105 protein-coding genes, 1 tRNA gene and 1 pseudogene (1 of these 107 cut by a window edge) are annotated in these 100,173 nt (G+C 43.5%); 22 read left to right on the top strand and 85 right to left on the bottom strand.

What is annotated here, in order from left to right; genetic code table 11:
* Positions 1 to 394 precede the first annotated feature (394 nt).
* The 7 genes from cyoE to rlmJ form a co-directional block, all read right to left on the bottom strand.
* On the bottom strand, positions 395 to 1,297 hold the full coding sequence (cyoE, locus tag I3255_RS10640; RefSeq protein WP_238038785.1) for a heme o synthase: 903 nt from the start codon (positions 1,295 to 1,297) through the stop codon (positions 395 to 397).
* 163 nt (positions 1,298 to 1,460) lie between these two features.
* Positions 1,461 to 2,036, bottom strand: a complete 576-nt coding sequence (gene cyoD / locus I3255_RS10635) for a cytochrome o ubiquinol oxidase subunit IV (RefSeq protein ID WP_238038784.1) — start codon at positions 2,034 to 2,036, stop codon at positions 1,461 to 1,463.
* Positions 2,033 to 2,740, bottom strand: coding sequence for a cytochrome o ubiquinol oxidase subunit III (gene cyoC / locus I3255_RS10630; RefSeq protein WP_238038783.1), 708 nt, complete (start codon positions 2,738 to 2,740; stop codon positions 2,033 to 2,035). Before cyoC ends, cyoD begins: the two co-directional genes overlap by 4 nt.
* Complete coding sequence (cyoB, locus tag I3255_RS10625; protein WP_238038782.1) at positions 2,737 to 4,740, bottom strand: cytochrome o ubiquinol oxidase subunit I; 2,004 nt, start codon at positions 4,738 to 4,740, stop codon at positions 2,737 to 2,739. The genes cyoC and cyoB overlap by 4 nt, the downstream gene beginning before the upstream one ends.
* Before the next feature lie 14 nt (positions 4,741 to 4,754).
* Positions 4,755 to 5,786 carry a ubiquinol oxidase subunit II gene (gene cyoA, locus I3255_RS10620; RefSeq protein ID WP_238038781.1) on the bottom strand — a complete coding sequence of 344 codons (1,032 nt, stop codon included), beginning with the start codon at positions 5,784 to 5,786 and terminating at the stop codon, positions 4,755 to 4,757.
* 813 nt (positions 5,787 to 6,599) lie between these two features.
* Entirely contained in the window at positions 6,600 to 7,403 is an 804-nt protein-coding gene (gene pssA, locus I3255_RS10615; RefSeq protein ID WP_238038791.1) for a CDP-diacylglycerol--serine O-phosphatidyltransferase, read from the bottom strand.
* A 127-nt stretch (positions 7,404 to 7,530) separates the two neighbouring features.
* A complete protein-coding gene (gene rlmJ, locus I3255_RS10610; protein WP_238038780.1) occupies positions 7,531 to 8,418 on the bottom strand; it encodes a 23S rRNA (adenine(2030)-N(6))-methyltransferase RlmJ in 888 nt (295 codons plus the stop codon).
* Positions 8,419 to 8,559: 141 nt separating this feature from the next.
* Between rlmJ and I3255_RS10605 the strand changes: the two genes are divergently transcribed.
* Positions 8,560 to 9,315: a 2OG-Fe(II) oxygenase gene (locus I3255_RS10605; protein WP_238038779.1), complete on the top strand. Its 756-nt coding sequence runs from the start codon at positions 8,560 to 8,562 to the stop codon at positions 9,313 to 9,315.
* Between the two features lie 61 nt (positions 9,316 to 9,376).
* Entirely contained in the window at positions 9,377 to 10,576 is a 1,200-nt protein-coding gene (gene dapE / locus I3255_RS10600) for a succinyl-diaminopimelate desuccinylase (protein ID WP_238038778.1), read from the top strand.
* Between the two features lie 101 nt (positions 10,577 to 10,677).
* Here dapE and I3255_RS10595 read toward each other — a convergent pair whose 3' ends face one another.
* The 6 genes from I3255_RS10595 to I3255_RS10570 form a co-directional block, all read right to left on the bottom strand.
* A complete protein-coding gene (locus I3255_RS10595) occupies positions 10,678 to 11,181 on the bottom strand; it encodes a GyrI-like domain-containing protein (RefSeq protein WP_238038777.1) in 504 nt (167 codons plus the stop codon).
* Positions 11,182 to 11,247: 66 nt separating this feature from the next.
* Complete coding sequence (iscX, locus tag I3255_RS10590) at positions 11,248 to 11,457, bottom strand: Fe-S cluster assembly protein IscX (protein WP_021812734.1); 210 nt, start codon at positions 11,455 to 11,457, stop codon at positions 11,248 to 11,250.
* Positions 11,458 to 11,591: 134 nt separating this feature from the next.
* On the bottom strand, positions 11,592 to 12,128 hold the full coding sequence (locus I3255_RS10585; protein ID WP_238038776.1) for an acyl-CoA thioesterase: 537 nt from the start codon (positions 12,126 to 12,128) through the stop codon (positions 11,592 to 11,594).
* A 175-nt stretch (positions 12,129 to 12,303) separates the two neighbouring features.
* Complete coding sequence (locus I3255_RS10580) at positions 12,304 to 13,686, bottom strand: NAD(P)(+) transhydrogenase (Re/Si-specific) subunit beta (RefSeq protein WP_238038790.1); 1,383 nt, start codon at positions 13,684 to 13,686, stop codon at positions 12,304 to 12,306.
* A 14-nt stretch (positions 13,687 to 13,700) separates the two neighbouring features.
* Positions 13,701 to 14,039 (bottom strand): proton-translocating transhydrogenase family protein, encoded by a 339-nt coding sequence (locus I3255_RS10575; protein WP_238038789.1) that lies wholly within the window; start codon positions 14,037 to 14,039, stop codon positions 13,701 to 13,703.
* A gap of 115 nt (positions 14,040 to 14,154) precedes the next feature.
* Positions 14,155 to 15,309 carry a Re/Si-specific NAD(P)(+) transhydrogenase subunit alpha gene (locus I3255_RS10570; protein ID WP_238038775.1) on the bottom strand — a complete coding sequence of 385 codons (1,155 nt, stop codon included), beginning with the start codon at positions 15,307 to 15,309 and terminating at the stop codon, positions 14,155 to 14,157.
* Positions 15,310 to 15,786: 477 nt separating this feature from the next.
* Between I3255_RS10570 and yaaA the strand changes: the two genes are divergently transcribed.
* Complete coding sequence (gene yaaA, locus I3255_RS10565; protein ID WP_238038774.1) at positions 15,787 to 16,599, top strand: peroxide stress protein YaaA; 813 nt, start codon at positions 15,787 to 15,789, stop codon at positions 16,597 to 16,599.
* A 160-nt stretch (positions 16,600 to 16,759) separates the two neighbouring features.
* On the opposite strand, the gene I3255_RS10560 is transcribed toward yaaA, so the two are convergent.
* Entirely contained in the window at positions 16,760 to 17,938 is a 1,179-nt protein-coding gene (locus tag I3255_RS10560) for an aromatic amino acid transaminase (RefSeq protein WP_238038773.1), read from the bottom strand.
* 18 nt (positions 17,939 to 17,956) lie between these two features.
* A complete protein-coding gene (locus I3255_RS10555) occupies positions 17,957 to 18,874 on the bottom strand; it encodes a DMT family transporter (protein ID WP_238038772.1) in 918 nt (305 codons plus the stop codon).
* A gap of 147 nt (positions 18,875 to 19,021) precedes the next feature.
* Here I3255_RS10555 and I3255_RS10550 point away from each other — a divergent pair, with 147 nt between their 5' ends.
* Positions 19,022 to 19,477: an Lrp/AsnC family transcriptional regulator gene (locus tag I3255_RS10550; RefSeq protein ID WP_238038771.1), complete on the top strand. Its 456-nt coding sequence runs from the start codon at positions 19,022 to 19,024 to the stop codon at positions 19,475 to 19,477.
* Between the two features lie 288 nt (positions 19,478 to 19,765).
* On the opposite strand, the gene groL is transcribed toward I3255_RS10550, so the two are convergent.
* A complete protein-coding gene (gene groL / locus I3255_RS10545) occupies positions 19,766 to 21,415 on the bottom strand; it encodes a chaperonin GroEL (RefSeq protein ID WP_238038770.1) in 1,650 nt (549 codons plus the stop codon).
* Between the two features lie 110 nt (positions 21,416 to 21,525).
* Positions 21,526 to 21,816 (bottom strand): co-chaperone GroES, encoded by a 291-nt coding sequence (gene groES, locus I3255_RS10540; protein ID WP_058024926.1) that lies wholly within the window; start codon positions 21,814 to 21,816, stop codon positions 21,526 to 21,528.
* 440 nt (positions 21,817 to 22,256) lie between these two features.
* Here groES and I3255_RS10535 point away from each other — a divergent pair, with 440 nt between their 5' ends.
* The gene (locus tag I3255_RS10535; protein WP_238038769.1) at positions 22,257 to 23,027 is read left to right on the top strand and encodes a DUF3108 domain-containing protein; all 771 of its coding nucleotides are present in this window, start codon (positions 22,257 to 22,259) and stop codon (positions 23,025 to 23,027) included.
* A gap of 112 nt (positions 23,028 to 23,139) precedes the next feature.
* Here the strand turns inward: I3255_RS10535 and I3255_RS10530 are convergent, their stop codons facing one another.
* Complete coding sequence (locus tag I3255_RS10530) at positions 23,140 to 23,592, bottom strand: hypothetical protein (protein ID WP_201599238.1); 453 nt, start codon at positions 23,590 to 23,592, stop codon at positions 23,140 to 23,142.
* Between the two features lie 127 nt (positions 23,593 to 23,719).
* Positions 23,720 to 24,337: an NAD(P)H:quinone oxidoreductase gene (gene wrbA / locus I3255_RS10525; protein WP_201599237.1), complete on the bottom strand. Its 618-nt coding sequence runs from the start codon at positions 24,335 to 24,337 to the stop codon at positions 23,720 to 23,722.
* A gap of 288 nt (positions 24,338 to 24,625) precedes the next feature.
* On the opposite strand from wrbA, the gene I3255_RS10520 reads away from it, so the two are divergent.
* The 3 genes from I3255_RS10520 (at position 24,626) to I3255_RS10510 (ending at position 29,335) form a co-directional block, all read left to right on the top strand.
* Positions 24,626 to 26,191: a YihY family inner membrane protein gene (locus I3255_RS10520; RefSeq protein WP_238038768.1), complete on the top strand. Its 1,566-nt coding sequence runs from the start codon at positions 24,626 to 24,628 to the stop codon at positions 26,189 to 26,191.
* A 114-nt stretch (positions 26,192 to 26,305) separates the two neighbouring features.
* Positions 26,306 to 27,922: a DUF2254 domain-containing protein gene (locus I3255_RS10515; RefSeq protein WP_238038767.1), complete on the top strand. Its 1,617-nt coding sequence runs from the start codon at positions 26,306 to 26,308 to the stop codon at positions 27,920 to 27,922.
* A 138-nt stretch (positions 27,923 to 28,060) separates the two neighbouring features.
* A complete protein-coding gene (locus tag I3255_RS10510) occupies positions 28,061 to 29,335 on the top strand; it encodes a sodium:proton antiporter (RefSeq protein ID WP_238038766.1) in 1,275 nt (424 codons plus the stop codon).
* An 88-nt stretch (positions 29,336 to 29,423) separates the two neighbouring features.
* Here I3255_RS10510 and I3255_RS10505 read toward each other — a convergent pair whose 3' ends face one another.
* The 3 genes from I3255_RS10505 to I3255_RS10495 are packed head-to-tail and all read right to left on the bottom strand — an operon-like array spanning position 29,424 to position 32,308.
* Positions 29,424 to 29,972, bottom strand: coding sequence for a DUF2127 domain-containing protein (locus I3255_RS10505; RefSeq protein ID WP_238038765.1), 549 nt, complete (start codon positions 29,970 to 29,972; stop codon positions 29,424 to 29,426).
* Entirely contained in the window at positions 29,965 to 31,176 is a 1,212-nt protein-coding gene (locus I3255_RS10500; RefSeq protein WP_238038764.1) for a dihydroorotase, read from the bottom strand. The genes I3255_RS10505 and I3255_RS10500 overlap by 8 nt, the downstream gene beginning before the upstream one ends.
* 58 nt (positions 31,177 to 31,234) lie before the next feature.
* On the bottom strand, positions 31,235 to 32,308 hold the full coding sequence (locus I3255_RS10495; RefSeq protein ID WP_071003207.1) for an aspartate carbamoyltransferase catalytic subunit: 1,074 nt from the start codon (positions 32,306 to 32,308) through the stop codon (positions 31,235 to 31,237).
* A 385-nt stretch (positions 32,309 to 32,693) separates the two neighbouring features.
* Between I3255_RS10495 and I3255_RS10490 the strand changes: the two genes are divergently transcribed.
* Complete coding sequence (locus I3255_RS10490) at positions 32,694 to 33,677, top strand: class 1 fructose-bisphosphatase (RefSeq protein WP_238038763.1); 984 nt, start codon at positions 32,694 to 32,696, stop codon at positions 33,675 to 33,677.
* Between the two features lie 105 nt (positions 33,678 to 33,782).
* On the top strand, positions 33,783 to 34,577 hold the full coding sequence (locus I3255_RS10485; protein ID WP_238038762.1) for an RNA methyltransferase: 795 nt from the start codon (positions 33,783 to 33,785) through the stop codon (positions 34,575 to 34,577).
* A 206-nt stretch (positions 34,578 to 34,783) separates the two neighbouring features.
* Here I3255_RS10485 and I3255_RS10480 read toward each other — a convergent pair whose 3' ends face one another.
* The 8 genes from I3255_RS10480 to I3255_RS10445 all read right to left on the bottom strand — a co-directional run bounded on the left by I3255_RS10480 (position 34,784) and on the right by I3255_RS10445 (position 42,511).
* Positions 34,784 to 35,716, bottom strand: a complete 933-nt coding sequence (locus I3255_RS10480) for an FAD-binding protein (RefSeq protein WP_058025379.1) — start codon at positions 35,714 to 35,716, stop codon at positions 34,784 to 34,786.
* Positions 35,717 to 35,860: 144 nt separating this feature from the next.
* Positions 35,861 to 36,610 carry an electron transfer flavoprotein subunit beta/FixA family protein gene (locus I3255_RS10475; protein ID WP_238038761.1) on the bottom strand — a complete coding sequence of 250 codons (750 nt, stop codon included), beginning with the start codon at positions 36,608 to 36,610 and terminating at the stop codon, positions 35,861 to 35,863.
* A gap of 456 nt (positions 36,611 to 37,066) precedes the next feature.
* Positions 37,067 to 37,630 (bottom strand): YetF domain-containing protein, encoded by a 564-nt coding sequence (locus tag I3255_RS10470; RefSeq protein WP_238038760.1) that lies wholly within the window; start codon positions 37,628 to 37,630, stop codon positions 37,067 to 37,069.
* A 238-nt stretch (positions 37,631 to 37,868) separates the two neighbouring features.
* Positions 37,869 to 38,081, bottom strand: a complete 213-nt coding sequence (locus I3255_RS10465; protein WP_057758834.1) for a cold-shock protein — start codon at positions 38,079 to 38,081, stop codon at positions 37,869 to 37,871.
* Positions 38,082 to 38,450: 369 nt separating this feature from the next.
* Positions 38,451 to 38,876 (bottom strand): hypothetical protein, encoded by a 426-nt coding sequence (locus I3255_RS10460; RefSeq protein WP_238038759.1) that lies wholly within the window; start codon positions 38,874 to 38,876, stop codon positions 38,451 to 38,453.
* 258 nt (positions 38,877 to 39,134) lie between these two features.
* Complete coding sequence (ilvC, locus tag I3255_RS10455) at positions 39,135 to 40,151, bottom strand: ketol-acid reductoisomerase (RefSeq protein ID WP_238038758.1); 1,017 nt, start codon at positions 40,149 to 40,151, stop codon at positions 39,135 to 39,137.
* A 150-nt stretch (positions 40,152 to 40,301) separates the two neighbouring features.
* The gene (gene ilvN / locus I3255_RS10450) at positions 40,302 to 40,799 is read right to left on the bottom strand and encodes an acetolactate synthase small subunit (RefSeq protein WP_075106943.1); all 498 of its coding nucleotides are present in this window, start codon (positions 40,797 to 40,799) and stop codon (positions 40,302 to 40,304) included.
* Positions 40,799 to 42,511 carry an acetolactate synthase 3 large subunit gene (locus tag I3255_RS10445; RefSeq protein WP_238038788.1) on the bottom strand — a complete coding sequence of 571 codons (1,713 nt, stop codon included), beginning with the start codon at positions 42,509 to 42,511 and terminating at the stop codon, positions 40,799 to 40,801. Before I3255_RS10445 ends, ilvN begins: the two co-directional genes overlap by 1 nt.
* Before the next feature lie 973 nt (positions 42,512 to 43,484).
* On the opposite strand from I3255_RS10445, the gene I3255_RS10440 reads away from it, so the two are divergent.
* Positions 43,485 to 43,982: a DUF4124 domain-containing protein gene (locus tag I3255_RS10440; RefSeq protein WP_238038757.1), complete on the top strand. Its 498-nt coding sequence runs from the start codon at positions 43,485 to 43,487 to the stop codon at positions 43,980 to 43,982.
* An 18-nt stretch (positions 43,983 to 44,000) separates the two neighbouring features.
* Here I3255_RS10440 and I3255_RS10435 read toward each other — a convergent pair whose 3' ends face one another.
* Positions 44,001 to 45,812, bottom strand: coding sequence for an NAD(P)H-hydrate dehydratase (locus I3255_RS10435; protein ID WP_238038756.1), 1,812 nt, complete (start codon positions 45,810 to 45,812; stop codon positions 44,001 to 44,003).
* A gap of 248 nt (positions 45,813 to 46,060) precedes the next feature.
* Between I3255_RS10435 and queG the strand changes: the two genes are divergently transcribed.
* On the top strand, positions 46,061 to 47,224 hold the full coding sequence (queG, locus tag I3255_RS10430) for a tRNA epoxyqueuosine(34) reductase QueG (protein ID WP_238038755.1): 1,164 nt from the start codon (positions 46,061 to 46,063) through the stop codon (positions 47,222 to 47,224).
* Positions 47,225 to 47,364: 140 nt separating this feature from the next.
* Here the strand turns inward: queG and lysM are convergent, their stop codons facing one another.
* The 6 genes from lysM to I3255_RS10400 all read right to left on the bottom strand — a co-directional run bounded on the left by lysM (position 47,365) and on the right by I3255_RS10400 (position 51,846).
* Complete coding sequence (lysM, locus tag I3255_RS10425) at positions 47,365 to 47,874, bottom strand: peptidoglycan-binding protein LysM (protein WP_201599224.1); 510 nt, start codon at positions 47,872 to 47,874, stop codon at positions 47,365 to 47,367.
* A 258-nt stretch (positions 47,875 to 48,132) separates the two neighbouring features.
* Entirely contained in the window at positions 48,133 to 48,369 is a 237-nt protein-coding gene (acpP, locus tag I3255_RS10420; RefSeq protein WP_058025368.1) for an acyl carrier protein, read from the bottom strand.
* Positions 48,370 to 48,633: 264 nt separating this feature from the next.
* Entirely contained in the window at positions 48,634 to 49,362 is a 729-nt protein-coding gene (gene fabG, locus I3255_RS10415) for a 3-oxoacyl-ACP reductase FabG (protein WP_238038754.1), read from the bottom strand.
* Positions 49,359 to 50,327, bottom strand: coding sequence for an ACP S-malonyltransferase (gene fabD, locus I3255_RS10410; protein WP_238038753.1), 969 nt, complete (start codon positions 50,325 to 50,327; stop codon positions 49,359 to 49,361). Before fabD ends, fabG begins: the two co-directional genes overlap by 4 nt.
* 424 nt (positions 50,328 to 50,751) lie before the next feature.
* Positions 50,752 to 50,934: a 50S ribosomal protein L32 gene (rpmF, locus tag I3255_RS10405; RefSeq protein WP_057758809.1), complete on the bottom strand. Its 183-nt coding sequence runs from the start codon at positions 50,932 to 50,934 to the stop codon at positions 50,752 to 50,754.
* A 318-nt stretch (positions 50,935 to 51,252) separates the two neighbouring features.
* Entirely contained in the window at positions 51,253 to 51,846 is a 594-nt protein-coding gene (locus I3255_RS10400; protein ID WP_238038752.1) for a YceD family protein, read from the bottom strand.
* Positions 51,847 to 52,028: 182 nt separating this feature from the next.
* Here I3255_RS10400 and I3255_RS10395 point away from each other — a divergent pair, with 182 nt between their 5' ends.
* Positions 52,029 to 52,772 carry an elongation factor P hydroxylase gene (locus I3255_RS10395; protein ID WP_238038751.1) on the top strand — a complete coding sequence of 248 codons (744 nt, stop codon included), beginning with the start codon at positions 52,029 to 52,031 and terminating at the stop codon, positions 52,770 to 52,772.
* Positions 52,773 to 53,004: 232 nt separating this feature from the next.
* Positions 53,005 to 53,625, top strand: a complete 621-nt coding sequence (locus tag I3255_RS10390; protein ID WP_238038750.1) for an L-threonylcarbamoyladenylate synthase — start codon at positions 53,005 to 53,007, stop codon at positions 53,623 to 53,625.
* Positions 53,626 to 53,716: 91 nt separating this feature from the next.
* On the opposite strand, the gene rplQ is transcribed toward I3255_RS10390, so the two are convergent.
* From rplQ to I3255_RS10225, 33 genes and pseudogenes are all read right to left on the bottom strand, one after another.
* The gene (gene rplQ, locus I3255_RS10385) at positions 53,717 to 54,076 is read right to left on the bottom strand and encodes a 50S ribosomal protein L17 (protein WP_021813387.1); all 360 of its coding nucleotides are present in this window, start codon (positions 54,074 to 54,076) and stop codon (positions 53,717 to 53,719) included.
* A 19-nt stretch (positions 54,077 to 54,095) separates the two neighbouring features.
* Positions 54,096 to 55,103 carry a DNA-directed RNA polymerase subunit alpha gene (rpoA, locus tag I3255_RS10380; RefSeq protein WP_238038749.1) on the bottom strand — a complete coding sequence of 336 codons (1,008 nt, stop codon included), beginning with the start codon at positions 55,101 to 55,103 and terminating at the stop codon, positions 54,096 to 54,098.
* Between the two features lie 80 nt (positions 55,104 to 55,183).
* The gene (rpsD, locus tag I3255_RS10375) at positions 55,184 to 55,825 is read right to left on the bottom strand and encodes a 30S ribosomal protein S4 (RefSeq protein ID WP_058025563.1); all 642 of its coding nucleotides are present in this window, start codon (positions 55,823 to 55,825) and stop codon (positions 55,184 to 55,186) included.
* 48 nt (positions 55,826 to 55,873) lie between these two features.
* On the bottom strand, positions 55,874 to 56,263 hold the full coding sequence (gene rpsK / locus I3255_RS10370) for a 30S ribosomal protein S11 (RefSeq protein ID WP_045454458.1): 390 nt from the start codon (positions 56,261 to 56,263) through the stop codon (positions 55,874 to 55,876).
* Between the two features lie 20 nt (positions 56,264 to 56,283).
* Positions 56,284 to 56,640, bottom strand: a complete 357-nt coding sequence (gene rpsM / locus I3255_RS10365; RefSeq protein ID WP_021813384.1) for a 30S ribosomal protein S13 — start codon at positions 56,638 to 56,640, stop codon at positions 56,284 to 56,286.
* Positions 56,641 to 56,892: 252 nt separating this feature from the next.
* A complete protein-coding gene (gene rpmJ / locus I3255_RS10360; RefSeq protein ID WP_010196721.1) occupies positions 56,893 to 57,009 on the bottom strand; it encodes a 50S ribosomal protein L36 in 117 nt (38 codons plus the stop codon).
* Between the two features lie 30 nt (positions 57,010 to 57,039).
* Positions 57,040 to 58,371, bottom strand: coding sequence for a preprotein translocase subunit SecY (secY, locus tag I3255_RS10355; RefSeq protein WP_178379273.1), 1,332 nt, complete (start codon positions 58,369 to 58,371; stop codon positions 57,040 to 57,042).
* Between the two features lie 19 nt (positions 58,372 to 58,390).
* Positions 58,391 to 58,831 carry a 50S ribosomal protein L15 gene (rplO, locus tag I3255_RS10350; protein ID WP_057758719.1) on the bottom strand — a complete coding sequence of 147 codons (441 nt, stop codon included), beginning with the start codon at positions 58,829 to 58,831 and terminating at the stop codon, positions 58,391 to 58,393.
* Entirely contained in the window at positions 58,831 to 59,010 is a 180-nt protein-coding gene (gene rpmD / locus I3255_RS10345) for a 50S ribosomal protein L30 (protein ID WP_057758718.1), read from the bottom strand. Before rpmD ends, rplO begins: the two co-directional genes overlap by 1 nt.
* Before the next feature lie 20 nt (positions 59,011 to 59,030).
* Entirely contained in the window at positions 59,031 to 59,546 is a 516-nt protein-coding gene (gene rpsE, locus I3255_RS10340) for a 30S ribosomal protein S5 (RefSeq protein WP_238038748.1), read from the bottom strand.
* A gap of 2 nt (positions 59,547 to 59,548) precedes the next feature.
* Positions 59,549 to 59,899 (bottom strand): 50S ribosomal protein L18, encoded by a 351-nt coding sequence (rplR, locus tag I3255_RS10335; protein WP_057758713.1) that lies wholly within the window; start codon positions 59,897 to 59,899, stop codon positions 59,549 to 59,551.
* 11 nt (positions 59,900 to 59,910) lie between these two features.
* Positions 59,911 to 60,444: a 50S ribosomal protein L6 gene (gene rplF, locus I3255_RS10330; protein WP_238038747.1), complete on the bottom strand. Its 534-nt coding sequence runs from the start codon at positions 60,442 to 60,444 to the stop codon at positions 59,911 to 59,913.
* Positions 60,445 to 60,620: 176 nt separating this feature from the next.
* Entirely contained in the window at positions 60,621 to 61,019 is a 399-nt protein-coding gene (rpsH, locus tag I3255_RS10325) for a 30S ribosomal protein S8 (protein WP_057758708.1), read from the bottom strand.
* 11 nt (positions 61,020 to 61,030) lie between these two features.
* Complete coding sequence (gene rpsN, locus I3255_RS10320) at positions 61,031 to 61,336, bottom strand: 30S ribosomal protein S14 (RefSeq protein WP_193006033.1); 306 nt, start codon at positions 61,334 to 61,336, stop codon at positions 61,031 to 61,033.
* A gap of 12 nt (positions 61,337 to 61,348) precedes the next feature.
* Entirely contained in the window at positions 61,349 to 61,885 is a 537-nt protein-coding gene (rplE, locus tag I3255_RS10315) for a 50S ribosomal protein L5 (RefSeq protein ID WP_057758706.1), read from the bottom strand.
* A gap of 21 nt (positions 61,886 to 61,906) precedes the next feature.
* The gene (rplX, locus tag I3255_RS10310) at positions 61,907 to 62,224 is read right to left on the bottom strand and encodes a 50S ribosomal protein L24 (RefSeq protein WP_011279796.1); all 318 of its coding nucleotides are present in this window, start codon (positions 62,222 to 62,224) and stop codon (positions 61,907 to 61,909) included.
* A gap of 8 nt (positions 62,225 to 62,232) precedes the next feature.
* Positions 62,233 to 62,601 (bottom strand): 50S ribosomal protein L14, encoded by a 369-nt coding sequence (gene rplN / locus I3255_RS10305; protein ID WP_010196702.1) that lies wholly within the window; start codon positions 62,599 to 62,601, stop codon positions 62,233 to 62,235.
* Positions 62,602 to 62,784: 183 nt separating this feature from the next.
* Entirely contained in the window at positions 62,785 to 63,060 is a 276-nt protein-coding gene (gene rpsQ / locus I3255_RS10300) for a 30S ribosomal protein S17 (protein WP_021813375.1), read from the bottom strand.
* Positions 63,057 to 63,254, bottom strand: coding sequence for a 50S ribosomal protein L29 (rpmC, locus tag I3255_RS10295; RefSeq protein ID WP_110923946.1), 198 nt, complete (start codon positions 63,252 to 63,254; stop codon positions 63,057 to 63,059). The genes rpsQ and rpmC overlap by 4 nt, the downstream gene beginning before the upstream one ends.
* Positions 63,254 to 63,667 (bottom strand): 50S ribosomal protein L16, encoded by a 414-nt coding sequence (gene rplP, locus I3255_RS10290; protein WP_010196693.1) that lies wholly within the window; start codon positions 63,665 to 63,667, stop codon positions 63,254 to 63,256. Before rplP ends, rpmC begins: the two co-directional genes overlap by 1 nt.
* Positions 63,607 to 64,399: pseudogene (rpsC, locus tag I3255_RS10285) on the bottom strand (30S ribosomal protein S3). Before rpsC ends, rplP begins: the two are co-directional and overlap by 61 nt.
* A gap of 3 nt (positions 64,400 to 64,402) precedes the next feature.
* The gene (gene rplV / locus I3255_RS10280) at positions 64,403 to 64,732 is read right to left on the bottom strand and encodes a 50S ribosomal protein L22 (RefSeq protein WP_021813373.1); all 330 of its coding nucleotides are present in this window, start codon (positions 64,730 to 64,732) and stop codon (positions 64,403 to 64,405) included.
* 10 nt (positions 64,733 to 64,742) lie between these two features.
* Entirely contained in the window at positions 64,743 to 65,018 is a 276-nt protein-coding gene (gene rpsS / locus I3255_RS10275; RefSeq protein WP_010196682.1) for a 30S ribosomal protein S19, read from the bottom strand.
* 12 nt (positions 65,019 to 65,030) lie between these two features.
* Positions 65,031 to 65,858 (bottom strand): 50S ribosomal protein L2, encoded by an 828-nt coding sequence (gene rplB / locus I3255_RS10270; RefSeq protein ID WP_058025575.1) that lies wholly within the window; start codon positions 65,856 to 65,858, stop codon positions 65,031 to 65,033.
* A gap of 11 nt (positions 65,859 to 65,869) precedes the next feature.
* The gene (gene rplW, locus I3255_RS10265; protein WP_238038746.1) at positions 65,870 to 66,220 is read right to left on the bottom strand and encodes a 50S ribosomal protein L23; all 351 of its coding nucleotides are present in this window, start codon (positions 66,218 to 66,220) and stop codon (positions 65,870 to 65,872) included.
* Complete coding sequence (gene rplD, locus I3255_RS10260) at positions 66,217 to 66,819, bottom strand: 50S ribosomal protein L4 (protein WP_057758698.1); 603 nt, start codon at positions 66,817 to 66,819, stop codon at positions 66,217 to 66,219. Before rplD ends, rplW begins: the two co-directional genes overlap by 4 nt.
* 14 nt (positions 66,820 to 66,833) lie before the next feature.
* Complete coding sequence (gene rplC, locus I3255_RS10255; RefSeq protein WP_238038745.1) at positions 66,834 to 67,472, bottom strand: 50S ribosomal protein L3; 639 nt, start codon at positions 67,470 to 67,472, stop codon at positions 66,834 to 66,836.
* A 49-nt stretch (positions 67,473 to 67,521) separates the two neighbouring features.
* Complete coding sequence (rpsJ, locus tag I3255_RS10250; protein ID WP_010196670.1) at positions 67,522 to 67,833, bottom strand: 30S ribosomal protein S10; 312 nt, start codon at positions 67,831 to 67,833, stop codon at positions 67,522 to 67,524.
* A gap of 407 nt (positions 67,834 to 68,240) precedes the next feature.
* Positions 68,241 to 69,845, bottom strand: coding sequence for an Rne/Rng family ribonuclease (locus I3255_RS10245; protein WP_238038744.1), 1,605 nt, complete (start codon positions 69,843 to 69,845; stop codon positions 68,241 to 68,243).
* Positions 69,846 to 69,965: 120 nt separating this feature from the next.
* Positions 69,966 to 70,652: a Maf family protein gene (locus I3255_RS10240; protein WP_238038743.1), complete on the bottom strand. Its 687-nt coding sequence runs from the start codon at positions 70,650 to 70,652 to the stop codon at positions 69,966 to 69,968.
* A 73-nt stretch (positions 70,653 to 70,725) separates the two neighbouring features.
* Positions 70,726 to 71,211: a rod shape-determining protein MreD gene (gene mreD, locus I3255_RS10235; protein WP_238038742.1), complete on the bottom strand. Its 486-nt coding sequence runs from the start codon at positions 71,209 to 71,211 to the stop codon at positions 70,726 to 70,728.
* 126 nt (positions 71,212 to 71,337) lie between these two features.
* Positions 71,338 to 72,195: a rod shape-determining protein MreC gene (gene mreC, locus I3255_RS10230; RefSeq protein ID WP_238038741.1), complete on the bottom strand. Its 858-nt coding sequence runs from the start codon at positions 72,193 to 72,195 to the stop codon at positions 71,338 to 71,340.
* 227 nt (positions 72,196 to 72,422) lie between these two features.
* On the bottom strand, positions 72,423 to 73,451 hold the full coding sequence (locus I3255_RS10225; protein WP_238038740.1) for a rod shape-determining protein: 1,029 nt from the start codon (positions 73,449 to 73,451) through the stop codon (positions 72,423 to 72,425).
* Positions 73,452 to 74,085: 634 nt separating this feature from the next.
* Here I3255_RS10225 and gatC point away from each other — a divergent pair.
* The 5 genes from gatC (at position 74,086) to I3255_RS10200 (ending at position 78,854) form a co-directional block, all read left to right on the top strand.
* Entirely contained in the window at positions 74,086 to 74,400 is a 315-nt protein-coding gene (gatC, locus tag I3255_RS10220) for an Asp-tRNA(Asn)/Glu-tRNA(Gln) amidotransferase subunit GatC (protein WP_201599209.1), read from the top strand.
* 81 nt (positions 74,401 to 74,481) lie between these two features.
* The gene (gatA, locus tag I3255_RS10215; RefSeq protein ID WP_238038739.1) at positions 74,482 to 75,978 is read left to right on the top strand and encodes an Asp-tRNA(Asn)/Glu-tRNA(Gln) amidotransferase subunit GatA; all 1,497 of its coding nucleotides are present in this window, start codon (positions 74,482 to 74,484) and stop codon (positions 75,976 to 75,978) included.
* Positions 75,975 to 77,489 carry an Asp-tRNA(Asn)/Glu-tRNA(Gln) amidotransferase subunit GatB gene (gatB, locus tag I3255_RS10210; protein ID WP_238038787.1) on the top strand — a complete coding sequence of 505 codons (1,515 nt, stop codon included), beginning with the start codon at positions 75,975 to 75,977 and terminating at the stop codon, positions 77,487 to 77,489. The genes gatA and gatB overlap by 4 nt, the downstream gene beginning before the upstream one ends.
* Before the next feature lie 114 nt (positions 77,490 to 77,603).
* A tRNA-Pro gene (locus I3255_RS10205) sits at positions 77,604 to 77,680 on the top strand.
* A gap of 214 nt (positions 77,681 to 77,894) precedes the next feature.
* Positions 77,895 to 78,854, top strand: a complete 960-nt coding sequence (locus I3255_RS10200) for a DUF1853 family protein (protein ID WP_238038738.1) — start codon at positions 77,895 to 77,897, stop codon at positions 78,852 to 78,854.
* A gap of 78 nt (positions 78,855 to 78,932) precedes the next feature.
* On the opposite strand, the gene I3255_RS10195 is transcribed toward I3255_RS10200, so the two are convergent.
* The 8 genes from I3255_RS10195 to I3255_RS10160 all read right to left on the bottom strand — a co-directional run bounded on the left by I3255_RS10195 (position 78,933) and on the right by I3255_RS10160 (position 87,965).
* Positions 78,933 to 79,463 carry a DUF2726 domain-containing protein gene (locus I3255_RS10195; protein ID WP_238038737.1) on the bottom strand — a complete coding sequence of 177 codons (531 nt, stop codon included), beginning with the start codon at positions 79,461 to 79,463 and terminating at the stop codon, positions 78,933 to 78,935.
* Positions 79,464 to 79,713: 250 nt separating this feature from the next.
* On the bottom strand, positions 79,714 to 80,856 hold the full coding sequence (locus tag I3255_RS10190; RefSeq protein WP_238038736.1) for a LysM peptidoglycan-binding domain-containing protein: 1,143 nt from the start codon (positions 80,854 to 80,856) through the stop codon (positions 79,714 to 79,716).
* 248 nt (positions 80,857 to 81,104) lie between these two features.
* Complete coding sequence (locus I3255_RS10185; protein WP_238038735.1) at positions 81,105 to 82,454, bottom strand: folylpolyglutamate synthase/dihydrofolate synthase family protein; 1,350 nt, start codon at positions 82,452 to 82,454, stop codon at positions 81,105 to 81,107.
* A gap of 186 nt (positions 82,455 to 82,640) precedes the next feature.
* Positions 82,641 to 83,585, bottom strand: coding sequence for an acetyl-CoA carboxylase, carboxyltransferase subunit beta (accD, locus tag I3255_RS10180; RefSeq protein ID WP_197496777.1), 945 nt, complete (start codon positions 83,583 to 83,585; stop codon positions 82,641 to 82,643).
* Positions 83,586 to 84,084: 499 nt separating this feature from the next.
* The gene (gene trpA, locus I3255_RS10175) at positions 84,085 to 84,909 is read right to left on the bottom strand and encodes a tryptophan synthase subunit alpha (protein WP_201599187.1); all 825 of its coding nucleotides are present in this window, start codon (positions 84,907 to 84,909) and stop codon (positions 84,085 to 84,087) included.
* 53 nt (positions 84,910 to 84,962) lie between these two features.
* Complete coding sequence (locus tag I3255_RS10170) at positions 84,963 to 85,724, bottom strand: hypothetical protein (RefSeq protein WP_238038734.1); 762 nt, start codon at positions 85,722 to 85,724, stop codon at positions 84,963 to 84,965.
* A 159-nt stretch (positions 85,725 to 85,883) separates the two neighbouring features.
* The gene (gene trpB, locus I3255_RS10165) at positions 85,884 to 87,158 is read right to left on the bottom strand and encodes a tryptophan synthase subunit beta (protein ID WP_238038733.1); all 1,275 of its coding nucleotides are present in this window, start codon (positions 87,156 to 87,158) and stop codon (positions 85,884 to 85,886) included.
* A 135-nt stretch (positions 87,159 to 87,293) separates the two neighbouring features.
* A complete protein-coding gene (locus I3255_RS10160) occupies positions 87,294 to 87,965 on the bottom strand; it encodes a phosphoribosylanthranilate isomerase (protein WP_238038732.1) in 672 nt (223 codons plus the stop codon).
* A gap of 201 nt (positions 87,966 to 88,166) precedes the next feature.
* Between I3255_RS10160 and I3255_RS10155 the strand changes: the two genes are divergently transcribed.
* Positions 88,167 to 89,789, top strand: coding sequence for an FAD-binding domain-containing protein (locus tag I3255_RS10155; RefSeq protein WP_238038731.1), 1,623 nt, complete (start codon positions 88,167 to 88,169; stop codon positions 89,787 to 89,789).
* Positions 89,790 to 89,811: 22 nt separating this feature from the next.
* Here the strand turns inward: I3255_RS10155 and I3255_RS10150 are convergent, their stop codons facing one another.
* On the bottom strand, positions 89,812 to 90,543 hold the full coding sequence (locus I3255_RS10150; protein WP_238038730.1) for a DUF4230 domain-containing protein: 732 nt from the start codon (positions 90,541 to 90,543) through the stop codon (positions 89,812 to 89,814).
* 578 nt (positions 90,544 to 91,121) lie between these two features.
* Between I3255_RS10150 and I3255_RS10145 the strand changes: the two genes are divergently transcribed.
* Positions 91,122 to 92,840: a proline--tRNA ligase gene (locus I3255_RS10145; RefSeq protein ID WP_238038729.1), complete on the top strand. Its 1,719-nt coding sequence runs from the start codon at positions 91,122 to 91,124 to the stop codon at positions 92,838 to 92,840.
* A 112-nt stretch (positions 92,841 to 92,952) separates the two neighbouring features.
* Here the strand turns inward: I3255_RS10145 and queF are convergent, their stop codons facing one another.
* Positions 92,953 to 93,822, bottom strand: a complete 870-nt coding sequence (gene queF, locus I3255_RS10140) for an NADPH-dependent 7-cyano-7-deazaguanine reductase QueF (protein WP_238038728.1) — start codon at positions 93,820 to 93,822, stop codon at positions 92,953 to 92,955.
* Between the two features lie 280 nt (positions 93,823 to 94,102).
* Here queF and I3255_RS10135 point away from each other — a divergent pair, with 280 nt between their 5' ends.
* A complete protein-coding gene (locus tag I3255_RS10135) occupies positions 94,103 to 94,978 on the top strand; it encodes a DMT family transporter (RefSeq protein ID WP_238038727.1) in 876 nt (291 codons plus the stop codon).
* 11 nt (positions 94,979 to 94,989) lie between these two features.
* On the opposite strand, the gene I3255_RS10130 is transcribed toward I3255_RS10135, so the two are convergent.
* From I3255_RS10130 to I3255_RS10110, 5 genes are all read right to left on the bottom strand, one after another.
* Entirely contained in the window at positions 94,990 to 95,766 is a 777-nt protein-coding gene (locus I3255_RS10130) for an ABC transporter ATP-binding protein (protein ID WP_238038726.1), read from the bottom strand.
* A 45-nt stretch (positions 95,767 to 95,811) separates the two neighbouring features.
* The gene (locus I3255_RS10125; RefSeq protein WP_238038725.1) at positions 95,812 to 97,080 is read right to left on the bottom strand and encodes an ABC transporter substrate-binding protein; all 1,269 of its coding nucleotides are present in this window, start codon (positions 97,078 to 97,080) and stop codon (positions 95,812 to 95,814) included.
* Complete coding sequence (locus I3255_RS10120) at positions 97,077 to 98,114, bottom strand: iron ABC transporter permease (RefSeq protein ID WP_238038724.1); 1,038 nt, start codon at positions 98,112 to 98,114, stop codon at positions 97,077 to 97,079. Before I3255_RS10120 ends, I3255_RS10125 begins: the two co-directional genes overlap by 4 nt.
* A 307-nt stretch (positions 98,115 to 98,421) precedes the next feature.
* Positions 98,422 to 99,195, bottom strand: a complete 774-nt coding sequence (locus I3255_RS10115) for an ABC transporter permease (RefSeq protein ID WP_057762348.1) — start codon at positions 99,193 to 99,195, stop codon at positions 98,422 to 98,424.
* A 29-nt stretch (positions 99,196 to 99,224) separates the two neighbouring features.
* Positions 99,225 to 100,173 carry the 3' portion of an ABC transporter ATP-binding protein gene (locus I3255_RS10110; protein WP_238038723.1) on the bottom strand. 14 nt of this gene lie beyond the right edge of the window, so only the last 949 of its 963 coding nucleotides appear in the window; the start codon falls outside the window, past its right edge; it ends in the stop codon at positions 99,225 to 99,227.

The raw sequence follows: 100,173 nt of genomic DNA, 5'->3' as shown, positions 1-100,173 counted from the left end.
CCGTCTGATGAGGGCGTATTATAGACCCTTTATTTATTTAGTCAAGAGGTATTTTCTATTTAGTTTGAAATAACTTAATCGCTTAAGCTTCCTCACTATCTTCCCTTTTGACTGGGTGGCATTATACGCGGGTTTGAGACTAGGTCAAGGGATTATCTCGAGGATTTTGCTAACTGGTCTGATAGAAGCTAAATAGTAGAGATATTTCAATGGGTTATATGCTTCAATGATTTTACTTGTTTGACAATGGCTATGCAAAATAAAGTGTAGCAATACTTTTACAATGCTATCGCTAGAGGACTAGGCATGAAAAGGCATAGATATAAAAAAAGCCACTACTCGGGTTAGTGGCTTTTTAGTGATGCTCATCAACAGTATTTTTTACTATACAGCTTTATACATAATCAATCGCCATCATTAAGCATAGCGCCATCATGATAATAATGGATAGTCCAAAGATCTTATACGCCCACTTAATCTGCTGCTGGACTTGGTCTTGTTGACTAGTGACCTTAATCGGTTTCATAGCAATAACTAACCAATAACCTGACAACAATAGATGGACACCCAGATACCAATAGCCAGTCGTGTTCAACGCTGTGAGCAAACTACCCACGACTAAGAAACAGGCAATACTAATCGTAATATGCCACTGAGTCATTCTAAAGGAATGTTTGACTGGTAATACTGGAATACTGGCCGCACTGTAGTCCTTTTTGCGAAAGACAGCAATGGCATAAGCATGTGGCATTTGCCAAATAGCAAACATGGCAAATAGCACCCAATACACCCCATCAATAGACGGCGTCAAAGCGGCGTAGCCAATCACTGGCGGAATCGCACCCGAAAAACTACCAATGAACGTTCCCCAAACAGAGTGCCGCTTAAAGTACAGACTATAAAATCCGACGTAAACGACATAACCAAATAACGCTGAGTATAAAGCCAATGGCGTGGTAAAGGCCAAACATACGACTCCGATACCTAGTAGTAAGGCTGCATAAAGCATTGCGTTTCTAATAGAGAGTTCACCGGTCACCAAAACACGGTCACAAGTGCGCTGCATCCTCGAGTCAATATCACGATCGATGATGTTATTGATTACACAACCAGACGCTATCACTGTCAAAGTCCCCACCAAGGCTTGAAGCAATATCAACCAATCAAGATTGCCTTTGGCTGCTAAAAAATAGCCACCCAAGACGGTAATAGCGTTACCAAACACAATGCCAGGTTTGATGACCTGAACGAGGGGTTGTTTGGCGACATCGATTTTTAACTGTGCAAGTTTATTCATGATTGTCCATCAGTTAATATCGTCAAATGCCTGAGCCCTATGGATGAAACATTGCCATTTAGGAATGATGAGCCTATATATAAAAGTATATAACAGCTCATCATCAGACATTTGCGATAACTTATATACGCAAGCTTACAGCGCAAATAAGAAAGGTAGGAACTTACTGTTGCATATTGGCCATGTCTGAATGATCAGCCATGTCCGAGTGATTTTCTTGTGCTGTACCAGCGGGCGCACCTTGATTAGACGGCTTGTAGGTATCTGGTAGATCTAACTTATCTTCAAAACCTTCAAGCTCACGATCTAATCTTGGTGTACCATCAGCATTGGTTGGCATTTTCATGCCCATGTCCATCTGCATTTTACCCATGCCAGGCATCATGTTTTCGTTGGCGTTGTGCATAATCCACAATGAACCAACCATCACAATCGCCACCACAAACAGTGTGAATAAAAGGCTATAAAGCGTATTACGCTGTTCAGGGCTAAAGTCCACATGCAAAAAGAAATAAACTTGCACAAAAACCTGAGCAGCAGCAAAAACAGCAATCATCCAAATCGCGCTCATGCCTGACATCATATTGCTCATGATTAGCCCAAATGGAATCACCGTCAGAATGGCTGATAGTACAAAGCCGATGATATAACTCTTTTTACTTCCATGACTGCTCTGGCCGTGGCTTACATCGCCGTGTGCATGCGCGTGCTCGGCTGCATGCAAATTTTCATTTTTCATAATGCCACCCCTACCAGATACACTAGCGAAAAGACGCAAATCCACACGATATCCAAAAAGTGCCAAAACAGACTTAAGCATCTCAAACGCGTCATCATGCGTTCAGAAAGACCAAATTTGCTCAACTGGAACAACGTAAACAGTAACCAGCAGATACCGACCGTGACGTGAATACCGTGCAAACCTACCAGACTAAAGAAGCTCGATAAGAAGGCACTGCGATCAGGCCCGAAGCCTTCGACAATGAGATGATGGAACTCATAAATCTCCATCCCAATAAAGCCCATGCCGAATAGCGCAGTAATAACCAACCATAGCTTAAGCTTTGACATGTTCTTTTGGTAAGCACCAAGCATGGCAAAACCAAAGGTGATACTACTGATCAGTAGCAAGAACGTTTCAACCAAAACAAACTTAAGGTCGAAAATATCTTTAGGGCTTGGACCATCTGCGACGCCAACCTTGAGTACCGCATAAGCAGCGAAAAACGTGGCAAACAGAACCAAATCCGTCATTAAGTAAACAAAGAAACCGAGTACTTTATTGCCCTGCGCATCCAAATGATCTGGATGATGAGGGTCACTGTGGTTAAAGTAATCTATATTGCCTTTGTTATGATCATCAGATGGCAACAGCTCCTCGCCGTTGTTGTCTGGCAAATTACTATTTACTTCATGCGTGTGCATAGTTTCGGTACTACTCATAATCCGTCTCCTGCGTGAGCCGTACGAAGACGCTTATAATAAGCATTTTCAATTTTTTCAATCTCATCAACGGGTACGATGTAATCGATATCACGCTTGTTGGCTTCACGAATCACAAAGAAGATGATGACTAAGAAAGAGGCGATTACCAACCACCAGATATGCCAGATAAAAGCAAAACCAAAGACGAACGTTAATAAACCAATAATCACACCAGAATCTGTATTTTTTGGCATGTGTATCGGGCTATAGTAATTGGGCGCTTTATCTGACGTCCAGCCGCTGTCTTTAAGATGCGCTAGGGCATCAAGATCGTTAATAACGGGCAGTTGAGCAAAGTTATAAAACGGTGCAGGTGATGGCGTGCTCCACTCTAACGTACGACCATTCCAAGGATCACCACTCACATCAGCAAGACGCTCACGATCGCGATAACTGACATAGAACATCATAAGCTGGCTGAAAATACCGAACAGAATAATAAAGGCACCAACCGCAGCAACGATCAACCATATCTGCCAAACATCATTGGCATAGTGGTTGGTACGACGCGTCATACCGAAAAATCCTAAAACGTACAGCGGCATGAAGGCCACAAAGAAGCCGATGAGCCAGCCCCAAAAAGCACGTTTGCCCCACTTCTCATCCAAACGATAGCCAAACATTTTTGGCCACCAAAAGGTAATACCCGCAAAGTATCCAAAGACAGCACCACCAATAATGGTGTTATGGAAATGCGCGATTAAGAACAGACTGTTATGCAAGACATAATCAATCCCAGGAACCGCGAGCATGACACCCGTCATACCACCGATGGTAAAGGTAATGATAAAGCCAAGCGTCCATAAAATTGGCGTACCAAAGACGATCTTGCCTCGATACATGGTAAAGAGCCAGTTAAAGACCTTCACCCCAGTCGGTATGGCAATAATCATGGTGGTAATACCAAAGAAGGCATTGACGTTGGCGCCTGAACCCATAGTAAAGAAGTGATGCAGCCAAACGATGAAACTTAAGATGGCAATAACCATCAAGGCATAGACCATACTGACGTAGCCAAACAGTTTCTTCTGTGAGAACGTCGAGATGACTTCTGAGAAAATACCGAACGCTGGTAGTACCAAGATATATACCTCTGGGTGACCCCAAATCCAAATCAGATTGATATACATCATGACGTTGCCGCCTGCATCATTGGTAAAGAAGTGCATACCAAGATAGCGGTCTAGTGTCAGCATCGCCAACGTTGCCGTCAATACAGGAAAAGCTGCAACGATCAAAATATTGGTACAAAGTGCTGACCATGTAAAGATTGGCATGTGCATCAGATTCATGCCAGGCGCACGCATCTTTAAAATCGTCACTAAGAAGTTGACACCGGTCAGCAAGGTTCCCAATCCTGACAGCTGCAAGGCCCAGATATAATAATCTACCCCCACCGTTGGACTGTATGTCAGCTCTGACAGTGGTGGATACGCCAACCAACCAGTTGCTGCAAAGTCACCAACGACTAATGAGACGTTGACCAATAAAGCACCAGTAACGAACAGCCAAAATGACAGTGAGTTTAGGAACGGAAAGGCCACGTCACGTGCACCAATCTGTAGCGGGATAATCGCATTCATGAGTCCCACAACCAGAGGCATGGCGACAAAGAAAATCATAATCACACCGTGGGCGGTGAAAATCTGATCATAATGATGCGGCGGTAAATACCCTGTCTCAGGATAGTTAGCCAGCATCTGATGGGTACGCATCATAATGGCGTCACTAAAGCCGCGTAGTAGCATTACGATCGCGACGACGATATACATGATACCAATTTTTTTATGGTCAACTGAGGTTAGCCAGTCACGCCAAAAAACACCCCAAAGCTTCTTTTTGGTTAGAAAAATCAAAACCGCTAGCCCAGCCAAGGCCATCATACCACCAGCCGCCATAATGATAGGCTCGTGGTAAGGTATTGCCTCAAGGGACAATCTACCGAATATTGCTTCCATAATCAGCTTTCCTATTATTGAGCGTCAGCTTCTTGCGCATCATCTTTATTTGATGGCGCTGCTGGGTTAGTGCTACCTTCGCCGTCATCCTTCAAATCAGACTCTAAGCCCTTGTTCACAGCGTTTGGATTATCACGCTGATTGACTTCATTAGACTCTATAAACTGATTTTGTTGCTTTGTGTCTGAGCCATACTGATTTACAATATAGTCAAACATATCAGGCTGAGCCGATTTGAAATATTCGATGGCATGGTTTTCTGAAGGTTTCGACAACTCTTCATAAACCGCAGTATCGAGAACCTTATTGTCTCCCGCTTTGATTTTAGAAACCCAGTCATCAAAACCTTGCTTATCGACAGCATGGGCCAAAAATTTCATATCCGAGAAGCCAGGACCACTATAATTGGCAGAAAGTCCGTTATAGACACCAGGCTCATTAGCGATCAGATGCAATTGTGTCACCATGCTCGACATGGCATAAATTTGGCTACCCAGTCTAGGAATGAAGAACGAATTCATCACCGTATCGGAAGTGATTTTAAAACTAACTGGACGATCTACTGGTAGATAAAGTTCATTGACGACGGCAATATCTTGTTCTGGGTAGATAAATAACCATTTCCAGTTTTGTGCCACAACTTGAATCTCAAGCGGAGGATTGTCTTTTTGAGTCTCTAGTGGCTTATAAGGGTCAAGCGCGTGAGTGCTGCGCCAAGTAATCACCGCTAAGATTGCAATAATAATAATGGGAATCGTCCACATTAAAACCTCAATCCAAGTGTTGTGTGACCACTGCGGGTCGAAGTCTTTATCAGCATCTGGTCTATCCGCGCGATAACGGTAAGTAAACCAGAGCGCCATGACGATGACTGGTATAACCACAATCAACATCAAGGCAGTGGTAACAATGATAAGTTCTTTATTTTGCACGCCAACTGCACCCTGAGGATGCAATACACCTTTGTCACAGGCGGTCAGGAGCAAGCTGCTTATCAATACCACTAAGTTGGCCTTTAGCCAGATCGGTAATTTGAAAAACGTCATGCCTTGTTAACCTTATATTCGGTCAGTTTTGTTAGTACATGTTAAATGTTAGAAACACTCCATGGCTGTCACATGCTTACCATGGACAGTCAAGAGATGACGCTAAATTTTGACCTTATTTATACCCTCAGTCGCGTTGGCTAGCATGATGTCAGCACTGTTACCAATCAAAATTTGGTGGGTAACAGTGCTGACAATTTTGAGCGACAAAGCATGCATTCGGTCACTAGATTGCGACCATCATCAATAGAGTAGGTCTTAACGCTATCTGCCCAATCAAATCAGCCGCACAGAATGACGAAACAGTAGCAATAATATACTGTTTATATTGGTCTAGAAGACTGATAAGATTGGGAAATCGCTTTACTAAAAGGGGTGTCAATATTTAAGATCAGCTTATTTTGAGGCTAAATCTTATCTGGCTACCACAGCGTTATTCCATGCTGTCTATAAGGTATAAAACCATCAAATGCAGCCCTTTTTAGTTCACAGGCACTATACGCTTCTTTTTTTAGAAAATCTTATCTGCAACAAAGTAGAAATAAAACAACATGTTTTTACTATCCAAAATCTATAAATCAAGCTTGAAAGTTTTATCAATTTGCGCTTATTAGCTTTCATATGCATAAATATTCGTTTGGATATACATTCCATTCAGAAACATAATGAATGGCTGTTATGCAAGGATAAAACGTATCTGATAGTAGAATATTCTTTAATAGCACCGTATTTTTATAGCAAATAAAGTATAAAAAAAGGGACTTACCTATTGGCAAGTCCCTTTTCTTATCTCAGTAACTTTCATATTGACGCTTACATCTTTGCTCTGATCGTAGTCACAATGCCAGATAACGCATAAATGATACCAATCGCCAAGATGCCAACAGGTATGTCATAAAGCACAATACTCATGACAAGTACGCCAATGATAAGCACCACAAAGGGTACTTTCTTTTTGTCAAACTCTTTAAAGCTGTAGTACTTAACATTACTAACCATGAGCAGACCACAGATAACCACCCAAGCTGCGAACAAAAACATGATCGCCGTATCGTACTGCCCAATCCATTCATTGTGATCAACTGCAACCATAACTGCTGCTGTTACTAATATAGCTGCAAGCGGACTTGCCAAACCAACGAAGTATTTTTTATCGACGATACCCACCTGTACATTAAAGCGTGCAAGACGAAAGGCAGCACAGGCAGTAAAAACGAACGCACAACCAATACCAATACGGCCCAGCGGCTCTAGCGCAAAGCTATAAACCAAAATAGCAGGGGCCACGCCAAACGCAAGCATATCTGCTAATGAATCATATTGTTCACCAAATGGGCTTTGGGCATTCAGCATACGCGCAACGCGTCCATCAGCCCCATCAAGAATTGCGGATAAAAAGATAGCCAAAGCCGCCTTATAAAACTCACCTTGCGTACTCGCTAAAATCGAGTAAAACCCTGACAGTAATGATAATGTGGTAATCAAATTGGGTGCTAGATATACACCGCGACTGACCACACGCTTACCTTCCGCGACTTCTGCCTCAACGACCTCAAAAGTCAAACCATCATAATCGTCGTTGTCCGCTAGACGAATATTAAATTCATGCTCATCCATGTATGGAGGCTGAGTCGCTGCATTATCCTGCAACGACCCCTCTCTTGGAGGCATGTTATTTGGTTCGCCTTCAGGTGGCTGCGTATTCGTCATCTTGATATCCTTATTGGCCAATATTGCTGTTCAGTTACTCGCCAACCAGCCAGCGTACATTGGTCGCACTGTCAGGGGTTAAGTCTGGGGCATCTTCTACTTTTAGTACTGGCTGCAAGAAACGCAATATCTCGCGTGCATGATTATCAAACTGCCATGGCGGATTGATAACCAGTAGACCTGTACCGTTCAGACCAACTGCAACATCATTAGGATAAATATTTAGCTCACAAACCAGCTGACGACGCATCTCAGTACGCTTGAGCTTTTTGTAAAACAGCTCGACCGCTTCGATATTTTTGATTGGGAACCAAAGCGCATAAGTACCTTGTGGCCACTTGTTATAAGCTGCGACCAATAAATCAATCAGGCGCGTAAAGTCTTTATGCTCTTGCTCAAAGGGAGGATCAAGGAAAATCAAACCGCGCTTTTCCTTTGGTGGAATAACAGCGGTGATACCTTCAAAAGCATCACGATGCTGGATACCAATTGGCAGCTTATATAGCTGATAGTTCAAAGCATCATATTCAGTCGCTTTGGCTTCAAACGCTTCGGCACGCACGCCAGCATCAGGTTTTTTAGCGGCGGTTTTTTCGACATGATGAGCAATCCACCACGGCGAACCAGGGTAGACTTTATTGTCGTAAGTGAATTTGGCTTGTTTAATGCCTTCCATATAGTCTTTGACAGCGGCTGGTGCTTTTTCGGTATCTGCTTTTAAAAAAGCCTGAATACCGCCTTTGGCCTCTCCTGTCTTGCGCGCTTCTTCACTGCTTAATGAATACAGTCCGCGGCCACCATAAGCGTCAAGCACATAAAACGGTTTGTTTTTCTGCCCCAATTGATTGAGCAGTTGTACCAATAAAATGTGTTTAACCACATCAGCAAAGTTACCAGCGTGGTAGGCGTGTTTATAGTTCATAATCTCAAAAGTTTAAATAAGAAAAATTGCATCTATGGTAGCATAGGCGGAGTAAAAGATAATGTGGTTTTAGTAAGCGCTTTCAATAAAAACGCACTGAATGGCGGTATATTGACCACTGATTGATAAGAATGAGATGAAATGACGAAGATTATTAGCAACCTGAGCAAAACAGAATTGGTGGTTGATCATCCGATAGGACAAGACAACCCTCCGTTACTATCTCCAAACAGTCATAACGACGCCCAAAACGCGCCTACCCAGAAGATGCTGCAACTGTCTGATTTTGCAGTTGACTGGGAAGATAGACTGACGGATAAACAGTTTGATGCATTTGTCACTGATGGCTGGCTCGTCATTGATGATGTGTTTGAAGATACAGCGTTGCTCGCGCTACAAGCAGAAAGCGGTTTTATTGACTATCGTGATGCAGTGCTGACTGCTGGTGTTCGCATCAGTAATATCCGCGGTGATAGAATACGCTGGATTACTGAAGACTTTTTTGCAGGCTATTATTATCTGCAAAGCATTAATGCTTTGGCCTCGCTATTCAATCGTAGTTTGTTCGCTGGTATTCGTCATAGTGAAGCGCATTATGCGTGTTATCCGATTGGCTTTGGCTACCAATGGCATAGCGACAATCCTACTGGGCGCGATGAACGCGTAATCTCGGCAGTGTTTTATCTCAATGATGATTGGGGAGCGACTGACGGCGGTGCGCTAGAAGTCGTTGATGAGCATGGCACGCACCATGAAGTGATGCCAGTTGCCAATAGACTGATTATTTTCGATAGCGATCTACGTCATCAAGTACAAACTGCGTATCGTCAGCGTTACTCTATCGCTACGTGGATGCGCCGTGATGGACTTGTTCCGTTTGTCGAAGTAGACGCTTAGCACCTATTATTCATTATCTATTTATCTTTAACGTTTTCATTATTATATAAAAGGCTTACCCATGTCTGACTCTCACCAACAGCCCACCCATCAGCAAGCAACCTTAGATTTAAGTATTGCGCTACTCGAACGCCCATCTGTCACACCAGACGATGATGGTTGCCAAGATATATTGTCAGAGCGATTGGAGCAAGCAGGCTTTGATTGCGAGTTTATGTACTATGGTGACAGACAAGCAAAGGGCGAACATGCTGAAGTCAAAAATTTGTGGGCGCGCCGTGGTACAACTGATCCCGTCATTTGTTTTGCTGGTCATACAGATGTGGTGCCAACAGGTGATGAAAAAAACTGGACCTATCCGCCTTTTACGCCAACCATTGCTGATGGCTATCTATGGGCGCGCGGTGCAGCAGACATGAAAACAGGCATTGCGGCTTTTACCGTTGCAGCTGAACGTTTTGTTGCCAATCATCCTGAGCACAATGGCTCGATTGCTTTTTTGCTCACCTCAGATGAAGAAGGTCCATCAATCAACGGTACGGTTAAAGTCATCGAAACCTTAGAAGCTCGTCAAGAAAAGATCACTTATTGTCTCGTGGGTGAGCCTTCAAGTACCGATACATTAGGCGATATCATCAAAAATGGTCGTCGTGGCTCATTAGGTGCAGAGCTTACGGTCACAGGCAAGCAAGGTCACGTCGCCTATCCACATTTGGCCTGCAATCCGATTCACGCGGCGATGTCTGCCCTTGCTGAACTAACCTCTACTGCATGGGATAATGGTAATGACTACTTCCCAGCAACCTCTTTGCAAATATCAAATATCAATGGCGGCACAGGCGCAACCAATGTTATTCCTGAAACGCTAAACGTGGTTTTTAACTTCCGCTTTTCAACTGAAACGACTGAAGATGAGCTAAAGGCAAAAACGCATGCTATCTTTGATAAGCACTTTGCCAACAGTAAAGCGAGCTACGATATTCATTGGAAATTATCTGGTCAGCCGTTTTTGACCCCTGAAGGAAAACTGGTTTCGGCCTGCCAGAACGCCATCAAGAAAGTCACCAATGTCGATACCACGTTATCAACCTCTGGCGGTACGTCTGATGGACGTTTCATCGCGCCAACAGGGGCACAAGTCGTCGAGCTTGGCGTCCGTAATGCGACGATTCATCAAGTAGATGAAAAAGTAGAAGTCGACGATTTGGGTAAACTGGCGCAAATTTATGAAAGGATTTTAGAAAATTTATTGTTAGATTAATTATTAAGATTCAAAGTAAAAAGAGCGCCACATCGTATGCGAATGTGGCGCTCTTTTGCGTCTTTATATACTGGCTTGCTTTTATAAAGGATATAACGACTCTATTCAATCCCAATATAAACATCCACTTGACCGTATTCTAAGTTACCACCGATATAATGCTCAAAATCTACATTAAACGTTCTGGTATGCTCACAATCTGGCGTATTGAAATACTCCCAAGCACTCTCCCACGCATTCATGACGGTATTTGGCATATGGCCTTCTTCAGAAAATACCAAATATTTTCCTGCAGGAATGGTGACTTCTACCACATTACTGGTACTGGCTGTGCTCTCACTGTCTGATTGAGCGTTTTGCTCGGTAGCCGTTTTCCAGCTGGCGACAACATCAAACGCGCCTGCTAGATCATCGCTTTCATAGTTATGATAGATACCATAGATATCTTCGCCTTCAGGAAGCTGACCCGCGTGATTTTGATAAAACTTTTGCCATAATCTACCCAGCTTCGCAGTATCATGGCTAATCTCAGCGTTATTGGTGGTACGAACGCTGATACCGCGACAAGCGATCGCTTCTGGCAGCTCTTTAATTTTTGATGTCATGATGCGGCCTCTTTAATGTATTTATTGAATTTTTATGGATAACACTGCTCAACGTTATAGAGTCGATTAGTCGGCTTCATCGATCCAATTCATTTGAATGGCTTCTAAGATACCTTCATTTGATTTTTGTGGATCATCATCAAAGCCTTCAAGCTCAGTTACCCAGCGATGCAAATCAGTAAAGCGAATATACTGTGGATCTGTTTCTGGGAATTTCTCATAAAGCTCAATCGCGATATCTAAACTGTCTGTCCATTTTAATTTTTGGGGTGTCATAACGGTACCTTTTTTTAGTCGCTTTAGAAATAGTAGTATCGCCTTAGTATCGACGATTTGATGGACTCTATCCTACCAAAATTCAGCAAATGATTATAGCCAAGTTATTATAGGGTGCTATTTTTCAATATGTTTTATGCTGACTTGGTCGATTTCACAGCAACTTGGTGGTTATTCCATGTGTTAATCACATCTGTCAACCGCTCCCCTATCATATCCAACACCTCTGGCGTACGCATACCTGTATCATCGGTAAATACAAACTTGGTCATACCAACGCCCATGAGCTGATTTTTGACAAAAAATCGATGCTCAAAATAGACGTATTTGTGATCCCAGCCTGCAACCGCACTGCTAAGCGTCATTTTATCCAAAAACTTGATTTGTTTGAGATAAACCATCTCTTGCATGGCGATAACCCAGTTCAAAGGCTTGATGCCTTTTTCATGACAGCGTGCCATCACCCAGCGTGTCACGTTTAGCTCAATGAATGAGAGGTAACGATAATTGGGCAAGTGATCGCGAAACCCCATATCGTGCGGCAATACCCGATAATGGCGAACAGTCGGCGCGGTCAATGTCTCTAGACTAATCGTTTCGCTTACCGATTGATGCTTGAGCTGCTGCTTAAGCAAACTGACCATAATAAAAAAGCGTATTAACATATTCATAAATAATGCTCTTACTTTGTTGTGTTTATGACTGAAGGTTGAACGGCTAAACGATATTGTCTTATCGTTGTTTCCGAAACGCTGATCACCTTAACGCAAAAAAAGCCACCTCAGTGACTTTCTTTGTTTAAAAAATTATAGGTAAAAGCGAATAGTCAAAAACATGTTTTAATTATTAATGACCACCGCCATTGATACTACGCACCATCTCTTCGACCATTTTCTTGGCATCACCAAAGATCATCATAGTCTTGTCCATATAGAATAAACTGTTATCCAGACCTGCGTAACCGGTGCTCATTGAACGCTTGATAACCATAACGGTCTGGGCTTTGCTGGCTTCTAAAATAGGCATACCGAAAATAGGCGAAGTCGGATCGTCTTTTGCAGACGGGTTCACAACATCGTTTGCACCGATAACCAAGACCACATCGGTACTCGCGAAGTCTGAATTGATCTCATCCATCTCAAGAATATCATCATAAGGCACATCAGCTTCTGCCAAGAGTACGTTCATGTGACCTGGCATACGACCAGCAACCGGGTGAATAGCAAAACGCACGTTAACGCCTTCTTCTTTTAACAGCTCGTATAGCTCTTTTACCGCATTCTGTGCTCGGCCTTGCGCCATACCATAACCTGGTACGATGACCACACTGCTAGCATTAGACATGAGGAACCCTGCATCTTCTGCTGAGCCTGCTTTGTAGTTCTTAGGTGCACCATCATCGCCGCCTGCTGCCACAGCACCTGTACCCATACCACCGAACAAGACATTGAGTAATGAGCGGTTCATGGCTTTACACATGATGTAAGACAAGATCGCCCCTGATGAACCAACGAGCGAGCCTGCGATAATCAGCATTGAGTTGCCAAGGGTAAAGCCGATTCCTGCGGCAGCCCATCCTGAGAATGAGTTCAATAGTGATACCACCACTGGCATATCACCGCCGCCGATTGGCGCAATCCACATCCAACCAAAGATAACGGCAATCACGGCCATCGCATAAAACGCTGGTAATGAATCCGTCACGAAGTACACGCCACCAAAACCAATCATCGCAATGAATAATAATGCTTGAACTGGTTTTACCCAGCCGCCAACCAATGTTTTCGCCCAGCTTTTTGCTGCTAATTTACCAAAGGCAAAGACCGAGGCTGAGAACGTAATTGCACCGATGAAACAACCAATGAACAGCTCAACTCGGGCCACTGCGCCATGCTGCTGTTCAGTGTGCAGTACCGTTGCAAGGGCAATCGCAACTGCTGCCAAACCGACAAATGAATGCATTAAAGCAACCGTTTCTGGCATCTGCGTCATTGCGACTGTTTTCGCTTTCCACATACCAACTAGCGCACCTAAAATCATCGCGCCAATAATGAGCCAAAGGACAGGGCCTTCTGCTAAAAAGAACGTCGTCACGACGGCAATCGCCATCGCTACCATACCAAAACGGTTACCGCGAATAGCCGTCTTTGGACTCGATAAACCACGTAAGGTTAAGACAAAAAGGATCGCGCCAACCAGATAGAACCAATCCGCATTCGCCGCAATCATTGTTGATAAATCATTCATGCGTCGCCTCCATTATCAGTGCTTGCTGCTGGGGCTTTTTTCACTTTGGGTTTGAACATCGCAAGCATACGCTCAGTCACGGCAAAGCCACCAAAGATATTGATACTGGCTAAAAATACGGCAAAGGCACCAAGCAAACTGGTTGGTGTAAACATCGAGCCATCAATCGTGATGGTCTGTAGCATCGCACCGACAATGACAATACTCGATAAGGCATTGGTTACTGCCATCAATGGTGTGTGCAAGGCAGGGGTAACACCCCAAACGACGTAATATCCGACAAAAATAGCGAGTACAAATACGGTAAAAATCGCTACAAATGGTGTGCTACTCATGGCCGCACCCGCTGGCGCTGCCGCTAAAATGGTGGCGATCATCTCATCCTCCTAAAAATTTATTCATTACTGGCAAATGTATAGTGACAAAACATATCGTGCTAGGCAGTCGAATCTAGCGTTTGGCTAGTCGTACCTGACCGTCATGTGTCACTGCCAGTGCGCCCTGAATTTCGTCTTCCATGTCTAAGTTAAGCGAAAGGTCGTTTGCTGCTGCCTTATCGCCAGCAGGAGCGATCAAAGTCGTGATAAAGTTAACCAAATTATTGGCGTATAGATCTGAAGACTGCGCTGCAAGCATCGATGGGATATTGGCTGCACCAACAATACGTACACCGTTCTCTGTAGTAATGGTGTCATTCGGTACACTGCCTTCGACGTTACCACCGGTACCAGCTGCCATATCGATCAGGACAGAACCTGCTTTCATTTTGGCAAGGGTTGCTGCGTGCACCAGACGCGGGGCATTACGGCCAGGAATCTGCGCCGTGGTAATAACGATGTCAGCATTGCTGAGTGCCTTGTCAACTACGGCAGCTTGGTCTTTGATATATTGCTCCGATGGTGCCCATGCATAACCACCGGTAGACTTAGCTGTTTCAGCTTCCTCTGCACTCATCGGCACATCAAGCCATTTACCACCCAATGATTCGACCTGCTCTTTTGCCGCAGGGCGCAAATCACTCGCTTCTACGACGGCACCTAGACGTTTTGCCGTTGCAATTGCTTGCAGACCTGCCACGCCTACGCCCAGAATAACTACTTTGGCTGGCTTGACCGTACCCGCAGATGTCATAAACATAGGAAAAGGACGAGAGTATTCGTTAGCCGCCAGCAATACCGCTTTATAACCAGCAAGGTTGGCCTGCGATGAAAGTACATCCATGTTTTGTGCACGTGATAATGTGCGCGGTAATAGCTCCATTGCAAAAGCCGTCGCACCTTTGGCCGCATAAGTGTCAAGCTGAGTGTTGCGATACGGGTCGAGCATGCCAATGACGATCTTACCTGATGACAAATTAGCGGTAGCCTCAGATGGTAAGTCATTGACAGTAGTAATAATTCGAGACTGGGTAATCACCTCGGTGCTACTGTTGGCAATATCGGCACCAGCAGCTTGATACAATTCATCAGCATAATACGCTGCTTGACCTGCACCTGACTGAATGACGACTTCAAACCCAAGCTTGCGCAATTTTTTGACTGCGTCTGGGGTTAGTGCGACACGGCTTTCACTCGCGGTATCTGCACTGATTACACCGATTTTCATATCGTCTCCTTACTTATATAGAATGACTTACCCTTAATACCCTCAACGCATTTTCAAAAGCATAGGGGACAAAAATCCTTAACCATGACTTATCCAATATCATAAATAAAGACTATCAATTTAATAAATGATGTGTTGTTTACCATCATGTCTTTTTATTATAGAGACATAATCTGCCAACTTTCATTGTCTAATGATGACCAACAAGTAAGATAAAAAGTTAGGTATTGATACCATCTGCATAACTTTTGTTGTTATATTAAAGTTTTTTATTTTTTCAAAAAATCTCCACCCCTTATATAATAAGGTCTCGCTTTAATAACAGCCAACTCTATGCATGTTTACGCATTGCCATATCCCTTTAAAAAAACATAAAACACTCAAGGTCAAGTCAAGTTAAACCCGCAGCTGTCGTATAATAAGAATGCTTGACACCTGAATAGGTCGGTCATTGACTCACGATAATAAGGACTCACCATGTATTTTTTACTCTCTCCTGCCAAATCTTTGAACGAAACAGACGCTGTACCAGTGAACTTGGGCAACTACTATAGTCAGCCCGAACTGATCGCGCACTCACAGTCACTCATGAAAGTATTGAAGTCCAAAGAGCCCGTTGATTTACAAGAGCTGATGAGCATCTCTGATGATCTTGCCCAACTCAATGCCACGCGCAATCAACAATGGCGTTGGAGCGAAGATAAGCCGTTTACTGATGATGAGTCTGGTAATGCAGCAAAGCCAGCGGGCTACTTGTTCGACGGTGATGTTTATACCGGTCTTGATATGTATAACATGGATAAAGAAACGTCCATCTACGTCAATGAGCATCTAGGTATTTTGTCAGGTCTTTATGGGGTATTAAAACCGTTGGACTTGATTCAACCTTATCGTTTAGAGATGGGTACGAAGCTAAAAAACGAGCGCGGTGATAATCTTTATGAATTTTGGGGAGAAGAAATAACTGATGTTATCAATGCTCGTATGGCAGATAGTGAGGACAAGGTCTTGATCAATCTAGCTTCTAATGAATACTTTAAAGTAGTAAAGAAAAAAGCCATTGATGCTAATATCATCACGCCACGATTCGAAGACGAAAAAAATGGTCAATATAAAGTCATTAGCTTTTATGCCAAAAAGGCACGCGGACTGATGGTGAAATATGCTGCTGACAATAAGCTGACCAGTGCTGAGCAGTTAAAAGATTTTGATTTGGCGGGTTATTATTACTGTATCGAGGCGTCTGATGATAAGACGTGGGTGTTTAGAAGAGATGCGGCGGATCAGTAACTTGATATAAAAATCATATTTACTACAGTCGCTAGACGCATGGCACTCAGGGCTTCTAGCGACTGTAGTAAATCTTCTTTAATTGAACGGATCACAACAGTCCTTCTTGCTGTGGCGATTGGTGGATAAAACCATTGCACTGAGTTATAAAGATTATTCTCTAACGTGAAATAATCGATATGATAGCGTCAGCCAGTTGGGGGATTTCCGTCATTTTCAAACCTGCAATATTGATTCTACCATTTGGCATGCCGTAAATCGCGAACTCATCTTGCAATAACAGCATTTGATTTTCTGTTAGCGGCAATAGAGAAAACATGCCTTTTTGGTACGAAATGTCCAAAAACTCTGCAGGTGCACCCCTATCTTTTAATGCTGCGCCTAATGCTTGGCGAATAGTATCTACCCTATCGCGGTAGCTTGCCAGCTCGTCTAGCCAATCGTCTGGTTTGTCTAGTAAATAAGAAGCCACCGCAGCACCGTGATTGGGCGGCATAGAGTAGTTGGCGCGTGTGATGGTTTCTAAAAGTGTCTGTATATCTGCGTGACGCTCATGGTTCGTCGTCATCACCGTGGCAATACCCGTACGCTCGTTGTATAGACCCATATTTTTTGAACAGCTGGCGGCGATAAATGCAAAATCAGCGTCTTCAATGATTAGACGAAGCCCTGCAGCATCGGTATCAGGATCATCTCCAAAACCTTGATATGCCATATCAATAAACGGGACAATATTTTTCTGCTTACATTTATCAGAAAACCGTTGCCACTGCTCTAAAGAAGGATCTATACCGGTAGGATTGTGGCAGCACGCATGTAATAACAGCACGTCTCCTTCTTTTGCTTTTTCTAGCGCAGCAAAACACGCATCGATATCTAATTGGCCGTTTTTATTTTGCCATGGATACGTCTTAACCGTTAATCCAGCCCCTTCCATCAGTGGACGATGATTGATATAGCCAGGATTACTGATCCAAACGGTTGAATCTGGAGAGAGCGTGGCGATAAAGTCAGCAATGATTCGTAATGCGCCTGATGCCCCAACCGTTTGCATCGTGCATTGGTTGTTTAGACTTGGACGGTCACCCAGTACAAATTTTGCCATTTGTTGATTAAAATTAGCGTTACCCGATAACATGCCATAAGCCTTTGAATGCGCTTGATGAGCAAGATGTATCTCTGCGTCTTGCACGGTTTTCATCACGGGCGTATTGCCATGCTCGTCTCGATAGACACCAACCAATAGATCTATTTTATGTTTACGCTGGTCAGCGCGAAACCTACCTAACAATGCCCACAGTGGATCACCATTAATAATGGGCATATTATCTAACATCATGATACTTCCTTAATGAATTTATTTCGCTCGATTGGACAAGATGACACCAATGGTACTTATTACGATGCCGCATATCATGATGACTGATAGAGCCTCATTGAGTATCAGCGCAGCCAGTATAGCGGTTAGTCCTGGGGACAAAGAGCCAAGTAATAAGGTACGAATGGAGCCCAACTGTTTGACCGCATAAGAAAATGCAATGGTTGATACCACCCCTACACCAAGGCCTTGTACTAGGATAAACGGAAGCGCGTCATCAAAAGATACAGACCCTATATTCGTCTCTACGATACCAGACAGAACCATCATCAATGTCAGAAAAAACGAGGTATAAGAGAGCACGATAGCGATAGCTATTGGACTTAACTTGGTGCTCTTTAACCCCAAGGTATAACCCGCCCAAATCAGGCTTGCCATCAATAATAACCCCACTCCATACAGAAGACTATTAGTTATTGCCTGTCCATGCCCACCAATCATCGTCGCGATACCAAAGAGAATAAGGATTAATGCGGCAAATTTTCTTAATGATATTCGTTGACGATAAAAAATAAAAGACAATAATGCGGCAAAGAAGACTGGTGTCCCTGTCAAAATAGTACCCATGTAAGCGGCCGGCACTGTACTTGCACCAAAAGCCGCCAATAAAAGAAAAGGCACACCGCCAAATAAAATAAACATGATATCTGGCAATCTTATATTTTTGATTTCATGCCAACTAGAGCGTACCCAAGGGGTTAACAAAACCAGCGGTACACTAAAGCGAATGAGCATGACATCGGCAATGCTGAGCGGCGATGCCCCAACCGCTCGCACAGTCAACGCAAATCCTGACCAAATCAATAAGACGACGCTCATCGCCACATAGCCTTTGGTTAGTGGCGACAATATAAACAAAGGATTTTTGCGCGATGAGGGATGAAATATCGTATTCATAGTCGTGTCTTATACTGGTATACAAAGACCAATTATCGATTAAAATACGCGCTTTTATCTCTATTTATTCATTGCAATTTTGCAAATATTTGGTGGATAATGCTAATTAAATAAAAATTATTGGCTTAAAAAACCAAAAGGTAAATTATGGACAAAATCGACCGTCATATCTTGGAAGTGCTCCAGAAAGAAGCGCGCTTATCTACGGCGGAACTGGCCGAACGTATAGGGCTGTCGCCGTCTCCTTGTGCGCGGCGCCTAAAACGTTTGGAAGATGAAGGTTATATAGAGAACTATCAAGCGAACATAAACAAAGCCAAAGCGGGTATTGCCATGAGTTTCTTTGTGGAGGTCAGTCTCAACAACCACCAAGAAGAATCTATTGCAACCTTCGAACGCGCTCTGTCCGATATGGATGAGGTCATCAATGGGCATGTGGTGTCGGGTTCTTACGATTATTTATTAGAAGTAGTGAGCCCAAATCTCGATGGTTATGAGCGGTTCACCCGCAAGCTGCATAAGCTTGCTAGCGTAAAAGACATACATACTCATTTATCGGTGAGAAAGGTGATCAATAAGACGATTTTACCTATTTTTGTGTGAGATTCTTTCGTACTAATGAGCAATGTCGAGCACGGCCTCCACATACGTTAAGTCTATTAAGAGAAGTACAAATACCTAGTTAATTTGAATTATTACATAACTTTATTATCGAGCATAAAAAAGCCCTGCTATCTTTCGATAGCAGAGCCTTTGATAGTCAAATAGACTTTATGAGGTTGATTTTACTTTTTGTGAAAAGCGATTTGTCGAGAAAGACGAGCGAAAATAGTACTTATTGTACATTAAGCGCGTCCAACGAAGACAAACCACTTTGCAGCGACAGTAAAATTACATCATACCGCCCATTCCACCCATACCGCCCATTCCACCAGCACCGCCCATGCCAGCCATACCGTCATCTTTTTCTGGTAGGTCAGTAATCATGGCTTCAGTGGTGAGCATGAGACCAGCAACAGAGGCAGCATTCTCTAGTGCTGAGCGAGATACTTTTGCTGGATCAAGGATACCCATCTCAAGCATATCGCCATATTCACCAGAGGCCGCATTGTAACCGTAGTTACCCGTACCATTTTTCACTTCGTTAACCACCACTGAGGCTTCTTCGCCAGCGTTGGTTACGATTTGACGCAATGGTGCTTCCATCGCACGACGTAGGATATTGATACCTGCGTCTTGGTCGTCGTTGTCGCCTTTTAGCTCAGACAATGCATTCATGGCACGAACTAACGCAACACCGCCGCCAGGTACAACGCCTTCTTCAACCGCGGCACGAGTGGCATGTAGCGCATCGTCAACACGGTCTTTCTTCTCTTTCATTTCAGTTTCAGTCGCTGCACCAACTTTGATGACTGCTACGCCGCCTGCCAATTTCGCAACGCGCTCTTGTAGCTTTTCTTTATCGTAATCAGAAGTAGACTCTGCGATCTGACGGTTGATAGACTCAACGCGGTTTTCGATGTCAGCTTTGTTACCAGCGCCATCAACGATCACGGTGTTTTCTTTACCAACAGTAACTTTTTTCGCCGTACCCAATTGCTCAAGCGTCGCAGTCTCTAGACTTAGACCAATCTCTTCAGAGATTACAGTACCGCCAGTTAGCGTTGCGATGTCTTCTAGCATGGCTTTACGACGATCGCCAAAACCTGGTGCTTTAACGGCACAAGTTTTTAGGCCGCCACGCATGTTGTTCACAACTAGGGTTGCCAACGCTTCGTTCTCTACATCTTCAGCGATGATCAGCAATGGCTTGCTTTGCTGCATGACTTGCTCAAGTAATGGCACGATTTCACGGATGTTACTGATTTTTTTGTCAACCAATAAGATGTATGGGTTTTCAAATTCAGCAGTTAAGCTGTCTTGCTTGTTTGCAAAGTACGGGCTGATATAACCACGGTCAAACTGCATACCTTCAACAACTTCTAGGGTATCTTCAAAGCTTGAACCTTCTTCAACGGTGATAACGCCTTGCTTACCAACTTTTTGCATCGCTTGCGAAATTAGCTCACCGATTTTGGTGTCTGAGTTGGCAGAGATAGAACCGACTTGGGCAATTGCTTTTGAATCGTCAGCTGGTGTAGATAGCAAATGAATTTGCTCAACAGCAGCACGGACCGCTTTGTCGATACCACGCTTAAGATCCATTGGGTTCATGCCAGCAGCCACTGACTTCATGCCTTCTTGCAAGATTGACTGAGCCAATACGGTCGCAGTCGTTGTACCATCACCAGCCACATCATTAGTACGGCTAGCAACTTCACGAACGAGCTGAGCACCCATGTTTTCGAATTTGTTTTCAAGCTCGATTTCTTTGGCAACTGATACACCATCTTTAGTGATGGTTGGCGCGCCAAATGACTTATCGATAACCACATTGCGGCCTTTAGGGCCTAAGGTGACACGTACTGCGTTTGCTAGAACGTTTACGCCGTCCATCATTTGTTTACGGGCATCTATGCCGAATTTTACGTCTTTTGCCATGGTAAATTACTCCATTATTATAAGTATGAGAATACAATTGAATGATTCGTTTGTACTGTGGGGAGTATTTTTAGCTAAAAAATGGTCAGCTAAAAAACTCTATTAGGCTATTAGCCTTCTAACACGCCCAATACGTCAGACTCTTTCATAATCAATAGTTCTTCACCGTCAACCTTCACGGTTTGACCAGCATATTGACCGAACAAAACTTTGTCGCCAGCTTTTACATCCAACGCACGAGTTTCGCCATTGTCACGAACTTGGCCATTACCAACTGCAATCACTTCACCTTGTGAAGGTTTCTCTTGAGCAGAACCCGGTAATAAAATACCACCAGCAGTTTTTGTCTCTTCTTCTATGCGGCGGACGACGATACGGTCATGTAAAGGACGAATGTTCATCGATATGACTCCAAAAATTGGTTGTTTGAATTAAGGGTTTATTTGAATTAATAGTCTCAATACCAGTATCTATAAGAGTCGCCATTCAGTAACAGCAACCTAAAGATACGCTTTGAGCTTGTAACAAAAAGTGGGGGCAAGATAGGTTGGCTTCAAGTGTAAAGCCCAAAAATTTACAAGATTATTCTGATGGCATTTGATAGAGATGAGGCTTAATAGCGACCATACATTTTATTTACCTTCTATTGCTGGCTTTACAGCACGTTACCCCTCACCAAATTATTCCTGCTTATAGCAACATTCGCTACAAGCACTACACGCGTCAATCTACTGTAGCTCTTGAAAATGTAACAGAGTATGACCATTATAAGCGGTGTAAACATAATAAGAATGATCGATAAATGCTGCTATATCAGCATCATATTAACAAAGAGGTATCTATGAGTTTTTTATCAATGCATAATAAATCACTGCACAACGATTCTAATAATACGAAACGCAGTCCATCTAAGTTTTTATCTGCCTTAGTTACAGGTATCAGTATTTCCACCATTGGAGCCTTGAGTATGACCGCACCCACACTTGCCAGCGCAAAGACTATTCAGCCATCAACGGCCAATTATAGTTTTACCGTTGAAGACAAATATAAAGGAACCGCGACTCGTACGTTAAATAAGTCCGGAAATACGTGGAAATATAACGTTAAGGCTCGCGTCGCTGGGGTGGCTAGTGCCTCACAAAGTAGTACGTTCACCATCAATGGTAATAATGTCAGCCCAACCCAAGCCAGCACCACTTATAAGCTATTAGGCTTAGGTCGCACACATAAGCTAGACTTTAACTCAAGTAGCAAAAAGGTGACCAGCAACTATAAAGGCAAGACCACGACGCTGAGTATGCCGCAGCAAGCCTTTGATGACTTGAGTCTTGAAGTGCAAATTCGTCAAGATCTGTTAAACGGTAAATTTACTGGTAATTACTACATGGCGAAAAAAGACAAAATCGAAAAGACCCCATTTAAAAAATCTGGCAGCACCAAAATCACCGTTCCAGCGGGTACATTTGATACGGTGCGTGTCGACCGCGTCCATGATGACGACAGTCGCTCTACCAGTTTTTGGTTGGCACCAAGCTTAGACTATATGCCAGTTAAAGTTAGCCAAATCAATGATGGTAAAAAGATGGATTTGGAATTGACCAAGGTCAACTAATCCAAGCATGTAAACAGAAGCGTTGAAAAGTAATACTGAAATAAAAAAGCGGCATCCTATTTGGAACGCCGCTTTTTTATTTCTTAAGATTCATGACTAGTATTATAGCCTACTAACGAGAACGCGGTTTCTTAACGACATTATTCATTGAAGGCAGGCGTTTCAGCAAAATAAATAACCAGACATTAATAGCAAGTAACAGCACAAAGTCGGTCAAGTATACGGCGATCTCAGCCCAGCTACTGCCATAGATACGAGTAAATAGCACCACCCCACTCGCGCCCAAATATACGAGCGTAAACATGCTACTTATCAAGAGCGCATAAGGGGAGCGCCCACGTAGTATCCATGGTGTCAAGATAAAAGCGGGCACTAGCCATAATGCTTGCCAAGCAATACCACCGACGATATCAGGGCTGCTTGGATTAAAGATACTGATAAAAATAGGCAGTCCCATTAATCTATAAACCAGCCAAATCAACCAAGTGACCATCAAGCGCTGCGCAATAGGTGCGATAGGCTTGGTAACTTTAGGAGACTTACTGTTAGAGTGGTTTGTGGCCATTAGAGATTTTTACTTCCTAAATGAATAGCACGGATATGTCGCTATTAGCGATTAATTATCAGTATTTGAGCGCAAAAAGTGTTTAAGTATCAAGTTTGGGCTATGACACCAGTTACATGAGACTCGATTAGCGACCCCAGTTTGCTTGTGCTAAAGCAGTAGCAGCTATTGCCAAACGGCGACCCTGTGCGATACCTAGATCACGCTCGTCTGCCGATACTGGCTGATCGTGGGCAGCCCCGCTAACATGACTGGCACCATAAGGCGTACCGCCACGATGAGTGCGATTCAGTGCAGGTTCAGCATAAGGCACACCCACTATAACCATACCGTGATGCATCAATGGTAACATCATCGTCAGTAGTGTGGTCTCTTGTCCACCATGCATAGAGCCTGTCGCTGTAAATACGGACGCTGGCTTATTTTGTAAGTTCCCTGCTAGCCAAAGGGTGACGGTATTGTCCCAAAAATACTTCATGGGCGCGGCCATATTACCAAAGTGCGTCGGGCTACCCAGTGCCAGACCGCTACAGTCTTTTAGATCATCCATCGTACAATATAAGTCACCTTCATCAGGTATCGCAGGCTTGCTCGATGTCGTCTCAGGAGCCACCGTCGGGACAGTACGAATACGTGCGGTCATGCCAGCATCTTCGATCCCTTGAGCGATAGCATATGCCAATGTCTTAGTCGTACCGTAATTAGAATAATAGAGCACCAATACATAAGGGGCGGTCTGACTCATTAGCAAAGCTTCCTTATAAAATCGTTAATGTTATCTTTTATGGCAGACGCTGTAGTCTAGTCTCATACTGCCGAAATATAACCTATAACTGCATTGTAAAATATGTGCACATTATGCCCGAGTCATTGACTGACATGCAAATAACCGCGGTATATAACATGGCTTATATTATATCGAGTTTCACTCGATGCTGCTGTGCGCTGTGCATTTTGACACAATTAAACCGCAGATGTGAGCAGCGCATGTTTGTTACACTATTGTCACTCTTACTTTTGCTAACTGGTCGACATGGAAAAATTCTCACAAAAACTCCCATTTCTACAACAACGCTGGTTTCAATTCTTGCGATTTTTGGTTCGACATTTTTTTGAAGACAACTGTCAGCAAAAAGCAGCATCGCTAACCTACACGACTATGCTCTCAATTGTGCCTGTGCTAACGGTATTATTGATGATTTTATCTTCAGTGCCAGCACTCGCCTCTGTAAGAGCACAGATATATGAGGTAATTTATAGCAACTTGTTACCCCAATCGAGTCTACAAGTGAGTGAGTATATCAATGACTTCGCCGAAAAATCTTCCAATCTAACCATTATTGGCGCCATCATTTTATTTTTGACGACCATCATGACACTGACAACTATTGAGCGCGCCTTCAACCAAATCTGGCGGGTAGAGAATCGTTCAGGCGGCCTCAAAAGCATGATGCGCTATTGGACGATTGTAACTTTGGGACCATTGGTCTTAGGCACCGCTTTTATTGCCTCAAGTACGGTTCAGAGTTTGAGTTTTTTGAATCGACAAATCGCAGGTTACGGGATCGATTGGGGGTTTTGGGTACAAGCCGTATCGATTGGTATCACTGTTGCAGGTTTTATTGGCATGTATTGGTTCATTCCTAAAGCGCGTGTACCGCTAAAAAATGCAGCGATCGCGGGTGTATTTGTCGCGATAGTCTTTGAGCTGATGAAGCATCTGTTTGGTACCGTCATGGCCAACTTTACCAGTTACGAGGCGATCTATGGGGCTTTTGCCGCGCTTCCTATATTTTTGCTATGGATTTTCTTGTCATGGAACCTTATCTTGCTGGGCGTTGAGATCAGCTATACCTTAACGATTTTTGAAACCGAAGAGGTCTATCCTCGCCATCCCCTACTTAGCTTGCTGGACATGCTAAATTTGGTATATACCCATCATTCAAAAGGTGAGGCCGTCAGCGAACAAGCGCTGCGTAATGTGCTGGGACGAAAAGAGCTACCCAAATGGTATACCTATATCAATTATCTACAAGACAGCAACCTCATCACCATGACAGAAGACGATGACTATGTACTCAAAAAAGATTTGAGTAAAATGACACTATGGGATTTTTATCGCACCTTGCCTTATCCATTGCCTATTAAGGATGAGCTTGATGAGATGAAGCTAGAAGACCAAAAACCTTGGCTCAGCTTACTGGTAGATCGTTTTGAGCACACAGAAGCGTATGCTAAGCAGCAGCTACATCTGCCATTGAGTGCTATATTCGCCAATAGCGAGCCGCGCAAAAAATCAGCCTCTAATAAAAATAACAATGGTGGCAAGTTATTTAGAAAAACGACGGCGGCAAGCCATTCACTGACAAGTGATAACTTAAATAGCAGTGGCGCTTATAAAGACAATGTGGATATCGAAGCATCACCCCACTTCGACCCTATCGCCTATGATAAAGACAGCAACATTGATTGCGACTATCACTATAATGAGGCGATCATCCCTATAGGTTCTGGTGAGCCATCGGCTGGGACAGAGGCTGGCAGACGCGACTATAAAAGTGCCATTATTACTGAAGCTGATAATCCTAAAGCCGGTTAATGACAGGTTAGCCAAAACCTATTACTTTAAAAATTTATCGTTTGATGCTCTGAGCAAGATTATCAAACGATAGCGATGAGCCACTTTACGACTATTTTTGGATACTTTGAGTATATGGCAGTGTATAAAGATGATGAAACGAGCTTATGGATCCGTACTATTAGTACAGGTCAGAGCAAGCTCAAACAGTTTACTCAGTTGTGGTCACTGCAAACGTTGACTGACTTGCCCGATCGCCTAAGAGCTTTGTGGCAGCAGCTTATTGGGTCTTACTGGTTTATCCCAACGGCTTGTGTGATTGCAGGGATTTTGCTGGCGCCTTTATTGGTGACTGTCGATCAGCATTTCGATCGTGAAACGGTTCGAGAAATTTCTTTTGCGTTTACAGGCGATGATGATGCTGCACGCGCTATCATGACCGCTATTGCTGGTGCGGTGTTGGGCGTGGCTGGCACAACGTTTTCGATTACCATTGCCGTGCTGTCAATGGCATCATCACAATTTGGTCCAAGATTGTTACGTAATTTTTTGACAGATACTCCGAACCAGTTTGTACTTGGTGCCTTTATCGGCACCTTTAGCTATAGCCTGCTTGTTTTAAAATCCATTCACAAGTATGACGTGTCTTATGGTGTGCCACAATTAGCCGTAACCTTTGCCATTATTATGGCTATTATCTGTGCGCTGTTGCTGGTGTATTTTGTACAACATATGGTACATGCCATTCAAGCGTCTCACGTTATCCAAAATGCCAGCAACGATGCGATTAATAATATTTATTATTGGTACAGCGATCGATGCGACATCCAGCATCAACGTGATGCTGAACATCATGATGTCGAGCAGTTTCATAACTGGCCTGCCATGCCTATCTACTCACCAAGCTCAGGCTATCTACAGCAAATCTACTTTGAGTCATTGATTGCGCTGTCACAAGACTACGGCGGTGTGGTACAGATGCATGTCAATCTTGGTCAATACATTACTGACAAAAATGTTATTGGATATTTTTACCAACGTCCAGCAGATCATCCAAACAATCAACAAAAAACAGCAACACCGAATCTAGCTATGATACCGCGGTCACCTGATGGGATGTTTTGGCAGCGATTTACCGGCTGCGTGCGGATAGAACAACGGCTGGCACATTCTGATGATATTGCTTATAGCTTGGGGCAAATGACTGAAATTGCAGTACGAGCATTATCTCCTGGTATCAATGACCCAAAAACAGCTGTCAACTGTGTACAGTCTTTGACAAGTTGCTTAAGTATTATGATGCGACGCCAGCCCCCAAGTCCCTATCATTTTTATATACCAAAGTCGGATGATAGCTCTGAAAATGAGGTCAAACAAAAACGATTGGCCATACTAGCCTTGGTCACTCACACCCCAAAAATATCGGATTTCATCAACGTATCACTTGGTGAAATACGCCGCTATGCAGCCGCTGATTTGATGGTACTAAAAGCATTGTGTGAAGCAATGGTCAATCTAAACTATGCAAGGGTGAATAGCGCACAGCAACAAACGCTACTGCATGAGCTGCATCTGATCAAGCGAGCTGGAGAAGAAAACTTAAACTACCAAGAACTGATAGACGACCTTGTCGCTATGTGTGAGCAAGCCAAGCAGTTTATTCTTGATGAGGACGCACAGCATCAACATTTTAATTATGTCAGTGTGTTTGCTGTCAATATCCGTGAAGCACTACAGTCACAGTCGAGTTAGTGACATGACAGTTAGATCGCATAGCGTATTAGTAATACACGGTCACTGTCATTTCAATATTTATAGCTCAAAATCTTTACGTAACTCTCATAAGTCATGGGCTTAGGGTTAATTTTATATTCATACGAGATCTGCTTTATGGCATCTGCAACCAGCCTCACCATACTTGAAATCAGCGCCATATTTTTATCGATTACCGCCTCACTGACCTATGTCAATCATCGCTTTATCGGGTTACCAACCACGATTGGCGTGATGGTTATTTCCATATTATTGTCTATCGGTGCGATATTTTTAGGGTTTTTAGGGTTTGATCAGCTGATTGATTATGAAGTCAGTCTATTAGAGCAGCTTGATTTTACTGAGGTGCTATTAGATGGCATGCTCTCGATGCTGCTATTTGCGGGTGCCTTGCATGTCAATATTGGTGATTTGAGGCGCTATAAACTGCCTATCGGTATCCTAGCCGGACTTGGTACTATCGTATCAGCCATGCTCATTGCCACCGCGATTTACTTTATGCTGCCCCTATTCGGTTTTGAACTGCCGTTTCTTTGGTGCCTACTGTTTGGCGCTTTGATTTCCCCTACTGATCCCATTGCCGTCATGGGGATTCTTGCATCAGCAGGCGCGCCAAAAAGCATCGAAACTGTTATCGCTGGTGAGTCATTATTTAATGACGGTATCGGCGTCGTGATTTTTGTTCTATTACTGGGGATTTTATCTAGTGGCGATATTCCAACCATTAACTATGTGGCGCATACATTGGCGGTCGAAGCTGGCGGCGGTGTCATCTTTGGATTGGTACTTGGGGCGATTTTGTACTATTTGCTAAAGAGCATCGATAGTTATCAAGAAGAAGTGCTCTTGACGTTAGCAGGCGTCATCGGCGGCTATGCGCTTGCTAGTCATTGGCATTTGTCAGGGCCACTCGCTATGGTCATGATGGGATTGATGGTTGGTAACCGCGGGCGTGCGCTTGCGATGAGTGATCAGACGCGTCATTACATTGATCTGTTTTGGGAGCTGATTGATGAAATCTTAAATGCTATTTTATTCGTCCTTATCGGTCTAGAAGTAGTGATGATTGCTTATTCAGCAAACTTATTTATTGCAGGTGGTCTAACCATCGTTATTGCTCTAGTAGCTCGTTTTATCGTTGTTGGGATGACGACCAAAACGTTTCACCGTCAGCTTGATTTGCCCACTGGTGCATGGAAAGTACTAACGTGGGGTGGATTGCGCGGCGGTATCTCAGTCGCTTTAGTATTACAGCTACCCATCGGTACCGAGCGCGATATTTTATTGGCACTCACTTATGCGGTAGTGATATTTTCTATCTTGGTACAAGGTCTAAGTGTTGGCAGAGTCGCCAAGAGCATTCGTAAGGATAAAGAAATAACAAAGGTATAAGCCAAAAACACAGCATGTATAAAAAAGCCAGCCTAAGACATGATGTCTTAGGCTGGCTTTGGCTGGCTTTTTTGAGCAGTTTCAATGGTTATATCAAACCCTTTCTTTTCATATTGCGATAAACCACAATTATGATAATAAGATTAAAGATTAATATTCCCAGTTTAAACCAATCAAATGGGCTAACGATCAGATAGTATATTTCTATAGGAATAAATACCCCATAACCCAGCACGCCGAACCAATACGCCCATGTTTTGTCGCGCCATAACCCATAGGCTTCTAGGAAACGCAAACTGGCATAAGCAAATATCAACAATAAAAACACTGGCCAGTTTTTGCTTGCCTGTTGCGCAATACTTACCGCACTGTCGATTTGCGGCGCAAGCAGGTGCCCAAAGGTATGACGCCAAGAGCCAGTCGCGGTCGTCAGCCAATGCTCAAGATCGGTATGCCACGACCACAATGCACCTGCGCCTAATAATGCCCCCACACCTTTGACGACTTCATAAATAGCTACCGCTTTGATAGACTCACTGGCCGTACTGCGTGGTTTTTCTAGATGCTCAGTCATTTCACCCCCTTTATCCTTCGAGGATAGCGGCAGACTATCATCCTGTCGGGGCAAATTAGCCAAAGAACGTCTCCACAACACGTCCTTGCAGCTGCTGATTAAAAAATGGCGTATTTTTACCATTCGATAGCATAGATTGCGCAGTCACTTGCCACTCCAAATTGGGGTCAACCAATACCGCGCCGCTGATCGCTTCATACTGCTCATTAATACCCGCAATCTTTGCAGGGTTGAGACAGATTTTATCAACCAACTCTGAGAGTGTTAACACTTCATCATTAACCAGCTGACATGCCAGCGCCATAAAAGTATCAAAATTTGAGATACCTGGCGTACTCTCAGCAAACGGCGCTTTTTTAGCGGTACTGTTTAATGGTTCATGATGACTACAAATGGCATCGATAGTGCCATCTTTTAATCCGCGGCGGATTGCCTGCTGATCCGTATTACTACGTAGTGGAGGCAACACGTACGCCTGAGCATTGAAGCCTTCAAGGTTGTCATCAGTCAAATACAGCTGATGCATCGCAACATCGCAAGTCACCGGCAAGCCTTTATCTTTTGCCCAGCGCATGAGCTCAATGGAGGACTTACAGGATAGCTGACTAAAATGAGCGGCGATTCCGGTCTCTTCCACCATCAGTAGCTGCGTAGACAATGCAACCGTTTCTGCAATCCAAGGAATCCCTTGCAGACCATGATAAGAAGCAATATAGCCCTCATGCGCCACGCCATCTCCAGACAGACTTGGCTCATCAGGATAAAAGAACACTTTCATACCAAAAGTTGCCGCGTATTCTAGTGTACGGAGCAATACTAAATCGTTGCGAAAAGGTCTACGCGCATTAGATACTGCGATACAGCCGCCCTTCTTAAGCCCTGCAATATTAGACGGTCGTTCGCCCTCTAACCCTGTGGTCAATGCGCCCAAAATATGCAAGTAAATCCCGCCATCACTCAAGGCGCGCTCACGCAGACCCTTTAAAAGTGAGCCATTTTCTAAAATAGGATTGGTATCAGGTGGCGTCACCACATGCAAGAACCCATTACCACGGGCAGCGCTGCCTTCTGATTTTAGCGTACCGTGTTGCTGTTGGCCTGGCTCACGCAAGCGCGCGCATAGATCTACTAATGGTGGTAGCAACCACATCTCATGGCCAGAATCGAGTGTAGACAGTTTTTCTGTTGCAGTTTGTGGCAATGCATCTTTAAATGCTTTTGGCAAATGGTCAAAGATGGGTGCATCCGTATTAAGCATAGTAGACATAACGTTATTACCGTATCAATAAAATGAAATAAATGAGAATAAGTCGCACGGCAAGCTATTACTTGCCAGCCGCTTGATGAGCACGTTGACCTTCCATCGCAAGCGACAAAACCGCCATTCGAATGGCAATACCGTTATTTACCTGCTTTAAGATAACGGATTGCGCGCCATCAGCCACACTAGAGGCAATCTCAACACCGCGGTTCATTGGCCCTGGATGCATGACGAGCGCATCAGGCTTGGCAAGCGCTACTCGCTCTGGCGTGATCCCATAATGTTTATAGTATTCACTTGAGGATGCCAATAGCGGCGAACCGATACGCTCATTTTGTATTCTTAATCCCATGATGACATCACAATCCGTGACGCACTCATCCATATTTTCATATACTTTTACGCCAAAACGCTCAATACCTTTCGGTAATAAAGTACGCGGCGCACACACACGGATATCTGTCACACCTAGCGTTTGCAGTGCACTGATATCAGAGCGTGCCACGCGTGAGTGTTTAATATCACCAACGATTGCGATAGACAGTTCTTCAAATGGGCGCGGTGCCTCACGGTGAATGGTCAACATGTCGAGCATTCCCTGCGTAGGGTGCGCATGCCAGCCGTCGCCGCCATTAATGATTGCAATATCAGGTGTCACTTCTGTCGCCATAAAATGTGCGGCACCTGATGCCGAATGTCGTACCACGAAAATATCTGCAGTCATCGCCTGTAGATTCCACAACGTATCGCGTAGACTCTCGCCTTTTTTAGTACTAGAACGTTCGATATCGATATTGAGTACATTGGCACCCAAGCGTTTTTCTGCAACCTCGAATGTCGTCCGGGTACGGGTCGATGGTTCAAAGAACAAATTCATGACCGTATAGCCATCTAATTCCGGACGATTGATGAGCTGCCCATTTTCGTCAAAGAAAGTCTCTGCTTTTGCGATAATAGCTTTGAGCTGTGCTTTATTAAGACCTTCAACACCTAAGAAATGCCTAATACTGCCATCGGTGTTGAGCTGCGGACGACTCAGTGAGGTGTTGAGTCTTTGATGAATTGTATTGGGATCAAATTTTGCATAATCAGTCGGTGAGACTGGTTGTGTAGCGCTACTATCGAGAGAATTTGACATAATGGCGAGTCTTTATTGTGGGTTTATATGAGTCTGTCGTAATCGCTTATTCATCTTTGTTCGATCATTTAGCACTGATAGGCATAGAGACAAGGACATTTTGATGCTTATTTGCTACAATTTACCGTAATCAAATTCGACCAAAAACTGCCTCAGCGGACAATCAGAAAGCGTAAATAGACATGCTATATTCTCATAGAGAATAATTCTGACGAATCTATAAATGAATAACAATAGATATAGTGTAGCCGATTTTGTGGTCGGGACAAAGATACCGTATAAGCTATTTAAGAATTTACCCATTTAAGGTGTGCCAAATGCCGCCTATGGCCTTACTCTAAGACTATCTATTTTTTACTTTCCATACCCTTTATTAGGAAGCTTTATGACGACCTTAGCAGATTATCTAAACCAACATGCCACTAGTCCTGCACTCAACGACGTAATTACCACGGTTACTAATGTTGGTAAAACCATCTCACAACTACTTAGAAAAGGTGCTCTGGCAGATATTTTAGGCGAAGCTGGTAATCAAAACGTCCAAGGCGAAGATCAAAAAAAATTGGATGTATTAGCGAACGACTTACTGCTAGATGCTTTAGCAAAAAACACCCATTGTGCGGGCGTTGCGTCAGAAGAGCTCGATGATGCCACCCCTGCTAATGACGATGGTAGTCTACTAGTGTTATTTGACCCACTAGATGGCTCATCAAATATTGATATCAATATGGCAGTAGGTACGATTTTTTCTGTTTTGCCGTATGAGCGTCAAGGTCAAACCAGTGAAAACAGCGACTATCTACAGGCAGGTAACAAACAGTTAGCAGCAGGGTACTTGTTATATGGCACCTCTACGGTACTGGCATTAACCATCGCAGACAAAGTCGTGATGTTTAGCCTAGACCCAGAGACTTCTGACTATGTGCTAATAGAAGACAACGTACAAATCGCTGCCGATACGAGCGAATATGCGATCAATAGCTCAAATTATCGCTACTGGCGCGCACCGATGCAGCAGTACATCAATGAGCTGATTGCTGGCGAGACAGGCGTACGTGGACGAGATTTCAATACACGCTGGGTCGCCGCTATGGTTGGTGACGTCCATCGCATCTTATGCCGTGGTGGTCTTTTCACTTATCCGTTTGATACCAAATACGCTCATAAAGCGGGTAAACTACGCTTAATGTATGAAGCCAACCCAATGAGCTTATTGATTGAACGCGCAGGTGGCGGTGCGACAGACGCTGTCAATCGTATCTTAGATATCGAACCGATTGATATCCATCAGCGTGTACCTGTGGTACTCGGTAGTAAAAACGAAGTCAATTATGTTAAAGACTTACACGTCAATTATTCTGAAAAATAATTGATTTGCACGCCTGTTGAGAACAGCCAGCAGAATGCTAAATCAATAATAGACATTGTGTTGGTTATCTAAACAACTCCTTTACTCTTCTCTAAGCGATCCACTATGGTATTAAATCCCACCGAGCTGATTACCTCAGATAAGAACGCAACCGTGAAGCTCGTAAAATCACTGTTGTCCCAAGCACGCCAGCGTAAAAAGAACGGTCAGACAGTCATAGAAGGCGTCCATTTGATAGATGCTGCGCTGCGTAGTGACTATCCTTTTGCCCAGATACTCCTGTCTGAGTCAGCGCGTAGCCACCCTGAAGTTCAGCAGGTATTAACTCGCCTGCCCACTTATACGCCTATTCTTACTTTGTCAGACTCACTTTATGAAAGTATTCGTAGCTTGGGTACAGGCATCGATATCATGGCGATGATTAAAGTACCAACGCCTAGCCTATCAATGATCGATGAGGACTGCTTGATTTTGAATGATGTACAAGATAGCGGAAACGTTGGTACATTACTACGCACAGCAGCAGCGGTTGGTATCCGCAATATTCTATGTACCAGTGCTACCGCTCAAGCTTGGTCTCCCAAGACGCTACGAGCAGGTATGGGTGCACAATTTGCCCTGACTATTTATGAAGGCTTGAGTACGCAAGATATTTTGGATCAAGTACAAGTGCCGCTTTTGGCGACTAGCTCACATACAGATACTATCATTTACGAGCACGATTTATCTGCGCCTGTGGCATGGATTATGGGTCACGAAGGCCAAGGCGTTAGTGACGAGCTAATGCAATGTGCCACGCCGATAGCCTTACCGCAGCCAAACGGGCAAGAGAGCTTAAATGTAGCGATTGCAGGGTCTTTATGTCTGTATGAGACCTTACGCCAAAGACAATACTCTTAGCCTGCATTTATAATTGCTATTAAAACCCTATCTATCAAGCATAAAAAAATCCACTACCAATTGATAGTGGGTTTTTTATTATCTGTCTACTACTGATATAGTCAAAGAAGTCTAAAACGGATACAAGGCAGCCGACTGCAGATTGTACAAGTAGTACATCTAAGGAGGGTAACGCCGTAGCCGTTTAGTAGTTCTGTGACTATATATTAAACCTTACTAGTTAGCTCAGGCAATGCTTCAAATAGATCAGCTTCTAAGAAGTAATCAGCAACGCTAGCGATAGGTGCTTCTGGGTCATTGTTGATAGCAACGATGACTTTAGAATCTTTCATACCAGCCAAATGCTGAATCGCGCCTGAGATACCAGCAGCGATGTATAGCTGCGGTGCAACGATTTTACCCGTTTGACCGACCTGCATATCGTTTGGCACATATCCTGCGTCAACAGCGGCGCGTGACGCACCAACAGCGGCGCCTAGTTTGTCAGCCAATGGCTCGATATATTTGGTGAAGTTTTCACCATTTGCCAATGCACGACCACCAGAAACAACGATACCAGCTGAGGTCAATTCTGGACGATCAGACTTAGCCATTTCTTCGTTCACAAAGCTAGCTTTGCCAGTTTCTTGTACGTTGTCGATAGTTTCAACAGTAGCTGAACCGCCTTCGCTTGCCACTGGGTCAAACGCAGTCGTACGTACTGTTAGTACCACTTTGTCTTCTGTTGTTTTTACTGTCGCTGTCGCATTACCTGCATAGATAGGACGCTCAAACGTTTGCGCATCTACCACACCTGAGATTTCAGACAACATGCTGACGTCAAGTAACGCTGCAACGCGTGGCATAAAGTTTTTACCAGTCGTGGTCGCAGCTGCTAGGATATGGCTGTAATCACCAGCGACATCAGCAACCAATAGCGCCACATTGCCCGCTAATTGATGCTCATAGGCTGCATTGTCAGCTAACAGTACTTTCGTCACGCCTTCTGCTTTTGCTGCTTCATCAGCGACTGCTTGAGCACCACTACCAGCAACCAATACATGGATGTCATCACCGATTTGCTTAGCAGCAGCGATGGTGTTCAAAGTTGCCTTTTTTAGACTGGCATTGTCATGTTCTGCATATACCAAAATTGCCATGGTTTTAATCCTTTATTTATTCGTATTATCTATTCATGCGGTTGTTTGTGTACAAAGCTATTTGAGCGACTATTATTCAATATGAAACAAATCAGTCAAATGGATAGCCTTGTACAGGATATGCCGTAGCGAAGCGTCAAATTATTAGATGACTTTTGCTTCGTTTCTTAGCTTATCAACCAACTCATCAACTGACCCTACTGTAATACCAGCTTTGCGTTCAGCAGGTGGCACGACTTTAATAATTTCTTGCTTAGATGTCATATCGACACCGAAATCTGCTGGCGTTTTTTCATCAAGCGGCTTTTTCTTCGCTTTCATGATGTTAGGCAGTTTCGCATAACGTGGCTCATTCAAACGTAGATCAGTCGTGATAACCGCTGGCAAATCAAGCGCGACCGTTTGTAGACCGCCATCGATTTCACGCGTTACGTTGACTTTGTCGCCTTCAACCTTCACTTCTGAGGCAAACGTACCCTGACCGATACCCATCAATGCCGCTAGCATCTGACCCGTTTGGTTGTTGTCGTCATCAATCGCTTGTTTACCCAGCAAGATAATATCTGTGCTTTCTGTTTCAGCGATATTTTTTAGAATCTTGGCAACTTGTAGTGGATACGGCTTTTCGTCACTCACGACTAAAACGCCACGATCAGCACCCAGTGCTAGGGCTGCACGAATTTGCTCTTGCGACTCTTTTGGACCGATAGACGCGACGATGATTTCATCAATGACGCCAGCTTCTTTTAGACGAACGGCTTCTTCTACTGCGATTTCATCAAAAGGGTTAATTGACATTTTGGTGTTTGATAGATCAACGCCAGAGTTATCGGCTTTTACACGAACTTTTACGTTATAATCAATGACACGCTTGACCGCTACTAATGCTTTCATACGTTCCTCGTTTATTAATGTTATGAATTAAAAAATATCAGTTAAGAACCAAATTTTCGTTGTGGTTCAAATCGTCGTTCAAAATACTACTCAAGGTTATTACTATATCAACAGATGTATAACTAATTAAGAAAAATACGCCAATATTCGAAATTATATTAGCATTGCACTTCTTACGAATAAAATCTGCTAAAGCTAAGCCAACCGTTATTATCAGACCTATGTATCTTGCGTCAGCCTGCAGATAAGGTCAAGACAACGCCGTGAATAATGCGTCATAAATTTGTCACTATTCTATAATAAATAGTTTATAAGCACGTGATCTGGTGATTTTTCTTCGGTAATAGCCTTAAGAGTCCTCCCCTTTATAGCACTCTCAATGGTATGTTTATTTAATATTTTGTTATTATTTATTTCTTAGGGCTCAACTGATAGCAATCACCAAGAACCCAACATCTATACGTCGCTGTCTTTGCTAGAGCTCATTAACAGCTCACTATCACGTATGTCATCGAACAATGCCCAGTCAGGGGTCACACCATTATTTTTGATGACACTCATATTGCCTGTCGTTTCCATAATGACGGCAAATATCTCCGTCTTGGCTTTGATACCATTTTTGCGCAGCACCTCCTGGACGTCACTAGTACTTAAGTTTGCCTCTTTCAAATTATCTGCAAAGTACTCGCCATGCGCCATGAGTATAATAGCCCGATTGTCTATCAGCGTTTTTAGTGGCTTTACCTTGCGTCTGATAACTGAAATGGTGCCTTGAATCAAAAACAACATGGCAACTGCAAACAATCCTTGCAGAAGAGACGGCTTGTCAGCCAATACAGTCGACGCTAATATACTGCCAATGCCGACCGTCATTGCAAAATCATGGCTTGATAGCTTGGAGAAACTACGTAGACCCATCAATCGGGTACAGAGCATCAAACCAATATAGAAACCCACCGCAGATAAAGAAATACCTAGTGCTTGTTGCCCGTCAATTGAAAACCAATTTTCCCATTTCATAATAGAACCTTATTTATTATTGAGTCAGTACCTATTATGAACTGATAATTATTAAGAAAATCAATCAAACGCTACTTCAGACAAAATGATATAAAAAAAGCAACCTGATGAGAGGTTGCTTTTTTTTAAAGTCAATACAGTATTTTTATTGTTTTAACAAACAAAGTAATCAATGCATATTGATAATCTTATTATTATTAAGCTTACTGAAAGTCAGTTAACTTAATAGTAAATGAGATTAGATAGCTTCGATTTGCTCAGCTTGTGGGCCTTTTTTGCCATCACCTAAGATGAAAGACACTTTTTGGCCTTCGGCTAGAGTTTTGAAACCGTTACCTTGGATAGCGCTGTAGTGAGCGAATACGTCTTGTCCGCCATTGTCTTGAGCGATAAAACCAAAACCTTTAGCTTCATTAAACCACTTTACAGTGCCTTCAACTTTATCTGACATAAATTTTCCTGACTCTTTAACTGTTGGCGAGACTTGTGTCATCACCGATTAATTGATATATACCCATGCATCTTTTGCTGAACGCTACGGTTCAAAATTTCAAATAATCTAAGAGAAAACCTGAATTTTTTACCTCAAATACTTTGAGTACAATCTGATTATAACAGTTTTCTATACAGGTAACAGTCTAAATTGATGATTTTTGTAAATAAATTCTAGCTATCAGAACACATTAAAATAGATAGTATCTTTGTCGTTATCATATTGATATTAAATAAATTTCTAACATTTTAATATTGGGCTGTATTTATGGAGTCATCGTTAAATACGACAAGAAAGACCCTTATAGGCCAAAAACTCAGTCATTGCCTATTGCAATATCGGCAACCATGGTGAACTTAATACAAGCAAACATAGCCCAAAAAATATCAACGAAAACGACTGACTATACGCAATGTATTTGGCCGGTATGACCAAGTCTTTAGGAGAATCAGGGATACCTTTGCGCTTTAATAGTCGCGTACCGTAGACCCAACCAAAGGTGGTGTAAATGCCATAAGCGGCAGGTACAGCAATCGCGAGCGGTGCCAAATCAATCACGTATAGGACAACTACAGAGATAAAGAACCAGATGGTATCTAGGATTGAGCTGATTTGGAAAAACCTAGATTTGGGCAGTTTACCATCGGTTTTTTTGAGCATCTCCCCTTCTATCCAAATTAAAACTGCTACTACAGCGCTAAGAGTAATATACACGAATTGCGGCGTTAGCCAGTCTGGATAAGATATTTGCACAACATACAACCTGTAATCTATAGAGAATATGAATGAGGACTCATCTACTTTGATGACTCAAAGATAAGCAAGCACAATAAAAGCCCACTGGCTAATGTGAAGATGCCTGCCTATATTGGGCAGTTTTTACTGGTTTTCAACCAACACATATAGCGGTGTAACCATATGCTAAAAGTAGGATATAAAAAACCCGTGCTATCAGGTGATAACACGGGTTACTTAATAAACTATCAAATACTCTATTTGAGTAGTATCGAATTAGTTTTTGTCTTTATCGATGATTTTGTTACCACCAATCCAAGGCATCATGCCACGCAGCTTGGCACCAGTAGTCTCAATTTGATGCTCAGCATTGTTGCGACGACGCGCAGTCATTGATGGATAGTTGGTTGCGCCTTCAGAGATGAACATTTTCGCGTATTCACCAGACTGGATGCGTTTTAGCGCGTTACGCATGGCTTCACGTGACTGCTCATTGATGACTTCAGGACCAGTGACATATTCGCCATATTCAGCGTTGTTACTGATTGAATAGTTCATGTCAGCGATACCGCCTTCATACATCAAATCAACGATTAGCTTGAGCTCATGTAGACATTCGAAATAAGCCATTTCTGGTGCATAGCCTGCTTCTGTTAGCGTCTCAAAGCCCATTTTAACTAGCTCTACTGCACCGCCACAAAGAACCGCTTGCTCACCGAACAAGTCAGTTTCAGTCTCATCTTTAAACGTGGTTTCGATGATGCCTGAACGACCACCACCAACACCAGCAGCATATGATAGTGCTAACTGTTTGGCTTGACCTGAAGCATCTTGGTAGATGGCGATAAGATCAGGGATACCACCGCCTTTAGTAAACTCTGAACGTACGGTATGACCTGGTGCTTTTGGCGCAACCATAATCACATCAAGATCGCCACGTGGTACCACTTGGTTGTAATGGATCGCAAAACCATGAGCGAAAGCCAATGTTGCGCCTTCTTTGATGTTTGGCTCAATGACGTCGTTATAAAGCTCTTTTTGGAATTCATCAGGCGTCAAAATCATGATTACGTCAGCAGCTTTTACAGCTTCTTCTACTTCAGCAACTTTTAGGCCCGCATTTTCAGCTTTTTTCCATGAGCCTGAGTTGGCACGTAGACCAACCGTTACATCAACGTCTGAGTCTTGTAGGTTAAGCGCGTGCGCATGACCTTGTGAACCATAACCGATAATGGCAACTTTTTTACCTTGGATAATTGATAGATCACAATCTTTGTCATAAAAAACGTTCATAAATAGAGTCCTTGTCCTCAATCATGGCGTACCATGGATAGTAGGCGCTTATACTGTAATCAAGATAGTGATTAAGATAAGCGCTTTGTTGATTTAGATAAATATTTTTTGATTAAAATATAGCTTGATTAAAATAGGTCGTAATAAATACTAGGTGCTAAGTGTTTTTTCGCCGCGAGCAATACCAATCACACCCGAGCGAACCACTTCCATAATACGCTCACGTCCAAGTACGTCAATAAAGCCATCAAGTTTTGCTTTATCACCAACGATTTGAATCGTATATAAGTTGGCATTCACATCGACAATCTGTGCGCGGAAAATATCTGCGCTGCGTTTCACCTCTTCACGTACGCTGCCAGTCGCTCGTACTTTGATCAGCATCAATTCACGCTCAACGTGTACATTCTCTGTCAGATTATGCACTTTAACCACTTCAATCAATTTATGCAATTGTTTGGTGATTTGTTCGATTCTTTCTGGTGAAGTAATGGTCGTCAACGTCAGACGTGAAATACTTGGGTCATCAGTAGGCGCGACGTTTAGCGTTTCGATATTGTAGCCACGCTGTGAGAACAAGCCGACTAGACGCGACAACGAACCCGCTTCGTTTTCCATCAATACCGAAATCAGATGTTGTTGTTGCATTAGGTACGCTCCCCTTTTGTTAACCACATATCACGCATTGCCTGTCCAGCGATTTGCATCGGATATACATGCTCATTACGATCGACATAAACATCGATAAATACCAGTTTGTCTTTCATTGCCATGGCTTCAGCCAACTGTGCTTCCATGGTCGCAGGATCAGTAATCTTGATACCGACGTGACCATAACTTTCAGCCAATTTCACAAAGTCTGGTAAAGAGTTCATATAAGACTGAGCATGGCGACCTTCATACAGCATGTCCTGCCACTGCTTGACCATCCCTAGCTGTGCGTTGTTCAAGTTCAGGATCTTGACTGGCAAGTTGTATTGTAAGCAAGTTGATAGCTCTTGGATATTCATCTGAATAGAGCCTTCGCCTGTGATACACACCACATCACGCTCAGGGTTGGCAAGCTTTGCTGCCATGGCATACGGCAAGCCAACACCCATCGTACCTAGGCCACCTGAGTTCAGCCATTGGCGAGGCTCATTGTAAGTATAGTAAAGGGCTGCAAACATCTGATGCTGACCGACGTCACTGGTGATAATTGCATTGCCATCCGTGACCTTGCACAGGGCTTGTACAGCGCTTTGTGGCTTAATACCATTATCTGTACTGGTGTCGTAACGTAGACCATGACGCTTACGCCATTCGTTGATCTGTGACCACCAATCGAGCAATGCGTGTTGCTCTAATTGCTTATCTTCTCCAACGATCTCTAGCATATCGGTTAAGACAGATTTTACATCGCCAACAATAGGAATATGCGCAAGAATAGTTTTCGAGATCGAAGCAGGATCGATGTCGATATGAATAATCGTCGCATTCGGACAGAATTTTTTGACGTTATTGGTCACACGATCATCGAAACGTGCACCGACTGCCAAGATAACATCAGCGTGATGCATGCTCATGTTGGCTTCGTAAGTACCATGCATGCCAAGCATACCTAAGAACTGACGATCAGAGCCTGGGAACGTACCAAGGCCCATCAATGTATTGGTCACTGGCAAGTTCAGACGATGAGCAAGGTCGGTTAGCTCTTCGTGGGCATTACTCCAAATTACACCACCGCCTGCATATACGACAGGACGCTGGGCAGATAGCAGTGTCTCAACCGCTTTTTTGATTTGACCACTATGACCTTTGAGTGAAGGCTGGTAAGAGCGTATAAATACCTCTTCTGGATACTCATAGGCAAACTTTTCACTAGGAGCAGTCATGTCTTTTGGCACGTCAATGACAACAGGGCCTGGGCGTCCAGACTGTGCAATATAAAAGGCTTTTTTGACAATCATCGGAATTTCGCTAGCATGGCGCACTTGGAAACTATGCTTAACGATCGGACGTGATACACCGACCATATCCGTTTCTTGGAAAGCGTCTTCCCCGATTAGGCTACTTGGCACCTGACCTGAAATCACGACCATCGGTACTGAATCCATAAAAGCTGTCGCAATAGCGGTAACCGTATTGGTTGCACCAGGTCCTGAGGTTGCCAGTACGACACCAGTCTCACCAGTAACTCGTGAATAAGCATCTGCCATGTGACCAGCAGCCTGCTCATGGCGTACTAAGATGTGCTCAATGGCTTCTTGCTGAAATAACGCATCATAGATGTGCAGAACGGCACCGCCTGGATAACCAAAGATATATTTGACACCTTCGTCTGTCAGCGCTTGTACCAGCATTTCAGCGCCCGATAGCATCACAGGCTGTGAGCTGCCTTCTGCAAGACGTTGTTGCTTTTCTTCAAAATTTTTGGCGGCATTACCCGTTTGGGTATGTCCCGTCATATTCGGACTTTGCGTGGTTTGCGTCACTGTCATCACCTTTTTTTGCGGCGAGGATTTGCAGTATTCTATGACAAGAGATAACCCCATATAGGCATTACTTCAAAGCTCATAAAATGATCGCTAATCCTTGTCCATATCAAGAATATTTGCCTATCATATTTAAGTAATGTTGTTTTTTAAGACAGCAAATTACTCAAACACAGCAATGTATTTAAGGTCAGTTTTGTGATGGATGTTTATCGATATACAGTGACAAGATGCGGACGCACCTATAAAGAAGCTTATTATTGAGTATTCATGCAAGCAAGTACAGATAATAAATTCATTGATACAGATGCATCGATATAGATGAAATGACTTTTATAGCCAAATACGATGTCACAAGCTCAGTAGAACTGATAACAAGGCATTAAGGAAATCTCATACCTAATATTATATCGTGTTTCATACAACTGCTAGAATCACATTTAGCACATGTCAAATAATAAGTTTATCTTAGTCATTGTAGACAGATAAGTCCGGAGACGATGATCAGCTATCAATAGTAATCGTCCTGCTACTATGTCTGCTATATCATTATCACAAAGGAAATAAAACTGCGTAAGATACCGATAAGTAACTCGTAGTTCTCATTCTCAAGTGCCACGGCAATATCGTAAAAGCCGCTCACTGACCAATCAACTTCTATTATATTCGATTGTTTGTCTGTTATTGTCAAGAAAAACTTCTAAAGCCTATCCCAAACTATTAGTTATTAAATAATATACATTGATAAGTATTATTTGCTAAAATTGGAAGTCGATACATTAGTGCTGCCAATAAAGTGCTCAAATGCTATATTTACCCTTATACAAATTTACTTTTATAAAACAAGAGGATTGCTGCTATGGCATATGCGTCTAAAATAGCTACCGCTACCAAACTGCTAACAAGTACTGCGTGTATGCTAATGCTGTCCATGAATGCCAGTCAGGCTATTCAAGTTTACAAATCTATTGGCGCACATGGCGAAGTTAAATATAGCCAGCACGCACCGCAAAATGGTAAAAACGTTGAGTTGATTGAATTTCGTAGCGACGGTAGACAAAACAACGCCGGACAAATGGCAGGTAAAACAGATGCCAGCCAAAGTAACAATACTCAAACGGCAGAAGAGCAGCGTGTAGCAGCGCTCGAAGCACGTATCAAAGAACAAGAAGCGCAAGCCAATGCCCAGCGCTGTCAATCATTGCGCAACAACCTAACCAATTTAAATGTTGGCGGCCGTATCTATGAGATGGATGCAAATGGCAAGCGTCAGTACTTAGATGGCCGTGAAATTGAGCTAAAACGTGAGCGTGTACAGCAGGCAATCGACCAATATTGTAGCAGCGCTACGACCTAATCTTTATGCTAATGATGACTACTTAATCATCATTAATTGCATAACATGACGAATGGCTGCTGGCATATCTTGAGCTTGTAGCCCTCGTTGTCCAATCAATAGCTTATTGTCACTACGATATCCCCTACCTTGATTAACCAGTGTATCCCCTGCAAATCCATGAATAAACACTGCCTGAGATAAACTGTGCGACTCTGCTGCTAAGTCTTGTTGTGCTACTAATCCAGCAGTCACTCCAGATAGAATATCGCCCATGCCAGCGGTTGCCATACCAGCATTGCCCGCATCACAGACATATACTTGTGCTCGTCCTGATTTTTGCTCCAAAACTAGCGACCCTGCTCCCTTTAATACCCAGTCACCACCATAAACTGCTGTGCATTGTTTTATGGCTTGCAATCTATCACTTTCTACCTCGCTTATCTTTTGATCAAGTAACCTAGCTGCTTCGCCGCTATGCGGTGTCAAGCAAACTCGATGATTGATGCTATATTCGCGAAGCTCTGTTACCAGTTCATGGTTGTCCGTTTGCAGCGATGCCAAATGATAAAGACCGTCTGCATCGATCACTATTGATTTTTCATGAGCTATCGCAGTCTGTATGTAGTCAATAAATAGCGCCTTTGCTTTTTCGTCACGGCCCAATCCCATACCAATAGCGACAACACTGGCTTGTTCAATCAGTGCCTTTACCCCATCTACGTCATGCAAATTAATTGTCATCGCATCTGGCAGTGACGTTAATAATGCACCATGAAAAGCCTCATGACAGGCAACGGTTATTTTACCAGCGCCAGTTGCCATGGTGCTTGAGGCAGACAGTATCGCAGCACCGCCCATCCCTTGAGAGCCATCAACGCGATTTCCACCGATGACTAATACATGACCATAGCTACCTTTGTAACTGTTTTGACGGCGCGGCTTCATACTATGTGCAGCCGTCAGTAGCGTGGCAACAGGTTCAAATGCTTCAATAGTATTTTTATCAGATATTTTGTGAGGTCTAGCTGTTTGATAAGGTATTAACGGTATATCGATTATGTCTCCGCTATAATCCGTACCATCTTTGGTATGCAAACCGAATTTGCGTGCAATCAGGCATAAGGTGACATCAGCTTGTACTGCTATACGATCGAATACCTCACCAGTAGAAGCTACCAATCCACTTGGAATATCGACGGCGACCGCTAGTGCGTTTTGTTGCTGAGTAGTACGATTGAAAGTACTAATAGCCTCTTTATAGACACCTTCTGGCGCACGATCTAGCCCAATCCCAAACAGTGCATCAATATAAATGTCAGCTGATAAAGCCATTTTTTCTGAATCATTATGACTGCTATAAATCTCTTCAAAACGTTGATAATGACAGTTGGCAGATAGCGCTATTTGAAGAGCCTTTGTTGCGTCAGTCATATTGCTACTGTCGCTGTCTTTGCTATTAGAAGTGACTGATTGATCATCCATGACAAAATCGTTTTTATCAAAACCAACGGCAATTACCTCTACTTGCCAGCCAGCTTGTTGCAGATAGTGAGCAATGAGCCAACCGTCCCCGCCATTATTACCCTTACCTACCCAGACACTTACTCGGCGCAAACGCTCCGTACGATGATAAACGTTGGTATTATCAGAATGATTAGCATTGAGACATTTTTGTTCATAAAGCAACTCTATCTGCTGTGCCATTTGCCAAGCTGCTTGCTGCATTAAGCCAAAGCTATCATATCCTCGAGCAAACCACGCTTGCTCCATGGCATAGAGCTGCTCACTATTATAAAGCGCGACGGGTTTTGTATTTTTTATCGTTGATAAATTGGTCCAGTTTTTCATTTATTATCCTCGGCTATGTTTTTCTGATATTTTTATGGTGTTGACAGTCTATTTGCTAACCTTTGGTATCAGCTTAGCAAAAGCTTATGCCTACTTATGTATCAATATGAATGTGAGTTTATTTTCTTTTCTACTTGCGCTTATCGCTCACTGGCTTATCATAAACGCTATTCATAGGATCACTGATTGTGAGATGTAAATAATCTGATCAACCCAAACAAGCAGACAGCCAATAAGCCTCTATCTATATGCCTACCGATAAAAACAAAATTGCCGTTAGTAACTCAACAGTATTTGCAACAACAGCAGATGTTAAACAGTGGATCAAAACGCAAGCGCAAACGTTAGGATTTGCTGATTGTGGGTTTTTATCTGTCCATCATCCACTGTTTGCTAAGCAAGTCGAACAACTACAGAAGTGGCTGGATAAAGGCTATGAGGGTCAATTGCAGTTCATGCACAACAACCATCATCTGCGCGCGCATCCCGAGCAGTTAGTAGATGGCGCAAAGACCATTGTTAGTGTACGTATGGATTATCTCACCCAAGCCCCGACGCCACGTGCTGTCACAGATAATGACCATCCCAATCAAGGCATCATTGCGCGTTACGCAAGAGGTCGTGATTATCATAAGACAATGCGCAGCCGTTTAAAGCAATTGGCGCTGAATATCGAAGCTATGCTTCCTGAATGGCAACATCTCGATATTGGCTCAGATAAAGAGTTTGTTTTTAGACCCTTTAGTGATTCTGCGCCTATCTTTGAGCGACCTATTGCCGATGCTGCTGGTCTGGGCTGGACAGGTAAGCATACGTTATTAATCAACAAACAAGCTGGCTCATTTTTTGTGCTGGGTGAGCTGTTTTTAAGCTTAGAGCTGCCCGATGACCAGCCTGTTAAAGAGCATTGTGGCAGTTGCAGTGCTTGTATTGATGTATGCCCTACCCAAGCGATTGTAGCGCCTTATGAGCTCAATGCTTCTGCCTGTATCTCTTATTTGACGATTGAACACGATGGTATTATTGATACCAAGTATCGACGCGCGATTGGCAATCGAGTGTTTGGCTGTGATGATTGCCAGCTGATCTGCCCGTGGAATCGTTATGCCAATCTGACTACTGTTGAGGACTTCGCACCAAGGCATGGGCTTGATAACAGCAGTTTGCTTGAATTATGGCAATGGCAAGAAGCGGATTTTTTGAAAAATACACAAGGAAGCCCGCTCAGACGCACAGGCTATATAAATTTCTTACGTAATATCGCGATTGGTCTTGGCAATGCCAATGCCAGTTTGGATGTGGTTGAACAGTTAAAGTCTAAGCTTACCATACACAGTGTTATGCTCGACGAGCATATCGAATGGGCATTAGAAGAACAGCAAAAAAAGCTGAAAGACAGCATCCAAGTCTAAATATTTCAATTATTCGCCACTATTAGAACTTCATATCTATTGCTATATCGTTTTAAATAATAAAAAAAGCCTCTTATAAAAGAGGCTTTTTTATCATCGGTTTTTTGTACCGATTATTTACTGCTTGTATCATCAATTTGTTATGGCTTAGGAATACGTAACACTTGACCTGGATAGATTTTATCTGGATCAGATAACATTGGCTTATTCGCTTCAAAGATTTTCATATAATCACCAGACTCACCGTAAACGTCTTTAGCAATCTTAGATAAGCTATCGCCAGATTTTACCGTATACATCGTTGACTCAGGTGCATCTTCTTCGATATCGATATTGTCGATTACCTTAGCAACATTTTGTACGTTACCAATAGCAATAATCGCTTTTTCACGATCAGCTTGAGTCTTAGCATTACCGCTAATTTCTGCCGTATCTGTAGAACCGTTATACTTGATTTTTAAATTACTGATATTTAGGTTCTGTTGCTGAATACGACGTAGCAAAATGTTAGCAACTGATTGAGCTGAAGGCTCGCTGCTTTTTACTGGTGTATTAGCATCTGCCTTGGTTTCTGTCTTAGCGTCATGCTTTTCGTCATCACGATTAAAGATTTTATCACCGATATCTTTTGCAAAACTGAACATACCCATGTAACTGCTCCTTGAAATATTATTATTTATTATTCATATTTATTTTCGGTGGTGTGTTATTTAACGCCACCGTGCTTTGTACTGTTTACCATGATGAGTATAGACAAAGGAACCAAACGTGAATAGTAAGAGTATGTTGAGTAATGTTAATTGACGTAGCTTATGTTAATGCAACCAATAAACTAAATCACACTCATAAAAAAACCGCCTATCTATTAAGATAAGCGGCATTATAAAAATTGCTAAACGAGTAGCAAATTATAGCTGGGCTTGTACGTAGTCAATTGCTTTTTGAACAGTAGTCAATTCTGCAGAGTCTTCGTCAGGAATAGTGATACCAAAATCACTTTCAAAAGACATAACCAATTCGACTAGGTCAAGTGAATCTGCGCCTAGATCTTCCATGAATGAAGCATCGTTGTTGATGTCTTCAATGTTCATGCCTAGTTGCTCTGCTACTGCTGATTTTACTCTTAGCTCGATATCATTACTCATATAGATCACTCCGTTATCATCTATTATTTTTAATAAACTGCTATAGCGCCTCATTTAAGCTCTGTAGCATGGTATATAAAATGTGTTTGCCAGACGAGCATTGCTGTCTGAGTACTCTATGACTTGTTACACAGTCTGTCTAATAAAGCCCTGCTATAATACAGGGCTTTGAATCAAAAGTATTCGTTATTATAACACCCTTTATTATAGTTTACACTCGTTCACACAGTTTTTTATTATAACTATGTAACGCTCGTATACTGACTACATATACATACCGCCATTAACAGGAATAACCGCGCCGGTGATATAGCTGGCCTCATCACTGGCCAAAAAATGTACTGCTGCTGCGATATCTTCTGGTTGACCAAGACGGCTGATAGGAACGGCATCTAGCATAGAATTCAATAGACGCTCGTCGAGCTCATCTGTCATATCAGTCTCGATCAAACCTGGTGCCACGCAATTGATAGTCACTTGGCGTGAGCCGATTTCACGTGCAAGCGTACGGCTGAACCCTTCTACACCAGCTTTAGTCGCGGCGTAATTAGATTGACCTGCATTACCCATTTGAGCAACAACAGAGGTGATATTAATAATACGACCACGGCGTGCTTTCATCATACCGCGTACTGCGCGTTTACTCATGCGATAAACTGAGGTCAAATTCGTATCGATAACATTTGACCAGTCATCGTCTTTCATACGCATTAGTAGACCATCTTGAGTGATACCTGCATTGTTGACCAATACTTGTACCGCACCATAGACGCTTTCGATCTCTTCGAACAATTTATCAATTTGAGCAGTATCACGTACATCTAAGACGCGACCGATACCACCAGTATCATGAAGATAGTCATTAATCAATTCAGCACCTTTTTCAGTGGTTGCTGTTCCAATGACAAAATGTCCTTCTTTAGCAAAGCGTTTAGCAACGGCCTTTCCAATACCACGGCTCGCGCCAGTCACTAATGTAATCGTACGACTCATGATAACACCTCTAATAATTTCTCTAGACGGGCAGGCTTGTCAGTAGGATAGCTCGTAATTGGCTGTGCTTGACGCTTAGCCAAGTTACTGAGCACATTGCCGCTGCCACATTCGATTAACATGTTAATTTGCTTATCGGCCAGCTCTTGCATGGTTTTTGACCACAGTACTGGCTCGCTCAACTGCTCAGTCAATGCTTGCTTGATACCTACTGCACTGGTTTCAACGCGTGCATAGCGATTTTGAATCACAGGAATGGTTGCTTGATCAAATTGAATACCTGCTAATATCTCAGCCAAGGCATTACTTGCAGGCTCCATTAGTGCACAATGAGATGGCACACTCACTTTTAAAGGCACGGACTTTTTGCCAGTGTTTTTGACTTTATCAATAACAGCGTTAACGCCAGCAGCATTACCTGAGATCACTACTTGTCCTGGGCTGTTGAAGTTAGCCGCGCCGACAATGGCACTCTCGACATGCTCTGTTGCTTGCTCACACAGATTTTCGACTCGGTTATCTTCAAGTCCTAATACGGCAGCCATGGCGGTATCGACACCTACAACGGCCTCTTGCATCAACTGACCGCGCTTATGGACTAAAGTGACAGCATCACCAAGCGATATCACATTGGCAGCACACAGGGCACTGTACTCGCCTAAAGAGTGACCAGCTAAATAGCAAGGCGTTTCTTTTATTTTTTGTTGTAAGACACGCCAAATGGCAATGCTAGCTGTCAGTAGCGCTGGCTGAGTATACTCGGTTTGATTGAGTTTTTCTTCATCCTGACAGATTGCCCACAAGTCCTCACCAAGCGCCTCACTCGCTTCGGTAAATGTATCGCGTATCTCTGGGTAGATTTCAGCAAGCTCACTCGTCATTGCGACTGCTTGAGATCCTTGTCCAGGAAAAATGACCGCGATACGAGCGGGTTGCTTTTTTACCATATCGGGTACAGAAGCCATAACCAATATTCCTTATCTGATTAGAAATATCCCTAAAACAATGGGGTGTATTATATTATTAGATGTGATACAAAGCCGCTAGTTCAATTATTTGTATAAGAAAACGGATTGTCAGTAAACTATACACTGACACACACTATTATCATAGCGGATGCAGACCAAACAACGATAGGAAAACACAGTACCAATCAAAAGCACCAACGATATGAGTATGCTTTTCTATCTTCTAAAAATAAAAAGTCATTTAAGCAATGACTCTAGTCATAAATAACAAAAAGCCAAGTTATCCAGCCACATAATATATGATAGCGAAATAACTTGGCTTTTTTTAGCTCAAAGCTTATTGACTGATGATAGCTAGGCAAATAAAACAACAGTCACCAGTACTGTTACTACTTTACCTAGCTATCATAGGGCCAATGTCTTAGGCATCTTGACTAACTTTGAATAGCTGACGACCACGGTAGAAACCATCTTTAGTCATGTGATGACGACGATGTTTTTCACCAGTAGTAGCATCTACGCTTAGTTCAGCAATTTCCATACGGTGATGTGAACGGCGCATGTCACGACGAGAACGGCTTTTACGACTTTTTTGAACAGCCATGATATAGCTCCTATACTTAAAAGGGATAAGCTTGAAATTCAGCTTTAGTCGATACTGACAGAGGCTTTATAATCACAACAACCTAAGTCTGAAGCATCATTAGTTAAATAGATTGTTACTTACATAAAGCGCTAACTATGTCTGAAATTTATGAAAAATTTACCTAGTCAGCTTCTATCAGCACGCAACAGGTTGCTCGAATGCAATAAACCGGACATTATACGCATGTTTATTAGATTAATAAAGCCCTGCCTTGCACTCTTCTGTACAAAGCAGATAAAAGGCTTATTAAATGCATCAAGTAAATAATTTTGGCTCTTATAGCTTACCTTTTAAGGAGGCTAAAGCAGCGAATGGATTTTCATTTTCTTCTTCTTCTGGTATCTCACCAAACTGCTCAACTGACATCTCACAATCATCATGCTTTGGCGCCATTGGTGTTTTTAGCAAGATCTCATCTTCTACCAGTTTTTTAAATGGTAATAGGCGCTCGGGAGACTGCTCAGTGACGACTTCATCAAGTAACAAATAATCTTGCTCGTCATTAATCAGACGCACTTGGCTGTCATTTTCGAGTAGTGCGATGTCGTAATCATCAGACAAGTCTATCGCGATGGGTTGTAAACAGCGTTGGCACGTTAGCCAAACATCACCTGTCAACGTAAATGCTAAATGCAAAACATTATTACGACGATAGAGTTCAGCATTTAGCTGAGTGTTTGACTGATCATGCTCAGCGCTCAATGTCGTAGCAAGACGCTCAAAAGAGTTTGGGTCGACTTCGCCTGACCACTCAAAACCCGTGTCTGCCCACTTGTCCAAAGAAATATGCTCAGGCATGCTAGTAGATACAGGCGCTTTTTTATTGTCAGCGTAAGGTGCTGACGGTTTAGTTTCTGGAGTGCTTGACATGCGCGGCCTCATTCATAAAAACGGTGTATAATATTGCCTGCCATACTAACGGAAAGTGCCATATTCTGCTAGCGCTAGTATGTTAATATTTTTTGATAGCAAATGTTTTCAAACTCTTTTACCACTTACTTTTTTACCTAAAGTTTTTTGTCTTTAATATCTATTAATTCAATGTCTTCTCTATGAACCTATCTGATAACAAAATTAATTTTTCTGATTTACTTTCTCCTGCTACAGCAAGTTCGTTGCTGCAACATCTTACTCAATTAGATCGTCATACTGAAAATGCTCCTAGCAATAGACTGTGTCTCGATGAAGATGAGTATTTAAGAGAATGGAGAAGTCAGTGGCAAGAATTGTCTAATACTCAATCTGACGATACTTACTCAACAGAATTGATAATTGATAGCGAACGATTAGCTACTGATTGGCTCATACAGCTATTTAATACTTTATTTACTAACCAGCAGGTGATATTGGTTCGTAGTGAGGGTGAGCCAGAGTATTTCCCTGCGCAAAATAATAAGCCTGCCAGAATTGAATTCGCTCATGGATTTTTTGCTAGTGCCCTGCACGAGCTTAGTCATTGGTGCGTGGCTGGTGACGCTCGTAGACAACTATCTGACTTCGGTTACTGGTATGCACCAGATGGACGATCAGCGGCTCAGCAGCAAGCATTTGAGCGTGTAGAAATCAAACCTCAAGCACTAGAGTGTCTATTTACTATGGCGTGTGGGCGACATTTCCAAGTCTCACAGGACAATTTATTTGCCGATTTTGATACGAGCAATAGCACCTTTGCCAGTGATGTCTATCAGCAAGTAGAAAGCTATATAGCCAAACCTCATACTCTGCCGCGTGACGCTAAGACTTTACTGACTGCTTTAATTAACGTTTGTACTCCTTCATCTGAAATCAACGCTTAATTCAAATTACCAAGTGTTCCTACTTATTAACGATTTTCTACGGTTAGTAACGCCTTGCCACTAAACTTATATTTGCTTTAAGCTATACTGATAACTAAAGTAGTATTTTAAAAATACAGATTTGCTTAATTTTTAAAATAACTTTTTTAATATGTCCAATGATTGAACTACATCGAATTAATGAAAAATTTGTCTCAATTAAAAACCAATAATTATAAAATAAGGAACCATTATGGAAGTATTCTACATTCATCCCGATAATCCGCAGCCACGCCTCATTGAGCAAGCTGCTGACCTACTGCGCAAAGACCAATTAATCATTTACCCAACGGATACCAGTTATGCTTTCGGCTGCCGTTTGGGTGCAAAAGACGCTTTGACTAAACTCAAGCAAATTCGTGAGCTTGACGATAAGCATCAATTTACACTGTTGTGCCGTGACCTAAGCGAAATTGCTAACTATGCAACCGTGGATAATGTGCAATTTAAGCAGCTTAAAGCTCATACCCCTGCCCCTATCACTTTCATCCTCAATGCGACAAAAGATGTACCAAAAAAACTGGCACATGCAAAGAAAAAAACCATTGGTATTCGTGTGCCTAGCAATCCTATTGCTCAAGCATTGTTAGAAGCGATGGACGAGCCTATTCTGACCAGCTCGCTAATTCTTCCCAATCGAGATGATATATTGGATGATCCATTTGAAATTGAAGACTTATTAGGTAATCAAATCGACGGCCTCATCAATGCAGGTATAAAAACAACCAAGCTGACCACCATTGTAGATATGACTAGTAGCCGCCCTGAAGTCATTAGGCAAGGTGCTGCTGATGTCGATTCATTATTACTGTGATCAGATAGTAATATGATTAACTAAATTTAAGCACAAAAAAAAGCTCCAATTGAATTGGAGCTTTTTTATAAAATATGTCTTTAATGCAAAACTAGTCGCGATCAACTAATTCTACATAAGCCATTGGCGCGTTGTCACCATCACGGTAACCACATTTTACGATACGCAAATAACCACCTGGACGCGTCTGGTAACGAGGACCTAACGTGCCAAATAATTTGCCTACCATAGCTTTGCTACGCATACGGCTAAATGCTAAACGACGGTTAGCAACGCTGTCTTCTTTAGCCATAGTGATCAATGGCTCGGCAACGCGACGTAGTTCTTTAGCTTTTGGTAAAGTTGTTTTGATCAGTTCATGCTCAAATAATGAGTTGGTCATGTTCTGAAACATTGCCTTACGATGACTGCCGGTACGACCCAGCTTGACTCCACTCTTACGATGGCGCATAGTCAAAAATCCTTAAAGTTTAACGGCTACGATAAGAAAAGCGATCATCAACACGTAAATCAGCTGGTGGCCAGTTATCTAGGCGCATACCGAGCTCTAAATCTTTAGACGCTAATACGTCCTTGATTTCTGTTAATGATTTCTTACCAAGATTTGGGGTTTTTAAAAGTTCAGTCTCTGAACGCTGTACCAAATCACCGATATAGTAAATGTTTTCAGCTTTCAAGCAGTTGGCTGAGCGAACCGTTAGTTCAAGATCGTCCACAGGGCGTAATAGCACCGGATCAACCTCTTCTTTTTCTTTCACAGGCTCAGGCGCTTCTTCAGCTTCTAGATCAACAAAGATAGAAATCTGTTGCTGTAAAATAGTTGCTGCTTTACGAATTGCTTCTTCTGGATCTATAGTGCCATTAGTTTCAAGCTCAATGATAAGACGATCAAGATCAGTACGCTGCTCAACGCGAGCGTTCTCAACCTGATAAGCAACACGAAGCACTGGACTAAAACTTGCATCAAGTTTTAAGCGTCCAATTGCTCTGGTATCACCGTCTTCACGGCGCTGGTTTGCTGGCTCATATCCACGACCCATCACTACACGCAAACGCATCTTAAGATGACCACGGTCGCTCAATGTACCCAAGACCAATTCTGGATTGATGATGTCAACATTATGCGGTAACGCGATGTCTGCAGCAGTAATAGTGCCTGGACCTTGTTTATCCAAGGTCAAAAATACTTCATTTTGGTCATGAAGTGTAATTGCCAAGCCTTTTAGGTTCAAAAGCAGGTCAAGTACGTCTTCCTGTAATCCTTCAAGCGTTGAGTATTCATGGTCAACACCATCAATCTCAGCTTCAATGACTGCAGCACCAGGTAATGAAGATAACAAGATGCGACGCAGAGCATTACCTAGGGTATGCCCAAAGCCGCGTTCTAACGGTTCGAGCGTGACTTTCGCAATCGTTTCGTTAACCGTATCCACATTAATGGCGTTCGGCGTTAGAAACTCAGTTGCATTTAGCATCATGATGTCACCTCGATTTATTAAACTGGTTTAGTTAACGTTGATTGCTCAATGCCATTTTCATAACATTGAGCATGACGTTATTACTTAGAGTATAGCTCAACGATCAAGCTTTCGTTGATTTCAGCAGGTAGATCAATACGATCAGGCGCTTTTTTGAACGTGCCTTGTAGTTTGCTGTGATCAACATCCAGCCATTCTGGAATACCACGTTGTGTCGCTAGTTCGATAGCGTTTTTGATACGTAGCTGTTCGCGAGACTTCTCTTGGATAGCGATGACATCACCATCTTGAAGCTGAATTGATGGAATGTTCACACGAACAAACTCATCACGACCAGCTTTTTTTACCATAACAGTACGATGACTGACTAGCTGACGTGCTTCAGCGCGAGTTGAGCCAAAGCCCATGCGATATACCACGTTGTCTAGACGGCTCTCAAGCATAGCTAGTAGGTTTTCACCAGTAGCACCGCGCTTACGAGCAGCTTCTTTATAGTAATTAGCAAACTGACGCTCTAATACACCATAGATACGCTTAACTTTTTGCTTTTCACGCAACTGTAGAGCATATTCTGAGGTCTTGTTACGGCTTACACCGTGTTGACCTGGTGGACGACCAGCTTTTTTCGTTTTTACGTCGTATGGTTTAACGCCAGACTTAAGACCTAAGTCAGTGCCTTCACGACGTGATAATTTAAGTTTTGGTCCAATATAACGGGCCATTGTTATGTCTCCTATAAGCTTTTGGGATAAAAAGCTTCGTCTTTAATATTAGACGCGGCGCTTTTTCGGCGCACGGCAACCATTGTGTGGGATTGGGGTTACATCAGAGATGCTGTTAACTTTATAACCCAATGCACCTAGTGCTCTTACCGCAGACTCACGACCCGGTCCTGGTCCTTTGACCAAAACGTCGATATTCTTAACACCATATTCTTGAGCCGCTTTACCAGCGACTTCAGCTGCAACCTGAGCTGCAAATGGTGTAGATTTACGTGAACCACGGAAGCCTTGTCCACCTGAAGTGGCCCAAGCCAATGCATTACCTTGACGATCGGTAATCGTAACAATGGTGTTATTAAAAGACGCATGGATATGGGCGATGCCCTCCGATACTGAACGACGAGTCACCTTTTTGCGACTACGAGTGTCTTTTGCCATCTTTTAGCTTCCTAAGTTAATTATCTTTTGAGAGGACGTGTCGGACCCTTGCGAGTACGAGCGTTGTTCTTGGTGTTCTGACCTCTAACTGGTAGGTTACGACGATGGCGGATGCCACGGTAACAACCAAGATCAACTAAACGCTTAATATTCATTGAAACTTCACGACGAAGGTCACCTTCAGTCATGTAATTTGCAACTTGTGCACGGATAGCATCTAACTGTGTATCATCTAACTGACTAACTTTAGTAGTAGGGGCAATGCCAACTGCTTCTAAGATTTTCTGAGCAGTGGTACGACCTACACCAAAGATGTAAGTTAGTGAAATAACAGCATGCTTATTATCCGGAATGTTTACGCCGGCAATACGAGCCATTGATTTCTCTCCATTAAAGAAAAATAAGCGTTATTTATCAATAAGGCATTATTCTTCAGATTTGTTGCTGTTAATACTAGATTTTTTATAATGATAGTCGTTCTTTTGACTTAGTTGAAAGCCTATCGATCGAAAACATTATAAAACATTCTGCATAAACACGGCAAGTGGCGGATGATATCCCATCCGCCGTTATTTTTCAAGTATTAATTTATTTGGTAACAAAAGTTAAAAAACTCATGCTATCAAATATTAACCTTGACGTTGCTTGTGGCGCGGTTCTGCTGTACAGATAATATGTACACGGCCTTTACGGCGCACAACTTTACAGCTACCACAAATCTTTTTAACTGATGCTTGAACTTTCATAGCATGCTCCTTGAAATATCGTACCGCTCATTAAGGTTGAGTGGGCGATTGAATTAACGTCTGATCATGATATTGATGGGTCATCAAATGCGCTTGAATCTGCGAGATGAAATCCATTACCACAACCACCATAATCAGTAGCGACGTACCACCAAGTTGAAACGGTACACCAAACGATGACTGGACGACCATTGGCATTAAACAAATAACCGTCATATACATCGCGCCAATAAAGGTCAGTCGGTTTAATACATGATCGAGGTAACGCTGAGTTTGTTGTCCGGGGCGAATACCTGGGATATACGCACCACTACGTTTAAGGTTCTCTGCTACTTCACGTGGACTAAATACTAGTGCCGTATAAAAATAACAGAAGAAAATAATCATTGCGCCAAACAGTACTAAATATAGCGGTTGTCCAGGAGACAGTACCAATGCCATATTTTGTAGTATTTTTTGTACGAAGGTAGGATCAGTTGATTGACCAACCCATTGCCCTAAACTTGCTGGAAACAGCAACAAAGAACTGGCAAAAATAGCTGGGATAACCCCTGCCATGTTGAGCTTCAACGGCAGATGTGACTGCTGCTGAGCATAGATTTTGCGACCTTGCTGTTGCTTCTGTGCATAGTTGACAGGAACACGGCGCTGAGCACGTTCAATATAAACGATACCTGCAGTGACCGCGATGCCTAACAATACAAAAATAAATAGTACAATCAAGTTCATTTGACCTTGATTGACCTGTTCGATAGATTGCGAAATCATACCTGGCGTACCAGCAACAATACTCGCAAAAATGAGCATTGATATACCATTACCAACGCCGCGTTCCGTAATCTGCTCACCAAGCCACATTAAGAACATTGCGCCCGCTACCAATGAAGTAACGGCTGGAATATAGAAAGTCAAACCAGATGATAAGGTAAGATTTTGGCTGATTAAGCCAGCACACATTCCTAATGACTGTACTAGTGCTAAAGCAAGCGTTCCTTGACGGGTATACTTGTTCAGCTTGCGTCGTCCCGCTTCACCCTCTTTCTTGAGAGCTTCAAGCGATGGCAATACTGCAGACATCATCTGTACGATAATCGATGCTGAGATATATGGCATAATACCAAGCGCCATAATAGACATACGCTCTAGCGCACCACCTGAGAACATATTAAACATGCTCAAGATGGTATTTTCGTTGCGCGAAAACAGATCAGCCAGATTAACCGGATTAATACCCGGCACTGGAATGTGCGACCCTAAACGATAAACAATCAATGCGCCGATTAAGAATAATAAACGCGACCATAACTCATCATACTTGCGTATAAAGGCGAATGGATTAAGCGGTATACCAGCCGATGACATTGATTGTTTTGACACGTTACTACTCCTCGATGCTACCACCAGCAGCTTCGATTGCTTGCTTAGCACCTTTAGTCACTTTGATACCTTTAAAGGTATAAGCTTTAGTGACTTCGCCTGATAGCATTACACGAGCACGTTTCATATCGTGGCGGATAAGGTTAGCAGCTTTAAGTGTTTCAAGGCTAACTACATCGCCTTCAATTTTATTCAGTTCAGAAAGACGTACTTCGGCAGTCTTCATAGCCAGTTTACTAGTAAAACCAAATTTTGGTAGACGGCGATATAAAGGCATTTGACCACCTTCAAATCCTGAGCGAATGCTAGAACCTGAACGAGATTTCTGACCTTTTACACCACGACCACCAGTTTTACCAAGACCTGAACCGATACCACGACCACGACGTTGGGCAGTTTTCTTTGCACCAACACCTGGTGATAATTCATTTAATCTAAGACCCATTACGCTTCCTCCACTTTTACCATGTAGTTAACGCGATTAACCATGCCACGTGTTGAAGGAGTATCTTCTACTACAACAGTGTGATTAATGCGGCGTAAACCCAATCCTTTCAAGCTCGCTTTGTGGCTCTTTAGGCGATGGGCACCCGATTTAAATTGAGTGACTTTCATTTTTTTCATCGTAACTCACCTAGTCTAAGTTAACCCAAGATTTCGTCTACAGATTTACCACGTTTAGCTGCCATCTTCTCTGGAGTTGACATATCACGTAAACCGTTAAACGTTGCACGAACAACGTTAGCAGTATTGGTAGAACCATAACATTTAGTCAAAACATTTTTGACACCAGCAACTTCTAGTACAGCACGCATTGCGCCACCAGCGATTACGCCAGTACCTTCAGAAGCAGGCTGCATGTAGACTTTACTAGCACCATGACGTGCTTTGATCGGATGATGCAAAGTTGCATCATTTAGCTCAACAGTAATCATATTACGTTTGGCAGCTTCTAGTGCTTTTTGGATAGCAGCAGGCACTTCACGCGCTTTACCACGACCAAAACCAACACGACCATTGCCATCACCCACTACGGTCAACGCAGTGAAAGAGAAAATACGACCACCTTTAACAACTTTTGCAACGCGATCAACGGTAACTAAGCGTTCTACTAGACCGTCAGTCTGTTCATTTTTATCATTTTTATCATTTCTAGCCATGATTAAAACTCCAATCCGTTTTCGCGAGCAGCTTCTGCTAAAGCTTTAACTCGACCATGATATTTGAAACCACTACGGTCAAAGGCAACTTTAGTAATACCAGCTGCTTTTGCGCGTTCTGCGATCATTTGGCCTACAGACGTTGCTGAATCAGCATTACCAGTCGCGCCTGAACGCAAGCTGCTGTCTAAGGTAGATGCCTGAGCAATCACTTCACCACCATTTGGAGAGATAATCTGGGCATAAATATGTTTTGACGTGCGATTAACCGTTAAGCGATGAACGCCTAAGAAACGGATATGTGCGCGTGTTTTCTTAGCTCGACGCAGACGAGCTGCTTTTTTATCAAACATTTCAACTCACCTTATTTTTTCTTAGCTTCTTTGCGAATCACATGCTCGTCACTATAACGAATACCTTTACCCTTATAAGGCTCAGGTGGGCGGAAACCACGGATGTTAGCCGCTGCTTGACCAAGCTGCTGTTTATCATTTGATTTCAAAACAATTTCAGTTTGCGTTGGGGTTTCAGCTGACACACCTTCAGGTAACGTATACTCTACTGGATGAGAGTAACCCACGTTTAAGGTTACTTTGTTACCAGCGACTTGTGCGCGATAACCAACACCAATTAACTGAAGACGTCTTTCAAAGCCTTCATTCACGCCTTTAACGTAGTTGTTAATAAGAGCGCGCATGGTGCCAGTGTGCATCATAGCTTCTTTTGAATCGACTGCAGGTGAGAAAATGATAGCATCATCTTCCTGTTTCAGCTCGACCAATTCATGCAGGTGTAAAGACATAGTACCGTTCTTGCCTTTAACTTCGACCTGCCGATCGTTCAAAGTAACGCTTACGCCATTTGGCAGCGTCACTGGGGCTTTAGCCACACGAGACATAGGAATATTCCTTAAAAAATTTAACTTCTTTATATTAGCGAAAAAACTAACAGGCTAAAAAGCGTGTTAGTTTAGCATAGTTGACTGTGTTAGACACCTATCAATTTGAAATAATTCAACATTACTCAATCGATAGAAGCCTAACAAACATCAAATAGACTTCATCGTCGTATAGCTTACGCTACAAATGCAACGATTTCACCACCGATACCAGCAGCGCGTGCAGCACGATCGCTCATGATACCTTGGCTAGTCGATACGATAGCAACACCCATACCTTGCTTAACAGTAGGGATTTCGTCTTTACCGCGGAACTGGCGAAGACCAGGGCGGCTATAACGTTGAATAGTTTCGATAACCGCACGGCCTTCGAAATATTTTAATTCAATAGTAAGGGTTGCTTTGTTGTTTTCTTGCTCAGTAACAACGGCGCTCGCCACATAACCTTCGCTAACTAGCAAATCAGCAATTGATTTACGTAATTTAGAGCTCGGCATTGCTACCGATACTTTGTTAGCCATTTGTGCGTTACGGATACGGGTTAGCATATCCCCAACGGTATCTTGCATACTCATATAGTTACTCCTTACCAGCTTGCTTTACGAACACCAGGCACATCGCCTTGCATGACACGCTCACGCAGCATATTGCGTGATAAGCCAAACTTGCGGAAGTAACCGTGAGGACGACCGGTGATAGCACAACGATTACGCAGACGTACTGGTGATGAGTTGCGTGGAAGAGCTTGTAGCTCTAACATCGCTTCCATACGAGCTTCGTCACTTGCAGTCATATCACTGATAGTTTCTTTTAGCTTGATACGCTTTTCAGCATATTTAGCAACCATTTTTTCGCGTTTTAATTCGCGGTTAATCATGCTCTTCTTTGCCATAACGTCTTTACCTTATTTAAATGGGAAGCCGAATGCTTTAAGCAACGCACGACCTTCTTCATCAGATTGAGCTGACGTGGTAATTGTCACATCCATACCACGGATACGGTCAATCTTGTCAAAATCTACTTCTGGGAATACGATCTGTTCTTTAATACCCAATGAGTAGTTACCACGTCCGTCAAAGGCTTTAGGTGAAAAACCGCGGAAATCACGAATACGAGGAATTGCAATGGCAACGAGACGATCTAAAAATTCGTACATTTGCTCACCGCGTAGCGTTACTTTACAGCCAATTGGCCATTCTTCACGAATCTTAAAGCCAGCAACTGATTTACGCGCTTTGGTGACAACAGGTTTTTGACCAGCAATCGCGGTCATGTCAGCTACAGCACCTTCAAGCAATTTCTTGTCTTGAGACGCGCCGCCTACACCCATGTTAAGTGTGATTTTAGTGATTTTAGGCACTTGCATCACATTGTCCAAACCAAGATCTTCTTTGATTTGCTGCTTTAATTTATCGTTATATAAAGATTTTAATCTTGCCATTACCATTACACCCTTAGTGTCTTACGCAGTCGCCACTACTTCACCGTTTGAACGATAGACGCGTTGTTTCTTGCCGTCTTCGCCAAACTGATAAGTAATACGGTCTGCTTTTTGGGTTTGCGCATTTAAGATTGCGACATTTGAGATATGCAGAAAAGCTTCTTGCTTAAGGATGCCACCTTCAACGCCAGTTGCCTGATTTGGCTTCTGATGTTTAGTGACAATATTAATGCCTTCAACTTTAATACGATCGTTTTTTACAGCTTGTACAGTACCTTGCTTGCCTTTGTCTTTCCCAGCAATCACGATAACTGTATCGCCTTTACGTAATTTTGACATGGATTACCTCACAATACTTCTGGTGCTAGTGATACAATTTTCATAAACTGATCACCACGTAGTTCACGAGTTACCGGTCCAAAAATACGAGTTGCAATCGGCGCTTTGTTTTGGTTCAACAATACCGCAGCATTGTCATCAAAACGTAACACAGAACCATCTGGACGACGAACGCCTTTTTTGGTGCGTACAACTACTGCATTCATCACGTCGCCTTTTTTAACACGACCACGAGGAATGGCTTCTTTAACCGTTACTTTAATAATGTCGCCAACTGATGCATAACGACGATGAGAACCACCCAGTACTTTAATGCACTGAACTCGCCTTGCACCGCTATTGTCTGCAACTTCCAGCATTGACTCAACCTGAATCATAGCGTTACTCCACACGTATGAGCAATAAAAACCAGTTGCTGCCGCTAGCACAGAATGAGTAGGACGGCATTTTAATATAAATAACCGCGACTTACTCTTAATGTGAGTGATATACGCTCGGCGCAATCAGCATCCTTAAAAAGGCGGCTATTTTAACAGCTTCTGGCTTTTAATGCAATTTACTTAGATTTTTTCTACTTTTTCAACCACATCAACTAAAGTCCAAGACTTAGTTTTTGAGATTGGACGCGTTTCTTTGATACGGACAAGGTCGCCTTGTTGGCAAACGTTGTTCTCATCATGTGCTTTGATTTTAGTAGAACGACGAAGCTGTTTGCCATACAAAGGATGACGAACCAGACGCTCAATCAAAACTGTGATGGACTTGTCCATCTTGTCGCTGACAACTCGTCCTGTCAATACGCTAGCATTGGTAGCTGTTTGATTGTTATCGCTCATGAGTCGCCTCGTTGTTTCTCGTTGATCAAAGTCTGAAGCTGAGCAATCGTGCGACGATTGCCTCTGACTTCATGGGTATTACCCAACTGACCAGTTGCTTTAGCCATACGAATACGGAAAGCATCAAGTTGCTTTTCATCAAGTAACTGGGTCAGTTCTTCTAATGATTTATCACGTAATTCACTGATCTTCATTACATTATCGTCCGCTTAACAATGGTAGTTTTAAAGGGCAGTTTTGCTGCAGCAAGCGTGAAAGCTTCACGTGCAAGCTCTTCTGGCACCCCTTCAATTTCATATAGCACTTTACCAGGCTTGATTTCGCATACCCAATACTCAACTGGACCTTTACCTTTACCCATACGTACTTCTAATGGTTTGTTGGTAATAGGCTTGTCTGGGAATACACGAATCCAAATCTTACCGCCACGCTTAATTTTACGAGTGATGGTACGACGTGCTGCTTCGATTTGACGAGCTGTCATACGACCGCGCGTCAATGATTTTAGACCAATTTGTCCGAATGCAACGGTGCTTCCACGATGAGCTAGCCCAGTGTTACGACCTTTGTGCATTTTACGAAACTTGGTACGTTTTGGCTGTAACATAGTTTAACCTCTGTCTGAGTTTCGACGGTTTCCGTTTCCGCGACCACGGCGTTTTGGCGCACGAGTCTGCTCTTCTTTGACGGGATTATAAACACTGTTCATACCGTCAAGGATCTCTCCGCGGAAAATCCAAACTTTAACACCGATGGTGCCGTAAGTTGTCTCTGCACGAATTGACGCATAGTCAATATCAGCACGAAGTGTATGCAATGGCACACGGCCTTCACGATACCATTCGCTACGAGCAATCTCAGCACCGCCAAGACGACCAGACAGCTCAACTTTAATACCTTTAGCACCAGAACGCATGCTGTTTTGTACGGCGCGCTTCATCGCACGACGGAACATAACACGACGCTCAAGCTGGCTACTGATACCTTCTGCTACCAAACGTGCATCAAGGTCAGGTGACGTGATTTCTTCAATGTTGACCTGAGCAGGTACGCCCATAATTTTGGTCAATTCTTTTTGAAGTCTTTCGATATCTTCGCCTTTCTTACCGATAACGATACCAGGGCGCGCAGTGGCGATGGTAATCTTAGCAGCGCCAGTAGGACGCTCGATCATGATGTTGCTGATCATTGCGTTATCTAGCTTTTTGCGTAAATATTCACGGACTTGAATGTCGTTAATTAGGTATTCTGAGTATTGTTTAGGGTTAGCATACCAGTTTGCATTATGCTTTTTTACAACACCAAGACGAATTCCGATTGGATGTACTTTTTGACCCATAACTTATTCTCCTACCTTTATAGTGATGTGACAAGTACGCTTGCTGATACGATCAGCGCGACCTTTGGCACGTGGTAGGATACGTTTTAGCGTAATGCCTTCATCAACATAGATAGTAGCGACTTTAAGGTCGTCGATATCTAGGCCGTGATTATGTTCGGCATTGGCGATGGCTGAGTTAAGACATTTCTTAACAAAAACAGCGCCTTTTTTATTGCTATACGTTAGGATATCCAAAGCACGCTCAATAGATTTGCCACGAACTTCATCAGCAACGAGTCTAACTTTTTGTGCCGATATGGCGGCACCGCGTAATTTTGCAGTTACTTCCATGGTAAGCACCTTATCTCTTAGCTTTTTTGTCAATGCCATGACCACGATACGTACGAGTCGGGGCAAATTCACCTAGTTTATGACCAACCATCTGCTCACTAACGATAACCGGTACGTGAGTACGGCCGTTGTGGACAGATAAAGTTAGGCCAACCATTTGTGGTAGGATCATCGAGCGGCGCGACCAAGTTTTAATTGGCTTGCGTGAGTTGGTGTCTAATGCATTCTCAACTTTAGCAAATAAGTGCGCGTCTATGAATGGACCTTTTTTCAATGAACGAGGCATGAAATTCTTCCTTTATTTCTTCTTGGCGCGACGGCGGATGATCATGTTGTCAGTACGCTTGTTATGACGCGTTTTAAGTCCTTTAGACTTCTGACCCCAAGGGCTAGTTGGATGGCGACCTTTGTTACGACCTTCACCACCACCATGTGGGTGATCAACCGGGTTCATAGCGACACCACGAACTGAAGGACGAACACCACGCCAACGTGAAGCACCAGCTTTACCAAGTGATTTCAAGTTGTTTTCAGTGTTAGAAACTTCACCAATAACAGCACGGCAGTTTACGTGTACACGGCGTGTTTCGCCTGAACGTAGACGTAGAATAGCATAGATACCGTCACGGCCTAATAACTGAACGCTAGCACCCGCAGAACGAGCCATCTGTGCACCTTTACCGATTTTAAGCTCGATATTGTGAATCACAGTACCCAATGGGATGTTTTTTAGCGGTAAGCAGTTACCTGGACGAATTGGAGAAGTCTCGCCTGACATTACTGTATCGCCAACTGCTTGTTTCTTAGCAGCGATGATGTAACGACGTTCGCCATCAGCATACTTAAGTAATGCAATATGTGCAGTACGGTTAGGATCGTATTCAATACGCTCTACCACAGCTGGGATATTGTCTTTAGTACGTTTGAAGTCGATAATGCGATAATGTTGCTTATGACCACCGCCAATGTGACGAGTAGTGATACGACCATTATTGTTACGACCACCTGACTTACTTTTTGATTCTAGAAGCGCTGCATAAGGACGACCTTTATAAAGGTGTGGATGCACAACTTTTTCAACAAAACGACGGCCTGGTGATGTTGGCTTTGCTCTTACGATAGGCATGAGTGTAATCCTTATTCGTTATTCGCTGTTTCACTAGTAGAAGTAGTAGTGTTCGCTACGTCTTCACCAGCATCAGCCATTTGTACATCTTGACCAGCTTTTAAGGTAACATAGGCTTTTTTGTAGTCATTACGACGGCCGATGCTTTTACCAAAACGCTTTGTCTTACCTTTAACATTCAAAGTGTTTACTTTAGTAACTTCAACACCTTCAAACATCAACTCAACTGCTTTTTTGACTTCAAGCTTAGTAGCGTTAGAGTCAACTTTAAATACCTGCACACCAAGTGAGTCGCCAAGCATTTGAGATTTTTCTGAGAATACAGGCCCTCTTAAGACCTGATAAAGTCTTGCGTTGTTCATGCTAGTGCTTCCTCAAATTGTTTCGCAGCTTCAACTGACATGATCACTTTATCAAATGCGATCAAGCTCACTGGATCCACTTCGTTTGTACCAAGTACATTGACGTGCGGAATGTTGCGAGCAGCTAAGTATAAGTTCTCGTCAACTTCTTTAGTGACGATCAATGCACGAGGTGCATTCAAATCATTTAGCTTTGCAATCAGTTCTTTAGTTTTCGGCCCAGAAACGCTCAACTCTTCTACCAAAATCAGACGCTCTTGACGAATCAATTCTGCTAGGATGCACTGCATCGCACCGCGATACATTTTACGGTTTACTTTCTGTGACCAATCTTGTGGTTTTGCAGCGAATGCACGACCACCTGAACGCCAGATTGGGCTACGAATAGAGCCCGCACGAGCGCGACCAGTACCTTTTTGGCGCCATGGCTTGATACCACCGCCAGAAACTTCGGCACGGGTTTTTTGTGCGCGTGTACCTTGGCGAGCACCAGCTAAATAAGCGGTGACGACTTGATGCACTAGTGCTTCGTTGAATTCACGACCAAATGCCGTATCAGAAAGCTCAACCGCCGCACCTGTAACTGTTTTTAAATCCACGTTAATCCCCTTGCTTAGGCTTTGACTGACGGACGTACGATAACATCGCCACCGGTGGCACCTGGGATAGCACCCTTGATGACAAGTAACCCTTTTTCGGCGTCAACCGAAATCACTTCTAGGCCTTGAACAGTAACACGCTTGTTACCCATCTGGCCCGCCATCTTTTTGCCCTTGAATACTTTACCTGGTGACTGGTTTTGACCAGTTGAACCATGTGCACGATGAGACACTGAGTTGCCATGAGTAGCATCTTGCATACTAAAGTTGTGACGTTTGATAGGACCCTGGAAGCCTTTACCTTTGCTCTGTCCTGTCACATCAACCATCTGACCTTGTTCGAACAAGTCAGCTAGAATTTCACCACCAATCTCACGACCTTCAAGATCGCTATCGTTGACACGAAATTCCCAAACACCACGGCCAGCTTTAACGCCGGCTTTCGCGAAGTGACCTTTTTGTGCGGCTGTTACGCGGCTGTCACGACGAGTACCTGTGGTGATTTGGATGGCTTGGTAACCATCTGCATCAGTATTTTTTACTTGAGTAATGCGGTTTGCATCGACCTCAACCACTGTTACAGGGATAGATGCGCCTGTTTCAGTGAAGACACGGGTCATGCCGCATTTTTTACCGACTAAACCGATCGCCATTTTAGACCTCTTTATATCTTATATTAATGGGTTGGGTGTGTAATGTGCATTAACCCAAAGCAATTTGGACGTCAACACCCGCCGCTAAATCTAATTTCATTAGCGCATCCACAGTTTTGTCAGTAGGCTGAACGATATCAACCATACGCTTGTGAGTACGGATTTCGTACTGGTCACGCGCATCTTTGTTAACGTGTGGTGAGGTTAGAACGTTGAAGCGCTCAATGCGAGTCGGCAACGGTACAGGACCACAAACTTGCGCACCGGTGCGCTTTGCAGTATCAACAATCTCTTGTGCAGATTGATCGATCAGACGATGATCAAAAGACTTAAGACGGATACGGATTCTCTGGTTAGCCATGCCAGCAAGCTCCTAATATGTGCTTTCGTCATTCTTGCGTCGCAAGATCATGATCAAAAGCAGTTTGGTTAAATATTCACTTAAAGCGGCCTTCTGTTCTTAACCAGAATGAGTTCTTTATCCGAACTTATAGCGTGCCAAAAGCAAAATAGTTTAAAGCCCCGCCAACTCTCCTATAATGGATGTCAGCAAAGGCATAATGAAATAGTGCTAGAAACGATGCTCCAGCTGTAATAGCGCCAGCTTTTTAGTCAGCTGCGCATATATAATTCAGTGGTGTATATTATACACAGTATTTTGGGTATTGCAAGGGCAATCTCTGAAGTGATGAAAGATACCAACTCTCAAAAATCTGCTTTACCAGTCAGCGTGTTGCCACCAAGAATTTTTAACTGTACTCAATGGTATCAGTCTAAAACGATATCATACTGTTCTTGAGTATATAAATTCTCTACATCAAACGTAATAACCCTGCCTAGTAGGTACTCTAGATCGGCTACCGTATCTGACTCTGATGTCAGCAATAAATCAATGACGGCGGCATGAGCGACAACGGTGAACTTTTTGGGAGAGTTATAAGTGCGAGCACAGCGCATGATTTCGCGGAATATCTCAAAGCAAACTGTCTCTGCCGTTTTGACAAACCCGCGACCTTGGCAGGTTGAGCAAGGCTCACAGAGCTGCTGCCCTAGTGACTCACGCGTGCGCTTACGTGTCATCTCTACCAATCCAAGCTCACTAACCTGCGTAATCTTGGTTTTGGCATAGTCTTGGGTTAGCTGCGCCTGCAAGCTTTCTAATACATCATCCTTATGCTGCTGCTCTAGCATATCGATAAAATCTAGAATAATAATGCCGCCTAGATTACGCAGGCGCAGCTGACGTGCAATAGCATGTGTGGCTTCTAGATTGGTCTTGTAGACGGTGTCCTCTAATGAGCGACCGCCTACAAAAGAGCCTGTATTGACATCAATCGTCGTCATTGCTTCTGTTTGGTCAATAATCAGATAGCCACCAGACTTTAAATCGACACGACGTTTTAATGCGTCACGTAAATCATCCTCAACCCGATGCACGTCAAACAGTGATTGTTCTGCCGTATAATGCACGATTTTATCGTAAATGAACGGTACAAACTCTTTGGCAAAGTATCTGACTTGTTCATAAATTTGCGTATTATCAATGATGACTTTTTCGGTATCAGCATGTACCAAGTCACGAATAGAGCGCAGTGGTAGCGATAGTTCTTGATAAATAAGTTCTGAGCTTTGGTGGTGATTAATCTCTTGGCGGCGAGCACAGATGGTGCGCCATAGCTGCAACAGATAGTAAATATCTTCTTCTAGCTTATCGACAGGGACACGCTCAGCCGCAGTACGAGCGATCAGACCACCTTTTAGATTGACCGTTTGCATTAAGCTACTAAGCTCAGTTTTTAAGCGCGTGCGCTCTTCTTCACCATCAATACGCTGTGATATACCGATATGATCGCTTGATGGTAAATAGACCAGATAGCGAGATGGTAGTGATATATTGGTGGTTAAGCGAGCGCCTTTGCTACCCAACTGATCTTTGGTGACTTGAACCAAGATACGTTGGCTTTCGTGTAATCGATGCTGAATCAAGGTCTTAGAAACAGGCACGACTTCTGTACTTTGAGCACTGACAATAGGTGGTGTGACTGCTAAGCTATCTGTGGAGGCTTCTATATCGGCGCTATTATCACTATTCTCTTTTTTAACATTTGTAGCGGCTTTGCTTTTGTCTTCTGTAACTGGACGAGGCTCACGCTGCATATCATTGACATGTAAAAATGCTGTCCGCGATTGACCAATATCAATGAAGGCTGCCTGCATGCCTGGAAGGACACGTACGACTGTACCCAGATAAATATTGCCGACCAAACCCAGTTTGTGATGTCGCTCAATATAAATCTCCCCCAAGATGCCATTGTCTAAAACCGCAACACGAGACTCCATTGGACTAATATTAATCAGCAGCTCTTCGGACATAGTTTTTTCTCTTATCTCTCAGCTTTCTTATCAGACGGTCATCGTCTATTAGATTGACAGTGTAACAAATGCGCCTTACTCTTGCCCATTGCCCTACCGTGTCATTATGTGCATATGTGATTATAAAGGGTCAACGATATCCTCACTGCCTTCTGTCATGTCTTTAATTAAGGCCAGCGTTTGCGCCAGTGGCAACCCAACGACATTGGTATAACTGCCGTTGATACGACTCACCCAAGCAGCACCCAAACCCTGAATACCATAGCCACCCGCTTTATCAGCAGGCTCCCCACTGTCCCAATAATTGCTCATCATCTCTGTAGTCAATGGTATAAAGGTTACTGCTGTACGCTCAGTGATTTGCTGCTGGTCGATAATTTGAAACGCTTGAGTGCGCTCTGATGCATTGTGTTCTGTTACTTTAGGTAGTCGCTGTATTTTAGTGGCTTGTACAGCAGTCCATACTTCATGGATATTATCTGACATCTGCTGCCACATGCTATAAGCGTGCTCACGATCGGTCGGTTTAACCAGTACTGTCTTGCCATCTGGTAACACACCGATAGTATCAGAAGTCAGTATGATGATTGATTCGCTGACACCGTTCTCATCGATTTCTAATGTTCCGTTTAGTTGCTCTATGGCAGCTATGGCTTTGGTAGCGACCATACGTTCAATGTAGTCTTTGGGTAATTCATCATCTTGCGGCGTTTCATCAACATCTACGCTCAATACTCTAAAATCTAACTGTGCTCTTGCTAGTAGCTCTCGACGGCGCGGCGAACCAGACGCTAAAATGATATCCATCGCTCTTCTCTTCATTTACAGATTTATGAGGTATATGTTTTTATATATTTTATAGATAAGTTAATAAACGTCATTAACGCGCAAACTTGCGTAGAACCAGTAAGACAAGTGGCCAGCTGATGATACTCATCATCAGCGACAAAGCAGATTTTGCGATAAAAGTATTTTGAATAAACATCTGCAGCATCCACAAATTTAGCTGGAAAACAACTAACCCTAAACTGGCTATCAACCATGCACTGATAGTATTTAGCTGTCTAACATAGATACTAGTAATTTTGATCACTAGTGCCACTACAACAGCGGCAAAGGCTTGCTGACCTAGATGGGTGTCCATCAGCAAATCTGCAATAAGCCCAATAGTAAATGCGGTAAAGATACCCACATAGCGCGGCTGGAACAGTAGCCAATATATCAGTACCATGATCATAATCATGGGCCGTAGTGTTGCCATACTTGGACTTAATGGATATACATTGAGCGATGAAGCAATGATAAAGCTTAGAACAATGACCACAATCAACAGTGCCGTTGAATTCTCAGAATCAGGATACGACATGAGTACTTACCTTAGCGATTGTATAGTGGCTACTGTGATTGGTTGATTAAATATTGATAGGAACTATGGATAAAAAACTTGATAAGCCATTTGGTGGTTTTGCATAAAGTGTGACGTTATCGTTGCTTACTGACCAATAGTCCTATCATTTCTATTGAGTAGCTTGTCTTGGAGTATCAATACATACGCATTATCAATGAAGTTTGCAGAGGGCGTAACCTCGATATTTCTAAAATTATCTGTTTGCTCATCTTTGATGTGGGCAATACGGCCAACACGATAGCCCGCTGGAATTCGCCCACCCAAACCAGATGATACCAACTCATCACCCACGCGCACATCTGAAGTCTTAAAGACATAGTTTAGGCTGAGTGCAGATGGGATACCTTGGCCTGTTACAATAGCACGCTGACCAGTACGTTTGACAGTGACAGCCACTGACTGCTGGTCATCCGTAATCAATAGTAAACGGCTCGTATTAGGATAGACGTTAATGATCTGTCCTAAAATACCATCTTCATCGATAACGGTTTGTCCCACTTGTACACCATCTTGCTTGCCTTTATTGAGCACAACAATCTGTCTCAGTAAGTTGGTATCTGTACCAATGACTTGAGCTAAGTTGAGATCAAACTGCTCAGGTTTAGTGGTTGATAAAATCCCCTGCAAGCGTGCGTTTTGCGCCAAGATGTAATCTTGTTGCTGCAGTTTGGCATGTGCATGAATGAGTTGCGATTTTAGTTGCATGTTTTCGCGGCGCAGCGCTTCTTTTGACTGCAAACTACCACTCGCCCAATGCTTGGCATAGCTTGGTAATAAAGATATCTCATAAATAGGCTGCATGGCAGCATGACTGGTACTACGTACTGGATTGAACCATTCCGAGTTTTTGCTATCAAACCACATCAGTATCAAGGCTGCTATCAACACAATGGCAGTCTTACGAAGTGATAACGCTTGGCGCGCAAAGATACTTGGAGTCATAAGTCGTCTAATTTAAGAATTCTAAAATGAGCAATAGCACTTATTTAGAGCATGAATGTTTATCGGTGATATTGGGTTCTAGCATGGATTAATGCAATTAAAGGCAGCGCAATCGGCTACCTTTAATGTTATTTACTTATCATCTCATGGGTTATGTCAGCCATCCTGAAGCGGGATAATAGCGATAGCAAAAGTATGTGGGCATAACGCTCATGAGCAAAAACTGTTTAAACAAAAATCATGTTCAAGCTTTTGTTATTGATGAAATCAAGGGCGATACCACCACCACGGCTAACACAGGTTAATGGGTCTTCTGCTACCGTCACTGGTAAGCCAGTCTCTTGTGAGATAAGCTTGTCAAGATCGCGTAGCAATGCGCCACCACCTGTCAAAACGATACCACGCTCTGCGATGTCTGATGACAACTCTGGCGGTGTCTGCTCAAGGGCTACTTTTACAGCGCTGATAATACCGCTTAATGGGTCAGTCAATGCTTTTTGTACTTCTTCTGAATTGACGATAAAGGTCTTTGGTACGCCTTCTGCCATACTACGGCCGCGCACTTCTACCTCTAGCTTGCTGTCCTCATTCAATGCAGAGCCGACTTCTTTTTTGATGCGTTCAGCGGTCGTCTCACCAATCACACAACCATGTGTACGGCGTACGTGTGTAATAATTGCCTCATCAAACATGTCGCCACCGATACGGATAGACTCAGCATAGACGCAACCAGATAGCGCGATAACAGCAATCTCAGTCGTACCACCACCGATATCAACGACCATAGAACCACTGGCTTCATGAACAGGCATGCCAGCACCGATAGCCGCAGCCATTGGCTCTTCTAGCAATAATACTTTGCTCGCGCCTGCTGATGATACGGCCTCACGAATCGCCTTACGCTCAACCAAGGTTGACTTACATGGCACGCATACCACCACGTTAGGCTGTGCCATAAAACGCTTGGCTTTTACCTTGGTGATGAAATGTTTTAGCATTTTTTGCGTCACTTCAAAATCAGCAATCACACCGTCTTTTAGCGGGCGAATCGCTGTGATATTGGCAGGCGTACGACCTAGCATTTGCTTGGCATCGATACCCACAGCAGCGACGGTCGGGTTTTGAGTACGATTGCTGCGTAACGCGACCACCGTAGGCTCGTCAAGTACGACGCCTTTATTAGGAATAAAAATAAGGGTGTTCGCAGTACCGAGGTCGATAGCGATATTATTTGATAAAAATCCAAACAGGTTCATGACTAATATATCCAGCGTCTTACGAATGAGGCGAATGAGATTGACTGAGGGGTTACTCGTCAGTGTTGAGCAGGTCGTCGTTAGACATTAACGGGAGCGAAAGTGAATCATCGCAACCAGTCAAACCTAAGCAATAATGATGATATGAAAAACTGTGCTAAATTATACCGATTTAGCTCAAAAAAAACATAGGTATTTGCATCAGTAAGCAAGGATTTTTGTCTGAGACGCTAAAAGTTGTTACAAAGTTTGAAATAGTAGTGAATATCATTCAACTCAATGAAACCGCTTTTAATGTGATAACTAACAAGGCTCTACAGGCAGATAATTGCTTTACTTAATAGTAGGTGCATACTGTAACGTATTTTAGAACCTAATTGGGAAGCAATTGAAAATCAATCATGAATTATTCGGTCAGTTTTGCAAGTATTTGTGTATTGCTATGTCAGCACTCTGCCCTGATTGATACGGTGTGTTGATGGATATTGTGCACCAATCAAGCCTCATGCTCTGTAAACTTGGGTCAGATGCTTTATAATAAGCCAACTTTATAGCCAATTGTATTTTAGTGCTTATGTATTCTGACTATCGTAGTCACCTACTCTAACAAAAACTGTCCTTAACTGGAGAAACTATGTCTCAGCAACCAGCAACGTCTGACAACACTGTCAGCCGCGAAGAAATCCTAGAAGTTGCCAACCTTGCGCGCTTGGGTGTCGATGAAAGCACTGCCGATAGCTATGCCGATGATATCAGTAAAGTATTAAAATTGATGCATACCTTATCTAACGTTGATACCACAGACATCAAACCACTAGCCAATATCCATGAAGCTTGCCAAGAGTTACGTGCTGATGTAGCCAAACACGACATCAATCGCGAGCGCAATCAGTCAGTCGCACCTGCTGTCGAAGAGGGCTTATACCTTGTACCTCAGGTGATTGAATGATAGTGGGTGAATAATACAACCACGCATTTGCCATTATCCTATTTTATTTTATGCTATTCACATTTTGACGGACGACACCTTATGTCTGAACTTCATTTATTAAGTACCGAGCAGCTGATTGCTGGCTTGCAAGACAAACAATTTAGCAGCGCAGAATTAACCGAGCACTACATCAAGCGTATTGATGCGCTAGATAGCAAGATCAATAGTTTTATCACGCATACTTCTGAGACAGCACGTGCACAAGCAAAAGCCGCTGACCAGATGCGTGCACAAGGCGATCAGCGTCCACTACTTGGCGTACCAATGGCGCATAAAGACATCTTTTGTACCCAAGGCGTACTGACGACTTGTGGCTCAAAAATGCTGCATAACTTTGTCTCGCCATATGACGCGACTATCGTTTCTAACATCGACAAAGCTGGCATGATTAGCTTGGGTAAGCTCAATATGGATGAGTTTGCGATGGGCTCAGACAACAGCAGCTCATACTACGGTACAGTGCAAAATCCTTGGAACCTAGAGCGCGTACCTGGTGGTTCGTCAGGTGGTAGTGCTGCCGCCGTTGCTGCAGGTTTTGTCCCTGTTGCGACCGGTAGTGATACGGGTGGCTCTATTCGTCAGCCTGCTTCATTCTGTGGCCTAACAGGTATCAAGCCGACTTATGGCCGTGTGTCACGCTTTGGTATGATTGCCTACGCTTCAAGTTTGGATCAAGCGGGTAGCATGGGACGTAGCGCCAAAGATTGCGCTTATCTGCTCCAGCCTATGATTGGTCACGATCCACGCGATGCCACTTCTATCAAATACGATATGCCTAACTACGTACAAGACATCAATGATGCAGAGGCTACGGCTGGTGATAAGCCATTTGACGGCTTGCGTATTGGTGTGGCCAAAGAATACTTTGGTACAGGGCTTGATAGCGAAGTCGAGCAAGCAGCACGTGCCGCGCTCAAAAAATACGAAGAGCTTGGCGCAACGATTGTAGAAGTGAACATCACTGACCCTGAGATCACGCTTGCCACTTACTACATGCTAGCGCCTGCCGAAGCATCATCTAACCTTTCACGCTTCGATGGTGTACGTTTTGGCTATCGCTGTGAAAATCCAACTGATCTGATTGATCTATATACGCGCTCACGCTCTGAAGGCTTTGGTCCTGAAGTGCAGCGCCGTATTTTGACAGGAACTTATGCGCTATCTGCTGGTTACTTCGATGCTTATTATACAAAAGCACAAAAAATTCGCCGCTTAATCGTCAAAGACTTCGATGAAGCCTTTGCTAGCTGTGATGTGATTGCCAGCCCAACCGCACCGACCGCGGCTTACAAGCTTAGTGAAGATCTTGATCCTGCGACGATGTATTTAGGTGATGTCTATACCATCGCGGTTAACCTAGCGGGTCTACCTGCGCTCAGCCAGCCAGTAGGTTTGACTAAAGAAGGTTTACCTATTGGCTTGCAATTAATCGGCAAGCACTGGCAAGAGAGTCAACTGCTTACGACTGCCCATCTGTTCCAGCAGCATACAGATCACCATTTACAACACTCAGCCATCGCAAAGGAGACGGTATAATGAGTATAGCTACTACTGATAACAATGCCGTACGTAAAGAGCTTTTCGTAGATGGTTATGAAGTGGTCATCGGTATCGAGATTCACTGCCAGCTAAATACAGAAAGTAAGATATTCTCAAGTGCGCCGACTGACTTTGGTCATGAACCAAACAGCCAAGCAAGTATCGTCGATTTGGGCTTGCCTGGCGTATTACCAGTGCTAAATGCTGGTGTGGTCGATCGTGCGCTAAAATTCGGTATCGGTGTCAATGCTGAGCTGGGTCTGTTTAATACGTTTGACCGTAAAAACTACTTTTATCCTGACTTACCTAAAGGCTATCAAATCACCCAGATGGCCAATCCTATCGTAGGTGAAGGATACATCGATGTCGTGGTCAATGAAGGCGAGAAAAACGAATATCCAAAACGTATGGGTATTACTCGCGCGCATCTAGAAGAAGATGCGGGCAAGTCTGTCCATGATGCCGTTGATGGTATGACAGGTGTGGATTTGAACCGTGCAGGTACGCCACTAATCGAAATCGTCTCTGAGCCAGACATGCGCTCTGCCAATGAAGCACTTGCCTATATTAAAGCCATTCATCAGCTAGTTACTTGGCTAGGTATCTCAGACGCAGTAATGGCTGAAGGCTCCTTCCGCTGCGACTGTAACGTTTCTGTGCGCAAGCCAGGTGCTGATCTTGGTACTCGTACTGAGCTTAAAAACCTAAACTCGTTCCGCTTCATCGAGCGTGCTATCAATCGTGAAATCGAGCGTCAAATCGATATCTTAGAAGATGGCGGCAAAGTTGTACAAGCAACCATGCTATATGATCCAGAGCGTGATGAAACGCGTACCATGCGTACCAAAGAAGACGCCAACGACTATCGCTACTTCCCTGATCCTGACTTGCTACCTGTCCGAATCGAGCAGCATACTGTTGATGCAATCAAAGCAGCAATGCCAGAGCTGCCAGTCGCTCGTCGCGCACGTTTTGAAGAAGTGCTTGGTCTGTCAGAATATGACGCTCGTATCTTGACTGGTAGTCGTCAAATTGCCGATTATTTCGAAGCTGTGGTCGCAGAAGTTGGGCAAGCAGATGCCAAAATGGCTGGTAACTGGGTCATGGGTGACTTACTCGGCGCCCTAAACAAAGATGACACAGATATTATCGACTCCCCTATCAGCGCTAAGCAATTGGCTGGTATGCTTAAGCGTATCAAAGATGACACGCTATCTGGTAAACTGGCCAAGAAAGTCTTTAGTGCGCTATATGAGCGTGAAGGCGGCACTGATGATGACGCAGCAGACAAAATCATCAAAGACAAAGGCCTAAAGCAAGAAACTGATACTGGTGCTATCAAAGCAATGGTCGAAGAAGTCATCGCAAAAAATGAAGCGATGGTAGAAGAATATCGCGGCGGTAAAGAGAAAGCCTTTAACGGTCTGGTCGGTCAGGTCATGAAAGCCAGCCGCGGTAGTGCTAACCCGCAGCAAGTGAACCAAATCCTAAAAGAGCTGTTGGGTTAACACGAGCGGCGCAGCAATTAGACTGACTATACTAGGCAGAATGGTGTTGTAGATTTTGGCTGATATAAATAGCCCTTGCAATATACATAATTTTGCGTAAAATAGTCAGTCATTCGGGGCGTAGCGCAGTCTGGTAGCGCACTACACTGGGGGTGTAGTGGTCGCAGGTTCAAATCCTGCCGTTCCGACCAAACAGAGCAGTAATAAAGAAAAGCCAATCATTGTTTTCAATGGTTGGCTTTTTTTTGTGCTAAATTCGGCTGATATCAGCATGCATATTCATCATATTCATATCATGTTCTAAAAGTAAAAAGCTTAGCACTACCCTAGTAGATACTCGTGTCCTATAGACTTTTATAGAGCGAGCCGTTAGGGTAAATGCACATATTCACACTGGTTTATCCTATGCCCGAGCCTATCAATCAGCCTACACCTAATCGCCTCATAGATAATGCTCCTTGGGAAGCGTATAAACGACCCTATGTGCGTGATTTGGCTTATGTACTGGCATGTCCCAATGTCTTAACGCAGTGGCTAGATTTTGCACCGCATCAAAATACGCATACGGTTGCCGTGCACAGCGCGCAATTTTGGCAGACACAGTTTGAGGCGTATGAAAAGCGATTAGTAGAGCTAGACACCACTGCCGCCTATCAAGAGCTGACGCGTTATTTACTCAAACGCCCTAGCCCCAATCGACTGGGTTTTCATTTTGAAGGCTTACTGTCATTTTGGCTAGAGGATGGTTTTGCGCGCAAGCTGCATTCGTATGAGACACTGGCTAGCAATGTGCAGCTCTATAATGGTAAGCAGACAACTGGCGAGCTTGATTTGATCTTGTATAACCATGTAGAACAGCTGGTTGAACATTGGGAGCTAGCCATTAAGTTTTTTATGGGGTCAACACCTTTTGAACCTGTGAATTGGGTGGGGATCAACTCCAATGATAATCTACAGCGTAAGATGACGCACATGCAAACTAAGCAGTTTCGAGCGGTGTGGGTAGATACAGAAGACCACGGGCAGGTAAAAATCGATAAGCGCTATGGGGTTATAAAAGGGCGATTCTTTTTACCGATAAACACAACTGACCTTAGCGATTATGATTGGCCATACTGGCTAACGCCGAGCTTTCCGATGCACGAATGGTGTGATAAGAGAGATAAAGCCGCTCTTGCGACGATTGACGCCGCTTCATTACGAGCCGCGCACTATATTGAATGGTTCACCCAGCGCGGCTTTTATAATGATCGTCAGCAGCCGATAGTTTGGTCAGATAATGGGCCACCTAGGACAGGTTTATATTTTGAAGGTAATAGACCAATCGTTATTTATCCAAGACAGCCAGCCGGGGTAGATGAATAATCTTAACTAACGCAGATGTTTTGAATAAAGCAGCTTGTCTGATTGTACCCTTTAACAAGCACACACTCAGTGAACTGTTCAATAATTTTCAATCACCTGCATTAGCTCATATCTCAGCATATCGGCACTAGGCATGCGCTCAGCGTGAAAACGAACGATGGCGATGCCTGCACTGGCAAGGGCTTTGTCTTTTTTATCATCGGCTTTTTGCCGCGCTTTGCTACTATGCGTCCAGTCATCAAGCTCGATAGCAACTAGCGTGGTCTGAGCGTCAACATCTACAATTACATAATCAACGCTCTGACGGCAGATACGATTGAACCAAAAGCTACGCTCGGATGTCTCGTCACTATTGGCTTCAATGATTCGTGATAACTGAACCTGCACAAATATATGATACTCCGGAAGCGCATTTTTTAACTTATTAAAAAATATGACCTCAGTGTCGGTCATGATTGGCATTGGGGCAAATGGCCAAATAGCCAGCTCATCACCGCGCACAGGCTTTGGCTCAGGCTCTGCGACTGGGCGCTTTGCTAATAGCTTTGGTAACGTAATCAGCCCTAAAAACCCAACGGCCAAGATTAAAAATATAGCGCCAAATGACATGGTTTTACCTTATACAATGTAACAGTGCTAGCTAGCGTTCAAGACTCTAAAGAGTTAATGATCGGCTGATCACCATAGGGCAACCTTTGTAGACTGACAGGTTATACAACAACGAATTATAAAAACGGCGCTCATCTTAACTAAGGCAGTGCCAATCGGCAAACGATAAAACAAAAAACACGACAGTATTTGTCGTGTTTTTATATAAAGTAGATAAAGGCCGAATCGAGACCATTAGCAACGCTCTAGCTTAACGCCAATAAAGTACCCAAGCACCGTTCGTATCGACGTTAGAATCACTATTGATCTTATCTTTTAGTGCCAATGCAGCGACCTTTCCACGTTCAGGACCAACAATGACGCGAACACCGCGACTGGTCGGGCTGGTCTTCACTTGATATCCAGCCTCTTTGAATTTTTTCGCCAGCGTATCCGCTTTAGCCTGATTATCTGCGAGCGCTACTTGCACCCCAAAGCTACCTTTCGCGTCGGTTTCTTTCACTTCTTGACGAGCCTCAAGAAGCTTTTGCTGAGCGTCTCGCTTGGCCTCAGCTGCTTTTTCGGCAGCAGCAGCTTCACGCTCCAGACGTTGCACTTGATTACGTGATGGTATGGTAATGTTTTGGCCCAGCTGTAATGAGGTCGATGGTGAAATGTTATTTGCTTGAGCCAATACTTCGACAGGCATATTGTATTGTCTTGCAAGCTTAATCAGCCCATCACCTTTTTTGACTTGATAATCAGAAGGCGATTTTGGTGGTTCATTTTTAGCCGCTTCAGCTGCTTTTTTTTCTTTCTCAGCTGCAGCTTGAGCGTTCGCTTGTCTTTTTGCTTCTGCTTCTTTTTTACTTTCTGCTAGTTTTTCAGCAGCGGCTTTTTCTTGTTTTGCTTTGGCTTGTTGCTGCTCATCTTCCACCTGCTTTTTTACTTTGGCTTCATTCACTGCATCATCGGCTGCCTTAACCAATTTTTCAGCATCTTGCATTTCCTTACTTTTGACACTTGTCTCTGTGTCTTTTACGGCTTCTGAGCTTTCACTCTGTTCATTTGTCGCCGCAATATTTTTGACATACTGCTGATTTTCGGCACGAGCTTTAGCCAATGCTTCTGCTTCAGCCACTTCTTGTTCTGTCAAAAACTCCTGGGCGCGCCTCTCCTGCTCAGCAACACGAGCAGCACGTTCTTTTTGCTTTTGCGCAAGGATACGTTTTTCTGTCTCGATGTCAGTCGTTAGCGGTTGCAAAGATTCTTGCTCAGTCGCTGGTTTCTCTATCATCGCTGATGTTGGCTGTGGCTGGTTGCTCTCACCAATCTGCTGCACCATGGCGTATAGCATCACGCTACCGCCTAGAATCATCCCAATGCCCAATAAGGCTTGTCTCGAAAAGTTCATCCGTTTACGTCTCTTAGTTGGTAATAAGGTTGATTGAGCGGCGCAGGGACTGTCTCACAGCAATATAGATAATTGCGCTAATAAACGTCTCGTACCGCCAGTTACTGCCATCAGTGTTCAAAATTCATGCCGACCTATTTATGCCAGTCTTGCAAATCATTTTGATTATAAAGCATATTTTTCGTGCTGTCTGCTATCAGGCAAGTACTAAGATTAACACTAAACAGGCGCCACCTTAACCTAAATGATCATACGGCAAGTGCAGCAAGCGCCTCTCCAATCGTATGAAACGAACCGCATACGACGATTAGATCTTGTGGCTGACTATCAGCTATCACCGCATACGTCGCTGCATGCAAGCCATCGAATTGATATATGTTGGCCCTATCCACATATTGAGTTAAGACGCCTTGTAGCTGCTCGGTACTCGCGGCACGAGGATAATCAATCTCAGCAATAAACCAATCACTAATCGGCAAGCCTGCTTGAGTCAGACGTTGTACCACTTTGTCGATATCTTTATCACCCAACATAGAGAACAACATTTTGATTTTTGGAAGATCTCTACCAGCTTGGTTGCCGTGTTTACTCAAATGCTGCTGCCAAAATGGCAATAACTGCGCTAATAAAAACGCCACGCCTTGCTCGTTGTGCGCCACATCAAACAACCAATGGCGATGATGGCTTTCGCGATAATCAAAGCGCCCTGCCAGTTTGACAGTTTGCAATGCCTGCTCGATGGCACTGATATCGACACTCAACGGGCTTGCAAGTACCGCCGATAGTGCATTGGCAGTATTGGTCAAGGACAGCGCAGGGCGTGGTAATTGCAAGGTAACTGCCGCATTACTGTATTGCCAAATCATTGAGTCAATATCGCGGTAGCTAAAGTCTTGACCAATTTGATAACAAGTCGCTTGCTCATTATCGATAGCGTGCTGCACGCTAGATGGCATTTCAGTAGCACCATAAATTAAAGAAATACCTTGGCGCAATATACCTGCTTTCTCGCGACCGATGTCCTCGACATTGTCACCTAGCCAGTCGACATGATCGATACCAATATTAGTAATCACTGCCATATCAGGATCAATAATATTAACCACATCTAACCGTCCGCCCAATCCAACTTCTAACACCCATACATCACAGTCTGCCTCAGCAAATATGAGTAATGCTGCCAGCGTTGTCATCTCAAAGAATGACAAGGTCAAATCGCAATCTAAACGTGCTGCTTCTACTTTGCTAAAAGCATCAATCAGCGTCTCGTCGCTGACCATCTCGCCATTGATACGCACGCGTTCATTAAAAACGCTCAAGTGCGGCGATTGATATAGTGCCGTTTTATAACCTGCGGCTTTACACATCTCAGCGATGACAGCGGTCGTAGAGCCTTTGCCATTGGTGCCTGCCACAGTGAAGACATAGGCATCATCTTTGGCTGACTGTACTACTCCTAGCGCTTCGGCAACAGGCAATACACGCGATAGCCCCATATCGATTGCAGACACATGAATCTGCTGCATATAATCAAGCCATTGAGTTAGGCTAGCGTTATCACTGGGACTTTTGAGGTCAGATGCTAAAAGGTCAGACATGAATAAAACCTATATGAAATTTAATAAAAGGTAGAAATATATGTGTTGGCTAAAACCAAAAATAGCATTTACCGTGCAATGACGATAAATGCTATTAGAGGGTCTTGCATATGCAGTAGATGTTAGCACGCGGCTAGACGTTTATGCACTCAATAATTGACTCATGATACTGAGCCATACATCTTATTAAGCATCTACATTAGGTACGCGGCACAGTTTTGCAAGCAAACGATAGATGGTATCAATCAGTTGATGACGATGCACCACTTCATCTACGACGCCATGCTCTAATAAGAACTCCGCACGTTGGAACGGCTCTTCTAATGTCTCACGCACGGTCTGCTCAATCACGCGCTTACCCGCGAAGCCAATCATCGCTTTTGGTTCTGCCAAATGGATATCACCCAGCATGGCCAATGACGCCGTCACACCGCCATAAACAGGGTTAGTCAATACCACGATGTAAGGGATGCCAGCGATTCTCAAACGTTCAATCGCTGCCGCCGTGCGTGCCATTTGCATCAATGATAACAGACCTTCTTGCATGCGCGCACCGCCAGAAGCAGCAAAGCATACTAACGGTACTTTTTGCTCAAGCGCTCTTTCAGCGGCTTGTACAAAACGGTCACCAACCACTGAACCCATCGAGCCGCCCATAAAACGGAAATCAAACGCACAAGCGACAATATCAAGGTTACGCAGCTTGCCGTACATGGCAACTAATGCTTCACTCTCGCCTGTCTTTTCTTGTGCTTCGCTCATACGCGCAGGATATGGCTTGCTATCCACAAAGCTTAGCGGATCTTTGGCAGTGAATTCTTGCCCTGTCTCACCGTCTACTTGATCAAGCAACCAATTCAAGCGCTCACGAGCACTCATCGGTAAATGATGATCACAGTGCGGACACACATAGCAGTTAAAAATCAGTGCGGTGTTGGTAATCACAGAATGACAATTGCTGCATTTGGTCGACGGTTCAGTCTCTACTGCGGTCAATTGCGCAGTTAATTGCTGCTTGATACCTGGTATAGGACGGTTAAACCATGACTGCCTATCCGCGTTGCTGTTTGGCTCGGCTTTAGCAGTATTATTATCGAGTTTTGTTGCTGTATCAGTCATATTATTTGCCATCATAAAAGGCTTATTGACAAGTTGGCTCATTCGCTTGTCATTGAGAGTTTAATGGTTGTCTAAACAAAGCGTCAAACCCAGTCATAACATGAGCAATTATGCGACACGCTGATGTATCAATCTTACGTGTCGATCATTTGGTTAGGTGCTTATTGATAGATGATGTGCTTGTTGAGACTTTTGGGCAAATGCTTTTTGGCAAATGTTTTTTGAAACTAGTCACTGACAAACCACGGCTATCAGACGCCATATAATAGTCATGTTAGTTTACACTCGTAAACTAAATTTAGCAAAGTCATTTAACGTCATCTTTCAGTAACGTTTTTGAGTCATTGATTCCCATTATTTAACTTCGTGATTCAAGGCCAATTACTCAAAATAACTACTTCAAACCAGCTATCGCCTTTATAACTATCGCCTTTATCAAATCGCCTCAATGAGATACTTAAAACATCATGCCGCTGTTAGCTTGATAAAAGCGATATTAGGATAATGAGTATTAAGCACTCAGACTGTCTAATGCTGCACGCAGCTCATCCATTTTTGCCATGATGTTTTGCTGAGCACTTGCTACCGCATCGGTATCATTGGCATCAATATCTGCAAAATTCTGTACCAGCGCACTACCCACGATAACGCCATCCGCATGAGTACCGATTGCTTTTGCAGAGGCGCCATCACGAATACCGAAGCCGACGCATACTGGCAAGTCTGTTTCTGCTTTGATTGCTTGGACTTGGGTCGCAACGTCATCTGTATCTAGCGTGGCTGAACCAGTCACGCCTTTTAGCGACACATAATAAATATAGCCACCGCAATGAGTCAATACTTGCTCACGGCGCTCAGGCAACGTCGTTGGCGATAGCAAGAAAATCTCATTCATCGAATGGTCGGTCAAATGCTGCGTAAAGCTGCCCGCCTCTGCTGGTGGCAAATCTACCATCAATAAGCCATCCACGCCTGATTGCTCACATAACGCGACAAAATTATCATAACCGATGATTTCAACAGGATTAAGATAGCCCATCAAAATAATTGGCGTCTGCGTATCGGTTTGACGAAACTCTGCGACCATTTTTAGCGCATCACGAGTACTCGTACCTGCTGCTAATGCGCGCTCGCCAGCCAACGCAACCACAGGGCCATCTGCCATCGGATCAGAGAACGGCAAGCCAACTTCGATCATATCTGCGCCGTGCTTGACCAAGTCATGCAATAGACCGACGGTCGTTGCAGGATTAGGATCGCCTGCCATCACATAAGGGATCAGGGCTTTTTTATTTTGTGATTTTAAAGTTTCAAAAGTGCTTTCAATTCTGGTCATAATGTTCTCTTATAATTTTGTTAAATAAATTTTTAGCTTATATAAGTGTATTCTTACCAGCCAATATCCATTAAATTATCATGGTTATCTTGCGACAAATATTTAATACCATCAGTTCTTTGCTTGTGAAAAGTATTCATAATATTTAGAATTTCACGCAAATCAATATAATACCGGCCATTCAAAACATTGTAATGCTCATATAACGTAAATTTTTTGTGAGCTAACAAGCCTTCAAGTCTTTTACCTTTATTTTTCATAGCTGCAACATGCTGTTTTTTATATATTATCGAAAAACCAATACCAGAATGACTACTTTGATTTAGATAAAACTTTTCAACATCATCAAAGCTTACTATCTGATCATGATGTAGCTTATCAATGAATATAAAGAAGCTAGATAGAAAGCTAATGCTATCTTCTTTAATAACCATGATTGGCACATGCTTCCAAGTCAACCGCTTTGCAACCCATGGATTTGGAACGACAAAACCTCTGTAGGTACGATGCAACCAATATATCATCATGAATAAAAACAACATGAGGATAGTTAAAAAAGACCAAAGCCCAATAATACTTCTTAAAATTTCATCAATTGTCGTAACCGTATAACCTGTCGAAAACTCCCAAACGGCCATAAAGATATAAATCACTGACCATGCAATGACAACTACAAAGAAACCATAACTCTGCCAAAAACTGACTGTTTCAGTAGGCACACCCACACTTATTGTGACTGGCGCTGTTAGCACCGTTTGATCTGGATATTTGCTCAACTGGCTAGGCTTACTCGGTATTAAGCGGTTCAAATTCATGGAGGTATACTATCAATAATTAAAAAATAGCTAGCAATATTGATAACCACTCTACTCTATAGAGTGGTTATCAATTAGCGTATTGAGATTTATGATACCTAATCGAATCAATACGCTGCTAAACTTTCTTATACAACCATCTAAACTACTCTATTCTTCCTACATCTCAATCCCTTCAGCATTCATCACTGAATGCAAATCTTTGTCACCGCGACCTGACATATTAACGATAATCGTCTGATCTGGTGTCATGGTTTTAGCCAGTTTCAATGCATAAGCGACAGCATGAGCAGTCTCAAGCGCAGGGATGATGCCTTCTTTACGCGTGGACTCATGAAAGCCTTCTAGCGCCTCTTTATCGGTACAGCCAACATACTCAACGCGCTTCATGTCTTTTAAGAAGCTATGCTCTGGACCAACGCCAGGATAGTCAAGACCCGCTGAGATAGAATGCGTCTCTTGAATCTGACCATCATCATCTGCCATTAGGTAGGTGCGGTTACCATGCAATACACCGATACGACCAGCAGCCAATGGCGCAGAATGACGACCTGACTCGATACCGTCGCCTGTTGCTTCAACACCATACATTTTGACATCAGTATCATTTAAGAAGTCAAAGAACAAACCGATAGCATTTGAGCCACCACCGACACAAGCAACCAAGGCATCTGGCATTTTGCCTGTTTTTTCTAAATGCTGAATGCGCGCTTCTTTCCCAATAATCGCTTGGAAATCACGAACCAATAGCGGATAAGGGTGTGGGCCTGCCACCGTACCAATAATATAGTACGTGCTATCGACATTGGTCACCCAATCACGCATCGCTTCGTTCATTGCGTCTTTTAGAGTACGTGAGCCAGAAGTGACGGGCACGACTTTTGCGCCCAACAAGCGCATACGATAAACGTTCATTTTTTGACGTTCAACATCGTCAGCACCCATATAAACGATACACTCTAGCCCCAAGCGTGCGGCAATCGTTGCGGTCGCTACGCCATGCTGTCCTGCGCCAGTCTCAGCGATGATACGTTTTTTGCCACACATCTTGGCAAGCAATGCCTGACCAATGGTGTTGTTTACTTTATGTGCGCCTGTATGATTCAAGTCTTCACGCTTAAAATAAATTTGCGCACCGCCAATCTCATCGCTCAAGCGTTTGGCATGATACAGCGGCGTTGGGCGACCGACATAATTGACCAAATCGTTGTGGTACTCTTCCCAGAACGCAGGATCTGCTTTGACTTTGGTATAAAGCGTCTCAAGCTCTTCTAATGCCGCCATCAGCGTCTCAGAGACAAAGCGTCCACCATGTACACCGAAATGTCCGCGTGCATCAGGGTATTGGTTAAAATCCTGTACGTTTTCAGGATTGGTAAAGGTGTTTACAGATTGTGCTGTAGTAGATAAATCTTTGTTCGCGACATGACTCATGATAATTCCTACTGTAATAAGTGGTATTTTTTAGAATAAATATAAAGAGAAAAATGAAATAAGATTGGAACAGAAAAATCGGAATAACGATCAAATAAGCCTATTATATATAGAAAATAACCTACGATAACAAACTTAAATGGCGTCAGTGACCGTTTCGTTTTGCCATCGGTCGCGCTTGACTGCTTTCATAAAGGCACGCATCTTGGCAGCGTCTTTTTTACCTTTATCAACCTCGATACCACCGCTGACATCGACGCCGTAGATAGGCAGATTTGATGTCTCTGCGACATTTTGCGCATCAAGACCACCAGCCAATACAATTGGTAGCGCGCTATCTTGGGGAATGAGACTCCAGTCAAAACGCTGCCCTGTTCCGCCATATGCCGCTTGATGATACGCATCCAGCAAAATACTACTGGCACCTGCGTCAGCAAACTGTGCAATCTGAGTACGAACGCTATCGGGCGTGTCTTGCTCTGCATTGACACGCAATGCCTTGATCCAGCGTTTCTTGACTGTGCTTGCCAGCTGCTCACACTGTTCAGCCGTTTCATCACCGTGAAACTGAATGATATCAAAAGGTACATCGTTTGCTAATTTGACTAACTCATCTTTAGGCATATTAACCACTAACGCCACCACGCTGACGAAAGCAGGTACCGCAGCGCTTAGAGTTTGTGCTTGCTCTATCGTGACCGCACGCGGACTTGGCGGATAAAACACCAAACCGACTGCGTCTGCACCTAACTGTGCCGCAGTCTGTATATCACTAAGCTGAGTAAATCCGCAAAACTTAACGTGCATTTTGTGACCTTGGATTTTATATTCATAAATCTGACATCGATTATAGCGACATCAGATAGCGTCAGACTAAAGATAAATCGTGAGATATGATGAGAAATTGTTACGCAAACGGCAAAGCCATTGCATCCAAAAACTTATCCTAGCATACTTTTATGCTCAGTTTTGTTTATGATTGCGATTGATTAATATAGGGATACTTTGATGTCAAAGACTACTAACAACAATGGTAGCAATAATAAAAACAATGACAGTAGCGATAATGACAGTCCGTTGCATTACTTGATGTGGTTTCGTCGAGATTTACGTATTCATGATAATACCGCATTGGCAGCACTGTGCGAACGTGCTAATGAAGACAATGCATCGGTATCCGCCATATTCTTTTTGACGCCCGAGCAGTGGCAACAACATGACACCTCTCTAGTACAAGTCGATCATATTGCCCGTACATTACCTATACTAGCAAAGGATTTGAAATCACAACTGAATATCACTTTAACGGTACAGCTCTGTCCAAGCTTTTCTGACTGTATAGAGACTCTGACTACTTTGTGTCAAGATCATAATATCAGCTGCGTCATGGCTAACCATGAATACGAAGGCAATGAGATTGATCGTGACGAGCAATTGTGTGAGCAGCTTGCAAAGGACGACATCGAGTTTGTCCGCTGGCATGACCAATGTATCTTGCCACCGCTGAGTATCACGACCAATGACGGCGATAGTATGTATAAAGTCTTCACGCCATTCTATAAAAAATGGCGACATACGCTAGACGTTAGCACCATTCAAATGCATGACGCACCAGCAGTCGACTGCGATGATAAAATCGAGCTAAAAGCATCGAAAAATAGTGCCAATACAGTTGACGATATCAAAGCCCTCAGTAAAGAAATGTTTAGTGATTATCAAAAGACGCTACAAAAAGAGGACTCGTTACAGCATATCGATATGAAAGCCCAACTCACTGCCGCAAGAGATGCCTACCCTGCGGGTGAATCGGCTGCTTGCCAGCGCTTAGATGAGTTTGTCGATGATGATATCAATGACTATGATGTCAGCCGTGATGTGCCGCACCTGCATGCCACCAGTCAGCTATCCGCTTATCTCACTATAGGCACCATTAGCCCTCGGCTCTGCTATCTACAAGCCAGCAAAGTACAAGAAAAGCTACACGGTAATGATGGCGATAATGAAGATATTGACCGTTGGATAAGCGAGCTTGCTTGGCGAGATTTTTATCGTCATGTACTGGTCGATAAGCCAAATCTGATTCGCCATAAAGCGTATAAAGAAGACACTGACACCAAAGTTAGTTGGTCATATGATAAAGAGGATTTTAAATCATGGTGCACTGGCATGACAGGCGTACCACTCGTTGATGCTGCGATGCGCTGTCTGAACGCTACTGGATTTATGCACAATCGACTGCGTATGGTCACGGCAATGTTTTTGACCAAAGACTTGTTGATTGATTGGCGCTTGGGTGAGCGCTACTTTATGCAGCAGCTCATCGATGGGGATTTTGCCTCCAACAATGGCGGCTGGCAATGGAGCGCATCAACAGGTACTGACTCAGCACCCTACTTCCGTATTATGAACCCCTTTAGCCAAGGCAGCACTCATGATAAAAAAGCGATCTTTATCAAAACGTGGCTACCAGAACTAAAAGATACCCCCGCGAGCACTTTGCATAGTGAGGATAAAATGCGCAAAGCATTGGCAAAGGGTGGAGAGTTCGCCAATGTGGACTACCCTGCGCCGATGGTCGAACACAAATCAGTCCGTAAACTGGCGATTGCTGAATTTAAAAAAGAAGCTTAAGTTTAAGAAAACAACTAACAGACTAGCTGCTAGTACTTGCAGGCAATTGACATGCGCCTGCACCCTGCGTGTTGACCGTCACGACAGCACCTGTCAACGCAAACAGCTGCTGCAATTGCGTTTGAGCATTTTGCAGCGCCATATTCATGACATCTCCTCGGCAGGCACGCTCTAGCACTTCTTTTTTTGCCATCGTTTGTGCTTGCGCCAATATCTTAGGATCGACTTGCATCATGCCAAAAGCGCCTGTCTGCCAGTCATAAATCTCGATATCATCTAAATATACTGAAAATATCTCTGTGGGCGGTAAGGTAATATTGATTTGTGGCATGGTTGAAATGGGTATATTACTATCTACTTGCGCTTCATCGGCTTGAACAGGCTGTACCACTTGTACCATCTCAGGTGTCAAGGCACTCAGATCAACCCCTGCTTCGACGCGGCCATGAGCGATGAACAGCGCTTTTTGTTCATCTTGCCACAACTTCATCCAACTCCCCGGACGCTCACTCGTAATCACCGTATCAACGCTGAACGCGACGGTATGTAATCTGTTTAATTGCTGGATTTGTGTGACCACGCCTTCTCGAGTGATGGTTTCTATCGGTTCTTCTTCTGTGATTTTTTGCGCGCTATATATAGCAAAAACGATGGCTGCTAAGCCAATGAGTAATATTACCCAAGACATCGTGGCAATAGGCTGCTTCGCTGGCTTGTGTGTGCCATTAGTATTGTTCATATCAGGACTACTCATAGAAGTTACCTTTATAAGAATGCATCGTTTTTCAGATGACCAACGATTTTATATAATTAAAACAAATGCTTAACCTATAAATGTGACTATTGTGCAGTAAATTCAAGTAATGGCTACCAATCTTCTACATAATGAGCAAACTAAGCCATCTCTAAAATGTAAATTATGTTCACCTTAAAATCGTATAAATAACTCGATTATTCGAGTCTCATCTCAGCCTTTATATAACGTTCGGTCTGAAAAGACAAAAAGTCATTGCGTCTTAGGCGAACTTTACCTAACATAGTCAGATTGTATGTATAAAATGTCAGTCTTTTAGCATTATCAGGCTTTTGCCCTGAATATATTGCATTTCGGCATGTTCATACCTCAAATCAAATTTGCCTCTCTTGTTTACTGTTATAAGAGTGGTTCTTACTAATGTGCTTTTTTATATCAGCACGTGAGTAACTAGGAAATACCCTAGATTATTGCTAAGTGATAAAGGTAAGCTTGCGGCGGCAATGAAACGATTAGCCATACGCTCAACATCCTACTATTTCTTATTTTTTTATCGTTGATAAGGTTACGCTTTATTTATGAAAGCCAGTCAATTTTTATTTGCCACATTAAAAGAAACCCCAAGTGATGCCGACATCGCCTCAAGCCAATTGATGGTGCGTGCTGGTCTTATACGCAAGATTGCTTCTGGATTGTATATTTGGTTGCCCATGGGTCTACGTATTTTGCAAAAGGTTGAGCGCATCGTTCGTGAAGAGATGCAAAACATCGGCGCACAAGAGTTGCTGATGCCGATGACGCAGCCTGCTGAGCTATGGCAGACCAGCGGACGCTTTGAAGACTACGGCCCTGAGCTACTGCGCTTCAAAGACCGTCATGATCGTGACTTTGTGCTGGGTCCAACGCATGAAGAAGTCATCACCAATCTGGCAAAAGGCGAGCTACGTAGTTATAAGCAACTACCGATTACTTTCTTTCAGATTCAAAGCAAGTTCCGTGACGAGATTCGTCCACGCTTTGGTGTAATGCGCGCACGCGAATTCACCATGAAAGATGCTTACTCGTTTCATATCGATCAAGCCTCACTTGCCGAGACTTATCGAGATATGTACGACGCCTATACTCGCATCTTTAGCCGTTTGGGTTTTGACTTTCGCGCGGTACAAGCGGATTCAGGCTCTATCGGCGGCTTTGCCTCACATGAGTTTCATGTTTTGGCAGACAGTGGCGAAGATGACATTGCCTTCTCCACCATCTCTGACTATGCGGCCAATATTGAGCTTGCTGAAGCCATCAGTACAGGCGAGCGTCAGCCTGCGACCCAAGAATTAAGCAACGTTGATACCGTTAATATGCCAACCTGCGAAGCAGTTGCTGAGCATTTAGACATTCCGCTTGCCACCACCGTGAAAACCTTGATTGTTAAAGGTCATACGCCAGAAGGTGAAGAGCAGTTGGTTGCGCTGGTACTGCGTGGCGATCATACGCTCAATGATATCAAAGCGGAAAAAATCGAAGAAGTAAACACGCCGCTGACTATGGCGAGCGAAGAGGAGCTGAAAGCCGCAGGACTACTCAAAGGCTATATCGGTGTCGATCTAGATATCCCTGTGTTCGTCGATCGCGCAGCGGCTATTCTCTCTGACTTTGTCGCTGGTGCCAACGAAGTCAACAAACACACAACCGGAGTCAATTGGGATCGTGACGCGCACATCACGCGCATCGTTGATATCCGCAACGTGCTCGAAGGCGACGCCTCACCTGATGGTCAGGGAACCCTACAAATCAAACGCGGTATCGAAGTTGGTCATATCTTCCAGTTAGGTGATAAGTACTCACAAGCACTTGGCTGCAGCGTCTCAGGCGAAGCTGGCAAACCTGTGACCTTGATGATGGGCTGCTATGGTATCGGCGTCAGCCGCATCATCGCTGCTGCCATCGAGCAAAACCACGATGATAACGGTATCATGTGGCCACAAACACCTGATGTAAAAGACTCACTTGCGCCTTTTGAAGTAGCTATCGTACCGATGAAGTCAAAAGAAGAGACGGTCATGCAGACTGCCACTGAGCTTTATGAAACGCTAAAAGCAAAAGGCGTCAATATCCTACTGGACGATCGTAACGAACGCCCAGGAGTGAAGTTTGCTGATTTAGAGTTGATTGGTATTCCACACCGTATCGTCGTGTCTGATCGCAACATCGCTGAAGACAAGTACGAATATGTCAATCGCCGTGACGGTGAAAAAGAGTTGCTCAGCCGTGACGAGCTACTGGCAAAACTTGGCTGTGAGTAAATCGCAGTCCAAGCATGACATGTCAATAAACTGAATGTCAGTGTTTGATTTGATGCATAAAAAAGCGCCTATCCCATTTGATGAGATAGGCGCTTTTTTTACGAGTCATAAACTATTGGCGAATCAGGCGACTCGGCGCGGGCAATAGTGCCATATCGCTGACACGGCAAGGATTGATATCAATACCGCCGCGGCGTGTATACCATGCGCGAACCATCAACTCACTTGGCTTATAATGCTCGCTCAAATCTGCAAATATCTGCTCAACACACTGCTCATGAAAGCCGTTATGCTGACGGAAACTCAATATATAACGTAGCATATTTGCGTTGTTAAAAGTCTTGTCAGTCGTTATCGACACAGCTAGTGTACCCCAATCTGGCTGATTGGTCACAGGGCAATTACTACGCAGCAGATTAGAATAAAACGCATAAGGCTGATTGCTGTTATTTGCCAAAATCTCACTGCTCGCTTCTGTTTCATCATTACTCAACAGTGATGCATCCGGATGCTCAGTTAACGCGATTTTTCCCGTGCTACCTGCCAATGCGTCATCAATACAAATACCTGTTGGCTGAGCAATCAGCAGGCTTGCTGCATCATTCAGCGCAAATAATTCCACCTGTACTTCCGCTTGCAAACAGGCTGACAAGTCTTTAGCGATCAACGCTTGGACGTCATTCCAACTGGCGAACTCAGTAAAGTTGATACTGTTCAAATATAGCTTGAGCGATTTTGATTCTACGATAAAGGGCGAGCTGGCAGGAATACTAAACCGCGCCATCGCCACTTGCGAAATGCCTTGCAGATTTAACCAAGAGATCTCGAATGCCTGCCACCAATCTACGCCGACCGTTAGTTTGTTAGCGTGCCAACCAATCGCATCACGTCCCATGCTACGTGCAATAGGATATAGCGTCTCTGGGCTATACTCAGTCGGATAATCGGTGGTTTGTTCTCCTAAAATACCATGAATACTCATAAACGGCCCTGACTACTAAATAAGTTGCTAAATAATGTACGTAATATTGATAGATCGCTATTTTACCGCAATTGGCCTATCTGTGTGCGCCTTTTGTATGCTTGCGGCTGTCACCGCCTTAGCCAATGAGGATAAGCCGACATTCCCTTTTATTTTTTGATTTCACATCAGTAAATACTGTCTTACCTAGTTCAGATACCACCCTTATTGATGCTCTAAATTAATCAAAAAGCATATCACGTGGAATGGTACAATTGCCTCTTTTTGCTTATCGCTACTTATGATAAAAAGAATCTCTTTAGGCTCAGGCTGGATGGTTATTGCGTCATTCTTGTTTGCCACGATGAGTATTTTGGTCAAAAACGCCGCCACTCACTTGCACATGAATGAATATGAACTGGCTTTTTGGCGCTCCTTGTTGCCTGCCTTAGTTATTTTTGGCACGACCCTTGCGCGAAAAAAAACCCTTAAGACGCCATTTTTTTGGGGCCATATGCAGCGTAGTCTGGCAGGCACGACGGCATTATTACTGGCGTTTTATGGCTTAGGCCATTTACCGCTCGCAACGTCTGTGACGCTGAACTACACCTCTGTCGTCTTTATTGCCTTGCTGTCTATTTTTTGGCTCAAAGACAAACCATCGCTTAAAACGTGGGGCGCGCTACTACTGGGATTGGCTGGTATTTGTTTGATGTTAAAACCTGCCTTCGCTTCCGACAGACTGTTAGAAACTTTGATTACGTTAAGTGGCGGTATTTTTACAGCGTTTGCGCTGCTACAAGTGCGAGAGCTATCCTTGATGGGTGAGCCTGCGTGGCGAATTGTGTTTTACTTTTCGGTAGTGGCGACCGTTGTCTCAGCCATAGCGGCGACATGGTTTGGCTGGAGTGCTTTGACGAGTGCGAGTTTGCCTTATATCATTGGTATTGGGGTGGCAGGGCTACTGGCTCAATTGGCAATGACACATGCTTATCACGTGGGGCAAAAATTTACGGTCGCGTCACTGTCCTACTTAACTGTTGTGTTTTCCGCGGCTTATGGGGTCATCTTTGCCGGTGAAAGCATTGGCTGGATAGAAGTTTTTGGTATTGTAGCGGTCATCTTTGCAGGGGTAATCAGCAGCTTGCCTGACAAAAAAGCCGTTAAGCTTTCTTAATCAGGCATGATTCAGACGCCAGTAAGCTGCTTGCGATATGGATGAATCACAGGCAAGCCTTGATGACTGGTCAAAATCTCAATATCCACGTGATACACTTGGCGTAAAATATCGGATTGTAATACGGCGCTTGGCATACCCTGAGCATGAATGTGACCATCAGCCAACAGTAAAACTTCATCTGAGAATTGAGCAGCTAGGCTCAAATCATGCAACACCATAATACAAATCAGTTGGTGCTGCTGAGTATAATGGCTCACTTTGTCCAATAGATTGATTTGATGTGCCATGTCCAGTGCTGAGACAGGTTCATCGAGCAGCAAAATCTTGGGGCGGCGCAGTAAGGCTTGAGCAAACATCGCCAGTTGCCGCTGTCCGCCACTCAATAAGTGGATCGGACGATGTGCCAAATGAGAGATATTCAGCTCTGCCAATAATTCGACCGCTTCTGTTAATAACTCATCACCAATATGACGGCTCAAGGCGTCCATGCGTCCGAGCAACACCACTTCAAGGGTAGTTAGCTCAGCGTCAGTGTGACTGTCTTGCGGCATATAGGCAATGGGTTTGCGCCATGTATTGAGATGGGCTTTGCTCTGCGCTTTGCCCTGATAGTCAATAGTGCCAGAAAAAGCCAACTCGCCAAAAATCGCCTTGAGCAAACTCGACTTACCTGCCCCGTTTGCTCCCAAAATGGTGTAAATCTTGCCCGATTCAAACTGGGCATCAATCTCCCTAGCAACGGTGTGCGAGCCATATTGGATGGTTAAACGGTTAAGCTTGAGCATAGCGACTTCTTCTATCAAATTATCAAAAATAGGGCACGTCTCTACTTAAGCAAATAAACTGCTAAACCAATTCATAAGCTTAGTAAACCACGACACATTTTCAGTTACGTTTTCAGACATATTGGCAGCAGGATCGGCTTGGGTCGCAGCGGTTGATGCGTTGCCCTGATCTTTTGCTTGAACGTTAGCATTGTCATCACAAACACTTGCTCCACAGCCTAGCTGGATGAAGAACGTACCATTAGGCTTGACTGGCAAATACTTTTCGTGAAAATCCATGTAGGTTTTTTCAGGGTCGACATCAGCAAATGCTGTAGGGTATAACGCTTTTGCCATAAATTGGGCGGCTGCCAAATCAGATAACGAGCGCGACGCCGTGTGATAAATGCCATATACGCGGTTATTCTTCACTGCGGGTAGATTCTCCCAACCACTGCGGGTGGTAAAGCCTTTTAGGCGACGCTGGGCTTCATCAGTTGGGATATCGATGCCCATTGCCATCGCATTGGGCTGCTTCATGCCCACTTCGGTGCCTGAGATCATAATAACATCAGGTTTACTCACCAAAACTTGTTCTGGGTTAATGATGCCCCAGTCTTCGATGAAGGGTCTACTGATATTATCACCACCTACCGTGTCTGCAATCGCGCCCCACATGTTTTTACCAAAGGTGAAGCTATGCTCTTGCGGACCTTTATCACCAAACTCCATATAGATTTTGGGCTGAGGTAGGGCTGCAGCTTGTACGCGTTTCTGGATGTCTGCGATGCCGTCAGCATATTCTTGCGCCGCTTGGTCAGCGCGTTGCTCGCTACCTGCCAATTGTCCAAAAATCTCGGTGCTTTTGACATGGTTTTTTACCGTTTGGTCATTATAATCAACCACGACAACTGGAATGTTTGCTGCTTCAAAACGCGGCATTTCGGCCTTTAGGGTGTCATATTGCCATTTTGCTAACACCACCACATCGGGCTTCATTGCCAAGGTTTTTTCGAAAGAAAACGTGCCTCTATCAATATTGCCAATATCGCCAATGCTATTTAGATTTGGTAATTTTTCGCTATATAATTCCCAACTACCCGGATTAAAATCTTCCCAAAACTCTCGTGAAATACCCACTACCTGCCCAAATTTTTCCGAGCCTGTCGCCGCAATATAATCAGGATAATAGAATCCCAACACCACGCGCTTGGCAGGCACATCGACTTGAACGTCTCGTCCTAGCACATCGTTGATGGTTTTGATTTCTGCATGAGCAGTTAACGTTGATAACATTAAACCTACTGCCACTGTCCCGCAAATCCAGTTTTTCATCGTTTAGTCCAAATAATCCAGAATAAAAAGGGTACACCCACAAACGACGTGACAATCCCAACCGGAAACAATGCGCCTGGTACAATCACTTTCGATAACACCGATGAGAATGATAAAAACGCTGCGCCTGCGAGCATGGTCGCGGGCAAAAAGTAACGCTGGTCTTCACCAACGAGCAACCGCGCTACGTGCGGTGCCACCAAACCGATAAAGCCAATCACCCCGACAAAGCTAATCGCTGTTGCCGTCATCATCGCCACTAAAATCAAGGTTTTAATACGCAAGCGCGTGATATTGACACCAAGTGCTGATGCCCTCTGTTCGCCCAATCTTAGCGCGGTTAATTTCCAATTGTCGCGCATCAATAAGGCAATGCAAATGCCACTGACGACAACGACCACCGATACATTGGACCAAGTAGATTTGGTTAAACTACCGAATAGCCAAAACAAAATTTGCTGGGAGATCTCAGCTGATGCGGTAAATTGCACCAATGACAATAGTGACTGAAAAATAAATAACAGAGCGATACCCACTAATATCAGTGTAGCAGCCGCAAACTGTCGCAATGACGCAAACAAAAACAGCACCGCCGAGGCGACCATCGTCATCGAAAACGCTCCAATAGGCACAGCATATTGTAATGGCAAACCAAAACTACCAAACGCAATGACTAAGGAAGCGCCAAATCCTGCTGCTGCCGCAAGCCCTAACGTATAAGGACTTGCCATCGGATTATTGAGTAGTGTCTGCATCTCAGCACCACCAGCACCGAGTGACGCCCCTACTAGCAAAGCCATAAACGCAATAGGCAGGCGCAAATCATAAACGATGGTATGTGAGGTATCATCCACACCGCTTAGCTGCAATAGCGAGCTAATCACTTCTCCCATCGGCAGCATGGAAGGCCCAGTCATCACATCCAGCACCAGACCCACGACACACGCTACCGCAAGTGCCAATAACACCAATCGGCGTTTCGATTCTATGCGACGTTGCTGTCGAATGATTTGTTCGCTGACTGATTGGGTCATTTAGTGTCTCAATTACCAAGGTAACCGGAAGCTACCTTTTGTCTTAAAAAATGAGAAGTATAATGCTAATGAGGACTATTCGCAATTAATAGCTTATCTTTCTGCTGATCAACCCCTGCGTTTATATAACAAGTGTCATTTTATTCAAAAAAAACGGATAGGTATGATAGGACTGATTCTTTCTTTTATCACAAAAGAAATGACCAAGACCTACACACCTATCCGAAAAATAATGCGACCAAATTGAGTAAGAAAAAAGACAAGGCGTCAAACGACTGATAATCAGCAATTTAGACGATAAAGCACACTATAAACGCACGCGCGAACCGTTACTGAGCAAGCGATAAGCAATGGTATAAAATATTGCACAGAATACAAAAATCGCTGCCATCGAATACCAAACGTTGACATCAGAATAGCCAAGAATACCGTAGCGGAATGAGTTGACCATATAGACGATAGGATTTAATAGCGAGATATTTTGCCAAAATGGTGATAAGTTTTCCATCGAATAAAACACACCGCCCAAATAGGTCAGCGGAGTCAATACAAAGCTTGGAATAATAGAGATATCATCAAATGAGCGCGCAAACACCGCATTGATAAAACCGCCTAGTGAGAACAAAATAGACGTGCCAAGTACGGTAAATACAGTGACAAATAAATGCTCGATACCAAGGTCAGTAAAGAATAACGCGACAATCGAAACAATGACACCGATGGCGAGTCCACGGAAGATACCACCGCTGATATAACCCATCAAAATCGCATGTTTGGAGACAGGTGAGACCAAAAGCTCCTCAATACTAGATGTGAACTTGGCACTAAAAAAGCTCGAGACCACGTTAGAGTAACTGTTGGTAATGATCGACATCATGATCAGACCTGGTACGATAAACTGCATGTAAGGCACACCGCCCATCTCACCCACGCGCGAGCCAATCATTTTACCGAAGATGACAAAGTACAAACTCATCGTAATCACTGGCGGCAATAGCGTTTGCGGCCAAATACGCAGAATACGGCGCACTTCTTTGAACCATATCGTACGAAACGCAATCCACTTTTTACTCAGTGACATTGTTTTATTATGATTGATTAGTTCCTGGCTCATAATCCCGCCTCCTTCATGCTGTCTGCACTTTCAATATTTTTGTCAACCAAGCGCATAAACAACTCTTCTAGACGGTTGGCTTTATTACGCATACTGCCTACTTTGATGCCTTTATTAGATAACTGATCAAAGACACCATTTAATGACTCACCTTCTGTCAAAGTGACTTCTAACGTCTGCTCATCTGGCTGGGAGATATCTGTCACTCCAGTCAGAGCCAATTGCTCGGTGAGCGGCGTTTCTAAATCAAAGACAAACGTCTCTACTGACAACTGTGCCAATAAATCTTTCATTTCTGTATTAATACGAATCTCACCGTGATCCAAGATCGCAATACGTTTACACAACTGCTCGGCTTCTTCGAGATAATGGGTGGTCAATATGATCGTGGTATTTTCTTCGATATTGATCTGCTGCATAAAATCCCACATTGAGCGGCGAAGCTCGATATCGACACCCGCCGTTGGCTCATCGAGAATCAATAATTTTGGCTTATGAATCAACGCTCGGGCAATCATCAAGCGACGTTTCATACCACCAGATAGCTCACGTGATTTGCTGTCGCGTTTATCCCATAGTCCGAGCGCTGTCAGCAACCTTTTTGCGCGTGGTTTGGCTTCTTTTGCTGGAATACCAAAATAACCTGCTTGTGTAATCAAGATATCTTCGACTTTTTCAAACATGTTGAAGTTAAATTCTTGCGGTACAACGCCAAGGTACTGTTTGGCAATCGAAGGGTTCTCTAATAGATCTGTCCCAAAAATATGGACACTACCCGTGGTTGGCTTAAATAGTGAACTGATAATGCCAATCATGGTGGACTTACCTGCGCCATTTGGCCCAAGTAACGCAAAGAACCCACCTTGTGGTACGGTTAAATCAACCCCTTTTAATGCCGAAAACCCATTGTCATAGGTTTTGGACAAGCCTTGGATAGAAAGTGCT

Source organism: Psychrobacter sp. Ps6 (assembly GCF_022129235.1).
In the GTDB taxonomy this organism is placed as follows: Bacteria; Pseudomonadota; Gammaproteobacteria; order Pseudomonadales; family Moraxellaceae; genus Psychrobacter.
Note: the sequence above shows the minus strand (reverse complement) of the source record. Positions and strands in the feature narration are given on the sequence as shown.

What these genes read in the sequence shown, in the direction of transcription:
- rplE (WP_057758706.1), bottom strand. Translation starts at nt 61,885, where the DNA reads ATGGCAAGATTAAAATCTTTATATAACGATAAATTAAAGCAGCAAATC.
- I3255_RS10605 (WP_238038779.1), top strand. Translation starts at nt 8,560, where the DNA reads ATGACGAAGATTATTAGCAACCTGAGCAAAACAGAATTGGTGGTTGAT.
- cyoA (WP_238038781.1), bottom strand. Translation starts at nt 5,786, where the DNA reads ATGACGTTTTTCAAATTACCGATCTGGCTAAAGGCCAACTTAGTGGTA.
- rpsM (WP_021813384.1), bottom strand. Translation starts at nt 56,640, where the DNA reads ATGGCTCGTATTGCCGGCGTAAACATTCCGGATAATAAGCATGCTGTT.
- rplW (WP_238038746.1), bottom strand. Translation starts at nt 66,220, where the DNA reads ATGAACAACGCAAGACTTTATCAGGTCTTAAGAGGGCCTGTATTCTCA.
- rpsH (WP_057758708.1), bottom strand. Translation starts at nt 61,019, where the DNA reads ATGAGTATGCAAGATACCGTTGGGGATATGCTAACCCGTATCCGTAAC.
- rlmJ (WP_238038780.1), bottom strand. Translation starts at nt 8,418, where the DNA reads ATGAACTATAAACACGCCTACCACGCTGGTAACTTTGCTGATGTGGTT.
- I3255_RS10490 (WP_238038763.1), top strand. Translation starts at nt 32,694, where the DNA reads ATGACGACCTTAGCAGATTATCTAAACCAACATGCCACTAGTCCTGCA.
- trpB (WP_238038733.1), bottom strand. Translation starts at nt 87,158, where the DNA reads ATGAGTCATGTCGCGAACAAAGATTTATCTACTACAGCACAATCTGTA.
- I3255_RS10135 (WP_238038727.1), top strand. Translation starts at nt 94,103, where the DNA reads ATGATAAAAAGAATCTCTTTAGGCTCAGGCTGGATGGTTATTGCGTCA.
- I3255_RS10440 (WP_238038757.1), top strand. Translation starts at nt 43,485, where the DNA reads ATGGCATATGCGTCTAAAATAGCTACCGCTACCAAACTGCTAACAAGT.
- rplP (WP_010196693.1), bottom strand. Translation starts at nt 63,667, where the DNA reads ATGTTACAGCCAAAACGTACCAAGTTTCGTAAAATGCACAAAGGTCGT.
- I3255_RS10465 (WP_057758834.1), bottom strand. Translation starts at nt 38,081, where the DNA reads ATGTCAGATAAAGTTGAAGGCACTGTAAAGTGGTTTAATGAAGCTAAA.
- gatA (WP_238038739.1), top strand. Translation starts at nt 74,482, where the DNA reads ATGTCTGAACTTCATTTATTAAGTACCGAGCAGCTGATTGCTGGCTTG.
- I3255_RS10245 (WP_238038744.1), bottom strand. Translation starts at nt 69,845, where the DNA reads ATGTCCGAAGAGCTGCTGATTAATATTAGTCCAATGGAGTCTCGTGTT.
- ilvC (WP_238038758.1), bottom strand. Translation starts at nt 40,151, where the DNA reads ATGAACGTTTTTTATGACAAAGATTGTGATCTATCAATTATCCAAGGT.
- I3255_RS10575 (WP_238038789.1), bottom strand. Translation starts at nt 14,039, where the DNA reads ATGAGTAGCACACCATTTGTAGCGATTTTTACCGTATTTGTACTCGCT.
- I3255_RS10555 (WP_238038772.1), bottom strand. Translation starts at nt 18,874, where the DNA reads ATGAATACGATATTTCATCCCTCATCGCGCAAAAATCCTTTGTTTATA.
- I3255_RS10510 (WP_238038766.1), top strand. Translation starts at nt 28,061, where the DNA reads ATGGCATCTGCAACCAGCCTCACCATACTTGAAATCAGCGCCATATTT.
- I3255_RS10500 (WP_238038764.1), bottom strand. Translation starts at nt 31,176, where the DNA reads ATGTCTACTATGCTTAATACGGATGCACCCATCTTTGACCATTTGCCA.
- cyoE (WP_238038785.1), bottom strand. Translation starts at nt 1,297, where the DNA reads ATGAATAAACTTGCACAGTTAAAAATCGATGTCGCCAAACAACCCCTC.
- I3255_RS10550 (WP_238038771.1), top strand. Translation starts at nt 19,022, where the DNA reads ATGGACAAAATCGACCGTCATATCTTGGAAGTGCTCCAGAAAGAAGCG.
- lysM (WP_201599224.1), bottom strand. Translation starts at nt 47,874, where the DNA reads ATGGGTATGTTCAGTTTTGCAAAAGATATCGGTGATAAAATCTTTAAT.
- I3255_RS10530 (WP_201599238.1), bottom strand. Translation starts at nt 23,592, where the DNA reads ATGGCCACAAACCACTCTAACAGTAAGTCTCCTAAAGTTACCAAGCCT.
- rplR (WP_057758713.1), bottom strand. Translation starts at nt 59,899, where the DNA reads ATGTTTGATAAAAAAGCAGCTCGTCTGCGTCGAGCTAAGAAAACACGC.
- I3255_RS10570 (WP_238038775.1), bottom strand. Translation starts at nt 15,309, where the DNA reads ATGAAAATCGGTGTAATCAGTGCAGATACCGCGAGTGAAAGCCGTGTC.
- fabD (WP_238038753.1), bottom strand. Translation starts at nt 50,327, where the DNA reads ATGGCTTCTGTACCCGATATGGTAAAAAAGCAACCCGCTCGTATCGCG.
- ilvN (WP_075106943.1), bottom strand. Translation starts at nt 40,799, where the DNA reads ATGCAACAACAACATCTGATTTCGGTATTGATGGAAAACGAAGCGGGT.
- fabG (WP_238038754.1), bottom strand. Translation starts at nt 49,362, where the DNA reads ATGAGTCGTACGATTACATTAGTGACTGGCGCGAGCCGTGGTATTGGA.
- I3255_RS10160 (WP_238038732.1), bottom strand. Translation starts at nt 87,965, where the DNA reads ATGCACGTTAAGTTTTGCGGATTTACTCAGCTTAGTGATATACAGACT.
- I3255_RS10395 (WP_238038751.1), top strand. Translation starts at nt 52,029, where the DNA reads ATGAACCTATCTGATAACAAAATTAATTTTTCTGATTTACTTTCTCCT.
- I3255_RS10155 (WP_238038731.1), top strand. Translation starts at nt 88,167, where the DNA reads ATGTCAAAGACTACTAACAACAATGGTAGCAATAATAAAAACAATGAC.
- dapE (WP_238038778.1), top strand. Translation starts at nt 9,377, where the DNA reads ATGTCTGACTCTCACCAACAGCCCACCCATCAGCAAGCAACCTTAGAT.
- I3255_RS10195 (WP_238038737.1), bottom strand. Translation starts at nt 79,463, where the DNA reads ATGTCATTTGGCGCTATATTTTTAATCTTGGCCGTTGGGTTTTTAGGG.
- pssA (WP_238038791.1), bottom strand. Translation starts at nt 7,403, where the DNA reads ATGGATGAGCATGAATTTAATATTCGTCTAGCGGACAACGACGATTAT.
- rplC (WP_238038745.1), bottom strand. Translation starts at nt 67,472, where the DNA reads ATGGCGATCGGTTTAGTCGGTAAAAAATGCGGCATGACCCGTGTCTTC.
- trpA (WP_201599187.1), bottom strand. Translation starts at nt 84,909, where the DNA reads ATGACCAGAATTGAAAGCACTTTTGAAACTTTAAAATCACAAAATAAA.
- I3255_RS10240 (WP_238038743.1), bottom strand. Translation starts at nt 70,652, where the DNA reads ATGGATATCATTTTAGCGTCTGGTTCGCCGCGCCGTCGAGAGCTACTA.
- acpP (WP_058025368.1), bottom strand. Translation starts at nt 48,369, where the DNA reads ATGAGTAATGATATCGAGCTAAGAGTAAAATCAGCAGTAGCAGAGCAA.
- I3255_RS10150 (WP_238038730.1), bottom strand. Translation starts at nt 90,543, where the DNA reads ATGAGTAGTCCTGATATGAACAATACTAATGGCACACACAAGCCAGCG.
- rpsQ (WP_021813375.1), bottom strand. Translation starts at nt 63,060, where the DNA reads ATGAGCGATAACAATCAAACAGCTACCAATGCTAGCGTATTGACAGGA.
- I3255_RS10445 (WP_238038788.1), bottom strand. Translation starts at nt 42,511, where the DNA reads ATGCTATCGGGCGCTGAAATGCTGGTACAAGCGCTGACAGACGAAGGT.
- I3255_RS10115 (WP_057762348.1), bottom strand. Translation starts at nt 99,195, where the DNA reads ATGTCACTGAGTAAAAAGTGGATTGCGTTTCGTACGATATGGTTCAAA.
- I3255_RS10470 (WP_238038760.1), bottom strand. Translation starts at nt 37,630, where the DNA reads ATGAAATGGGAAAATTGGTTTTCAATTGACGGGCAACAAGCACTAGGT.
- I3255_RS10190 (WP_238038736.1), bottom strand. Translation starts at nt 80,856, where the DNA reads ATGAACTTTTCGAGACAAGCCTTATTGGGCATTGGGATGATTCTAGGC.
- I3255_RS10390 (WP_238038750.1), top strand. Translation starts at nt 53,005, where the DNA reads ATGGAAGTATTCTACATTCATCCCGATAATCCGCAGCCACGCCTCATT.
- I3255_RS10585 (WP_238038776.1), bottom strand. Translation starts at nt 12,128, where the DNA reads ATGAATATGTTAATACGCTTTTTTATTATGGTCAGTTTGCTTAAGCAG.
- I3255_RS10535 (WP_238038769.1), top strand. Translation starts at nt 22,257, where the DNA reads ATGAGTTTTTTATCAATGCATAATAAATCACTGCACAACGATTCTAAT.
- I3255_RS10485 (WP_238038762.1), top strand. Translation starts at nt 33,783, where the DNA reads ATGGTATTAAATCCCACCGAGCTGATTACCTCAGATAAGAACGCAACC.
- rpsK (WP_045454458.1), bottom strand. Translation starts at nt 56,263, where the DNA reads ATGGCAAAAGACACTCGTAGTCGCAAAAAGGTGACTCGTCGTTCAGTA.
- rpoA (WP_238038749.1), bottom strand. Translation starts at nt 55,103, where the DNA reads ATGATGCTAAATGCAACTGAGTTTCTAACGCCGAACGCCATTAATGTG.
- groL (WP_238038770.1), bottom strand. Translation starts at nt 21,415, where the DNA reads ATGGCAAAAGACGTAAAATTCGGCATAGATGCCCGTAAACAAATGATG.
- I3255_RS10480 (WP_058025379.1), bottom strand. Translation starts at nt 35,716, where the DNA reads ATGGCAATTTTGGTATATGCAGAACATGACAATGCCAGTCTAAAAAAG.
- I3255_RS10520 (WP_238038768.1), top strand. Translation starts at nt 24,626, where the DNA reads ATGGAAAAATTCTCACAAAAACTCCCATTTCTACAACAACGCTGGTTT.
- rplQ (WP_021813387.1), bottom strand. Translation starts at nt 54,076, where the DNA reads ATGCGCCATCGTAAGAGTGGAGTCAAGCTGGGTCGTACCGGCAGTCAT.
- mreD (WP_238038742.1), bottom strand. Translation starts at nt 71,211, where the DNA reads ATGTCGTATCCTGATTCTGAGAATTCAACGGCACTGTTGATTGTGGTC.
- I3255_RS10130 (WP_238038726.1), bottom strand. Translation starts at nt 95,766, where the DNA reads ATGCTCAAGCTTAACCGTTTAACCATCCAATATGGCTCGCACACCGTT.
- rpmC (WP_110923946.1), bottom strand. Translation starts at nt 63,254, where the DNA reads ATGAAGATCAGTGAATTACGTGATAAATCATTAGAAGAACTGACCCAG.
- rplF (WP_238038747.1), bottom strand. Translation starts at nt 60,444, where the DNA reads ATGTCTCGTGTGGCTAAAGCCCCAGTGACGCTGCCAAATGGCGTAAGC.
- I3255_RS10145 (WP_238038729.1), top strand. Translation starts at nt 91,122, where the DNA reads ATGAAAGCCAGTCAATTTTTATTTGCCACATTAAAAGAAACCCCAAGT.
- gatC (WP_201599209.1), top strand. Translation starts at nt 74,086, where the DNA reads ATGTCTCAGCAACCAGCAACGTCTGACAACACTGTCAGCCGCGAAGAA.
- I3255_RS10560 (WP_238038773.1), bottom strand. Translation starts at nt 17,938, where the DNA reads ATGATGTTAGATAATATGCCCATTATTAATGGTGATCCACTGTGGGCA.
- queG (WP_238038755.1), top strand. Translation starts at nt 46,061, where the DNA reads ATGCCTACCGATAAAAACAAAATTGCCGTTAGTAACTCAACAGTATTT.
- I3255_RS10400 (WP_238038752.1), bottom strand. Translation starts at nt 51,846, where the DNA reads ATGTCAAGCACTCCAGAAACTAAACCGTCAGCACCTTACGCTGACAAT.
- accD (WP_197496777.1), bottom strand. Translation starts at nt 83,585, where the DNA reads ATGGCAAATAATATGACTGATACAGCAACAAAACTCGATAATAATACT.
- rpsE (WP_238038748.1), bottom strand. Translation starts at nt 59,546, where the DNA reads ATGGCTAGAAATGATAAAAATGATAAAAATGAACAGACTGACGGTCTA.
- rplN (WP_010196702.1), bottom strand. Translation starts at nt 62,601, where the DNA reads ATGATTCAGGTTGAGTCAATGCTGGAAGTTGCAGACAATAGCGGTGCA.
- I3255_RS10495 (WP_071003207.1), bottom strand. Translation starts at nt 32,308, where the DNA reads ATGTCAAATTCTCTCGATAGTAGCGCTACACAACCAGTCTCACCGACT.
- I3255_RS10185 (WP_238038735.1), bottom strand. Translation starts at nt 82,454, where the DNA reads ATGTCTGACCTTTTAGCATCTGACCTCAAAAGTCCCAGTGATAACGCT.
- iscX (WP_021812734.1), bottom strand. Translation starts at nt 11,457, where the DNA reads ATGACACCCCAAAAATTAAAATGGACAGACAGTTTAGATATCGCGATT.
- groES (WP_058024926.1), bottom strand. Translation starts at nt 21,816, where the DNA reads ATGAACATTCGTCCTTTACATGACCGTATCGTCGTCCGCCGCATAGAA.
- rplO (WP_057758719.1), bottom strand. Translation starts at nt 58,831, where the DNA reads ATGGGTCTTAGATTAAATGAATTATCACCAGGTGTTGGTGCAAAGAAA.
- rpsD (WP_058025563.1), bottom strand. Translation starts at nt 55,825, where the DNA reads ATGGCCCGTTATATTGGACCAAAACTTAAATTATCACGTCGTGAAGGC.
- I3255_RS10435 (WP_238038756.1), bottom strand. Translation starts at nt 45,812, where the DNA reads ATGAAAAACTGGACCAATTTATCAACGATAAAAAATACAAAACCCGTC.
- I3255_RS10200 (WP_238038738.1), top strand. Translation starts at nt 77,895, where the DNA reads ATGCCCGAGCCTATCAATCAGCCTACACCTAATCGCCTCATAGATAAT.
- yaaA (WP_238038774.1), top strand. Translation starts at nt 15,787, where the DNA reads ATGTATTTTTTACTCTCTCCTGCCAAATCTTTGAACGAAACAGACGCT.
- cyoD (WP_238038784.1), bottom strand. Translation starts at nt 2,036, where the DNA reads ATGAAAAATGAAAATTTGCATGCAGCCGAGCACGCGCATGCACACGGC.
- queF (WP_238038728.1), bottom strand. Translation starts at nt 93,822, where the DNA reads ATGAGTATTCATGGTATTTTAGGAGAACAAACCACCGATTATCCGACT.
- I3255_RS10580 (WP_238038790.1), bottom strand. Translation starts at nt 13,686, where the DNA reads ATGATTGCGGCGAATGCGGATTGGTTCTATCTGGTTGGCGCGATCCTT.
- rplV (WP_021813373.1), bottom strand. Translation starts at nt 64,732, where the DNA reads ATGGAAGTAACTGCAAAATTACGCGGTGCCGCCATATCGGCACAAAAA.
- secY (WP_178379273.1), bottom strand. Translation starts at nt 58,371, where the DNA reads ATGTCATCGGCTGGTATACCGCTTAATCCATTCGCCTTTATACGCAAG.
- rpsS (WP_010196682.1), bottom strand. Translation starts at nt 65,018, where the DNA reads ATGCCTCGTTCATTGAAAAAAGGTCCATTCATAGACGCGCACTTATTT.
- rpmD (WP_057758718.1), bottom strand. Translation starts at nt 59,010, where the DNA reads ATGAAAAAAATGAAAGTCACTCAATTTAAATCGGGTGCCCATCGCCTA.
- mreC (WP_238038741.1), bottom strand. Translation starts at nt 72,195, where the DNA reads ATGACTCCAAGTATCTTTGCGCGCCAAGCGTTATCACTTCGTAAGACT.
- rplX (WP_011279796.1), bottom strand. Translation starts at nt 62,224, where the DNA reads ATGTCAAAATTACGTAAAGGCGATACAGTTATCGTGATTGCTGGGAAA.
- I3255_RS10515 (WP_238038767.1), top strand. Translation starts at nt 26,306, where the DNA reads ATGGCAGTGTATAAAGATGATGAAACGAGCTTATGGATCCGTACTATT.
- rpsN (WP_193006033.1), bottom strand. Translation starts at nt 61,336, where the DNA reads ATGGCAAAGAAGAGCATGATTAACCGCGAATTAAAACGCGAAAAAATG.
- rplB (WP_058025575.1), bottom strand. Translation starts at nt 65,858, where the DNA reads ATGCCTATCGTAAGAGCAAAGCCAACATCACCAGGCCGTCGTTTTGTT.
- I3255_RS10125 (WP_238038725.1), bottom strand. Translation starts at nt 97,080, where the DNA reads ATGAAAAACTGGATTTGCGGGACAGTGGCAGTAGGTTTAATGTTATCA.
- I3255_RS10225 (WP_238038740.1), bottom strand. Translation starts at nt 73,451, where the DNA reads ATGAACCTGTTTGGATTTTTATCAAATAATATCGCTATCGACCTCGGT.
- rpmF (WP_057758809.1), bottom strand. Translation starts at nt 50,934, where the DNA reads ATGGCTGTTCAAAAAAGTCGTAAAAGCCGTTCTCGTCGTGACATGCGC.
- I3255_RS10595 (WP_238038777.1), bottom strand. Translation starts at nt 11,181, where the DNA reads ATGACATCAAAAATTAAAGAGCTGCCAGAAGCGATCGCTTGTCGCGGT.
- I3255_RS10170 (WP_238038734.1), bottom strand. Translation starts at nt 85,724, where the DNA reads ATGAATTTGAACCGCTTAATACCGAGTAAGCCTAGCCAGTTGAGCAAA.
- wrbA (WP_201599237.1), bottom strand. Translation starts at nt 24,337, where the DNA reads ATGAGTCAGACCGCCCCTTATGTATTGGTGCTCTATTATTCTAATTAC.
- cyoC (WP_238038783.1), bottom strand. Translation starts at nt 2,740, where the DNA reads ATGAGTAGTACCGAAACTATGCACACGCATGAAGTAAATAGTAATTTG.
- rpmJ (WP_010196721.1), bottom strand. Translation starts at nt 57,009, where the DNA reads ATGAAAGTTCAAGCATCAGTTAAAAAGATTTGTGGTAGCTGTAAAGTT.
- I3255_RS10475 (WP_238038761.1), bottom strand. Translation starts at nt 36,610, where the DNA reads ATGAAAGCATTAGTAGCGGTCAAGCGTGTCATTGATTATAACGTAAAA.
- rpsJ (WP_010196670.1), bottom strand. Translation starts at nt 67,833, where the DNA reads ATGGCTAACCAGAGAATCCGTATCCGTCTTAAGTCTTTTGATCATCGT.
- I3255_RS10120 (WP_238038724.1), bottom strand. Translation starts at nt 98,114, where the DNA reads ATGACCCAATCAGTCAGCGAACAAATCATTCGACAGCAACGTCGCATA.
- cyoB (WP_238038782.1), bottom strand. Translation starts at nt 4,740, where the DNA reads ATGGAAGCAATATTCGGTAGATTGTCCCTTGAGGCAATACCTTACCAC.